Annotated in this window: 114 protein-coding genes and 2 riboswitches (2 of these 116 running past the window's edge); of the genes, 58 read left to right on the plus strand and 56 right to left on the minus strand. The window is 68.8% G+C overall.

The genetic code is table 11. The annotated features are described in order from the left end of the window. Nucleotides 1–688: the 3' portion of an SMP-30/gluconolactonase/LRE family protein gene (locus K8O92_06455; GenBank protein UAK33580.1), read on the plus strand. The gene continues 311 nt to the left of window position 1, outside the view; 688 of the gene's 999 nt are visible here — the last part of the coding sequence; its start codon lies beyond the left edge, outside the window; the stop codon is at nucleotides 686–688. A gap of 75 nt (nucleotides 689–763) precedes the next feature. Here K8O92_06455 and groL read toward each other — a convergent pair whose 3' ends face one another. After that, nucleotides 764–2,389, minus strand: a complete 1,626-nt coding sequence (groL, locus tag K8O92_06460) for a chaperonin GroEL (GenBank protein UAK33581.1) — start codon at nucleotides 2,387–2,389, stop codon at nucleotides 764–766. A 224-nt stretch (nucleotides 2,390–2,613) separates the two neighbouring features. Beyond that, nucleotides 2,614–2,907 carry a hypothetical protein gene (locus tag K8O92_06465; protein ID UAK33582.1) on the minus strand — a complete coding sequence of 98 codons (294 nt, stop codon included), beginning with the start codon at nucleotides 2,905–2,907 and terminating at the stop codon, nucleotides 2,614–2,616. 160 nt (nucleotides 2,908–3,067) lie between these two features. Between K8O92_06465 and K8O92_06470 the strand changes: the two genes are divergently transcribed. Continuing rightward, nucleotides 3,068–5,155, plus strand: coding sequence for an NAD(+) synthase (locus K8O92_06470; GenBank protein ID UAK33583.1), 2,088 nt, complete (start codon nucleotides 3,068–3,070; stop codon nucleotides 5,153–5,155). Between the two features lie 59 nt (nucleotides 5,156–5,214). Then, a complete protein-coding gene (locus K8O92_06475) occupies nucleotides 5,215–5,889 on the plus strand; it encodes a suppressor of fused domain protein (GenBank protein UAK33584.1) in 675 nt (224 codons plus the stop codon). Here the strand turns inward: K8O92_06475 and K8O92_06480 are convergent, their stop codons facing one another. From K8O92_06480 to K8O92_06510, 7 genes are all read right to left on the minus strand, one after another. Then, nucleotides 5,890–6,126 (minus strand): hypothetical protein, encoded by a 237-nt coding sequence (locus K8O92_06480; protein ID UAK33585.1) that lies wholly within the window; start codon nucleotides 6,124–6,126, stop codon nucleotides 5,890–5,892. A 6-nt stretch (nucleotides 6,127–6,132) separates the two neighbouring features. Beyond that, on the minus strand, nucleotides 6,133–6,858 hold the full coding sequence (locus tag K8O92_06485) for an ATP-dependent Clp protease ATP-binding subunit (GenBank protein UAK33586.1): 726 nt from the start codon (nucleotides 6,856–6,858) through the stop codon (nucleotides 6,133–6,135). Nucleotides 6,859–6,915: 57 nt separating this feature from the next. Next, nucleotides 6,916–8,004 carry an FAD-dependent oxidoreductase gene (locus K8O92_06490; GenBank protein ID UAK33587.1) on the minus strand — a complete coding sequence of 363 codons (1,089 nt, stop codon included), beginning with the start codon at nucleotides 8,002–8,004 and terminating at the stop codon, nucleotides 6,916–6,918. An 80-nt stretch (nucleotides 8,005–8,084) separates the two neighbouring features. After that, a complete protein-coding gene (locus K8O92_06495; GenBank protein ID UAK33588.1) occupies nucleotides 8,085–9,014 on the minus strand; it encodes an RNA polymerase sigma-70 factor in 930 nt (309 codons plus the stop codon). Nucleotides 9,015–9,186: 172 nt separating this feature from the next. Then, on the minus strand, nucleotides 9,187–10,071 hold the full coding sequence (locus tag K8O92_06500) for a phosphatidylcholine/phosphatidylserine synthase (protein UAK35487.1): 885 nt from the start codon (nucleotides 10,069–10,071) through the stop codon (nucleotides 9,187–9,189). Beyond that, the gene (locus K8O92_06505; GenBank protein UAK33589.1) at nucleotides 10,071–10,799 is read right to left on the minus strand and encodes a phosphatidylserine decarboxylase; all 729 of its coding nucleotides are present in this window, start codon (nucleotides 10,797–10,799) and stop codon (nucleotides 10,071–10,073) included. The genes K8O92_06500 and K8O92_06505 overlap by 1 nt, the downstream gene beginning before the upstream one ends. 102 nt (nucleotides 10,800–10,901) lie before the next feature. Beyond that, a complete protein-coding gene (locus tag K8O92_06510; GenBank protein ID UAK33590.1) occupies nucleotides 10,902–11,174 on the minus strand; it encodes a GlsB/YeaQ/YmgE family stress response membrane protein in 273 nt (90 codons plus the stop codon). Between the two features lie 221 nt (nucleotides 11,175–11,395). Between K8O92_06510 and K8O92_06515 the strand changes: the two genes are divergently transcribed. After that, nucleotides 11,396–12,424, plus strand: a complete 1,029-nt coding sequence (locus K8O92_06515) for a ketoacyl-ACP synthase III (protein UAK33591.1) — start codon at nucleotides 11,396–11,398, stop codon at nucleotides 12,422–12,424. A 92-nt stretch (nucleotides 12,425–12,516) separates the two neighbouring features. Here the strand turns inward: K8O92_06515 and K8O92_06520 are convergent, their stop codons facing one another. Next, entirely contained in the window at nucleotides 12,517–12,972 is a 456-nt protein-coding gene (locus K8O92_06520) for an SRPBCC family protein (protein UAK33592.1), read from the minus strand. Between the two features lie 216 nt (nucleotides 12,973–13,188). Between K8O92_06520 and K8O92_06525 the strand changes: the two genes are divergently transcribed. From K8O92_06525 to mnhG, 13 genes are all read left to right on the plus strand, one after another. Next, entirely contained in the window at nucleotides 13,189–13,386 is a 198-nt protein-coding gene (locus tag K8O92_06525) for a hypothetical protein (GenBank protein UAK33593.1), read from the plus strand. A gap of 53 nt (nucleotides 13,387–13,439) precedes the next feature. Next, a complete protein-coding gene (locus K8O92_06530) occupies nucleotides 13,440–15,107 on the plus strand; it encodes an FAD-dependent oxidoreductase (GenBank protein ID UAK33594.1) in 1,668 nt (555 codons plus the stop codon). A gap of 15 nt (nucleotides 15,108–15,122) precedes the next feature. After that, nucleotides 15,123–16,625: a cyclic nucleotide-binding domain-containing protein gene (locus K8O92_06535; protein UAK33595.1), complete on the plus strand. Its 1,503-nt coding sequence runs from the start codon at nucleotides 15,123–15,125 to the stop codon at nucleotides 16,623–16,625. Then, on the plus strand, nucleotides 16,622–16,975 hold the full coding sequence (locus K8O92_06540; GenBank protein ID UAK33596.1) for a UBP-type zinc finger domain-containing protein: 354 nt from the start codon (nucleotides 16,622–16,624) through the stop codon (nucleotides 16,973–16,975). The genes K8O92_06535 and K8O92_06540 overlap by 4 nt, the downstream gene beginning before the upstream one ends. Before the next feature lie 72 nt (nucleotides 16,976–17,047). Then, complete coding sequence (locus K8O92_06545; GenBank protein ID UAK33597.1) at nucleotides 17,048–17,488, plus strand: hypothetical protein; 441 nt, start codon at nucleotides 17,048–17,050, stop codon at nucleotides 17,486–17,488. A gap of 77 nt (nucleotides 17,489–17,565) precedes the next feature. Beyond that, nucleotides 17,566–19,833 (plus strand): AAA family ATPase, encoded by a 2,268-nt coding sequence (locus K8O92_06550; protein UAK33598.1) that lies wholly within the window; start codon nucleotides 17,566–17,568, stop codon nucleotides 19,831–19,833. A gap of 79 nt (nucleotides 19,834–19,912) precedes the next feature. Beyond that, on the plus strand, nucleotides 19,913–21,214 hold the full coding sequence (locus K8O92_06555) for a hypothetical protein (GenBank protein ID UAK33599.1): 1,302 nt from the start codon (nucleotides 19,913–19,915) through the stop codon (nucleotides 21,212–21,214). A 109-nt stretch (nucleotides 21,215–21,323) separates the two neighbouring features. Next, entirely contained in the window at nucleotides 21,324–24,236 is a 2,913-nt protein-coding gene (locus K8O92_06560; protein ID UAK35488.1) for a Na+/H+ antiporter subunit A, read from the plus strand. Next, nucleotides 24,233–24,610 (plus strand): Na(+)/H(+) antiporter subunit C, encoded by a 378-nt coding sequence (locus K8O92_06565; protein ID UAK33600.1) that lies wholly within the window; start codon nucleotides 24,233–24,235, stop codon nucleotides 24,608–24,610. The genes K8O92_06560 and K8O92_06565 overlap by 4 nt, the downstream gene beginning before the upstream one ends. Then, nucleotides 24,607–26,220: a Na+/H+ antiporter subunit D gene (locus tag K8O92_06570; protein UAK33601.1), complete on the plus strand. Its 1,614-nt coding sequence runs from the start codon at nucleotides 24,607–24,609 to the stop codon at nucleotides 26,218–26,220. Before K8O92_06565 ends, K8O92_06570 begins: the two co-directional genes overlap by 4 nt. Continuing rightward, nucleotides 26,217–26,789: a Na+/H+ antiporter subunit E gene (locus K8O92_06575; protein UAK33602.1), complete on the plus strand. Its 573-nt coding sequence runs from the start codon at nucleotides 26,217–26,219 to the stop codon at nucleotides 26,787–26,789. The genes K8O92_06570 and K8O92_06575 overlap by 4 nt, the downstream gene beginning before the upstream one ends. Beyond that, complete coding sequence (locus tag K8O92_06580) at nucleotides 26,789–27,049, plus strand: cation:proton antiporter (GenBank protein ID UAK33603.1); 261 nt, start codon at nucleotides 26,789–26,791, stop codon at nucleotides 27,047–27,049. The genes K8O92_06575 and K8O92_06580 overlap by 1 nt, the downstream gene beginning before the upstream one ends. Beyond that, the gene (mnhG, locus tag K8O92_06585) at nucleotides 27,046–27,381 is read left to right on the plus strand and encodes a monovalent cation/H(+) antiporter subunit G (protein ID UAK33604.1); all 336 of its coding nucleotides are present in this window, start codon (nucleotides 27,046–27,048) and stop codon (nucleotides 27,379–27,381) included. Before K8O92_06580 ends, mnhG begins: the two co-directional genes overlap by 4 nt. Nucleotides 27,382–27,492: 111 nt before the next feature. On the opposite strand, the gene K8O92_06590 is transcribed toward mnhG, so the two are convergent. Beyond that, a complete protein-coding gene (locus K8O92_06590; GenBank protein ID UAK33605.1) occupies nucleotides 27,493–28,245 on the minus strand; it encodes an NAD(P)H oxidoreductase in 753 nt (250 codons plus the stop codon). 73 nt (nucleotides 28,246–28,318) lie between these two features. Between K8O92_06590 and K8O92_06595 the strand changes: the two genes are divergently transcribed. Beyond that, entirely contained in the window at nucleotides 28,319–29,254 is a 936-nt protein-coding gene (locus K8O92_06595; protein ID UAK33606.1) for an AraC family transcriptional regulator, read from the plus strand. Nucleotides 29,255–29,267: 13 nt separating this feature from the next. On the opposite strand, the gene K8O92_06600 is transcribed toward K8O92_06595, so the two are convergent. The 5 genes from K8O92_06600 to K8O92_06620 form a co-directional block, all read right to left on the minus strand. Then, the gene (locus K8O92_06600; protein UAK33607.1) at nucleotides 29,268–30,626 is read right to left on the minus strand and encodes a phosphatase PAP2 family protein; all 1,359 of its coding nucleotides are present in this window, start codon (nucleotides 30,624–30,626) and stop codon (nucleotides 29,268–29,270) included. Between the two features lie 76 nt (nucleotides 30,627–30,702). Beyond that, nucleotides 30,703–31,848, minus strand: a complete 1,146-nt coding sequence (locus K8O92_06605) for a glutamate--cysteine ligase (GenBank protein ID UAK33608.1) — start codon at nucleotides 31,846–31,848, stop codon at nucleotides 30,703–30,705. A gap of 12 nt (nucleotides 31,849–31,860) precedes the next feature. Continuing rightward, a complete protein-coding gene (locus K8O92_06610) occupies nucleotides 31,861–32,544 on the minus strand; it encodes a superoxide dismutase family protein (protein UAK33609.1) in 684 nt (227 codons plus the stop codon). A 162-nt stretch (nucleotides 32,545–32,706) separates the two neighbouring features. Further along, nucleotides 32,707–33,270 (minus strand): LytR C-terminal domain-containing protein, encoded by a 564-nt coding sequence (locus tag K8O92_06615; GenBank protein UAK33610.1) that lies wholly within the window; start codon nucleotides 33,268–33,270, stop codon nucleotides 32,707–32,709. Nucleotides 33,271–33,318: 48 nt separating this feature from the next. Continuing rightward, on the minus strand, nucleotides 33,319–33,672 hold the full coding sequence (locus K8O92_06620; protein UAK33611.1) for a DUF3263 domain-containing protein: 354 nt from the start codon (nucleotides 33,670–33,672) through the stop codon (nucleotides 33,319–33,321). 170 nt (nucleotides 33,673–33,842) lie between these two features. Between K8O92_06620 and K8O92_06625 the strand changes: the two genes are divergently transcribed. From K8O92_06625 to thiC, 9 genes are all read left to right on the plus strand, one after another. Then, entirely contained in the window at nucleotides 33,843–34,433 is a 591-nt protein-coding gene (locus K8O92_06625) for a peptide deformylase (GenBank protein UAK33612.1), read from the plus strand. Next, nucleotides 34,423–35,430 carry a GNAT family N-acetyltransferase gene (locus tag K8O92_06630; protein UAK33613.1) on the plus strand — a complete coding sequence of 336 codons (1,008 nt, stop codon included), beginning with the start codon at nucleotides 34,423–34,425 and terminating at the stop codon, nucleotides 35,428–35,430. The genes K8O92_06625 and K8O92_06630 overlap by 11 nt, the downstream gene beginning before the upstream one ends. 35 nt (nucleotides 35,431–35,465) lie before the next feature. Beyond that, the gene (gene xth / locus K8O92_06635) at nucleotides 35,466–36,296 is read left to right on the plus strand and encodes an exodeoxyribonuclease III (protein ID UAK33614.1); all 831 of its coding nucleotides are present in this window, start codon (nucleotides 35,466–35,468) and stop codon (nucleotides 36,294–36,296) included. Between the two features lie 68 nt (nucleotides 36,297–36,364). After that, complete coding sequence (locus K8O92_06640) at nucleotides 36,365–36,991, plus strand: TetR/AcrR family transcriptional regulator (protein ID UAK33615.1); 627 nt, start codon at nucleotides 36,365–36,367, stop codon at nucleotides 36,989–36,991. 89 nt (nucleotides 36,992–37,080) lie between these two features. Then, complete coding sequence (locus tag K8O92_06645; GenBank protein ID UAK33616.1) at nucleotides 37,081–38,277, plus strand: homogentisate 1,2-dioxygenase; 1,197 nt, start codon at nucleotides 37,081–37,083, stop codon at nucleotides 38,275–38,277. After that, on the plus strand, nucleotides 38,274–39,452 hold the full coding sequence (gene fahA / locus K8O92_06650) for a fumarylacetoacetase (protein ID UAK33617.1): 1,179 nt from the start codon (nucleotides 38,274–38,276) through the stop codon (nucleotides 39,450–39,452). Before K8O92_06645 ends, fahA begins: the two co-directional genes overlap by 4 nt. 92 nt (nucleotides 39,453–39,544) lie before the next feature. Next, nucleotides 39,545–39,766 (plus strand): hypothetical protein, encoded by a 222-nt coding sequence (locus tag K8O92_06655; protein ID UAK33618.1) that lies wholly within the window; start codon nucleotides 39,545–39,547, stop codon nucleotides 39,764–39,766. A gap of 162 nt (nucleotides 39,767–39,928) precedes the next feature. Then, nucleotides 39,929–40,375, plus strand: coding sequence for a hypothetical protein (locus K8O92_06660; GenBank protein ID UAK33619.1), 447 nt, complete (start codon nucleotides 39,929–39,931; stop codon nucleotides 40,373–40,375). Between the two features lie 142 nt (nucleotides 40,376–40,517). Then, nucleotides 40,518–40,640, plus strand: a riboswitch (TPP riboswitch). A gap of 54 nt (nucleotides 40,641–40,694) precedes the next feature. Continuing rightward, nucleotides 40,695–42,284: a phosphomethylpyrimidine synthase ThiC gene (thiC, locus tag K8O92_06665; GenBank protein UAK35489.1), complete on the plus strand. Its 1,590-nt coding sequence runs from the start codon at nucleotides 40,695–40,697 to the stop codon at nucleotides 42,282–42,284. Nucleotides 42,285–42,326: 42 nt separating this feature from the next. Here the strand turns inward: thiC and K8O92_06670 are convergent, their stop codons facing one another. Further along, nucleotides 42,327–42,752, minus strand: a complete 426-nt coding sequence (locus tag K8O92_06670) for a MarR family transcriptional regulator (GenBank protein UAK35490.1) — start codon at nucleotides 42,750–42,752, stop codon at nucleotides 42,327–42,329. 124 nt (nucleotides 42,753–42,876) lie between these two features. Between K8O92_06670 and K8O92_06675 the strand changes: the two genes are divergently transcribed. After that, complete coding sequence (locus K8O92_06675; protein UAK33620.1) at nucleotides 42,877–43,332, plus strand: SgcJ/EcaC family oxidoreductase; 456 nt, start codon at nucleotides 42,877–42,879, stop codon at nucleotides 43,330–43,332. 50 nt (nucleotides 43,333–43,382) lie between these two features. Here the strand turns inward: K8O92_06675 and K8O92_06680 are convergent, their stop codons facing one another. Continuing rightward, nucleotides 43,383–43,937 carry a TetR/AcrR family transcriptional regulator gene (locus K8O92_06680; GenBank protein ID UAK33621.1) on the minus strand — a complete coding sequence of 185 codons (555 nt, stop codon included), beginning with the start codon at nucleotides 43,935–43,937 and terminating at the stop codon, nucleotides 43,383–43,385. A 39-nt stretch (nucleotides 43,938–43,976) separates the two neighbouring features. Here K8O92_06680 and K8O92_06685 point away from each other — a divergent pair, with 39 nt between their 5' ends. Both K8O92_06685 and K8O92_06690 read left to right on the plus strand, forming a co-directional pair. Further along, a complete protein-coding gene (locus K8O92_06685) occupies nucleotides 43,977–45,221 on the plus strand; it encodes a beta-ketoacyl-ACP synthase (GenBank protein ID UAK33622.1) in 1,245 nt (414 codons plus the stop codon). Nucleotides 45,222–45,344: 123 nt separating this feature from the next. Next, complete coding sequence (locus K8O92_06690; GenBank protein UAK33623.1) at nucleotides 45,345–46,139, plus strand: thioesterase family protein; 795 nt, start codon at nucleotides 45,345–45,347, stop codon at nucleotides 46,137–46,139. Nucleotides 46,140–46,325: 186 nt separating this feature from the next. Here K8O92_06690 and K8O92_06695 read toward each other — a convergent pair whose 3' ends face one another. After that, on the minus strand, nucleotides 46,326–46,502 hold the full coding sequence (locus tag K8O92_06695; GenBank protein ID UAK33624.1) for a hypothetical protein: 177 nt from the start codon (nucleotides 46,500–46,502) through the stop codon (nucleotides 46,326–46,328). Continuing rightward, complete coding sequence (locus K8O92_06700) at nucleotides 46,499–46,789, minus strand: hypothetical protein (GenBank protein UAK33625.1); 291 nt, start codon at nucleotides 46,787–46,789, stop codon at nucleotides 46,499–46,501. Before K8O92_06700 ends, K8O92_06695 begins: the two co-directional genes overlap by 4 nt. A 140-nt stretch (nucleotides 46,790–46,929) precedes the next feature. Here K8O92_06700 and K8O92_06705 point away from each other — a divergent pair, with 140 nt between their 5' ends. Both K8O92_06705 and K8O92_06710 read left to right on the plus strand, forming a co-directional pair. Beyond that, nucleotides 46,930–47,781, plus strand: coding sequence for a DUF5919 domain-containing protein (locus K8O92_06705; protein ID UAK33626.1), 852 nt, complete (start codon nucleotides 46,930–46,932; stop codon nucleotides 47,779–47,781). Further along, on the plus strand, nucleotides 47,778–48,578 hold the full coding sequence (locus K8O92_06710) for an inositol monophosphatase (protein ID UAK33627.1): 801 nt from the start codon (nucleotides 47,778–47,780) through the stop codon (nucleotides 48,576–48,578). The genes K8O92_06705 and K8O92_06710 overlap by 4 nt, the downstream gene beginning before the upstream one ends. A 100-nt stretch (nucleotides 48,579–48,678) precedes the next feature. Here the strand turns inward: K8O92_06710 and K8O92_06715 are convergent, their stop codons facing one another. Next, a complete protein-coding gene (locus K8O92_06715; protein ID UAK33628.1) occupies nucleotides 48,679–49,086 on the minus strand; it encodes a VOC family protein in 408 nt (135 codons plus the stop codon). Between the two features lie 73 nt (nucleotides 49,087–49,159). Beyond that, a complete protein-coding gene (locus K8O92_06720) occupies nucleotides 49,160–49,804 on the minus strand; it encodes a TetR/AcrR family transcriptional regulator; helix-turn-helix transcriptional regulator (protein UAK33629.1) in 645 nt (214 codons plus the stop codon). Nucleotides 49,805–49,891: 87 nt separating this feature from the next. Here K8O92_06720 and K8O92_06725 point away from each other — a divergent pair, with 87 nt between their 5' ends. After that, nucleotides 49,892–50,974 carry an epoxide hydrolase 1 gene (locus tag K8O92_06725; protein ID UAK33630.1) on the plus strand — a complete coding sequence of 361 codons (1,083 nt, stop codon included), beginning with the start codon at nucleotides 49,892–49,894 and terminating at the stop codon, nucleotides 50,972–50,974. A gap of 163 nt (nucleotides 50,975–51,137) precedes the next feature. After that, nucleotides 51,138–51,761 carry an SDR family oxidoreductase gene (locus K8O92_06730; protein ID UAK33631.1) on the plus strand — a complete coding sequence of 208 codons (624 nt, stop codon included), beginning with the start codon at nucleotides 51,138–51,140 and terminating at the stop codon, nucleotides 51,759–51,761. A 72-nt stretch (nucleotides 51,762–51,833) separates the two neighbouring features. Here K8O92_06730 and K8O92_06735 read toward each other — a convergent pair whose 3' ends face one another. After that, the gene (locus tag K8O92_06735; protein ID UAK33632.1) at nucleotides 51,834–52,970 is read right to left on the minus strand and encodes a GTP-binding protein; all 1,137 of its coding nucleotides are present in this window, start codon (nucleotides 52,968–52,970) and stop codon (nucleotides 51,834–51,836) included. Between the two features lie 90 nt (nucleotides 52,971–53,060). Between K8O92_06735 and thiD the strand changes: the two genes are divergently transcribed. Beyond that, entirely contained in the window at nucleotides 53,061–53,903 is an 843-nt protein-coding gene (gene thiD, locus K8O92_06740) for a bifunctional hydroxymethylpyrimidine kinase/phosphomethylpyrimidine kinase (GenBank protein ID UAK33633.1), read from the plus strand. A gap of 149 nt (nucleotides 53,904–54,052) precedes the next feature. Here thiD and K8O92_06745 read toward each other — a convergent pair whose 3' ends face one another. Beyond that, nucleotides 54,053–54,775 (minus strand): TetR/AcrR family transcriptional regulator, encoded by a 723-nt coding sequence (locus K8O92_06745; protein UAK35491.1) that lies wholly within the window; start codon nucleotides 54,773–54,775, stop codon nucleotides 54,053–54,055. A gap of 618 nt (nucleotides 54,776–55,393) precedes the next feature. Here K8O92_06745 and K8O92_06750 point away from each other — a divergent pair. Beyond that, nucleotides 55,394–55,759, plus strand: a complete 366-nt coding sequence (locus K8O92_06750) for a hypothetical protein (GenBank protein ID UAK33634.1) — start codon at nucleotides 55,394–55,396, stop codon at nucleotides 55,757–55,759. A gap of 143 nt (nucleotides 55,760–55,902) precedes the next feature. On the opposite strand, the gene K8O92_06755 is transcribed toward K8O92_06750, so the two are convergent. The 7 genes from K8O92_06755 to K8O92_06785 form a co-directional block, all read right to left on the minus strand. Next, a complete protein-coding gene (locus K8O92_06755; GenBank protein ID UAK33635.1) occupies nucleotides 55,903–56,517 on the minus strand; it encodes a TetR/AcrR family transcriptional regulator in 615 nt (204 codons plus the stop codon). Nucleotides 56,518–56,522: 5 nt separating this feature from the next. Beyond that, a complete protein-coding gene (locus K8O92_06760) occupies nucleotides 56,523–57,299 on the minus strand; it encodes an enoyl-CoA hydratase family protein (GenBank protein ID UAK33636.1) in 777 nt (258 codons plus the stop codon). 10 nt (nucleotides 57,300–57,309) lie between these two features. Next, on the minus strand, nucleotides 57,310–58,470 hold the full coding sequence (locus K8O92_06765; GenBank protein UAK33637.1) for an acyl-CoA/acyl-ACP dehydrogenase: 1,161 nt from the start codon (nucleotides 58,468–58,470) through the stop codon (nucleotides 57,310–57,312). Nucleotides 58,471–58,608: 138 nt separating this feature from the next. Then, nucleotides 58,609–60,660, minus strand: coding sequence for a biotin/lipoyl-binding protein (locus K8O92_06770; protein ID UAK33638.1), 2,052 nt, complete (start codon nucleotides 60,658–60,660; stop codon nucleotides 58,609–58,611). An 8-nt stretch (nucleotides 60,661–60,668) separates the two neighbouring features. Next, nucleotides 60,669–62,267, minus strand: a complete 1,599-nt coding sequence (locus K8O92_06775; GenBank protein UAK33639.1) for an acyl-CoA carboxylase subunit beta — start codon at nucleotides 62,265–62,267, stop codon at nucleotides 60,669–60,671. Next, the gene (locus K8O92_06780) at nucleotides 62,264–63,415 is read right to left on the minus strand and encodes an acyl-CoA dehydrogenase family protein (GenBank protein UAK33640.1); all 1,152 of its coding nucleotides are present in this window, start codon (nucleotides 63,413–63,415) and stop codon (nucleotides 62,264–62,266) included. The genes K8O92_06775 and K8O92_06780 overlap by 4 nt, the downstream gene beginning before the upstream one ends. Further along, nucleotides 63,412–65,127, minus strand: coding sequence for a DUF1446 domain-containing protein (locus K8O92_06785; GenBank protein UAK33641.1), 1,716 nt, complete (start codon nucleotides 65,125–65,127; stop codon nucleotides 63,412–63,414). Before K8O92_06785 ends, K8O92_06780 begins: the two co-directional genes overlap by 4 nt. Nucleotides 65,128–65,326: 199 nt before the next feature. On the opposite strand from K8O92_06785, the gene K8O92_06790 reads away from it, so the two are divergent. Then, nucleotides 65,327–65,485 carry a hypothetical protein gene (locus tag K8O92_06790; GenBank protein ID UAK36115.1) on the plus strand — a complete coding sequence of 53 codons (159 nt, stop codon included), beginning with the start codon at nucleotides 65,327–65,329 and terminating at the stop codon, nucleotides 65,483–65,485. 21 nt (nucleotides 65,486–65,506) lie between these two features. On the opposite strand, the gene K8O92_06795 is transcribed toward K8O92_06790, so the two are convergent. The 3 genes from K8O92_06795 to K8O92_06805 form a co-directional block, all read right to left on the minus strand. Next, nucleotides 65,507–66,427: an adenylate/guanylate cyclase domain-containing protein gene (locus K8O92_06795; protein ID UAK33642.1), complete on the minus strand. Its 921-nt coding sequence runs from the start codon at nucleotides 66,425–66,427 to the stop codon at nucleotides 65,507–65,509. Nucleotides 66,428–66,792: 365 nt separating this feature from the next. Continuing rightward, entirely contained in the window at nucleotides 66,793–67,554 is a 762-nt protein-coding gene (locus K8O92_06800) for an ABC transporter permease (protein ID UAK33643.1), read from the minus strand. Then, the gene (locus tag K8O92_06805) at nucleotides 67,554–68,498 is read right to left on the minus strand and encodes an ATP-binding cassette domain-containing protein (GenBank protein UAK33644.1); all 945 of its coding nucleotides are present in this window, start codon (nucleotides 68,496–68,498) and stop codon (nucleotides 67,554–67,556) included. Before K8O92_06805 ends, K8O92_06800 begins: the two co-directional genes overlap by 1 nt. 745 nt (nucleotides 68,499–69,243) lie before the next feature. Between K8O92_06805 and K8O92_06810 the strand changes: the two genes are divergently transcribed. Further along, nucleotides 69,244–69,774: a transposase gene (locus K8O92_06810; GenBank protein ID UAK33645.1), complete on the plus strand. Its 531-nt coding sequence runs from the start codon at nucleotides 69,244–69,246 to the stop codon at nucleotides 69,772–69,774. Further along, nucleotides 69,771–70,694, plus strand: coding sequence for a hypothetical protein (locus K8O92_06815; GenBank protein ID UAK33646.1), 924 nt, complete (start codon nucleotides 69,771–69,773; stop codon nucleotides 70,692–70,694). The genes K8O92_06810 and K8O92_06815 overlap by 4 nt, the downstream gene beginning before the upstream one ends. Nucleotides 70,695–70,815: 121 nt before the next feature. On the opposite strand, the gene K8O92_06820 is transcribed toward K8O92_06815, so the two are convergent. After that, on the minus strand, nucleotides 70,816–71,589 hold the full coding sequence (locus tag K8O92_06820) for a MerR family transcriptional regulator (GenBank protein ID UAK33647.1): 774 nt from the start codon (nucleotides 71,587–71,589) through the stop codon (nucleotides 70,816–70,818). A gap of 62 nt (nucleotides 71,590–71,651) precedes the next feature. On the opposite strand from K8O92_06820, the gene K8O92_06825 reads away from it, so the two are divergent. Then, nucleotides 71,652–72,125, plus strand: coding sequence for a DUF6194 family protein (locus K8O92_06825; GenBank protein UAK33648.1), 474 nt, complete (start codon nucleotides 71,652–71,654; stop codon nucleotides 72,123–72,125). A gap of 13 nt (nucleotides 72,126–72,138) precedes the next feature. Here K8O92_06825 and K8O92_06830 read toward each other — a convergent pair whose 3' ends face one another. Beyond that, on the minus strand, nucleotides 72,139–72,330 hold the full coding sequence (locus K8O92_06830; protein ID UAK33649.1) for a hypothetical protein: 192 nt from the start codon (nucleotides 72,328–72,330) through the stop codon (nucleotides 72,139–72,141). Between the two features lie 573 nt (nucleotides 72,331–72,903). Between K8O92_06830 and K8O92_06835 the strand changes: the two genes are divergently transcribed. After that, nucleotides 72,904–73,890, plus strand: a complete 987-nt coding sequence (locus K8O92_06835; protein ID UAK33650.1) for an aldo/keto reductase — start codon at nucleotides 72,904–72,906, stop codon at nucleotides 73,888–73,890. Between the two features lie 237 nt (nucleotides 73,891–74,127). Here K8O92_06835 and K8O92_06840 read toward each other — a convergent pair whose 3' ends face one another. Genes K8O92_06840 through thiO form a run of 3 tightly spaced genes read right to left on the minus strand, consistent with a single transcriptional unit; the run spans nucleotide 74,128 to nucleotide 76,194 of the window. Beyond that, entirely contained in the window at nucleotides 74,128–74,913 is a 786-nt protein-coding gene (locus K8O92_06840; GenBank protein UAK33651.1) for a thiazole synthase, read from the minus strand. Then, the gene (gene thiS, locus K8O92_06845; GenBank protein ID UAK33652.1) at nucleotides 74,906–75,124 is read right to left on the minus strand and encodes a sulfur carrier protein ThiS; all 219 of its coding nucleotides are present in this window, start codon (nucleotides 75,122–75,124) and stop codon (nucleotides 74,906–74,908) included. Before thiS ends, K8O92_06840 begins: the two co-directional genes overlap by 8 nt. After that, the gene (gene thiO / locus K8O92_06850; GenBank protein ID UAK33653.1) at nucleotides 75,121–76,194 is read right to left on the minus strand and encodes a glycine oxidase ThiO; all 1,074 of its coding nucleotides are present in this window, start codon (nucleotides 76,192–76,194) and stop codon (nucleotides 75,121–75,123) included. Before thiO ends, thiS begins: the two co-directional genes overlap by 4 nt. Nucleotides 76,195–76,251: 57 nt before the next feature. Between thiO and thiE the strand changes: the two genes are divergently transcribed. Beyond that, entirely contained in the window at nucleotides 76,252–76,950 is a 699-nt protein-coding gene (gene thiE, locus K8O92_06855) for a thiamine phosphate synthase (GenBank protein UAK33654.1), read from the plus strand. Between the two features lie 9 nt (nucleotides 76,951–76,959). Here the strand turns inward: thiE and K8O92_06860 are convergent, their stop codons facing one another. Continuing rightward, entirely contained in the window at nucleotides 76,960–77,652 is a 693-nt protein-coding gene (locus K8O92_06860) for an NUDIX hydrolase (GenBank protein UAK33655.1), read from the minus strand. A gap of 184 nt (nucleotides 77,653–77,836) precedes the next feature. Here K8O92_06860 and K8O92_06865 point away from each other — a divergent pair, with 184 nt between their 5' ends. The 3 genes from K8O92_06865 (at nucleotide 77,837) to K8O92_06875 (ending at nucleotide 82,828) form a co-directional block, all read left to right on the plus strand. Next, nucleotides 77,837–79,219, plus strand: coding sequence for a hypothetical protein (locus tag K8O92_06865; GenBank protein UAK33656.1), 1,383 nt, complete (start codon nucleotides 77,837–77,839; stop codon nucleotides 79,217–79,219). Further along, nucleotides 79,216–80,199, plus strand: a complete 984-nt coding sequence (locus tag K8O92_06870) for a glutamate ABC transporter substrate-binding protein (protein ID UAK33657.1) — start codon at nucleotides 79,216–79,218, stop codon at nucleotides 80,197–80,199. The genes K8O92_06865 and K8O92_06870 overlap by 4 nt, the downstream gene beginning before the upstream one ends. A gap of 232 nt (nucleotides 80,200–80,431) precedes the next feature. Then, entirely contained in the window at nucleotides 80,432–82,828 is a 2,397-nt protein-coding gene (locus K8O92_06875; protein UAK35492.1) for a protein kinase, read from the plus strand. Here the strand turns inward: K8O92_06875 and K8O92_06880 are convergent. Beyond that, complete coding sequence (locus tag K8O92_06880; GenBank protein UAK33658.1) at nucleotides 82,825–84,036, minus strand: acetate kinase; 1,212 nt, start codon at nucleotides 84,034–84,036, stop codon at nucleotides 82,825–82,827. The genes K8O92_06875 and K8O92_06880 overlap by 4 nt on opposite strands. Before the next feature lie 107 nt (nucleotides 84,037–84,143). Then, nucleotides 84,144–86,216 carry a phosphate acetyltransferase gene (pta, locus tag K8O92_06885; protein UAK33659.1) on the minus strand — a complete coding sequence of 691 codons (2,073 nt, stop codon included), beginning with the start codon at nucleotides 86,214–86,216 and terminating at the stop codon, nucleotides 84,144–84,146. 221 nt (nucleotides 86,217–86,437) lie between these two features. On the opposite strand from pta, the gene K8O92_06890 reads away from it, so the two are divergent. Continuing rightward, nucleotides 86,438–86,944, plus strand: coding sequence for a nitroreductase family deazaflavin-dependent oxidoreductase (locus K8O92_06890; GenBank protein ID UAK33660.1), 507 nt, complete (start codon nucleotides 86,438–86,440; stop codon nucleotides 86,942–86,944). A 63-nt stretch (nucleotides 86,945–87,007) separates the two neighbouring features. Here the strand turns inward: K8O92_06890 and fgd are convergent, their stop codons facing one another. After that, nucleotides 87,008–88,018 (minus strand): glucose-6-phosphate dehydrogenase (coenzyme-F420), encoded by a 1,011-nt coding sequence (gene fgd / locus K8O92_06895; GenBank protein ID UAK33661.1) that lies wholly within the window; start codon nucleotides 88,016–88,018, stop codon nucleotides 87,008–87,010. 246 nt (nucleotides 88,019–88,264) lie between these two features. Here fgd and K8O92_06900 point away from each other — a divergent pair, with 246 nt between their 5' ends. Then, on the plus strand, nucleotides 88,265–89,074 hold the full coding sequence (locus K8O92_06900) for an HAD-IIA family hydrolase (protein UAK33662.1): 810 nt from the start codon (nucleotides 88,265–88,267) through the stop codon (nucleotides 89,072–89,074). Nucleotides 89,075–89,200: 126 nt separating this feature from the next. On the opposite strand, the gene K8O92_06905 is transcribed toward K8O92_06900, so the two are convergent. Next, complete coding sequence (locus K8O92_06905; protein ID UAK33663.1) at nucleotides 89,201–89,650, minus strand: MarR family transcriptional regulator; 450 nt, start codon at nucleotides 89,648–89,650, stop codon at nucleotides 89,201–89,203. A gap of 23 nt (nucleotides 89,651–89,673) precedes the next feature. Further along, entirely contained in the window at nucleotides 89,674–90,303 is a 630-nt protein-coding gene (locus K8O92_06910; protein ID UAK33664.1) for a glutamine amidotransferase, read from the minus strand. Nucleotides 90,304–90,409: 106 nt separating this feature from the next. On the opposite strand from K8O92_06910, the gene K8O92_06915 reads away from it, so the two are divergent. Continuing rightward, entirely contained in the window at nucleotides 90,410–90,856 is a 447-nt protein-coding gene (locus tag K8O92_06915) for an RpiB/LacA/LacB family sugar-phosphate isomerase (protein UAK33665.1), read from the plus strand. A gap of 54 nt (nucleotides 90,857–90,910) precedes the next feature. Here the strand turns inward: K8O92_06915 and K8O92_06920 are convergent, their stop codons facing one another. The 3 genes from K8O92_06920 to K8O92_06930 all read right to left on the minus strand — a co-directional run bounded on the left by K8O92_06920 (nucleotide 90,911) and on the right by K8O92_06930 (nucleotide 93,182). After that, a complete protein-coding gene (locus tag K8O92_06920; GenBank protein UAK33666.1) occupies nucleotides 90,911–92,125 on the minus strand; it encodes an O-succinylhomoserine sulfhydrylase in 1,215 nt (404 codons plus the stop codon). Beyond that, nucleotides 92,122–92,538, minus strand: coding sequence for a rhodanese-like domain-containing protein (locus tag K8O92_06925; protein UAK33667.1), 417 nt, complete (start codon nucleotides 92,536–92,538; stop codon nucleotides 92,122–92,124). The genes K8O92_06920 and K8O92_06925 overlap by 4 nt, the downstream gene beginning before the upstream one ends. 14 nt (nucleotides 92,539–92,552) lie before the next feature. Further along, nucleotides 92,553–92,669: riboswitch (SAM riboswitch) on the minus strand. Nucleotides 92,670–92,732: 63 nt separating this feature from the next. Further along, on the minus strand, nucleotides 92,733–93,182 hold the full coding sequence (locus tag K8O92_06930) for a hypothetical protein (protein ID UAK33668.1): 450 nt from the start codon (nucleotides 93,180–93,182) through the stop codon (nucleotides 92,733–92,735). A 431-nt stretch (nucleotides 93,183–93,613) separates the two neighbouring features. Here K8O92_06930 and K8O92_06935 point away from each other — a divergent pair, with 431 nt between their 5' ends. Both K8O92_06935 and K8O92_06940 read left to right on the plus strand, forming a co-directional pair. Further along, on the plus strand, nucleotides 93,614–95,026 hold the full coding sequence (locus K8O92_06935; protein ID UAK35493.1) for an FAD-dependent oxidoreductase: 1,413 nt from the start codon (nucleotides 93,614–93,616) through the stop codon (nucleotides 95,024–95,026). Between the two features lie 84 nt (nucleotides 95,027–95,110). After that, nucleotides 95,111–95,986: an amidohydrolase family protein gene (locus K8O92_06940; GenBank protein UAK33669.1), complete on the plus strand. Its 876-nt coding sequence runs from the start codon at nucleotides 95,111–95,113 to the stop codon at nucleotides 95,984–95,986. Between the two features lie 3 nt (nucleotides 95,987–95,989). On the opposite strand, the gene K8O92_06945 is transcribed toward K8O92_06940, so the two are convergent. Together K8O92_06945 and K8O92_06950 are read right to left on the minus strand one after the other, a co-directional pair. Continuing rightward, nucleotides 95,990–96,487 carry a DUF456 domain-containing protein gene (locus K8O92_06945; GenBank protein ID UAK33670.1) on the minus strand — a complete coding sequence of 166 codons (498 nt, stop codon included), beginning with the start codon at nucleotides 96,485–96,487 and terminating at the stop codon, nucleotides 95,990–95,992. Between the two features lie 53 nt (nucleotides 96,488–96,540). Continuing rightward, nucleotides 96,541–97,344, minus strand: coding sequence for an alpha/beta hydrolase (locus K8O92_06950; GenBank protein UAK33671.1), 804 nt, complete (start codon nucleotides 97,342–97,344; stop codon nucleotides 96,541–96,543). 214 nt (nucleotides 97,345–97,558) lie between these two features. On the opposite strand from K8O92_06950, the gene K8O92_06955 reads away from it, so the two are divergent. The 3 genes from K8O92_06955 to K8O92_06965 all read left to right on the plus strand — a co-directional run bounded on the left by K8O92_06955 (nucleotide 97,559) and on the right by K8O92_06965 (nucleotide 101,647). Next, the gene (locus tag K8O92_06955; protein UAK33672.1) at nucleotides 97,559–98,809 is read left to right on the plus strand and encodes a GAF domain-containing protein; all 1,251 of its coding nucleotides are present in this window, start codon (nucleotides 97,559–97,561) and stop codon (nucleotides 98,807–98,809) included. 138 nt (nucleotides 98,810–98,947) lie between these two features. Further along, on the plus strand, nucleotides 98,948–100,435 hold the full coding sequence (locus K8O92_06960) for a peptidoglycan DD-metalloendopeptidase family protein (protein ID UAK33673.1): 1,488 nt from the start codon (nucleotides 98,948–98,950) through the stop codon (nucleotides 100,433–100,435). 114 nt (nucleotides 100,436–100,549) lie between these two features. Then, nucleotides 100,550–101,647: a CoA transferase gene (locus K8O92_06965; GenBank protein UAK33674.1), complete on the plus strand. Its 1,098-nt coding sequence runs from the start codon at nucleotides 100,550–100,552 to the stop codon at nucleotides 101,645–101,647. Nucleotides 101,648–101,993: 346 nt separating this feature from the next. Here K8O92_06965 and K8O92_06970 read toward each other — a convergent pair whose 3' ends face one another. Then, on the minus strand, nucleotides 101,994–103,499 hold the full coding sequence (locus tag K8O92_06970; protein UAK33675.1) for a PLP-dependent aminotransferase family protein: 1,506 nt from the start codon (nucleotides 103,497–103,499) through the stop codon (nucleotides 101,994–101,996). A gap of 63 nt (nucleotides 103,500–103,562) precedes the next feature. On the opposite strand from K8O92_06970, the gene K8O92_06975 reads away from it, so the two are divergent. The 3 genes from K8O92_06975 (at nucleotide 103,563) to K8O92_06985 (ending at nucleotide 105,646) form a co-directional block, all read left to right on the plus strand. Next, complete coding sequence (locus tag K8O92_06975; GenBank protein UAK33676.1) at nucleotides 103,563–103,784, plus strand: hypothetical protein; 222 nt, start codon at nucleotides 103,563–103,565, stop codon at nucleotides 103,782–103,784. A gap of 231 nt (nucleotides 103,785–104,015) precedes the next feature. Beyond that, complete coding sequence (locus K8O92_06980) at nucleotides 104,016–104,654, plus strand: methylated-DNA--[protein]-cysteine S-methyltransferase (GenBank protein ID UAK33677.1); 639 nt, start codon at nucleotides 104,016–104,018, stop codon at nucleotides 104,652–104,654. 155 nt (nucleotides 104,655–104,809) lie between these two features. Next, nucleotides 104,810–105,646 (plus strand): alpha/beta hydrolase, encoded by an 837-nt coding sequence (locus K8O92_06985; protein UAK33678.1) that lies wholly within the window; start codon nucleotides 104,810–104,812, stop codon nucleotides 105,644–105,646. A gap of 6 nt (nucleotides 105,647–105,652) precedes the next feature. Here K8O92_06985 and K8O92_06990 read toward each other — a convergent pair whose 3' ends face one another. The 3 genes from K8O92_06990 to K8O92_07000 all read right to left on the minus strand — a co-directional run bounded on the left by K8O92_06990 (nucleotide 105,653) and on the right by K8O92_07000 (nucleotide 109,947). Further along, a complete protein-coding gene (locus K8O92_06990; GenBank protein ID UAK33679.1) occupies nucleotides 105,653–105,931 on the minus strand; it encodes a hypothetical protein in 279 nt (92 codons plus the stop codon). Nucleotides 105,932–105,937: 6 nt separating this feature from the next. Continuing rightward, nucleotides 105,938–108,541, minus strand: coding sequence for a LuxR C-terminal-related transcriptional regulator (locus tag K8O92_06995; protein UAK33680.1), 2,604 nt, complete (start codon nucleotides 108,539–108,541; stop codon nucleotides 105,938–105,940). Nucleotides 108,542–108,657: 116 nt separating this feature from the next. Beyond that, nucleotides 108,658–109,947, minus strand: a complete 1,290-nt coding sequence (locus K8O92_07000) for an adenylosuccinate synthase (GenBank protein UAK33681.1) — start codon at nucleotides 109,945–109,947, stop codon at nucleotides 108,658–108,660. Nucleotides 109,948–110,215: 268 nt separating this feature from the next. Here K8O92_07000 and K8O92_07005 point away from each other — a divergent pair, with 268 nt between their 5' ends. Both K8O92_07005 and K8O92_07010 read left to right on the plus strand, forming a co-directional pair. Continuing rightward, entirely contained in the window at nucleotides 110,216–110,887 is a 672-nt protein-coding gene (locus tag K8O92_07005) for a hypothetical protein (GenBank protein UAK33682.1), read from the plus strand. Continuing rightward, nucleotides 110,884–111,660 carry a site-2 protease family protein gene (locus K8O92_07010; protein UAK33683.1) on the plus strand — a complete coding sequence of 259 codons (777 nt, stop codon included), beginning with the start codon at nucleotides 110,884–110,886 and terminating at the stop codon, nucleotides 111,658–111,660. The genes K8O92_07005 and K8O92_07010 overlap by 4 nt, the downstream gene beginning before the upstream one ends. A gap of 333 nt (nucleotides 111,661–111,993) precedes the next feature. Here the strand turns inward: K8O92_07010 and K8O92_07015 are convergent, their stop codons facing one another. Beyond that, complete coding sequence (locus tag K8O92_07015) at nucleotides 111,994–113,097, minus strand: FUSC family protein (GenBank protein ID UAK35494.1); 1,104 nt, start codon at nucleotides 113,095–113,097, stop codon at nucleotides 111,994–111,996. 105 nt (nucleotides 113,098–113,202) lie between these two features. After that, nucleotides 113,203–113,290: the final stretch of a DUF3151 domain-containing protein gene (locus K8O92_07020; protein UAK33684.1), read on the minus strand. The gene runs 365 nt beyond the window's last position; 88 of the gene's 453 nt are visible here — the last part of the coding sequence; its start codon lies off the right edge, out of view; the stop codon is at nucleotides 113,203–113,205.

Consider the following 113,290-nt stretch of genomic DNA (forward strand, 5'->3'; position numbering starts at 1 on the left):
GCTCTGGGTCACCGACTCGACCACGGGAGTCGCGGTCTACGACCTCGCGACTCGCGCGCTGCTGGCCGACTTCACCGTGCCCGGCCCCGACCCGCGCTTCGTGAACGATCTCGCCATCGCCCCGGACGGCACCGCGTATCTGACCGACAGCATCCGAGCGGTCGTCTACAGCGTCAGCCCCGACCAACTCGCCGCTGCCAGAGCACAGGGCGGGCGCGGCGAACTGACCCCGCGGTTCGACCTGCGCTCCGCTCTGCCGCCGATCGAACCGGGCGCCTTCAGCCTGAACGGCATCGTCGTCGATCCGGCGGGCCGCTATCTGCTCACGGTCGACATGCCGCGCGGCGACCTCTACCGCGTCGCGTTGACTCCGCAAGCGAGCGCGATCAGCGAAGTCACCCTTCGGGGCGGTGATCTCCGGCAGGGCGACGGCCTCGAACTGCGCGACGGCACGCTGTGGGCAGCGCACAATACGACCAACACCATCAGCCGCTGGACCGTCTCCGACGACGGCGCCACCGCGGCGCTGGCGCAGCAGCGCACCGACGAAGCGCTTTCCATCCCTACGACTCTGGCCCGCGCCGGTGACCGCACCCTGATCGTCTCCTCCCAATTCGACAAGGGCGGTCCGATGGGGCCAGGCAGCCCGCAGACGCCGTTCGCCGTCGTCACCCTCGACGGGATCTGAGCGGAAACGCCGGAAGCCGGCCCACCTCACGGTGGGCCGGCTTCCGGTTCGAAATGTGCTGCCGGGTGGCCGGACTCAGAAGTCCATGCCGCCCATGCCACCGGTCGGGTCGCCGGCGGGAGCGGCGGCCTTCTCCGGCTTGTCGGCGACAACGGCCTCCGTGGTCAGGAACAGGGCCGCGATCGAGGCCGCGTTCTGCAGCGCCGAGCGGGTGACCTTGACCGGGTCGGCGACGCCGGCGGCCAGCAGGTCCTCGTACTCGCCCGAGTCGGCGTTCAGGCCGTGACCCGCGGGCAGGTTGGAGACCTTCTCGGCGACGACGCCGGGCTCGAGGCCCGCGTTGAACGCGATCTGCTTCAGCGGAGCCGACAGCGCGACCCGGACGATGTTCGCGCCGGTGGCCTCGTCACCGGTGAGCTTCAGCTCGTCCAGCGCCGGAGCCGACTGCAGCAGGGCGACGCCACCACCGGCGACGATGCCCTCCTCGACGGCGGCCTTCGCGTTGCGGACGGCGTCCTCGATGCGGTGCTTGCGCTCCTTGAGCTCCACCTCGGTGGCCGCGCCCGCCTTGATCACCGCGACACCGCCGGCCAGCTTGGCCAAGCGCTCCTGCAGCTTCTCGCGGTCGTAGTCCGAGTCGGAGTTCTCGATCTCGGTGCGGATCTGCGCGACCCGGCCCTTGATGGCCTCCGGGTCACCCGCGCCCTCGACGATGGTGGTCTCGTCCTTGGTGACGACGACCTTGCGCGCCTGACCGAGCAGCTCGAGACCGGCGTTCTCCAGCGAGAGACCGACCTCTTCGGTGATGACCTCGCCACCGGTCAGGATGCCGATGTCGGCCAGCTGCGCCTTACGGCGGTCGCCGAAGCCGGGCGCCTTGACGGCGACGGACTTGAAGGTGCCGCGGATCTTGTTCACGACCAGGGTCGACAGGGCCTCGCCCTCGACGTCCTCGGCGATGATCAGCAGCGGCTTGCCCGCCTGGATGACCTTCTCCAGCAGCGGCAGCAGGTCCTTGACGGTGGAGACCTTGGAGCCGACCAGCAGGATGTACGGGTCCTCGAGGACCGCTTCCTGACGCTCCGGGTCGGTGACGAAGTAACCGGAGATGTAGCCCTTGTCGAAGCGCATACCCTCGGTCAGCTCCAGCTGGAGGCCGAAGGTGTTGCTCTCCTCGACGGTGATGACGCCTTCCTTGCCGACCTTGTCCATGGCCTCGGCGATCAGCTCACCGATGGACGAGTCGCCCGCCGAGATGCCCGCGGTAGCAGCGATCTGCTCCTTGGTGTCGATCTCCTTGGCGGTGTCGAGCAGCTTGGCGGTGACGGCCTCGACGGCCTTCTCGATGCCCCGCTTCAGGCCCAGCGGGTTCGCGCCGGCCGCGACGTTGCGCAGACCCTCGCGCACCAGCGCCTGGGCGAGCACGGTGGCGGTGGTGGTGCCGTCGCCCGCGACGTCGTCGGTCTTCTTGGCGACTTCCTTGACCAGCTCGGCGCCGATCTTCTCGTACGGGTCCTCCAGCTCGATCTCCTTGGCGATGGACACACCATCGTTGGTGATCGTGGGAGCGCCCCACTTCTTCTCCAGGACAACGTTGCGACCCTTGGGGCCCAGCGTCACCTTGACCGCGTCGGCGAGGCTGTTGAGACCCCGCTCGAGGCCGCGGCGGGCCTCTTCGTCATACGCAATTGTCTTGGCCATGGCGTTGTTGAGATCCTCCATGTGTATGGCTGACACACAGGACGACCGCTGGTTGGGTCGCCCCAGTTACGCTGGCCAGGTTCGGTGCCCGCGACGGACGACCGAGGGTGTCGATGGAACCCGGTCTCACCGTCCCGACCTGGCACTCACAGGTCGAGAGTGCCAAAAGCATTTTTAGCACTCGATGGTGGCGAGTGCAAGGTCCCCCGGCGCCGCCGCGCCGGTCAATACCGGTCGTCGACGCGCAGGACCAGCGCGACGAAGGCGTCGGTGCGGCGTTCCTCGGGCGTGCGGGGCTCCCCGCCCTCGACGGTGACGAGCTCGGCGTCGTGCAGCAGCAACTCCGCCTCCACGCGCATGATGGCGCGGATGAAGGGCGGCGCGACGTCGGGCGGCAGGTCGCCGTTCACCACGTAGCTGCCGTCCGGTTGGGACTCGGTGGACACATACGAAAGCGCGCGCAGCAGATCTGCGCGCCGTTCCCCCGCTATTAGGTCGGAATCCGTTTCATCCGCCATTGCTATAGCTTAGCCGCCAGCGGTTCGCCTCTGCCCGACCTACGATTCGCCCGCTCCGGCGCCGACGGCGAAAGCGCAGTTCAGAACGCCGCCTCGGGGACCTTCGGCATTCCGACGCCGCGCCCGCACGGCCGTGGCGGCGTAGATTCCGGGTGCGACCATGATCAACCCGATCCCGAGAGGGGAGCCGGTGACCGCCCTGCCGTTCGATTCGCTGTACCGCCACGGATTCGCGCGGGTGGCGGTCGCGGTACCCCGGGTACGGGTGGCCGACCCCGCCTACAACGTGGAGCAGACCGTGGAACTGGCCGCCCAGGCCGCGTCCGCGGGCGCCGTGCTGACGGTGTTCCCCGAGCTGGGCTTGTCCTCCTACACCGCCGACGACCTGTTCCACCAGGACGCGCTGGACGCGGCGGTCGAAGCGGCGCTCGCCAGGCTCGTCGCGGCCAGCACGGACCTCGACACGGTTCTCGTGGTGGGCGCCCCGGTACGGGCCCAAGGCAGGTTGTTCAACTGCGCGATCGCGATCTGCCGGGGCCTCGTGCTCGGCGTCGCGCCGAAGAGCTACCTGCCGAACTATCGCGAGTTCTACGAGAAGCGCCAGTTCGCTGCGGCGCGGGAAGCGCTGGAGGATCACATCACCGTCGCCGGGCATCGAGCGCCGTTCGGCTCCGATCTGCTGTTCCGCGCGACCAACCTGGAGGACTTCGTCTTCCATCTGGAGATCTGCGAGGACGGGTGGGTTCCGTTGCCGCCGAGCGGCTTCGCCGCGCTGGCCGGTGCGACCGTGCTGGTCAACCTGTCCGCGAGCAATATCGTGATCGGGAAGGCGGACTACCGCCGGTCGCTGTGCACCTCCCATTCGGCGCGCTACCTCGCCGCGTATCTGTATTCCGCCGCCGGGACCGGCGAGTCCACCACCGACCTCGCCTGGGACGGGCAGGCGGTGATCTGCGAGAACGGTGATCTGCTCGCGGAGGGCGAGCGGTTCGCCGATCATCCCCAGCTGGTCACCGCCGACCTGGACTTGCGCCGCCTCGCCGCGGATCGCCTGCGCACCACAGCCTTCGCCGACAACGTGCACGACCACCGCGACCGGCTGGTCACGATGCGACGCATCGACGTGCGGCTGCCGGTCCCCGAGGAGCCGGTCACACTGCGCCGCGAGATCGAGCGCTTCCCCTACGTCCCCGCCGACCCGGCCGTACGCAACGAGCGCTGCGCCGAGGTGCACCACATTCAGGTCGAGGGCCTGAGCACGCGGTTGCGCTCCACCGGCCTCGAGCGCGTGGTGATCGGAGTATCCGGCGGATTGGACTCCACCCAGGCGCTGATCGTGGCGGCCAAGACCATGGACCGGCTCGGCCTGCCGCGGGCGAACGTCTTGGCCTACACCATGCCCGGATTCGCGACCAGCACCAGGACCAGGACCGACGCGCACCGCCTGATGGCCGCCCTCGGCGTCACGGCACGCGAGATCGACATCCGGCCCTCGGCCACGCAGATGCTGCGCGACCTCGGCCACCCCGCGGCCGACGGGACGCCGCAGTACGACATCACCTACGAGAACGTGCAGGCGGGCGAGCGGACCTCGCATCTGTTCCGGCTGGCCAACATGCACGGCGCGCTCGTCGTCGGCACCGGGGACCTGAGCGAACTCGCGCTCGGCTGGTGCACCTTCGGCGTCGGGGACCACATGGCGCACTACAGCGTGAACGCCTCGGTACCCAAGACCCTGATCAAGTACCTGATCGCCTGGGCGGTGGACACCGATCAGCTCGGGCCCGAAGCGGGTGCGGTGCTGTCGTCGATTCTGCGCACCGAGATCTCCCCCGAGCTGATCCCGCATGCCGACTCCTCCGCGCCGGCCCAGAGTTCCGAGGCTACGGTCGGCCCGTACGAGTTGCAGGACTTCCACCTCTACTACGTGCTGCGCTTCGGCTACCGGCCCAGTCGCGTCGCCTACCTGGCCAGGCACGCCTGGTCCGATCCCGCGACCGGCCGCTGGCCCGATCTCGTCCCCGCCGACCAGCGCAACGCCTACGACCTCGCCACAATCAAGCACTGGCTGGGCGAGTTCTTGCTGCGCTTCGTGCAGACCAGCCAGTTCAAGCGCTCGACGCTGCCGAACGCGCCCAAGGTCGGCTCCGGCGGTTCGCTCTCGCCGCGCGGCGATTGGCGAGCGCCGAGCGACGCCTCGGCGGCGGCCTGGCTGGAGGAGCTCGCCCGCAACGTGCCGGACGCCTGACCCGGCGAAGGGTTCGACGCCCCGGCGTCGGCCGGATGCGCCCTGCCTATGGTGGCTGGGTGAGTGAAAAACCCGGCTGGGATGCCATCGATGAGGCGTTGCGGCCGCTGTACGGCGATATCGAGCCCTTCCACTGGGCGTCCGACCAACCGTGGTCTCTCGGCGGGTCCGACCCGCTCGACGGGATCAGCGCCTACGCCCGCACCGAACCGGTGCCGCACTGGCACTACATCAGCTACGGCATGACCGAGCTGTACGAGAAGGAATGGGACAACCCGGCGGAGTCGGGGTGGGGCTTCGAGTTCACCTTCCGCTTGGCACGCAGGCCCGACGAGACCGAACCGCCGGTGTGGCCGACGAACTTCGTGCAGAACCTCGCCCGCTACGTCTTCCAGTCGGGCAAGTGGTTCGAGCCCGGACACACCATCAAAGCGAACGGGCCGATCGCGGCGGGACGTGCCGACTGCACCAATCACGCCGTCTGCTTCGCGGTCGACCCGGAACTGGGCAGCATCCACACCCCGCACGGCCGCGTCCTGTTCTTGCAGATCGTCGGGCTGACCATGCGGGAATACCGAGCCGCGCAAGGTGGGCGCGCCCTTTCTCTGCTCGCCGAACTCCAACCGCGGCTTCCCCTGTACGTCACCGATATCCACCGCGAGCCTTTGATCACCGAGCCGAAGCCGCAAGCTCGATGGCCGCGCTGGGGAGGCGGCCTGGCGGGGCGAGGGTGATCAAGCCGCGTGCATCATCCGTCGTTCGACCGGAGCGCGCCGGGGCGGCCCGGCGCTCCACGCTCCTCGGGTGCGCAGCGCCCGGCGACGGCGCACCCGTGCGCTGTGCGCGCCACGCATCCCGTTGACGGCGTTGCGTATTCGGTGACCGGAATCCGCTCGCAAAGACTCGGTGATCACCAGTAGGGCCACCGTGACAGCGAGTACGATCCCCGCGCGGAGCTTCCCGCCGCTCATCGGGGATCAGGATTGCCCGGAGGTGAACGTCGCGAGCAGCTCGCCCAAATGCAACTCGGCCCTGGCCTTGTCGACGCCGAGATCGCTGAGCAGACCGGCGCCGTTCTCCTGTTCCAGCAGCGCGAGCAGGACGTGCTCGGTGCCGATGTAGTTGTGCCCGAGGCGAAGCGCCTCGCGGAAGGTGAGCTCGAGTACTTTCTTGGCGTCCGTGCCGAACGGGATGAGCGTGGGGACCTCCCCCTCGCTCGGCGGCAGGGACGCCGACGCCGCGGCGGATAGCACATCGAGGGAGACGCCCTGGTGGACGAGCTCGTGCACCGCGAGTCCCTCCGGTTCCGTGAGCAGTCCCAGCACCACGTGCCCGAGCGCGATCTCCTGGTTGCCCGCGGTGCGCGCGGCCTCCTGCGCCGCCATCACGACCGCGCGCGCCCGCGGGGTGAACCGCGCGAAGCCCGCGTTCGGGTCCATGGCCGAGGCGGCGGCCGGATCGGGCGCTTTGGGCACGAACCGCTTCTGCGCGGCCTGTTTGCTGACGCCCATGCTCGCGCCGATGTCGGTCCACGAGGCGCCGGAGCGACGGGCTTGGTCCACGAAGTGGCCGATCAAGTGGTCGGCCACCTCGTCGAGGTGATTGGCCACGACGACGGCGTCGGACAGCTGCTCGAGCACGTTGTCGGGGCGGGCTTTCTTGATGCCTTCGATCAAATCGTCGAGGCGGAATTGTGAGGTCATGCGTCAACCATAGGTTGACGACAGCGCGTCGTCAACCAGTAGTTGACGATTGCCGCCTCAGGGTCGGGCAGCCCAGACCGCGCTGCGCACAATCCGCTCCTTCACCCATGCGCCCGTCCGTCCGGTCAGCACGATCCGGGCAGGAGTGTCGTCGGCGTGCACGGCCTGGACTACCGCGTCGCGCCGCCCGAGGCTGATGCACTGCAGCACATAGCGGAACCGCAGCGGCGCGGGCTCGCGGCCGCGTATCCGGGCGACGGCGGCGTCGGCCGCGTGCTTGCCGGTGGGCAGGGCCGTAGCACAAGCCATGCGCAGGTCACGCCCGCCCGGTCCCGCGATGACGGCCGCGTCCCCCGCCGCGTAGATGTCCGGGTGCGACACCGAACGCAGGGTGACGTCGGTCAGCACCCGGCCGTCGGAATCCACCGCCAAGCCGGCGCGCGCGGCGAGGGCGGGCACGCGAAAACCGGTGGTCCACACAGTGGTAGCGGCCTCGACCAGCGAACCGTCCGCCAAGCGCGGCCCCTCGGGCGAAACCTCGATCACCTTGGCGCCGGACCGGATCTCGACCCCCAGACGTTCCAAGGTCCGCCTGATGTGCGCCTGCGCCCGCGCCGAGAGCCAGGCGCCCGGTTCCTCCGAGCCGAGCAACAGCACCTTGGTCCCCGGGTGCGACTCGGCCAGTTCCGCCGCCAGTTCGATCCCCGTCGCCCCGGCCCCGACGATCGCCACGGGTCCGCGGACAGCCGACAGCGCGTGCACGTCTTCTTGCGTCGCGACCGAATACGCGTGCTCCGCCACGCCGGGGACGCTCTCGGCATCGGCGACGCTGCCGAGAGCGTAGATCAGGATGTCGTAGTCGAGGGCGGGTGCCACGTCGAGCACCACGCGCTTCGCAGCCGTGTCGACGTCCGTCGCCATGGCGCGCACGAAACCGATCTTCTTGCTTTCCAGCGCTTCCCGCAGATCCCACGAGGAAATCCGTTGCCCTGCCGCCTGCTGGTGCAGTCGTACTCGCTCGACGAACGACTCGTGAGCGTCCACCACGGTGATCCGCGCGCCCCGCGCCGTGCGAGCGAGCCTGCGTGCCGCCGCCAACCCCGCGTACCCCGCGCCGAGAACAACGATCCGATGCTGTCCGGTCATGATGTGGCTCCTTTCGATCGGCCATCACCCTTCAGACCGGACAGGCCCCCCGATCCTGACAACCCCGGCGGTGAAGCGCGTCACAGCCGGTGGTGGCGCCGGTCGGGCAGCGCGCCGACGCCGCCATCCGGCCCGCTCGACTCGGCGAAGTAGGACAATTTGTCCGGATTGACGATCAACCGCAGCGCGGTGACCACGCCGTCGGCCACATCGATGCCCATCACGAGCAGTGGCGCGCCGTCCACGCGCGCGACCACGGCGGGCGCGCCGTTGACCTCTTCCACCAGCAGCCGCATTCCCGGCACCTCCCAGCGCAACAGGCCCGCCAGGTAGCGCGCCACATTGTTCGCGCCGTGCACCGGGCGCCGTGCCGCGTTGATCTTGCCGCCGCCGTCGGCCGTCGCGCTCACGTCGGCGGCGAGCAACCGCTCCAGCGACTCGACATCACCTTCGCGTGCCGCCTTCGTGAACCGTTCGACCAGTTCGCGGGCATGCTCGGCCGAAATATCGAAGCGCGCCTTGCCTTCTCGCACGCGCAGGCCCGCCCGGCGGAAGATCTGCTGGGAGTTGGTCTCGGTCACGTCGAGCATGTCGGCGATCTCGCGGTGCGCGTACCCGAATGCCTCGCGCAGCACGAAGACGGCGCGCTCGATCGGGGTCAGCCGCTCCAGCGCGGTCAGCAGCGCGAGGGAGACCAGTTCGCGCTCTTCGACGGTCTCCAGCGGACCGAGTTCACCGCGCGCGGTCGGCACCGGCTCCGGCAGCCATGGGCCGACGTAGCTCTCCCGCCTGGCCCGCGCCGAAACCAGCCAGGTACGACAGATATTCACCAGCACGGTGGTCAACCACGCCTCGGCGGAGCGGATATTGCCGCGGTCGGCGCCGTCCCAGCGCAGATAGGTCTCCTGCACCGCGTCCTCGGCCTCACCCGCCGCGCCGAGCATTCGATAGGCGAGCGCGAACAGCCGCGGCCGATGCTCTTCGAATTCCCGCAGCCCGTCCGGCTCCATCGCTGTCCCGCCTCCCCGAGTATTCAGGCCGTGCCGGTCACTGCCGCGAGATTCGCGTGCAGCTCCCGCGTTCGGTGCCGCTCAGCTCTGGGCGTACCCGATGAGTCACCCATGTGCTCACGAATGCAATTGTTACCCGCTAGATGCCGGTTCCCGGCGGTGGGTGGCCGTTCTAGCGTTGCTTCGCACCAGGTCGGCGCAGGCGCAGACGAGCCGAGGAGCCACGAATGGCCGGACGCCGGATCGCGGGCAGCCGCCGGTTCGCCCGTCGTTGCGCACGCCGCTCGGCGGGCTTGTGGGTCCAGGTCTCCGGGCGCGCGGCCACCCAGCGCTGGGAATGCCAGGCGAAGGGGATGTGCCCCAGATACAGCGCGACCAGCACCAGCAGCAGCACGATCGGATAGGTGACCAGCGCCGCCGCGGCGAGCGCGACCAGCACCAGCAGCCCGGCCGCGGCCTGCGGGGCCACCGAGACCGACTTCATGGCCAGCGTCGGGATGGTGCTGACGCACAGCGCGGCCGCGAACACCGTCCACGCCGCGACCTCGTAGAAGCCGACCCACCAGCCGTCACCGAACTGCACGAGCAGCGCGACCGGCACCATCGCGATGAGCGCGCCCGCCGGAGCGGGCACGCCGACGAAGTACTCCCGCGCCCAGTCCGGCCGGGTGTCGTCGTCCATCAAAGTGTTGAACCGGGCCAGGCGCAGCACGATGCTGACCGCGAACAGCAGTGCGACGATCCATCCCACGCTGTTGCTGCTGAGCAGGGTCACATACAGCACAAGCGCGGGCGCGACGCCGAAGGAGATGGCGTCCGACAGCGAATCCAGCTCGGCGCCCATCTTCGTGGTGGCGTCGAGCATCCTGGCCAGTCTGCCGTCGAGGGTGTCCAGCACCGCTGCCGCGCCGATCATGGCCAGCGCGATACCGAGCTTGCCGTCGAGGCCGAACTTCACCGCCGACAGCCCGGAGCACAGCGCCAGGATGGTGACGATGCTGGGCAGCAGCCGGATGCTTCGCCGCCTGCGCCGCTGGGTGGGTACCGCCGCCTCCATCACGCGTCAGCGGGTGAGCCGAGCACGGCGAGCACGGTCTCGCCGCCGATGGTGCGCTGGCCGGGCTGTACGAGCAGTTCGGTGCCGGGCGGGAAGTACGTATCGACCCGCGAGCCGAAGCGGATCAGTCCATAGGTGTCGGCGATGGTCAGCACGTCACCGACCTGGGCGTCGCAGACGATGCGGCGCGCGAGGAGCCCGGCGATCTGCACCACGACGATCCGTTCGCCCTCCGGGGTCTCCAGGACCATGCTGTTGCGCTCGTTCACCGAGCTCGCCTCGGGCAGGTCCGCGGAACGGAACTGACCGGGCTGGTGCAGCACGGTTCGCACTGTGCCGGAAACCGGCGTCCGCTGCACGTGGACGTCGAGCACGGACAAGAAGATGCTGACCCGGGGCAGCGGTTGATCGCCGAGACCCAGCTCGGCGGGGGGAGCGGCGGTGTCGACCAAGGCGATCTCGCCGTCGGCGGGGGCCACCACGACGCCAGGCCGGTTCGGCGGCACGCGATGCGGGTGGCGGAAGAACGTCGCGCAGGCAGCCGCGGCGAACAAGCCCGTACGCCGCACCCACTTGCGCTTGCCGCCGACCACGGCGACCGCGATGGGTGCGGCGACGAACGGAAGCCCGGCGGGATGCAACGGAGGGATCGCATTGCGGACCAGATCGACGACGTGGCCGACTCCGGTTCGTTCAGGCGTGCCGGGCGGGGTGGGACGGCGGGCCACAGGCTCCTCTTTCGTGCTCGATGCAGACGGATTGCGCCCCTCAACGATAGGACCGGCGCAAGCGTTCACACCTTACGGGAAGGGAGCCTGTGGCACGCGAGGTCAGGACCTGACGCGGGAGCCCATGACCAGCCGAACCAGGAACAGCAAGATGATCGCGCCACCCAGGCAGGTGAAGAAGCTGAACCAGAGTCCGGCGCCCTCGACATCGACTCCGAACAGCCTCAGCAGGAACCCACCGAGCAGGCCACCGATCACCCCGACGACGATATTCAGCAGAATGCCCTGCTGCGCGTCCGTCTTCATGATCTTGCTGGCGATCCATCCGGCGAGACCGCCGATGATGATCCATCCGATAATCCCGAGACCGAGCATGGTGTCCTCGCATCCTAGTTGGGCCACGCCTCGTGCAGCGGTGGCGTGCGTCGGGGGAGATACCCACCGATTGTCGAAATACGCGCGGCAAATGAGCGACTTTCGGGCTAATATGAGGAGGCCTCATGTCTATCCACCGATGGACAGTGGCTGATGAGGGACCGATTTCGATGCTTCGGGGAACACCCGGCGGCGCCGCCGCAGGTACATAGGAGACGCAGATGGCTGCTCGAATCGCCCAGACCACCGGGGCAGAGCACACGGCGATCCTCGGGCTCGGCGTTTACCGCCCTGCTCGAGTGGTCACCAACGACGAGGTGGCGGGTCCGATCAACTCGAGCGACGAGTGGATCAGGACCAGATCGGGCATCAAGACCCGGCGGTTCGCCGACGAATCGGAGACGATTCAGAGTATGAGCGTCGCGGCTTCGCGCGGCGCGCTGGAATCTTCGGGCATCGCGGTCGACCAAGTCGATTGCGTGATCGTTGCTACCTCCACCCATCTGTTGCTGACCCCGGCCGCTGCCCCGCGCATCGCCACCGAGCTCGGCATGAACGGCGCCGCCGCCTTCGACGTCTCGGCCGGTTGCGCGGGTTTCTGTCACTCGATCGCGCTGGCGTCGGATCTGGTCCGGGCCGGTACCGCCGCGCACGTGCTCGTGATCGGTGTGGAGAAACTGACGAACACGGTCAACCCCACCGACCGCTCCACCGCCTTCCTCTTCGCCGACGGCGCGGGCGCGGTGATCGTCGGCCCCTCCGACGAGCCGGGCATCGGCCCCACCGTATGGGGCTCGGACGGCACCCAGCATCACGCCATCCGGCAGGACAAGGACTGGATGGAGTACTTCCACGAGATCGACGAGAAGGGCTTGGACGCAGTGCGGCCCTATCTGGCCATGGAGGGCACCGCGGTGTTCCGGTGGGCCGCGCACTCGTTGGAGAAGGTGTGCCGCGACGCCATCGACCGCGCCGGTCTGTCCCCAGAGGACCTGGACGCGATGATCCCGCACCAGGCCAACGGCCGGATCATCGAGATCATGGCCCGGGTGCTGAAGCTGCCGGAGCACTGCGCGCTCGCCAACGACATCGAGGAGGCGGGCAACACCTCCGCCGCCTCGATCCCGCTGGCCATGGAAGGGCTCCTGCGCAAGGGCGAGTCGAAGCCGGGTGACACGGCGCTGCTCATCGCGTTCGGTGCGGGTCTGTCCTACGCGGCCCAGGTCGTCAACCTGCCCAACTGGAAGTAGCTCACGCGAACAGCTCCGCCCTCCCGGTCGCTCGCCGCGGTGCCGGTCACGGCTTCGGCGTGACCGGCACCGCGGCGAGCGACCGCGTGCGCTCAGGCGCCGGTCTCGACCGCCTTCTTGATCTTGCCCAGCGTCTCGTTCATGCCGCGCACCAGATCTTCCTCGAACGAGGCCTCGCCACCGAGCGCTACATCGATCCCTTTGCGGGAAAACCAGGTGGTGCCGTTGGGCACATCCCGCCGCTCGATCAGCCGCGTGCCGGATTCGGTCGGCTCCAGGGTGTAGCTCCACACCGTCCGGTTCTCGTTGACCTTGAAGGCCCAGGCCTGGTTCGGCTCGAACCGCACGATACGGGCGGTGGTCGGCCAGAATTTCTTGCCGTCCCGGTTGAGGTTGATCGTCCAGGTGCCCGCCGCGGGCCTGCCCAGCGCCACCATGCGGACGCACTGTGGGCTGAACTCCGGCATCCGCTTCAGATCGGCGACCACCGCCCACACCCGCTCCGGGGGCGCGGCGATGTCGATGCTGGCTTCGAGATTTTTCGGCAACGCTGCCTCCGGGTGACGAGCGACGGACCGACGACCATCCGTCCGAGCGCTTACGGTCGATTCGCGCACATTTTAGACGGGAGGACAGTTGCGTCACATTTCCGCTATACGCGCACCGGCCGCTGTAATGAACGGCGCACAATAACGGATAGATGAAGCAACAGACCAACAGACACTGCCTCCGACTTTCGACGTCCCCACGTGAGGTGATCGGCCGTGAAACTGCGCTCCCTGCTGCATCGTCGACCAGCGGACCAGGTTCCGCTACTGCCGGCTATCGAGCCCGAGAACGGGCGAAGAGCCTCCGGCGCCTCGGCGTCCCTGCGCAGCGTCCGCGCGGCCGCGCAGGAAGAACGCCTGGAGCGCCTGCTCACTCCGAGTGAGCTCGATCTCGTCCTGCGTCGTCGGCTCTGAGCTCTGCGCGAACGCCCACGACAGAGCCCGTCCAGAGGCTCCATACTCGTCAGGTGACTTCACCCGCTGCTACGAAACCGGCCATCCTGAGCGTCGATGACGATCCGGGTGTTTCCCGGGCGGTCGTGCGCGACCTGCGCCGCCGTTATGGCGCCGATTACCGGATTCTGCGCGCGGAATCGGGTGCGCAAGCGCTCGACGCGCTTCGCGAGATGAAGCTGCGCGGCCAGCCGGTCGCGGTATTGATCGCCGACTATCGGATGCCGGGCATGGATGGCATCGAGTTCTTGGAGCAGGCCATGGACCTGCACCCCTACGCGCGTCGCGTGCTGCTGACCGCCTATGCCGACACCAATGCCGCGATCGACGCGATCAACGTCGTGGACTTGGACCACTACCTGCTCAAGCCGTGGGATCCGCCGGAGGAGAAGCTCTACCCGGTGCTGGACGGCCTGCTGGAGGCCTGGCGCAGCAGTGAGCATCGTCCGGTCACCGAGACGAAGGTGGTCGGCAATCGCTGGTCGCCGCGCTCGTCGCAGGTGCGGGAGTTCCTCGCCCGCAACCAGCTGCCCTACCGGTGGTACCTGGCCGACGAGCCCGAGGGCGCGCGGCTGCTGGAGGCGGCGGGAGCCGACCCGGAGCGCTGTCCGGTGGTGATCACCTCGGCGGGCGAGGCGCTCGTGCAGCCCACCGACAGCGAACTGGCGCAGAACGTCGGCCTGACCGTCGACCCGGCGGGCGAGTTCTACGACCTGATCGTGGTCGGCGGCGGTCCCGCCGGTCTCGGCGCGGCGGTCTACGGCGCGTCCGAGGGTTTGCGCACGGTGCTCGTGGAGCGGACCGCCACCGGCGGACAGGCCGGGCAGAGTTCGCGCATCGAGAACTATCTCGGCTTCCCCGACGGCCTGTCCGGCGCGCAGCTGGCCGACCGGGCGCGGCGGCAGGCCGCGAAATTCGGCGCGGAGGTGATCACCACCCGCGAGGTGGTCGGGCTGGAGGTCAACGGGTCCGCGCGCACCGTGCGGTTCGCCGACGGCGGCAGCCTGTGCGCGCACACCGTGATCATCGCGACCGGCGTCGACTACCGCCGCCACCCGGCGCCCGGCGTCGACGACTTCACCGGGCGCGGCGTCTACTACGGCTCGGCCATGACCGAGGCCTCCGAGTGCGCCGATCACGAGGTCTACATCGTGGGCGGCGCGAACTCCGCGGGGCAGGCCGCAGTGTTCCTGTCCCGCAACGCGCGCACCGTGCACCTGGTGGTCCGGGCGGATTCGCTGGAACAGTCGATGTCGCACTACCTGATCCAGCAGATCGCGCAGATCGCGAACATCGAGGTGCACACGAACACCGAGGTGATCGCCGCCGACGGTGGCGATCACCTGCAGCAGATCGTGCTGCGCGACAACCGGACCGGAGCCGAGGAGAAGGCCGACGCGGAGCGGCTGTTCCTGTTCATCGGCGCCGCGCCGCAAACCGATTGGCTCGACGGCGTGGTCACGCGCGACAGCGCCGGTTACGTGCTCGCCGGGCCGGACCTCATGGTCGACGGCGCGCGCCCCGCCGGCTGGGAACTACCCCGGCCCCCGCATCATCTCGAGACGAGCGTGCCCGGTGTGTTCGTGGCAGGCGACGTGCACGCCGAATCGGCCAAGCGCGTCGCCTCCGCCGTCGGCGAGGGTGCGATGGCCGTCATGCTCGTGCACCGCTATCTCGCCTGATCAGGAGGCTGCCAGATGACTTCGAACCCGACCGCGGACCGCCGTAGCCGGCTGGTCTGCGACCCCGCCGAGCTGCGCACCTTGTTCCTGTTCGAGAAGCTGAGCGACGAGCAGCTGGCCTGGCTGTGCGCCGACGGCCGGATCGAGACCATCGAGCCGGGGGTCGTCTACCACGAAGGCGAACCGGCCACCTGCCTCTACGTGCTGATGGACGGCGAGGTGGTGCTCACCAAGCAGTCCAGCGGCGCGGAGATCGAGCTGGTCCGCACCGACCACCGCGGCTCATACGCGGGGGCGTGGATGTCCTACATCGGCGACAAGGTCGAGCAGACCTACAACAGCTCGCTGCACGTGACGCGGCCGTCGCGGTTCTACGTGCTCGACGCCGAAGTCTTCGCCCGGATGATGCGCGAGTGGTTCCCGATGGCCGTCCACCTGCTCGAGGGCGCGTTCTTCGGCAGCCGCAACACCAATGCGCGCATCGGTGAGCGCGAACGGCTGCTCGCGCTCGGTTCGCTGTCGGCGGGTCTCACCCACGAGCTGAACAATCCGGCCGCCGCCGCGGTGCGCGCCACCTCGGGTCTGCGCGAGCGGGTCGCGGGCATGCGGCACAAGCTGGCGATGATGGCGGAAGGCAAGTTCGACGCGGCGTCCTTGGGCGCCTTGGTGCGCCTGCAGGAGGAAGCCGCCGCCCAGGTCGCGAAGGCGCCGGAACTCACGCCGATGGAGGCCGCCGACCGGGAGGACCTGCTCGGTGAATGGCTCGAGGAGCACGGGATCGCCGACGGCTGGAACCTCGCGCCGAACTTCGTGCAGGCCGGTTTCGACACCGACTGGCTGGAGCGGGTGGCCGCCACCCTGGAGGGTTCTCCGGAGCAGGTGTTCCAAGGCGCGATCCGCTGGTTGAACTACACCATCGAGACCGAGCTGCTGATGAACGAGATCGCCGACTCGACGACGCGCATCTCCTCGCTGGTCGACGCCGCGAAGCAGTATTCGCAGATGGACCGGGCGCCCTTCCAAGTGGTCGATGTGCACGAACTGCTGGACAGCACGCTGGTGATGCTCAGCCGCAAGATCGGCGACGGGGTGCGCGTGGTCAAGGAGTACGACCGGAGCTTGCCGCAGGTGCCCTGCTACGCGGCCGAACTGAACCAGGTGTGGACCAACCTGATCGACAACGCCGTATACGCGATGAACGGCAGCGGCACGCTGACCATCCGCACCAGGCACGAGAACGACTGCGCGGTCGTGGAGATCGGCGACACCGGGCCGGGTATCCCGCCGGAGGCCCGCAACCGGATCTTCGAACCGTTCTTCACCACCAAGCCGATGGGCGAGGGCACCGGGCTCGGGTTGGACATCTCGTTCCGCATCGTGGTCAACAAGCACAACGGCGACATCCGGGTGGACTCCGAGCCGGGCGACACCAGGTTCACCGTCTGGTTGCCGCTTCGCCGCCCCGAACAAGAGCAGATCGATGCCGTCGCCGCGACGATCACGGAAGGACAGTCATGACCGAGCAAGTCGCGGGCATCGATCCCGCGGTCCCACCCAGCGGCCCCGGTTGCCTGGAGTGCGAGCAGAACAGCGGCTGGTGGGTGCATCTGCGCCGCTGCGCCCAGTGCGGGCATGTCGGCTGCTGCGACACCTCGCCCGCGCAGCACGCGACCCAGCACGCGAAGAGCACCGGACACCCGTTCATCCAGAGTTTCGAGCCGGGCGAGGACTGGTACTACAACTTCGAAACCGAGCAGATGTACACGGACGGACCGGAATTGGCTCCACCGCGCAGTCATCCAGCCGATCAGGGCGCGCCGGGCCCGCGTGGGCGGGTTCCGTCGGATTGGCAGGCACACATCCACTGACCCCGGGAAAACCGGTACGCTGCTGCGAACGCCGGGCCTTCCGGCGCCACGATCCACCCGGGAAAGCACGGTATGAAACGAATTTCCACCATCGTCCTGGCTGTCGGGACGGTGGGTTTCCTGCTGGCAGGCTGCGGCGGAGCGGACGAGTCCAGCGACGCGAACGCATCGCGCCAGAGTTCCCTGAGCGCGACGATCTCCGCCCCGGCCACGCGCACCACGACCGCTCCCGACGCCGCGACGACGAGCGATTCGGCGCCGACCGACACCCCGGCCACGACGAAGGACAGCGACTCCTCCCTCGGTCCCGCCTCCAGCACCACCTGCGGTGAGTTCCGGAAGCTGGACACCGACGCGGAGAAGGCGCTGATCGAGCAGATCCTGGCGGAAAACCCGGGTGGCCCGTTCGACGGCAGTCCGAACGTCGCGCTGGGCACGGCCAAGCTGGTGTGCCTGTCGCCGAGCGTCGCCGACACCTCGGTCGCGGTGGCCGCCGGAATCGTGCGGAAGTAGCCGGTAGATCGCGGTCCGCGGCCATACCGAGACGACGGACCGTGACCGAGGGCGGGGGCGCGCGGCAGAATGGCACAGTGGCAGAACTGGCACTCACCGCCCGCCTGAATCCCTCGGCCGCCGACGCCCGGCGGGGGGTGGTCCGACTGCATCCGGAAGCGCTGACCGCGCTGGGGTTGCGGGAGTGGGACGGAATCATGCTGGTCGGCTCACGACGCACGGCCGCTGTGGTCGGCGTCGCTCGCCAGGGAACGCCCGCCGGGGTCGCCCTGCTCGATGACGTCACGCTGTCCAACGCCGGACTGCGCGAGGATTCGACGGTGGTGGTCTCCCCCGCGACCGTCTACGGCGCGAAACAGATCGCGGTGAGCGGCTCGGTGCACGCCACCCGCACGATCCCGGCCGCGACACTGCGGCAGGCGCTGCTCGGGAAGGTCGTCACGGTCGGCGACGCGGTCTCCTTGCTGCCGCGCGACCTCGGACCCGACATCAGCTCCACGGCCGCCACCTTGGCGCTGTCGCGCACCTTCGGGATCGCGTGGACCACGGAGTTGCTCACCGTCACCGCCACCGATCCACGCGGGCCGGTGAGCGTGCAGCCGAATACCGCGGTGGTCTGGGGCGCGGGAGCGGTCGCCGCGCGGTACGCCGCCGATCTGGCCTCGGCCGGGACCCCGATCCCGGTTGGCGAGGCCTCGCGCGGCGCCACCGAAGCCGCCGTCTTCGGCACGGCGGCGGGCAACAACGGCGTCGCGACCGGGCGGACCGCGGCGGCCAGGGACACCACGCCGAGCATCTCGGTCGATGACCTGCCGGGAGTGCGCGGCCAAGCCGCGAAGCTCGACGAATGGCTCAGTCTCGCCTTGGACGAGCCCGAACTGCTGCGCACGCTCGGCGCACGACCTCATCTCGGCGTGCTGATCACCGGCCCGGCCGGCGTCGGCAAAGCCACTCTGGCCAGGGCGGTCGCGTCGCCGCGGCGCGTCGTGGAACTCGACGGTCCCACCATCGGTGCGGCCGAGAGCGGCGCACGGCTGCGCGAAGTCGCCGAGGCGGTGGCCGACATCGGCTGCGGCCAGGGCGGCGTCCTGCTGATCACCGACATCGACGCGCTGCTGCCCGCGGATGCCGAGCCGGTCGCCACGCTCATCCTCGACCAATTGCGCGCCGCGATCGCCGAACCCTGCGTCGCGTTCCTCGCGACCACGGCGCACCCCACCGGAATCGACCAGCGACTGCGGGCGCCCGACCTGTGCGACCGCGAACTCGCGCTGCCGCTGCCCACCGCCGCCGTGCGCAAGCAGCTGCTGGAACAGCTGCTGCGCAAGGTGCCGACCGCGGAGCTGAAACTCGACGAGGTCGCCGCGCGCACGCCGGGCTTCGTGGCCTCCGATCTCGCGGCGCTGTGCCGGGAGGCGGCGCTGCGCGCGGCGTCGCGGGCCAGGGAGCACGGCGAACCGCAGCTCACCCAGCCGGACCTGCTCGGCGCGCTGGAGGTCATCCGGCCGCTGTCGCGCTCGGGCATGGAGGAACTCGCCATCGGCAGCCTGGGTCTGCACGACGTCGGCGACATGGTGGAGACCAAGCAGGCGTTGACCGAGGCGGTGCTGTGGCCGCTGCGGCACCCGGACTCCTTCGCCCGCCTCGGCATCGAACCGCCGCGCGGGGTGCTGCTCTACGGCCCGCCCGGCTGCGGCAAGACTTTCCTGGTGCGCGCGCTGGCGGGGACCGGTCAGCTCAGCGTGCACGCGGTCAAGGGCGCCGAGCTGTTGGACCGGTGGGTCGGTTCGTCGGAGCGGGCGGTGCGCGAACTGTTCCAGCGAGCGCGCGATTCGGCGCCCTCGCTGATCTTCCTGGACGAGGTGGACGCGCTGGCCCCCCGCCGCGGCCAGAGCGCCGACGCCGGCGTCGGCGACCGAGTGGTCGCGGCTCTGCTCACCGAGCTCGACGGCGTGGAACCGCTGCGCGACGTAGTGGTTCTCGGCGCGACCAACCGCCCCGATCTGATCGACCCGGCGTTGCTGCGGCCGGGCAGGTTGGAACGGCTGGTCTTCGTGCCGCCCCCGGATGCCGCCGCCCGCAGGGAGATCCTGCGCACGGCGGGCCGCGCGGTGCCGCTGGCCGACGACGTCGACCTCGAAGCCCTCGCACAGCAATTGGACGGCTACTCAGCGGCCGACTGCGCCGCGCTGCTGCGCGAGGCCGCGCTCACGGCGATGCGCCGGGACCTGCAAGCGGCCGACGTCACCGCGGATGACGTGCAGGCCGCCCAAACGGTGGTGCGGCCATCGCTCGACCCGTCGCAAGTCGACGCGCTGCGCCGCTACGCCCTGGATCGAGGATAGGCCGCGCAAATCGCCCCGTTAAGGGCAATTTGTCGGCAATCACAAGATCGCGCGCGAACCACGGGTATGTTCGACAACCGTGCGCAGGGTCGGCGACATTCTCGACGCGACCACGGCCTTCACGGGAGCCGCGGTCGCGGGCGTCACGCTGTTCCTGCCCGTCAGCGTCGGCACGCAAGGTCAGGCCTCGTCGTACCGGATCGCGGGCCTGCTCAACAGCGTGCCCCGCGGCGCCGCGCTGGGGATGATCGTCGCCGTGACGGTGGCCGTGCTGGTCACCACCACCAAGCGGCCGCTGACCGGGTGGGCGACGGCGACGGCCGCCGCGCTGGCGCAGCTGATCAACCACTTCGCCGGACGGCGGGGGTCCACGGCCGAGATGCTGACCACGCAGAACTACATCGACGCGGTGTGCGCCGCGGTGCTGCTCGGCGGGCTGGGCGCGGTGGTGCTGCGCCGACCCCTGCCCGGCGCGGCGTTCGCGGTCGGCGGGGTCGGAATCTTCGGCTTCGGCGATCTCGCGGCCCTGCTGAACATCACCGCGGATCCGTACGCGGTGCTGGAGACCCCGACGCACTGGATGATCGCCGCGGCGCTGGCCATGCTGATGATCAGCACCATGCACAACTGGCGGCGCACCGAGGAGCCGAAGACATCGCGGATGGCGATCGCGCTGCCGGTGGCGCCGATCCTCGCCGCCATGGTGCTCGCGCTGGTGGTGCTGGCCGGCACCGAATGGCTGGGCCGGCAATACAGCAAACTTCCCGCGGAGGGTCACGCGGTCGAGATCGGGATCGTCGTCGCCGCGACGATCGTCAGCGCGACCGCCGCGGCGATGCTGCTGCCCGGACGCGACGGCACCGGCGTGTACCTGGCCGTCAGCCTCACCGCGGCGGTCGACGCCGTGGGTTACGCGGTCCGTCCCGGGTGGACCTCCGCGGTGCTGATCGCGCTGACCGCGGCTGGCGTGGCCATCGGCGCCCGTGTGCCCTCGACGGCAATCGCCATCCTGCTGCTGGCGGGCATCGCGGTATTCGCCATCGTCACCTCCACGTCCGCGGGCACCGTCGCCTTCGCCGTCATCAGCGGCGTCATCGCGTTGACCGCTGGTTACTGCTGCGGTACGACACGACCGCAGTACGCGCCCAGCGGTGTCCTGGCGATCACCGCTCTCTACCTTCCCTCGGCGGTGTCGGTGATGCCGGACAAGTTCAAAGACTGGCGCGAGGACGTGGCGATCCACGACGCGACGCCCGGCCGCACCGCGCTGGCCATTGTCGTCGGCAGCGCGATCGGCCTCGTCATGCTGCGCAAACTCCGGCCGCGCAGCAAGTCGCAGGCGAAAGGGCAACTCGAGAGCGAATCATTAGCGGACATATAGCCCCGCTTCGAACCGATGGCGGACGCCATACTTGCCCCGTCCGCGAAAAATGCAGGGTTTACGTAGGATTGTCCCGAACACCCCGCCGCCCCTACTCGACGGAGTGAGTTTGCTCGCAATCCTGCTCGTCCATGCCGCAGCCGCCTTGTCGGCTCCGCTGTGGGTGCGGGCACTGGGGCGCAACGCTTTCTACCTGCTGGCTTTGGTCCCGCTCGGCTGTCTCGGCTGGGTGATCGCGAATTGGTCCGTTCCGCAGCGCGTTCGGCTGACCTGGGCGCCGAGCATCGCGCTGAACGTCGACCTGCGCTTCGACACCCTCGCGGCCGTCCTGTGCGCGCTCGTGCTGGGCATCGGGGCGCTGGTGCTGGTCTACTGCGCCAGGTACTTCCAGGACGACGAGCCGCGGCTGGAAGTGTTCGCCGCCCAGCTGGTGGCGTTCGCCGGGGCGATGTTCGGCCTGGTCACCAGCGACAACATGCTCTTGCTCTACGTGTTCTGGGAAGCGACGACAGTGCTGTCGTTCCTGCTGATCGGTCACAACGCCGAACAGGCGGCCGGCCGCAGAGCCGCGATCCAGGCGCTGCTGGTGACCGGCGCGGGCGGATTGGCGATGCTGGCCGGCATCGTCGTGCTCGGCACGGTGACCGGCAGCTATCTGCTCTCGGACCTGCTGTCGGGAGCACATTCCCCGAGCGGGGTGGCGGTCGAGATCGCGGTGGCGTTGGTGCTGGTGGGCGCGCTCACCAAATCCGCTGTGGTACCGCTGCATTTCTGGCTGCCCGGCGCGATGGCCGCGCCGACACCGGTGAGCGCGTACCTGCACGCCGCGGCGATGGTGAAGGCCGGTGTGTACCTGGTCGCCCGGCTCGCACCGGTGTTCGCGCAGCACCCGGTGTGGCATCCGCTGGTGCTCACCCTCGGCTTGGCGTCGATGCTGCTGGCCGGGCTGCGAGCACTGCAAGTGGTGGACCTGAAACTGGTGCTGGCCTTCGGCACGGTCAGCCAGCTGGGCTTCCTGATCGTGCTGGTCGGCATCGGCACGCCCGGCGCCGCACTGGCCGGAGTCACCCTGCTCGTCGCGCACGCGCTGTTCAAGGCGTGCCTGTTCCTGGTGGTCGGGATCATCGATCACGGTGCGGGGACCCGCGATCTGCGGCGGCTGTCGGGTCTCGGCCGCCGTGCTCCGGTGCTGTGCGGCACCGCGATCCTCGCCGTGCTCAGTATGGCGGGCATCCCACCGCTGCTCGGGTTCGTGGGGAAAGAGAGCGCCCTGAGCGCCGTACTGGACGCCGGCGTGCTCCCCGCCTGGGCTCGCGGCACGGTGCTCGCCGGAATCGTGCTCGGCTCGATGCTGACAGTCGGCTACAGCATCCGGTTCATCTGGGGAGCTTTCGCGGACAAAGGCAACGAGCCGCGGGCCGCTCCTCGCGCCGCATCCATGGCCCACCAGCCCAGCGACGTACCCGTCATCGGGGGCCGGCCGGAGGCGGTAAGCAGTTTTCGCTGGCACGCGCCGGGCGCTGTCTTCGTGGCGGCACCGGTGATCCTCGCCATCGCGAGCCTGGTGGCAGGTCTCGCACCGTCCTGGCTGGACGCACGGCTGCGCCCCTACGCCGAAACGCTGACCGGCCCCGCGTTCCCCCCTCTGGCGCTGTGGCACGGATTCACCCCGCCGCTGGCGTTGACGGTGCTGATCGTCACCGTGGGCGTCCTGCTGTTCCGGCTGCGCGACCGCTTCCCCGAATCCGCGGCCGCGCAGCCCCGCCTGGGCAACGCCGACCGCGCCTACGACGCCACGCTGCGCGCGATGGACACCCTCTCGCTGCGGATGACCGGCGCCGTGCAGCGCGGGTCGTTGCCGCTGACCCAGGCGACGATCCTGGTCACGCTGATCATCCTGCCGACCGTCCTGCTCGCCCTCGGCGCCCGCACCGGCGTGACGCCGCGCCTGTGGGATTCGCCGCTGCAAGCGGCCATCGGCGCGATCATGGCGGTGACCGCGATCGCCGCGACGGTGCTGCGCAACCGCTTGGCCAGCGTGCTGGTCGTGGGGGTGACCGGGTACGGCTGCGGGGTGATCTTCGCGCTGCACGGGGCGCCCGACCTCGCGCTGACCCAATTCCTGGTGGAGACGCTGACCCTGGTGATCTTCGTCCTCGTCCTGCGCGCTTTCCCCGCGCGGATCGAGGCCCGCCGCAGGGCCGCGTTCAAGGTGCGCAGGGCGATCCTGGCGGTGGGGACGGGAACGGCGGTCGCGGTGCTGGCCGGTTTCGCCGTCGCGGCCCGCACCGCCGAACCCGTCTGGCCCCGGATTCCCGATGCCGCCTACGAGTTCGGCGGCGGCAAGAACGCCGTCAACGTCCTGCTCGTCGACCTGCGGGCGTGGGACACCCTCGGCGAGATCTCGGTGCTCGTCGTCGCCGCTACCGGCGTCGCCTCACTGGTGTTCCGCAGCAGGCGTTTCGGCAGCGCGCCGCGCGCGACGGACTCCCCCGACTACGACCCGGAACTGGTGAGCTGGCTGCCCGCGGGCCGTCTGGTCGACCGGGCCGAACGGTCGATGGTCCTGCAGATCACCACGCGGCTGGTGTTCCCGACCATCATGGTGCTGTCGGTCTACTTCTTCTTCTCCGGCCACAACGCACCCGGCGGTGGATTCGCCGGTGGGCTCACCGCTGGACTCGCGCTGACCCTGCGGTATCTCGCGGGTGGCCGCTACGAATTGGGCGAGGCGCTGCCCGTCGACGCGGGTCACGTCCTGGGCGCGGGTCTCACCTTGGCCGCGGGCACGGCCGTTTCGTCGCTGCTGCTCGGCGCGCCCCCGCTGTCCTCGGCGATCTTCGAGGTGTCGCTACCGGTTGTCGGCCACGTCAAGGTGGTCACCGCTCTGTTGTTCGATCTCGGGGTCTATCTCATCGTGGTCGGCCTGGTGCTGGATGTGCTGCGCAGCCTGGGCGCGCGGCTCGACAGCGAACTGGCCGACGCCGAGAACCCCTCGGCGAAAGGCGACCCCGGCACATGACCGTCAATCTGACACTGCTGGTGGTAATCGGCATCCTGGTCGCGTGCGGGGTGTATCTGATCCTGGAACGCGCCGTGTCGAAGATGCTGCTCGGGCTGATCCTGTTCGGCAACGCGGTGAACCTGCTGATCCTCACCGCGGGCGGCGGCGACGGCAAACCGCCCATCCGCGGCGAGGCGGACGTCGACGAGATGGCCGACCCGCTCGCCCAGGCGATGGTGCTCACCGCGATCGTGATCACCATGGGCATCGCGGCATTCGTTCTCGCCCTGGCCTACCGCGCCTACACGCTCACCACCAGCGACGACGTCGCCGACGACCAGGAAGACGCGGATGTCGCACGGCGGCGCGCCGGAGAGGACCCGGAGACGTGAACCTGTCCCCCGGCCTGCTGCCGATTCTCGCGCCGCTGCCGGTGCTCGTTCCGCTGCTCGGCGCCGCGGCCACGCTCGTGTTCGGCCGCAGGCCCCGCGTCCAGAGCGTGGTCATCGTCGCCGCGCTCGCCGGTGTCGTGGTGATCTGTGGTCTGCTGCTGTACCTGGCCGATCGGGACGGCACCACCGCGTTGCAGGTCGGCGGCTGGGCGGCCCCGATCGGCATCACGCTGGTGGTCGACCGGCTCTCGGCGGCGATGCTGCTGGTCTCGTCGGTGGTGCTGCTGTCGGTCGCGCTGTACGGCGCGGGCCAGAACATCCGCGACGGCGACGAGCGACAGCCCACCTCGATCTACCGCCCCACGTATCTGGTGCTGACCGCCGGTGTCTGCGCCGCCTTCCTGGCCGGTGACCTGTTCAACCTCTTCGTGGGCTTCGAAATCCTGCTCGCGGCGTCGTTCGTCCTGCTCACCGTAGGCGCGACCACCGAACGCATCCGGGCGGGCGTGGCCTACGTGATGGTTTCGATGGTGTCGTCGCTGATCTTCCTCACCGGCATCGGCCTGGCCTACGCGGCCACCGGAACGCTGAACCTGGCCCAGCTCGCCGTCCGGTTCGGCGACGTGCCGGAGGGCACACGCACGGCGATCTTCGCGGTGCTGCTGGTGGCGTTCGGCATCAAGGCGGCCGTGTTCCCGCTGTCGAACTGGCTGCCCGACTCCTATCCGTCCGCCCCGGCCCCCGTCACCGCAGTTTTCGCCGGCCTGCTCACCAAAGTCGGTGTGTACGCCATCATCCGGACGCACTCGCTGTTGTTCCCCGACGGCGGCTTCGACTCGGTGCTGCTGGTGTGCGGCCTGCTCACCATGCTCGTAGGCATCCTCGGCGCCATCGCGCAGAGCGACATCCGCCGTCTGCTGTCGTTCACGCTGGTCAGCCACATCGGCTACATGGTGTTCGGGGTCGGACTGGCCAATGCGGCCGGACTGTCGGGCGCGGTGTTCTATGTGGCGCACCACATTCTGGTGCAGACCGCGCTGTTTCTGGTGGCGGGCCTGATCGAACGGCAAGCAGGATCCACTTCGCTGCGCAGATTGGGCGGGCTGGCCGCGGCCAGCCCGCTGCTGGCCGTGTTGTTCCTGATCCCCGCCTTGAATCTCGGTGGCATTCCGCCGTTCTCCGGGTTCGTCGGCAAGGTCGCGCTGTTGCAGGCGGGCGCCGAGCGGGGCAGCGTGCTGGCCTGGATGCTGGTCGGCGGCGCCGTGCTCACCAGCCTGCTCACCCTCTATACCGTCGCACGGGTATGGAGCAAAGCGTTCTGGCGACCGCGCGAGGACGCGCCCGAGGGCCATCTCACCGCGGCGAGGCCGCCGACGCTGATCGAGGAAACGACCGACGTGCACTACGACGAGCGCACCGATCCAGGCCGGATGCCGCCGCTGATGGTGTTGTCCACCGCGGCGCTCGTGCTGGCCGGTCTGTGCCTGACGGTGCTGGCCGGTCCGATCCTCGCGATCGCCGACCGGGCCGCGCTCGACCTGCGCGACCCCGGCGTGTACATCGTTGCGGTGCTGGGTGATACGCCCGGCGATCGAGGAGGTCCGCGATGAGCGTCGAGCAGACCGGCCGCGGCAGGGCGCGCGACACTGTCGTCCGGGTCGGCATCCTGGTCTGGCTCACCCTGGTGTGGCTCGCCCTGTGGGGTGATCTCAGCACCGCGAACCTGTTGGGCGGACTGGTGATCGCCGCACTGATCATGGTGGCGCTGCCGCTGCCGCGAGTGCCGGTGTCCGGCCGGCTGAATCCGTTTCCGCTCCTCGAATTGGTCGTGGTGAGCGCTTATTACGCGGTGGAATCGAGTCTCCAGGTCGCCTGGCTCGCGATCCGGCCCGCCCCGATGCCGGTGTCCGGGGTGCTGCGCGTGTACGCCCGCACGCGATCGGACTTGGTGCTGGTGTTGTGGAGCGATCTGCTGAACCTGATTCCCGGCACCATGGTGCTGGAGATCGACCGCGGGCGCTGTGTGGTCTACGTCCACGTCCTCGACGTCGGCAGCGACGCGGCCGTCGACAAGTTCTACCGGACCACCCGGCGGCTGGAACGACTGCTGATCGAAGCGTTCGAGCGCTCGACGGGATGGCCGTACTCCCGACCGGTCGAGCCTCCGGAGGTGACATAGTGACCGTGGTCGCCGTGGTCGCCGCCGTCATCCTGACCGCGGCCGCGCTGCTCACCACTTACCGCGTCGTCATGGGGCCGAGCACTTTGGACCGGGTGGTCGGTGTCGACTCGCTGATGGCCATCGCGGCCTCCGGACTGGCCGTGTGGGCGGCTTACAGCGCCGACACCACCGTGGTGCCCGCGATCGTCGCGCTGGCGCTGGTCGGGTTCCTGGGCTCGGCCGCGGTGTCCCGATTCCGGGTGCGGGACGACAAATGAATCTGTGGCATGTGCTCGCGGGCACCTTGATCCTGTTCGGCTCGACGCTCGCGCTGACCGCCGCGGTCGGCATCGTGCGCTTCCCCGACACGCTGACCCGGATGCACGCCGCCACCAAGCCGCAGGTCATCGGGCTGATCCTGGTGCTCGCGGGCGCCGCGATCCAGCTACGCGGGCACGGCAACGTCTGGGCGCTGGCGCTGGTCGGCCTGTTCACCCTGCTCACCGCACCGGTGATCGCCCATCTCATCGGCCGCACCGCCTATCGCGAGCAGCGCCACCGCGACGGGCTGTTGCGCATCAACGAGATGCGCGACGACGACATCGACTAGCTCGGGTCTCGAAGTCGGTGAGGGCGGGCCTTGCCCACCCTCACCGGTGTCGGATCCATTGGTTGGTGGCGGCGATGTGGAGTGCGGCAGGTAGAGGTAACCCGTCAGTGGTCAGGCCGGAACCCGGTCGGCGGCGAGGAAATCGTCGACGAAGCCCAGCGCCCGGTTCTCGAAGCCCACATAGTGGGCTTCACGGACCGCGCCGGTGAGGGCTTCATCGAACAGCAGATTGCCCGCGGCGTCCAGACGCTGCCGCTTTTCCTCCGCGCCGGCCAACAGCCCCACCGACGACTGTGCGAGGCCGCAGTAGTAGGCGACACCGTCGTTGAGTTGCGCGCTCAGGGCATCCTGCATGAGTTCGACGACCGCGTCGTCGTCTGCCGCGCCCGCCAGGCCCAGCCACAGCATCCGCTTGCCCGCGAGCCGGGGCTTGCTGCGGCCGTAGGCGAATCCGTAGTTCCACACCCGATCGATCCAGCCCTTCAGGATCGCCGGGACCTGCATCCAGTACACCGGGAACACGGCGACGATCACGTCGGCGGCGCGGATGCGCCGCATATGGCTCTCGACTTCCGGAGAGTAGGTCTTCTCCCGATTGCCCCAGTCCGGGAGGTCGGCGGCGGTCATCCGGGGATCGAAGTTCTCGGCGTGCAGGTCCAGCAGGTCGATCCGGTAGCCGGCCGCGGTGAGCCGCCGGGTGGTCAGTTCAGCGATATGGGCGGTCAGCGAATCGGGCCGGGGGTGAGCGACGACAACCAGCGCGGTGCGGGTGGTCGTGGTGTCCACGGTCGGGTTGTGCTGCACGGGGGCCTCCCATGTGAGTCCGGAGTTCCGGACGAGTCGGTTTGTGCGGTCTGGTCCCATTCCACACTCCCGACAATGGACGATCTATGGGTAAAGATCTACATTCGATAGGAGTTCGTCTACCATCGACGGTGTGGACCCATTGAGCAAACTGCTGGGCGGTATCCGTGCCGAGGGAGCCGTGCTCACCACCGCGGTTTTGGAAGCACCGTGGAGCATCCGGTTCGCCGACGAAGCGCCGCTGACCATGGTCACCGTGCTGCGCGGTGGGGGAACACTGCTGCTGCCGGGCGGTCTCGAGCGTCGGATCACGGTAGGGGACACCGCGATCGTGCGCGGCCCGGAACCCTTCGTCCTCGTCGACAGCGCGGATACTGTCCGCCTACCGCACGAGGAATACGAGGTCGCCTGTTTCGCGCCGGACGCGAAATGCGATCCCGTGCTGGACGGCGGTCGCTGGGGAAACGGCCCCGCCGGTGAGACCGCTCTGATCGTCGGCGCCTACCGCGCGTCCGGCCGGCGCCACGAACGGCTGCTGAGTGCTATACCACCCGTCCTGGTCGTGACCGACGATGTCGAGGTGTGCGCGTGGATGGAGTCGATCGCCGTGGATGCGGCCCGGCGTCCGGCCGGAGCGCAGGCGATGATGGACCGGCTGCTCGACTGGGCGCTGGTGTGCACGCTGCGCGACTGGTTCGAGGGGCTGGACGCTGCCGCGCCGGGTTGGTACCGCGGGTCGGCCGATCCGGTGGTCGGGCCGGCGTTGGAGGCCATGCACGGAAAGCCGGCCGCCGGTTGGACGGTCGCGTCACTGGCCGCCGAGGCGGGGGTATCGCGGGCGCTGTTCGCACGGCGGTTCTCCGAGGTCATGGGACAGTCGCCGCTGGCGTATCTCACCGAATGCCGGATGGATGAGGCGGAGGAACTACTGGTCGACCGGAGTCTCACCGTGGCGCAGGTGGCGAAGGCCGTCGGTTATGCGGACGCTTTCGGTTTCAGTGCGGCGTTCAAGCGCCATCGGGGTATCCGGCCCAGCGATTTCCGCGCCACCGCCGATCTCGGAGCGTGAACCGGTACCGGTCTCAGCTCGCGACGGGCTCGACTTCCCGCTCGGCCTGCCGCGGCTGCCGCACGGTCGCGAACCACGTCGCGTGGAATGCCGCGGCGAGTCCGGCCAGCAGCCCGAGCACGACCGTGCCCGCGAACACCGGGTACTCGGCCATGGGCACGGCGAGGTACCGGTAGGACAGCAACAGCACGGCCAGCACGACCGCACCGGAGGCGACCAGCCGGACCCGGAACCATCCCCAGCCGCGCTCCGGCTCGCGCAGCGCCGACTCGACGGTCAGGCACAGCACCGCGCCCGCGACCAGGTCGACGCCGTAGTGGTATCCGAAACCCAGGGTGGCGGCCAGAGTGGCCAGCAGCCAGAACGCACCACCCCAGCGCAGCCAGGCCGGTGCGGGCTCGCCGTCGCTGTCGCGACGGGTGTGCAGGAACACCGACAGCGCCCAGGCCGTGTGCATGGAGGGCATGCAATTGCGTGGAATCGCGGCGTCGAACGGCAGCGGCATCGGAGTCCGGTCGATCGGCGGCACCACGCCCGGCCAGTAGTTGCCCAGTTGCAGCCCGTCGCCGTCCGGTCCGTACGCGAACATCGGCCCGACGACCGGGAACAGGACATACACCAAAGGGCCGATCAACCCCAGCACCAGAAAGGTCCGCACCAGGTAGTGCGACGGCCAGCGGCCCGACGACATCACGCGGCGCAGCTGCCACACCGCCACGACGATCGCCGCCACCGGCAACTCGATATAGACCCAGTGCAACACCGCGTAGACCACTGGGCCGAGCGCGTCGACCGCACGGCCGAGCACCCACGACGGATCGCCCAGCGCGTGGTCGGCCAGCATCACGTACTCGTCGAGCACCGTCGGCCTGCCGATGACGGTGACGTGCAGCCACACGTCGCCGACCTTGGTGGCCAGGATGAGCAGCGCGCCCAGCGCGGCCGCGTGCAGCGCGGCGCGTCGTTCGGCGCCCGGCCAGCGCAGCCAGGCCACCAGCGCCAAGCCGGTCAGCACGATCACCGGGCCGTTGCCTATCGCGAACGGCTCGCCCGCCAGCAAGCGGGCCCCCGCCCACACCACGTCGACGGACACCGCGATGCCGACCGCGACCAGCCGCCTGCGGGCCGAGATGCCCACCAGCGCAAGGACCAATCCGGCCCAGGGCACCGACATGGATTTGGGTGTACCGACGTAGTCCCGCGCCAAACTCTCCAGCGGGCCTTCGAACCTCTGCCAGGTCGCGACGACCTGCAACACGATCAGCAGCACCGGCACCGCGGCCACCGCCGCGGTGACCCGAACCCGGGTCTGTGGCACGCGGCGGCTCGATACCGCTCTTCCTGCTTTGGAACCCGGGTCTTCGACTAGCATCCGACCATAGTAAACGGGGGGTGAACTGCGTCCCCCTGGCCAGCTGAACAGCAACCGACCTGTCCGCGGCCGGACGCTACTGTTTCAGCTCCTCGACCAGCGCGTCCACCACCGCGACCAAATCGCCCTGCGACGCCGCGGCAACTCGGCGTTGACGCTGATAAGAGGCCCCGCGCTTGGGGATCTCGGCGACCAGCGCGAGCTCGTCCGCGCAGTTCAGCCGTGCCGCCGTCGGTTCCAGCCGGTTCAGCAGATCGTTCAGGTCGTCGGTGACCAACCGCTCATTGCTGTCGGAGTCGGTGATGATGATCGCGTCCAGCCCGTAACGGGCTGCCCGCCACTTGTTCTCCTGCACATGCCACGGAGGCAGGGTGGGCAGGTCCTCGCCGTTCTCGACGCGGCGATCCAGGTCGACGATCAGGCAGTGGATGAGCGCGGCCATCGCGGCGAGCTCGGCGCGCGTGGAGATCCCGTCGCACACCCGCACCTCGATGGTGCCCCACTTCGGCGCCGGACGGATGTCCCAGTGCATGCCGCCGAGCTGTGTGAAGACGCCGGTCTTGATCTGATCGTGCACGAAATGCTCGAACTGGGTCCAGTTCTCGAACTGGAACGGCAGGCCCGCGGTCGGCAGCTGCTGGAACATCAGCGTTCGGTTGCTGGCGTAGCCGGTGTCCGATCCGGACCACATCGGCGAGGACGCCGACAACGCGAGCAGATGCGGATACGACAGCAGCAACGAGTTGAGGATCGGGAACACCTTGTCGCGGTGGGAGACTCCGACGTGCACGTGCACGCCCCAGATCATCATCTGCCTGCCCCACCACTGCGTGCGGTCGATCAGCTCGTCGTAGTGCTCCGACCGGGTCAGCTGCTGAGCCGACCACTGCGCGAACGGATGGGTTCCCGCGCAGAACACGTCGACGCCGAGCGGGTCGCCCGCGCGCCGCACCGTGTTCATGGTGCCGGTCAGATCCTCCACCGCCGCGCCGACGGTCTCGTGCACGCCGGTGACGAGTTCCACGGTATTGCGCAACAGCTCCTTGGTCACCTGCTGCGTGCCGTCGTGGGCGCGCAGGTCACCGAGCGAATCGAAGACCGCCGCAGCGGTATTCGACAGATCGCGGGTCACCTTGTCCACCAAGGCGATCTCCCATTCGACCCCGATGGTGGGCCGGGGCGAACCTTCGAAGGGAACGTGCTCGATTCCTGCCCCGGCCATATGCCACCCGCGCTACTGGATCACGCCACAGGCGACACGGCCACCCGCGTCGCCCGTCGCTAGGGTCGTGTCGTCGGGGCCCGCGACGCCATCGGCACGGACGTAACGGTTGGGAATGTTGCCGAAGTTGTCGGCGTCGGCGTGGATGATCAGGGCCTTGCCCTTCACCTCGTCCAGGGTCACCGAATCGGTGGTGGTGACCAGCTTGGCGGCGCCGTCGGAGCGCACCTCCAACGATGTCAGGTCACCGCTGGCCGGGTGGGTGTTGGCGCTGCCGACCTGGAGGTGACCACCGGCGGACAGGAAGTCGCCCGCCGGGCCTCCGGTCGGCGCGACCGAGTTGGGCTCGCACTTGCCGACCTGGTGCACATGCATGCCGTGGAAGCCGGGACGCAGTCCGCGGACCTCGACCGTGACCTGCAGGTGCTCGCCCTCCTCGGCGAAGTTCGCGGTGCCGATCGAGGCGCCCGAGGGGTCCTTCAGCTGCACGGTCACCCCCGGAGCGGTGTGCGGCGTGCCGTGCTCGGTGCTCGACTGTCCGGCCGGAGCGGGGGACCCGGTCCACACCGGCGGGGGCGTTCCCTGGACGTCACTCGACTCCTGGCTGTTCGAGCAGGCGGCGAGGCCGAAGACCGCGACCGCGAGCACCGGGGTCACAGTCCGCCAGGACGGGCGTCGAGTTGGGGACGGGGCCATCGGGGAACTCCTTTACGAGTACCGAGTTTACGAGTAAAGCTGGGTGGACACGTTCGTTACCGGACAAGATGATGCCACGGCCGCCGTGTCGCGCCCCCGACAGGGCGGCACGCCCTCACCTGACCTTCACCGCTGCGTGCGCGCGAACGGCGACCACACGGGTCAGTTACCCGTGACGATCACCGTTACACCCGGCCCGGTGTCCCCGATCCCGGCCGACTTCGGCTCCACGGATGCGTCGAGTTCGTCCGCGACGGCCTGCGCCGCCTCCTTGTCGCCGGGCGAATTGCCGTAGTACACCGTGGTTTTCGCGATATTGGCGCCGGGATAGTTGCCGGTTCCCGCGATCGTCCACCCACTTGCCGAGAGCTGATCGGCCGTCTTGGCGGCGAGCCCGGCCACCATGCTGTTGTTGAGCACGCGCACCGGCACCGAACGGGCTGCCGTGGAAGTGGACGCCGCGGGAGTCGACGTCACGGTCGCCCGCGCGGTGGACGAGGACGCGGCCGAGGTGGGCGCCTTGGGCGCGGTGGTGCTCGCCGGTACCTGGGGCGCGGCGGTCGCGCTGGTGGTCGGCGATTCGCTGGTTCCCGAGGCGTCGGTGTCGGCATCGGAATTCGACAGCGACATCGCCCCGAGACCGGCGAAAACGATGGCCAACGCGATCAGCACCATCGCCAGGGCGCGCAACGGTGGCCCACCGGAGGTGGGATTCGGGTAGCTCACCCTCGCGAGCCTAGTCGCACCGGGCGGGTCCGGGTCCGCATCGCCGGGTCAGACCTGGAATCCCAGCCGCCGCGCCGCGCGCGCCTTCTGCCTGCTCGCGCGCAGCCTGCGCAGCCGCTTGACCAGCATCGGATCGGCGGCCAGCGCTTCCGGCCGGTCGACCACCGCGTTCAGCACCTGGTAGTACCGGGTCGGCGACATGGCGAACAGCTCGCGGATGGCCTCTTCCTTCGCCCCGGCGTACTTCCACCACTGGCGCTCGAAGGCCAGGATGTCGAGGTCGCGACGGCTCAGCCCGTCGCCGTCGGCCTGCTCGGCCGCAGTGTGCCCCGCCGTGGCATCCGCGCTTGCGGAAGGGTCGTCCTGGATCGCGGAAAGATCCCGTGCCGCTGCGCCGTCCATCTCGCTCCCTCGCCGAGTGACCACCAGACGAAAATGGTGCTTGTACGTCGCGGAACATTCAACCACGCGCACCGGGAATCGCCCGGTCCGCGGCGCGGCGTGTTCCCTACCGGCCGGTAGCGGCGGTACCCGAGGCGCTGTGACGTGGCACCCACGGCAATAATCGGCATATGGCAATCCTCCCGATCGTGATCGTCGGCGACCCGGTTCTGCACAACCCGACCGCGCGGGTCACCCAATCGCCGGAGGAATTGGCCCCGCTCATCGCGGACATGTACGACACGCTCGACGCGGCACACGGCGTCGGGCTCGCGGCCAACCAGGTCGGCGTCGGGCTGCGCCTGTTCGTCTACGACTGCCCCGACCTCGGCCCGGACGGCACCGCGACCCGGCGTCGCGGGGCGGTGATCAACCCGGTGCTGGAGACCTCGCAGATCCCGGAGACCATGCCGGACCCGGACGACGACGAGGAGGGCTGCCTGTCGGTGCCCGGCGAGCAGTTCCCCACCGGCCGCGCCGAATGGGCCAAGGTGACCGGCACCGATGAGCACGGGCAGCCGGTCGAGGTGGAGGGCAAGGGCTTCTTCGCTCGGATGCTCCAGCACGAGGTCGGGCATTTGGACGGGTTCCTGTACGTGGACGTGCTGCTCGGCCGCAACGCGCGGGCCGCCAAGAAGGCGATCAAGCGAAACGGCTGGGGCACACCGGGTTTGAGCTGGCTGCCCGGCACCGATCCCGACCCGTTCGGGCATGACGACTGACCCCGCCGCCGGCCTGCCCGATATTCCGCTCGGCCGCCGCGTGGTGCTGCGCTATCAACTGCCCGCGGGTTATCCCCAACCGCTGACCGACGTGATCGGCGAGCTTCTCTCGCTGGATCCGCCCACCGTGCGCGGCGCCGACGGCCAGGTCGTCTCGGTGGCGCCGGACCGGGTGGTCGCGTTGAAAGCCATCGGCCCCAGACCGATTCGCACGAAGGAGATCCGCGCGCTCGAGGCCGCGGCCGCCTACGCCTGGCCCGGTGTCGAGCACAGCTGGATCGACGGGTGGTTGGTGCGCGCGGGCCACGGCTACACCGGCCGAGCGAACTCCGCTGTGCCGCTGGGCAACTCCGGCAGCCCCGCCGTCGTGTCCGCGGAGACGCTGCACCGGATCGGCGAGTGGTACACCGCGCACGGCCTGCCCTTGCAGCTCGCGCTGCCCGACCGGCTGGCACCGACGCCGCCCGGCTGGCACAGCTGGCGGGAGACGCTCATGCTGGCACTCGACATCGACAATTTCGTCCTGCCGCGGGGTCCGTCGATGGTGCGGATCGCGCCCGCCCCCGACGCCGACTGGCTGGAGATGCACCGCTATGGCGGCGAGGCCCCGGCCGCGCAGGCGGTGCCCGCCCCCGCGCCGGTTCCCGAGGTGCTGACCGCGGTCCTGGACGGCGAACTCGGCTTCGCCTCGCTGGGCCTGCCGCGTCCCATCGCGATCGGCCGCGGCGCGCTCACCACCGCCCCGGACGGACGCCGGTGGGTCGGGCTCACCTGCGTGGCCGTCGCGGCCGCGCACCGCAGGCACGGGCTCGGCTCGCTGGTCTGCGCCGAACTGGTGCGCTGGGGCCGCGAACGCGGCGCGAGGCACGCCTATCTCCAGGTGGAAGCCACCAACGAGCCGGCCCGCGCGATGTACCGCGAACTGGGATTCGTCGAACACCACGCCTACCGCTACGCCGCGCCCGAACCCCTCGCCGGGCCCGGCGGCCTGCGGTAGAACAGACCTGTCACCCCGTGCGAAGGAAGTCCGCAGTGCGTCTCGCCACCTGGAATGTCAACTCGATCCGCTCCCGGCTCGACCGCGTCGCGGACTGGCTGGACCGCCAGGACATCGACGTGCTGGCCCTCCAAGAGACCAAGTGCCGCGACGACCAGTTCCCGTTCGAGCGCTTCGACGAGCTCGGCTACGAAGTGGCCCACCTCGGGATCAATCAGTGGAACGGGGTGGCGATCGTCTCCCGGGTCGGTCTGACCGACGTCGAGTTCGCCTTCCCGGACCAGCCGGGCTTCGACAAGGACGCGGAAGAGTCCCTGATCAGCACGCCGGTGGTCGAGTCGCGCGCGATCGGGGCCACCTGCGGTGGCGTGCGGGTATGGAGCCTGTACGTGCCCAACGGCCGCACGCTGGGCGATCCGCACTACACCTACAAGCTGGAATGGCTTGCCGCGCTGCGCGACAACGGCGCGCGCTGGTTGGCCGAGGACCCGCAGGCCAAGATCGCGCTGGTGGGCGACTGGAACATCGCGCCGACCGACGACGATGTGTGGTCTGTGGAGTACTTCGCCGACAAGACGCACACTTCGCAGCCCGAACGCGACGCTTTCCAGGCCGTCGTGGACGCCGGCTACGCGGACGTCATGCGTCCGTTCGCGCCCGGGCCGGGCGTCTACACCTACTGGGACTACACCCAGTTGCGCTTTCCGAGGAAAGAAGGGATGCGCATCGATTTCATCCTCGCCTCCCCCGCGCTGGCCGCCACCGCGACGGACGCGATGGTCGATCGCGAGGCGCGAAAAGGCAAGGGCGCCAGCGATCACGCTCCGGTGATCGCCGAGTTCGCCGACGGCCCCGGGCACTCGTGACCCGCCCGGCGCAGCCGCCCTTCCCCCGCCGCAGCGGGAGCCGGACGACCGGCGCCAGGTTGGGCGGAATGAACAACGACGCGGCCGTGGGGCCACGGCAACGTGCGCAACACCTCGGCCCGGAGCGCCGCCGCCCGCAGGTGCTCGACACCGCGCTCGCCATCGCCGTGGAGGACGGCATCGCCGCGGTCACCATGGCCGCGATCGCGGAGCGCATGAACGTGACCAGGCCGGTGGTCTACGCCTGCTTCGCCGATCGCGTGGAGCTGATCGAGGCACTGATCCAGCGCGAGGAGGGCTACCTGGTCAGCGGCGTGCTCGAGGTGGTCACGCCGCGCCCCGTGAACGCGGACGAGACCGTGTTCGTCGAGGGGTTCCGCGCCCTGCTGACGAAAGCCGCGATCCGGCCCGAAGCCTGGCGGCTGGTCTACGGCAATCCCGATCCCGCGGTGGCGAATTCGTTCGGTCGCGGCCGCGCGCTCGTCATCGAGCGCTGTACGAAACTGTTGCGGCCGACGCTGCGCGCCTGGGGCACCGCGGACGCCGAGCGCAAGCTGCCCGTGCTGGTGGAGCAGTGGGTGTCCGCGGGCGAAGGGGCGGTGCGCGCGCTGCTCGCGGACCAGCAGGGCTGGACACCGGCGGATCTCGGCGCGTTCGTCGGCGCGGCGGTCTACCGCGCCCTGCGCAACGCCTGATTGTCAGGCTGCGTTTCCACTGCCCTCGCCCGGCCCGGTCACTACGATGGTGATCAACTATCCGACCACCGGCTGGCGGAGGAACGGTCATGGCGTTCTATCGGCAAGTGGGTGCGGTGCCGCCGAAGCGGCACACCCAGCATCGTGACGAGCGGGGCCGGCTCTACTACGAGGAGCTGATGGGCGAGGAGGGCTTCTCCGGCGACTCCTCGCTGCTCTATCACCGCGGCCTGCCACCGGCACTGGTCGACTCGACAGTGTGGGAACTGCCCGATCAGCGGACGACGCCGAATCATCCGCTACGCCATCGGCATCTGCGCCTGCACGCCCTGTTTCCCGGCGACGTTGCGGCGGAGACCGATCCGGTCACCGGGCGGCGCCTGCTGCTCGGCAACGCGGACGTGCGCATCTCCTACGTCGTCGCCGAGAACGAATCGCCGCTGTACCGCAACGCGATCGGCGACGAGCTGGTGTACGTGGAATCCGGCACCGCGATGGTCGACACCGTATTCGGCGCGCTGCCCGCGCGGCAAGGCGATCAGGTGCTCATCCCGCGTGCCACGACCCACCGCTGGCGGCCTACCGGCCCGGACCCGTTACGGGCATATGTGATCGAGGCGACCGGGCACATCACGCCGCCGAAACGCTACCTGTCGAAGTTCGGCCAGTTGCTCGAGCATGCCCCGTATTGCGAGCGCGACCTGCACGGACCGACCGAGACGATCACCGAATCCGGCGCGGAGGTGGAGGTGCTCGTCAAGCACCGCCCCGGTGGAAAGATCGTCGGCACCCGGATGGTCTACGCCACCCATCCGTTCGACGTGGTCGGCTGGGACGGCTGCCTGTATCCGTGGACGTTCAATATCGCCGATTTCGAACCCATCACCGGCCGCATCCATCAACCGCCCCCCGTGCACCAGGCATTCGAGGGCGGCAACTTCGTCGTCTGCAACTTCGTTCCGCGCAAGGTGGACTACCACCCGCGATCGATCCCGGTGCCGTACTACCACTCCAACGTCGATTCCGACGAAGTCATGTTCTACTGCGGCGGGGACTACGCGGCGCGGAAAGGATCGGGTATCAGCCAGGGCTCGGTGTCGGTGCACCCCGGCGGCTACGCCCACGGGCCACAGCCCGGCGCCTACGAGAACAGCATCGGCGTGGAGTACTTCGACGAGCTGGCCGTCATGGTCGACACCTTCCGCCCGCTGGAACTCGGTGAAGGCGCCTTGGCCTGCGAGGACCCGGCCTATGCGTGGACCTGGTCCGGGCGGAGCCCCGAGTGAGGACCGAGCTCGAGGTACCCCCGGAGTCCTTGTTCGGTCCGGACAACCTGCCTTATGGAGTGTTCGCACCGGCCGGCAGCGCCCCTCGGGTGGGCGTCCGGCTCGGCGAATACGTCATCGATCTGGCTGTGCTCCTCGATGATCCGGTGTTCGCCGCGCCGAATCTGAATGCTTTCCTGGCGCAGGGCCCCGCACGCTGGCGCGAGGTACGCGATCGGATTCGTGAATCCGTGGGCGGTGAGATCGACAGCGCCGCGGTACACCACCTGGACCGAGTGGAACTGCGGCTGCCCGTGCGAATCGGCGATTACGTGGACTTCTACGCGAGCATCGATCACGCGACGAACCTCGGCCGCCTCTTCCGGCCGGACGGTGACCCGCTGCTGCCGAATTGGCGCCACCTGCCGGTCGGCTACCACGGGCGTGCGGGCACCGTCGTGGTCTCGGGCACCGAGGTGACGCGGCCCTGCGGCCAGCGCAGGAGCGATTCGGGCGCACCGGATTTCGGCCCGTCGCGGCGGCTGGACATCGAGGCGGAACTCGGCTTCGTAATCGGCGTCGGGTCCCGGCTCGGCGTGCCGATCGGCATCGATGAGTTCGCCGACCGGGTCTTCGGCGTCGCGCTGGTCAACGACTGGTCCGCGCGCGACATCCAGGCCTGGGAATACCAGCCACTCGGGCCGTTTCTCGGCAAATCGTTCGCGACATCGATCTCGCCATGGATCACTCCGCTGGCAGCCCTGGAGTCCGCGCGGATACCGCTGCCTGAGCAGTCCCCCGCGCCTCTGCCCTACCTGCGGGGAACCGAGCCCTGGGGCTTGGACATCGATCTCACCGTGACATGGAACGGGCAACCGGTCGCCCACCCGCCCTATGCCCGGATGTACTGGTCACCGGCGCAGATGCTGGCCCACCTCACCGCGAACGGCGCGTCCACCCGTACCGGCGACCTGTATGCCTCCGGCACGATCTCCGGGCCGGCGCCGGACCAGCGCGGATCGTTCATCGAGTTGTCCTGGGGCGGAGACCGGCCGGTGGTGGTGAACCACCAGCGGCGCACCTTCCTGGAGGACGACGACGAAGTGACGATCTCCGCATCGGCTCCCGGTCCGGGTACGGCGCGCGTCGGATTGGGCGATGTCACCGGCCGCATCCGCCCCGCACACACGCGCTGATACCCAGGAATCGAGGGCTACGCAGAAATTCCTACTGTCCGTAGCGTCTCTCATCGGAGGAGGAACCATCGGGGACGGATAGAGAGAAGGATATGAAGCGCTCGTTTGCCGGATTCGTCGTCGCCGGTGCACTGTTGATTGCCGGGCAGTTCGCCCCCGCGGTCGCCACGGCCGCCCCGGTCGCCGACTCCGGCTCGGCCAACACCGGCTCCGGCTGCACCTCCAGCCAGCCGCCGACCTGCAGCTCTCCCCTGGCCTCCCTGCTGGTCCAGATCATCCAGGCCGTCAACACGGGCTCGGCCAACGCCAGCTGACGCGATCACGGTGCTCCGCGCACTCCTCGCCTACGCCATGTCGTAGGCGTGGAGTGGGAGAGTTCCGGGCTGTGGGGCAGCCACGGCAACCTCCCAGTGCTTGAGCGCGACGCTCTCCGGGTACGCCGCTAGCGCCCCATACGCCGGACAAGGAGCCAGGTCATGAGCGATCGCCCGGACATCGCGCACCGCCGCCCGGACGGCGTCGACGACGCCACCGTCGCCGCGACCGGCAAACTCTCCGAAGCGCTGGAGACCGTCGAACGCGCCCGCGGCCACCTGTACGCCTTCCATCAGCTGACCGGCGGCGCCGACCTGGCACTGGACGAGGCGGTGGAGATGTTCCGCGCGGCGGGCCACGCCCACATCGCCGACCGCATATCGACCGAGCTGATCGGGCGCAACGTCCTGGCCGGGCGCTGGACGTTCCAGATCGTCGAGGATTACGACGACAATTACTACGACGTGTTCCGCGGCATCGAACGGGCCACCCGGGAGGAACTGCTCGGCGGCCGCCGCCATCTCTACGAAGCCGAGATGAAGGAATCGCGGCGCACCCACGGTTTGCCCGGCCATTCGGCCACCCCCGAAACGGCGGAAGGCTCGTAACCCGGGCGTCGACACGACATTCGGCGCCTCGGATCACCCATGACCCGCACGAGCGCTGCCCCGGCTGCCTGGCATTTCAGTCGATCCTGCCGAATCGCCGGGCGCTCGTCGAACCGGTCCGGGTATGGTCAGGCGGGACAATTTCACACCCAACGGGGGCTCGCACCAGCGGGCTGAGAGGACGGCTAGCCGAGAGGCGTCAGGGCCGTCGACCGTATGAACCTGACCGGGTAATGCCGGCGTAGGGAGGAACAATATGGCACCCGCCGCTGCGTCCGACGGCGCATCCGCACCTGTCGACAGCGTCACCACCGGCCCCATCGAGGGCAGCGTCAAGCACTATCTCGAAGTCGACGACCTGCGCATTCCGGTGCGCCGGGTCAACCTGACCAACGGAGAGCACTTCGACGTCTACGACACCTGCGGCCCGTATACCGACGAGACGGCGACGATCGATCTGGAGAACGGTCTACCGAAGCTGCGCGATACCTGGACCAAGCCCGAGGGGGCGGGGCCGCGCACCCAGCTCGCCTGGGCCCGGGAAGGCATCATCACGCCGGAGATGCGCTTCATCGCCGCGCGCGAGGGCGTCTCACAGGAGCTGGTGCGCGAGGAAGTGGCCGCGGGCCGCGCGGTGATCCCGGCCAACCACCGGCACCCGGAACTCGAGCCCACCATCATCGGCAAAAAATTCCTGGTCAAGATCAACGCCAACATCGGCAACTCGGCGGTCTCGTCCTCGATCGCCGAGGAAGTGGAGAAGATGGTGTGGGCGACCCGCTGGGGCGCGGACACCATCATGGACCTGTCCACCGGCAAGAACATCCACGAGACGCGCGAGTGGATCCTGCGCAACTCCCCCGTCCCGGTCGGCACCGTGCCGATCTACCAGGCGCTGGAGAAGGTGAACGGCGATCCGACCGCGCTCACCTGGGAGATCTACCGCGACACCGTGATCGAGCAGTGTGAGCAGGGCGTGGACTACATGACCGTGCACGCCGGCGTGCTGCTGCGCTACGTCCCGCTGACCGCCAAACGGGTGACCGGCATCGTCTCGCGCGGCGGGTCGATCATGGCGGCGTGGTGCCTGGCGCATCACCAGGAATCGTTCCTGTACACGCACTTCGAGGAACTCTGCGAGATCCTGGCGCGCTACGACGTCACCTTCTCCCTCGGCGACGGCCTGCGGCCCGGCTCCATCGCCGATGCCAACGACGAGGCGCAGTTCGCCGAGCTGCGCACCCTGGGCGAGCTGACCAAGATCGCGAAATCGCATGGCGTACAGGTGATGATCGAGGGCCCCGGCCATGTGCCGATGCACAAGATCGTGGAGAACGTCCGGCTCGAGGAAGAGTTGTGCGAGGAGGCGCCGTTCTACACCCTCGGCCCGCTCGCCACCGACATCGCGCCCGCCTACGACCACATCACCTCGGCCATCGGGGCCGCCATCATCGCCCAGGCGGGCACCGCCATGCTCTGCTATGTCACGCCGAAAGAGCATCTCGGCCTGCCCAACCGCGACGACGTGAAAGTGGGCGTGATCACCTACAAGATCGCCGCGCACGCCGCCGACCTCGCCAAGGGACATCCGCACGCGCAGGAGCGCGACGACGCGCTGTCCAAGGCGCGTTTCGAGTTCCGCTGGCGTGATCAGTTCGCGCTGTCGCTGGACCCGGACACCGCCCGCGAGTACCACGACGAGACGCTGCCCGCGGAACCCGCCAAGACCGCGCACTTCTGCTCCATGTGCGGCCCGAAGTTCTGCTCGATGCGGATCTCGGCGGACGTGCGCGAGTACGCCGCGCGTCAGGGACTGACCGAGACCGAGGCGCTGGAGGCCGGTATGGCGGCGAAGTCCGCCGAGTTCGCCGACAAAGGCAACGCGGTCTATCTGCCGGTCGTCTCCTAACGATTCGCTGCCGCCCGCCGCGCTCCGGCGGGCGGTAGCGCTCTACTGGTCCCCGCGCAGCAACGCGGTCACGCGCAACGACGTCTCGTGCAGACGGTCGAACACGTCGAGCACGAGTCGCAACTGTTCGGCGGTGTAACCCGCCATGGCCGCGCCGAATTCGTTCGCCAGAATTTCGTAGTGCGGCGCGATCTCATCGATCTTCTCTTCGATCACGCTCACGATGACCCTCCGCCGGTCCTGCTCGTCGTGTTCCCGGCGGACGTAACCGGCTTTCAGCAGTCGATCGATCATCCGGGTGACGGCGCCGGTGGTCAGGCCCGTCTGCGTGGCCAGCTCGCCCGCCGTGGCCGGGCCGCCGAGGCGCAACAGGTTCAGGCAGCGCAGGTCGGTCACGTGCAAGCCGAGTCGATCGGCCACTGCCTGGTGCAACATCACGGCGTCGGTGGCGCTGCGCTGGGCGGCCATGGTCAGCGCCAGGTCCAACTCCGCACGGTTCGACATTGACATCCTCGTCTTACTCGGTAATTATCTTATCGAGTCAACTATTTACTCGATCAGTTATTGATCCAGTCATCTTACGGGAGATGCCATGTCCGTAGACCAGCGCACCGACGAATCGGCTATCCGCGACCTGCTCGACCGGCAGGCCGAGGCGTGGACCAACGGCGACGCCGAAGCCTTCGCCGCCGTATTCACACCCGACGCGGACTACGTCACATGGCTCGGCAGCCACTTCAAAGGCCGCGCGGCCATCGCCGCCAGCCACGTACCGCTGTTCGAGAAGTATCTGAAGGGCACCCGCCTGGACGGTGAGATCACCCAGTTCCGTTTTCTGACACCCGATGTCGCCGTCGTCCACGGCAAAGGCGCGGTACTCAAAGGCAAGCAGCGGCGCACTCGGCGCAACACCAAGGTGCAGACCACCGTCGCCGTGCGGCAGGACGGACAATGGTTGCTCGCCGCGTTCCAGAACACCAAATATCACTGGTTGCTGGAAACACTCGCTTCGAAGTTCGATTCCCGCCAGGCTCCGTCGCAGCTCTGACAGGCACAACCAGGGCGTGGATCTGCTGCGAGGACATACCGGACCGCGACTCAGCGCACCGTCTGCTCGATGAGGCGGCGGGCCGCCCGATCGGTGCGCTCGACTTCGCCGGTGATCAGTTGATCTTGGAGTATGCCCCGCAATCCCGAAACAAGCAGCGTGGCAACCACTTCCGGGTCATCGAGCCCCAGGCTGCGCAGCCCGTCGGTCAGCGCCGCCACGAAGGCGGCGATGGCCGCGGTGGCGTAGTCGATATAGGGACTACGTGGAGCGCAAGCCGCACCGAGAACTTGGAGCATCACTCGGACGCTCACCCGGCCGTGGCCGGAGGTGTTGGCGGTCCAGAAGTCCCATAGCCGGTCCCGGAGTTCGGATGCGTCGGCGATGTCGGCGAAGAGGGCCGCGATGTCCGGACGCTGTGTCGCCAGCGCCTGGACCAGCAACTCCTCCTTGGTCGTGAAGTAGTAGATCAGCATGCGCGAGCTGGTGCCGAGTTCGGCGGCCAGCGGGCGCAGCGACAGGTCCGCGAGTCCGTGATCGGCGATGTAGCGCACGACGGCGGCGAGCAATTCGGCACGTTTGGCGTGATCGAGGGGGCGGGCCATGAGTTGACTGTAGCGATCGGTACAGGTATTCATGACATCGTGACTGTAACAATCGCTTCAGAAACTACGGATTCGGTCGTGGTCACCGGATACGCGGCGACCACGTCGCTGGCCGACGACATGGACTCGACCTGGTCGGGGTTGCTGGCCGGACACAGCGGGATATCCCTGCTCGACGACGATTTCGTGGCCGAGTACGACCTCCCGGTCCGCATGGGCGGCAAGCTGAAGTCACAGCCCGGGGCCGAACTGACCCGCGTCGAACAGCGCCGGCATTCCTACGTCGAGCAAATGGCACTGGTGCTCGGCCGCCGAGTCTGGCGCTCGGCGGGCGCGCCCGAGGTGGACGGTGACCGATTGGCGGTGGCTATCGGCACCGGGCTCGGCGGCGGCGACGCGTTGATCGGCGCGGTCGACGCGCTACGCGCGGGCGGGTACCGCAGGGTGTCGCCGATGTCGGTGCCGATGGTGATGCCCAACGGGCCCGCCGCCACTGTGGGGCTCGAGATCGGCGCCAGAGCTGGGGTTTTCGCGCCGGTCTCGGCCTGCTCGTCGGGTTCGGAGGCGATCGCGCACGCCTGGCGGCTGATCACCACCGGCGAGGCGGACATGGTGGTGACCGGCGGCGTCGAAGGACACATCGACGCCGTGCCCATCGCGAGCTTCGCGATGATGCGCGCCATGAGCACCCGCAACGACGAGCCGCAACGCGCGTCCCGCCCGTTCGACCGGGACCGCGACGGGTTCGTCTTCGGCGAGGCCGGCGCGCTACTGGTGCTCGAGTCCGAGCGGCACGCACGCGCACGCGGCGCCACCGTGCACGGGCGGGTGCTCGGCGCGGGCATCACCTCCGACGCCTACCACATCGTCGCCTCCGAACCGGAGGGGATCGGCGCGGCCCGCGCGATGCGCAAGGCCATCGAGACCGCGGGGCTGCGCGCTTCGGATATCCAGCATGTGAACGCGCACGCCACGTCGACGTCCATCGGCGACGCCTCGGAGGCCAGCGCGATCGCCGCCGTCGTGCCCGATGCCTCGGTCTACGCGCCGAAATCCGCACTGGGCCACTCCATCGGGGCGGTCGGCGCGCTGGAATCGCTGGTCACCATGCTCACCCTGCGGGACCAGGTCATCCCGCCCACCCTGAATCTCGACCATCCCGACCCGGCGATCGATCTGGACATCGTCGCGGGCGGCCCGCGTGCCCAGCGCGTGAACTTCGCGTTGAACAACTCGTTCGGTTTCGGCGGGCACAACGTGGCGCTCGTGTTCGGCCGGGTCTGATCTCGAGTCCGGTCAGGGTGCGGGCTACCGTCGTCGTAGAACGGATCGATCGGCCCGGAGGATGGACGAGGACGTGAGCGAGCGCCAGCGAGGGAACACAACGGAGCCGGGCGAGGCGCGGCCATGAGCGACGCCTTCTACCTCCCCGACCCGCAGCGTCCGGATCGCTTCGTCTCCACCGAACTCACCCGCGGCCCCTGGTCGCCGGACGCCCAGCACGCAGGTCCGCCCTCTGCCCTGCTCGGTCACGTGATCGAGCGGTGCGAGCCGCGCCCGGGATTCCAGGTCGGCCGAGTCGCGGTCGAGATCCTCGGCCCGGTGCCGATGGAACCGCTGACCGCGGCCGCGCGTGTCGCCCGTCCCGGCCGCAGCGTCGAGCTCATCGAGGCGACGTTGTCCACCGATCGCGGCCCGGTGATGCGGGCCAATGCCTGGCGGTTCAAGCTCGCGGAACCGGAATTGCCGCTGCCGGAACGTTTCCTACCGACCGGCACGCGGCCCGGCCCCGAGCAGGCGGACCTGCCCGCGCCGTTCCCGTCCACCCAGCCGGTGGGCTTTCATACTGCCATCGAATACCGCTTCATCAGCGGGTCCTTCACCGAGCCCGGCCCCGCGACCTGCTGGATCCGGATCAAACACCCGATTGTCGCCGGCACCGAGCCGAGCCCGCTGGAGCGTACCCTCGCGGCCGCCGATTCCGGCAACGGCGTCAGTGCCATCCTCGACTGGTCGAAGTACTTGTTCATCAACACCGATCTGACGGTCACCCTGCACCGCCAACCGGCGGGTGAATGGGTCTGCCTCGACGCCGTCACCTACCCCCAACCCCATGGCATAGGTATGGCCGAATCGGCGCTCTACGACGAAAAGGGCCCCTTGGGCCGCAGCACGCAAACCCTCTTCCTCGGCACCCGGTAGCCGAGACAGACCCACCCGAGGTTCGTCACGGATCCGCTCACGGACGGGTCGAGATCTGTTGTGTTGTATGACCGTTGCGATCGAAGTCCCGATAACGGAGCCACAATAGTCTCCGCTGTCCAACCAGCAGAGGGACGACCGCGGCCACGGCGCAGGCTGAGGAGATGCGCGCAAACAGCTCCAGCCTCACCCGCACACCGCCGAGGCTCGCTTCAGCGCGCCCAGGAACTGCATGCAGCACTCGCCGTGCCCAGCGTGCTGGGTCAGAATTATCTTCGCGACGGCGAGTGAGATTTCGCCGGGTTGTTCGCCGCAGACGCGATGGCGGATTCGAACGATATCCGCGCTGACGGGTAGGGTCATGGCGCCCTCCGCTGCACGCGTTCGTCCGGGACGATCTGCCCGGCACCGACCAGCGTCCAGTACGCGAAAGCCTTGTCCTGGCAGGAATCAATGCTGCATTCGACGTGGTCTTGCATCGTCGCATGTGCGTCCTCGATGTCGAGGCGGTCGATGATGTCGCCGAGGGGTACTGCTGATTTCAGTAGGGCGTCGTCTCTGTCGAGCAGGTAGGGCAGAACGTAGAAGGTACCGACGGCCAACAACCCCAAGCCGACGGCAACGATTCCTGCGGTGACGATCTGAACCATGCGAAGAGTTTCGGCAGCGCACCAGTCTGTCCGCGTCGCCACCAATGCATCACCTTGATCAGCGAAACCGACGGAGGTATCTTCTATGTCTCATCTTCGCTGCGTGGCTGGAGTCAGAAAACCCGAGAGCCGGTGCACCTATGCCAACCGTACTGAAAGCACTACTGCAACAGCGCCACCTCCAAACCGTGTCCGCGTTCAACCGCGAATACGACAGGGTCGCGAGCGAATCCGAACCCGAACTCGTCGGCGCAGGACCGAAGAAGGCGCAGTTCTATCGTTGGCTCTCCGGAAATCTCACCAGCCTCCCCTACCCCCATCACCGCCGGATCTTGGAGGCCATGTTCCCCGGCTGGTCGGCCGACGAGTTGTTCGAAGACTGTGCGAGTTCCAGCGATGTTCGATCAGGCCGCAAAATACGCAATATCGCAGACTTTTCCGTTCGGGACATGGCCGACGTCGAGGCGATCTTCGCAAACCGAACCGACTTCCTGCACGCCATGCCGCCACGAAAGCTGTTCGAGAGTACCCGGCGGATCGATATGGCGGGCCTGTCGCTGAATCTGCTCTGCCAGCAGTATTCGGATACCGACCTCATGAAGTTGCTCGAGTCCGGTGTCACCCTCCGCTGCCTATTCCTCGACCCGAGCGGAACCCATATCCGCCTTCGAGAGACCGAGGAGGGTCATGCACCTGGTGTGCTGTCAAGCCTGACGGAACTGAACATGAAGTGCTTGATACGAGTGCAGAAAAAATTCGCCCCATCACAGGCGAAGCCCATTCGAATCCGCACCTACGATGAAACCGTCCGCTTCAATATCACCATTGTCGACTCGGCAGTCTGCATCATCCAGCCCTACCTACCCAGAGCCCGAGGAGTCGAATCACCGACACTGGTCGCTCGAAAATCAGAGTCAACAGGGCTTTTTGACACGTTCTCCGAAGTTTTCGAAACGATGTGGTCCAGTGGCCGGGAGGTACCGTCGATATGACAGTGAGTCGCGACGAACTGCTCGCGGTCGCCCGTTCGGCTGTCGAGCGGGGAGCGGCACTGCTCCGCACGGCTGACCGAGGAAGCGTCCGCGCAAAGAGCGACCGAGATTACGTGACCGACCTCGATCATCTGATTCAAGACCAGATCAGGAGATATCTGGCCGATACGACGCCCACGTTCGGTTTTCTGGGGGAGGAAATCGATGACATGTCGATCCCCAGCTCTGGAGAATCCCTGTGGGTGCTCGACCCGATCGACGGTACATCCAACTTCATCCATGGACTCCCGCTCTGCGCGGTGTCGCTGGCTCTGGTTCGCGACAGGAAACCAGTGATCGGAGTCGTCGGCGCACCTTTTCTCGGCCTGGAGTACCACGCTGCCGCCGGGCAGGGTGCGTTCTGCAATGACAAGCCGATCTACGCGAGCAAAACCGAAACACTCGGTGGGGCGATCGTCTCGATTGGTGATTACGCGGTCGGACCGGAGGCGGAGCTGAAGAATAAGCGGCGGATCGCTCTCACCGCCGCACTGGCGGCAACCATGGAGCGAGTACGCATGTTCGGATCTGCTGCTCTCGATCTCGTGTGGGTTGCCGAGGGACGAACCGACGCCTGCGTTATGCTGTCCAATAAGCCCTGGGATACAGCCGCTGGTGTGCTCATCGCACGAGAGGCGGGCGCAATCGTCCTCGACTCCGCCTCCCGCCGGCACAGCCTCGACTCCGCTGACACGATCGCTGCCGCACCCGCCATCGCCGATCAACTCATGAGCCTGATCGATGAAACGATCCGCTGACTACCGACGACCTGACCCGACGGGGTCGGCCAGGCTCTCCATCGGTAGCTGATCATCCTCTGGCGCTCCAAACGGATGCGCCCGTAATCCGCAGCAAAGCTCAGGGGCGAGTCGAGATCTGCTGAACGGCCCAGCCGTTTCCGTCCGGGTCGTTGAAGAAGAAGAATCCGACGTTGTCCAGTGGGTCGGGCATGGGTGTCGGGTTTTCGCCGACGGCTTGGATTTCAGTTACCTCGACGCCCCGGGAGGTCAGTTCCTCATGGGCCTTGCGCAGATCGTTGACCACCAGTTGCAGGCCCTGCTGGGAGCCGGGCGGCAGGTCCGGCACCGCGCCCTCACCGATCACGATCGAGCATCCCGAGCCGGGCGGGGTGAGCTGCACGATGCGTACGCCGTCGGCGACCTTGGTGTCGTGGTCGACGGTGAAGCCTAGTTGCTCGGCGTAGAACTGCTTGGCCCGGTCGATATCCGACACGGGGACGATCACGACCTCGAGTGTCCAGTTCACGGCACATCCTTTCCGGCGACTGCGGTATTCCTACCAGTGCAGACCAGTGCGCACGGCGAAATTCATCGGCGCGCTATCGCCGTGCCCACCGCCAGGCGAACTCGCCCGGCCCCGGTGGGGGGCCGGGCAGGTCACCGTCCGCGCTCAGCCCGGCCACGAGCATCGCGAGGACGCGCCTGCGCAGCTGGACGGTGCGCTCCGGGGCGGGTACCGCGACCGCCGCGCAGGACTCCAGGATCAACCCGAGATCCTGCGGCGTCACGTCGGGACGCAGCTTGCCGGTGGCGTGGGCGCGGCTCACTATCTCTTCGGTCGCCGCACCGGAGCGCCGGATGTCCGGCAGCATCGACTCGTCGGGGGTGAAGGTGCCCGCGAGATGCACGGTGAGCGAGTGCACGTCGGCGTCCACCACCCGCTCCAGAAAGCCGACGAGGCCACGCCAGCCGTCCGCCTCCCCGAGCGCCGCTTCGGCTTCCACGTTGTACCGGCGCAGGCCGTCGTGGCAGAGCTTGCGCAGCAGCGCTTCTTTGCTCGGGTAGCGGCGATACAGGGCGCTGATCCCGACGCCCGCGCGTTCCGCGACGGCGGAGATCGGGGCGGTGGCGTCGGCGAGGAACACCGCGCGGGCAGCCTCCAAGATCAGACCGTCGTTGCGGGCCGCCTGCGCCTTGCGGCCAGGTAGACCCTTCTGAGCTGGGATATCAGTTGTCTTCGGCATGAATTCAGGATAGCAGTTGAAACGGAATGCTCCGTTCTGATACAGTTGAAACAGAACCGAGCATTCCGTTTCGATCAGGAGCAGCAGATGACCGCGATCACCCCCTTCCGCATCGACGTCGACCAGGCCGACCTGGACGACCTGCGCGACCGGCTGGCCCGCACCCGCTGGGCCGAGCAGATCCCGGGCTCGGGCGACACCTACGGGGTGAGCGTCGAGCGGGTGCGCCACCTGGTCGGCTACTGGCGTGACGGGTTCGATTGGCGGGCGGTCGAGCAGTCGCTGAACGCGTATCCGCAGTTCACCACCGAGATCGACGGCCAGAACATCCACTTCCTGCACGTGAAGTCCGCGCAGGACAACGCGTTTCCGCTGATTCTCACGCACGGCTGGCCCGGCACCTTCGTCGAGTTCGTCGGCGTCATCGAGCCGCTCACCGCGGCCGGGTTCGATCTGGTGATCCCCTCCGTGCCGGGATACGGATTCTCCGGTCCCACCACCGAGACGGGCTGGAACGACACCCGGATCGCCCGCGCCTGGGCCGAGCTGATGCGACGGCTCGGATACACCCGCTACGGCGCGGTGGGCAACGACGGCGGCTCGCAGATCTCGCCGGAACTCGGGCGGGTGGCGCCGGACAACGTGGTCGGCGTGCACGTCACGCAGGTGTACTCGTTCCCCTCCGGCGATCCGGCGGAGCTGGCCGATCTCGACGAAGGCGAGCAGCAGTCGCTGGCCACCCTGGACTGGTTCGTCAAGAACAAGATGGGCTTCAACGTGCTGCAATCGCAGCAGCCGCAGACGCTGGCGCACGCGATCACGGATTCGCCCGCCGGGTTGGTCGGCTGGAACGGCCAGCTGCTCGGTCCGGATCTCGACGACGACTTCGTGCTGACCAACATCGCGATCCACTGGCTGACGGGCACCGCCGGTTCGGCGATCCGGCACTACTTCGAGAAGGACAAGGCCGAGCACCCCACCGCCCCGACCACGGTTCCGCTCGCGCTGTGCGGCTCCGCGGGCGATTTCCACGGCATCCGGCGCTTCGCCGAGCGCGACCACAACATCGTGTCGTGGCGCACGCACGACGTGTACACCCACTACCTGCACCATGTGGCGCCCGCGTTGATGGCGGAGGAGATCACGAAGTTCTTCACCGAGCTGCGCTGATCGGTGACGTGGCCGCCACGCCGGTCGCAGTGGCGGCCACTTCGCACGCTGGTTCGAGACAGTCTCTTATGTCATCGAGACTCACGGCCATGGTTCGTCTCGCTACGCGCTGATGTACTGGATTGACCAACAGCACAGAAGCTTTCGAACCAGGAGAGAAACCATGAGAATCGCAGTCTTCGGCGCCACCGGTACCGTCGGTCGTCTCGTCGTCGAGCGGGCCCTGCAGGAGGGGCATGAGGTCACGGCGTTCACCCGCAGCGCGGCGGGCGTAACGCAGCGCCACGAGCGGCTGCGCGTAGTGGAAGGCGACGTGCTGGACACGCATTCGGTGCAGCGCGCGGTGGAGGGACAGGACGCGGTGCTGATCTCGCTCGGCAACGGCCGCAAGGGCGTGGTCCGGGCGGGCGGCACCAAAGCGGTCATCGACGCGATGAATCGCACCGGTGTCAAGCGACTGATCTGCCAGACGACCCTCGGCGTCGGCGACAGCCGGGGCAACCTGAACTTCCTGTGGAAGTACGTGATGTTCGGGCTGCTGCTGCGTCCCGCCTACGCCGATCACGTCCGGCAGGAGCAGTACGTCCAGGCCAGCGATCTGGACTGGACGATCGTGCGGCCGAGCGCGTTCACCGACGGACCGCGCACCGGCAGCTACCGGCGCGGATTCCCGGCGGACGAGCGTGGTCTCGCCTTGAAGATCACCCGCGCCGACATCGCCGACTTCATGATCGAGCAACTGACCGACACCACCTACCTCCGCCAGGCGCCCGGCATCTCGAGCTGAGAACGGCCCGCCATGCGGTGGCGCAGCGACGGCCCACGTCCCGGCATCGGCGAGCGTGGGCCGCCGCCGTTGTCAGGCGTGTTCGTGCAGGTCCTCCCAGACCGGGAAGGGGTCGGGGTAGTCGGCCCACGCGCTCGGCCCCTCGGTGAACTCCTCGTCGGTGAGCAGGGCGGCATCCAGCAACGCGCGCACCTCCTCGGAATCCAGCTTTATCCCGATGAAGACGATCTCCTGTCCCGGCGGCACCTCCAGCGACGACCACCAGGCGGCGGGTTCGAAAACCAGGTTCGGCCCCGCCTGCGACCACACCGCGGCCAGCGTCGAACGGCTCGCGATCCAACAGAACCCCTTGCTGCGCAGCAGGCCGCGCAGCTGCTCCAGCGCTTCGGACAGGCGCAGTGGATGGAACGGGCGGTCGGCGGTGTAGGTGAGACTGCGAATGCCGTACTCCTCGGTCTCGGGCGTGTGCCCGCCGGCGAGTTCCTCTGCCCAACCCTCGGCCTCCGCGGCGACCAGCGGGTTGTAGCGGCCGGTGTCCAGCACCTCGGCCAGGTCGACCACGCCGTTGCTGGTGCGCAGCACGTGGGCGTGCGGATTCAGGCGGCGCACCGCGGCCTCCACCGCGCCCGCGGCGGCGGCGCCGACCAAGTCGGTCTTGTTGACCAGCAGCACGTCGGCGAACTCGACCTGATCCACCAGCAGATCGGCGATGGTGCGCGCGTCGCCCTCGCCCGCTTGCAGGTTCCGCTCGGCTAGCGCCTGCCCGCGCGCCACCTCCGCGAGGAAGGTCGAGGCGTCCACCACGGTCACCATGGTGTCCAGCCGGGCGATGTCTCCCAGCCGGAACCCGTCCTCGAATTCCCAGTCGAACGTGGCGGCCACCGGCATCGGCTCGGAGATGCCGGTGGACTCGATCACCAGCTGATCGAACCGCCCCTCGCGAGCGAGCCGGGCGACGGCCTCGATCAGGTCCTCGCGCAGGGTGCAGCAGATGCAGCCGTTGGTCAGCTCGACCAGTTTCTCCTCCGTGCGGTCGAGGTGACCCTGGCCCGCGACCAGCGCGGCGTCGATGTTGACCTCACTCATGTCGTTGACGATGACCGCCACCCGGCGGCCCTCTCGGTTGGCGAGGATGTGGTTGAGCAGCGTCGTCTTGCCCGCACCGAGAAAGCCGGACAGCACGGTGACGGGAAGCAGATCGGAGTCCATGGGGTTAATGATAACGATTTTCATTTGCTGTCGGCGAACCGGTCCCGGGCGCCGGTGTCGACGCGGCCGCACCGCCGTAGGGTTTGTGTCGTGAAATTGCTGCCATTGCCCGCCGAGGGGCAGACCCCCGTCCGGGCGCTCACCATCGCCGGTACCGATTCCGGCGGAGGCGCCGGAATCCAAGCCGATACCCGCACGATGGCGTTGTGCGGCGTGCACGCCTTGGTGGCGGTGGCGGCGGTGACCGTGCAGAACTCGGTGGGTGTCAGCGGCTTTCACGAGATTCCGCCGCAGGTCGTGGCCGATCAGGTGCGCTCGGTCGCCGGGGACATCGGCGTCGGTGCCGCGAAGACCGGCATGCTGGCCTCCACCGCGATCATCGAGGCGGTCGCCGCGGTGTGCCGGGAGGTCGGCATCGGTCGCGAGGGCGACATTCCGCTGGTCGTCGATCCGGTCGCGGCCTCGATGCACGGCGACCCCCTGTTGCACGCCGAGGCGCTGGACGCGGTGCGAAACACGCTGATTCCGCTCGCGACCGTGGTGACGCCGAACCTGGACGAAGTCCGCCTGCTCACGGGCATCGACGTCGACGACGACGATTCGGCGCGACGCGCGGCCGAGGCGCTGCACAAGCTGGGGCCGCGGTGGGCGATCGTCAAGGGCGGGCATCTGCGCTCGTCGGAGTACAGCACCGATCTGCTGTTCGACGGAGAGCAGTTCCTCGAGTTCACCGCGCCGCGCATCGCGACCGGCAACGACCACGGCGGCGGCGACACGCTGGCCGCCGCGATCGCCTGCGCGCTGGCACACGGCTATCCGGTGCCCGAAGCGGTGGAATTCGCCAAGGAGTGGACCTATCGCTGCCTTGCCGCGTCCTACGACCTGGGGGCGGGCCACGGTCCGGTCTCCCCGCTGTGGCGGTTGCAGAGCTGACCGCTCGGCGCGCGTCGTTTCTTGTCGGTGGCTGCTGCGATACTGAGGAGGTCGCGGACACAGGTGGCCTCAACGGCGAGGCGATCAGAACAACGTTGTTCGGCGTGGATGCGGCACCCGACCTCGGCGCCGTCCCGGGGGCGCTCCGGTCACATAGATGAAAAAGCCGAATGCAGCGGAAGTTCGGCCGCGATCACGATGCCGTGTAGCCGAGCGCTCGCCGTTACCAGCGCGAATATGATCTCGCTCAGATAGTCGGCGAACTCTTCGACCGACATGGCGGGCGGCTGCGAACGGTTCACCCCCAGCCACCAATCGGTGGCCGATGCCACCGCGCCGAAGATCGAATAGATCACCAGCTCCACGCTCACGATTCGCACCGACTCGTCGTCCACGGCGTCGGCGAACAGCTCGGCGGCGCGTGCGGCGGACTGCCTGGCCGATTGCAGGGCGCGGTCGCCATCATCGGACCGCTGCGTGAAATGACTGTGCAGCATGAACCGGAAGACGTTCGGCTGCCGCGACACCACCAGCGCGTATTCGGTCGCCGCGCGGCGCACGAGGTCACCGGCCGAGTCGCCGGTCAGGTCGAAGCTGGTCATGATCTGTTCCCAGAGCATGTCGCGCACCCGGTCGGCGATCGCGTTGTAGAGGTCGGTCTTGTCCTCGAAATGCCGATACAGCTTCGGCTTGGCCGCGCCCGCCTCCTTGGCGATGTCGCCCATGCTGACGGCGGGACCGAACTTGTCCAGCGCGCGGAACGCCGCGTCGACGAATTCCTCGCGCACCTTCTTGCGATGCTCGCGCCAGCGCTCGGTGCGCGCGTCCACGCGTCTGCTCGGCTGGTCCCCTACCGTCCGGCCGCTGAGCATCACGAATTCGGATGCTACCTGCAACCACCGGTACCAAGCCCGCACCCGCCGACTCGACCGAGCTGTGCGGGCACTACGGGAGGTTCGCGATGCTCGAGCAGGACGCGCCGCCCCCGGCGGGAAACCCGCTGAGCGAGGGATTCTCGCTCAGCGGCGAGATCAGCGCTTCTTGGAATCGATGGTGGGCTCGCCGGCGGCCTTGGCCTTCTTGTCCGCTCGCTTTTCCTTGAGGGTTTTCTCGGACTTCTTGGACATCGAGCTGCGCGGAGATTTGTCGGACAATCGTGGTCCTTTGTTCGGAGACCTGAATGGTCCCGCTGCTACCGACCGTACGCTACGTGGGCCACTTTTCCGGTGCGACCGACGAGTTCGGCTTGCAGGAACCTCACAGCTGAGACCCAGCTCCGTGGCAGCGTGGCCGCCGAATGTGGTCCGCATGACCGAGACTCTGACCGTCACGGCGGCGGAGCGAACCGTTCCACAACGGATTCGGGCGCCACTCTTGGCATCCCGCAAAACGCCAGCGATGATGGTCGGGATGTGTGACGGCTCCTGGTCGGAGCCGGGGCCACCGCCACCATCAGGTCACGCGTCCACCGCGAACATCCAGGGAAACAATTGAACGCTTTCGTGAAGCTGGCCGTGACGGTGGTCAGCGCATTGGTCGCAACCGCGCTCACCGTCGGATTCGCCGCCACCGCGTCGGCCGCCCCCGCCGACCGGGCCGAGCCGATCGCCGCCGCGACCGGTGAACCCCCGCAGGTCACTTACATCAAGGCGTGCCTGCCGCCCGGCGACACGATCGAACTGCGCACGGGCATCGGCGCGGCGATCGGGGCCGCGATCGGGGCGCTCGTCGGCCTGCCCGTCTTCTTCGTCGGCGCGATCCCCGGCGCTATCATCGTCGGCCTGATCGGCGCCGCCATCGGAGCGTCTTCCTACGCCATCGACTCCGGGCGGCTCGAGCAACAAGGACTGTGCTGATTGCCTGATTCGGCCGAACAGGCTCGCCACGGCGTCGCACCCTGCTGAAACGGGTGATGGCACTTGTGCCGTGTCCGTGGCAGGCCCGGCCTCTCGGGCACCGAAGGTCGGGCCGCACGTCTTTCGGCCCACGGGCAGCGGTTTCAGCGCGATGCGTGCAAGGCGTCGTGCAGGGTGGCCGACCACTGCTGGACGATCTGCTTGCGGCGAGCCGAGTCGTCGGTGAGGACGTCGGCCAGGCCGAGGCCGCGCGCCATGTCGAGGGTCGCTTGGACCAGGTGGTGGGTGACGGGGTCGGAGTCGTCCACGCCGAGCGCTTCGACCGCGCGGCGGTGGGACGCGCGGCCGAAGCGGGCCTCCAGCGGGACGATGCGTTCGCGCAACGCCGGGTCGGCTGCCGCGTGCGTCCACACCTGGAGCGCGGCTTTGAACAGCGGACTGGTGTAGGACTCGACGAGACCGGCCACCACGGCTTCCGTGCGGGCCAGGCCGTCGCCCAGCTCCACCAGCGTCGCGGCCTCCTGTACGGCCTGCCCGCTGCGCGTGTCGAACATGTACTCCAGCGCGGCGGTGATCAGATCCTCCCTGGTGGGGAAGTGATGCTGCGCCGCGCCACGCGACACCCCCGCCCGTTCGGCGACGACGGCGACCGTCGCGGCCGCCCAGCCCATCTCGGCCAGGCAGTCGATGGTCGCCTCGAGCAGGCGCTGCCGGGTGGCTCGGCTGCGGTCCTGCTTGGGTTCGTGCGGTGTCGCCATGGTCGCTATTCTGCCCAGCTGGGCGGGCGCCGCTGCAAAAAGGCCAGCATCCCCTCGCGAACTTCCGGGGTGCCGAAGAAGCTCGCCGAACGACGCGCCAGTTCCTCGGCGGAGGCGTCGAACTCGGCGAGGATGCCGGCGTTGACCAACCGCTTGGCCTCGGCCAGTCCCTGCGGCGAGCCCTTGCGCACCTGCGTGCACAACCGCGCCACCTCGGCCGCCGGATCGTCGGCGGTGACGGTGACCAAGCCGATCTCCCGCGCCACGGCGGCGTCGAACTTCTCGCCGGTCAGGTAGTACCGGCTGGCCGCGCGCGGGCTGAGGCGAGGCAACAGGGTCAGCGAGATCATGAACGGCGCCAACCCGATGCGGACCTCGGTGAGCGCGAAACTGCTGGCCGGCCCGGCCACGACGACGTCACAGCCCGCCACGATGCCCATGCCGCCCGCCCGCACGTTTCCGTCGATCCGCGCGATCACGGGCTTCGGTATCTCCACCAGCCTGCGCAGCACGCCGATCATGACGCGGGTGCGCTCGTCGGCGGCCACGGCGGGATCGGCGGAGCCCGCTTCGCTGAGATCCGCGCCCGCGCAGAAGGTGTTGCCGGTGTGCGTGAGCACGATGACCCGAACCTTCTCGTCGGCGGCCGCGTCGTCGAGCCCGCGCAGCAGCTCGGCGACCAGCTTGGACGACAGCGCGTTGCGGTTGTGCGGCGAGTCGAAGGTGAGGGTCGCGACACCGTCGCCCACCTCGTAGCGGACGAACGGACCCGTCTCGGTCATGCGGTTCCTCTCAGTACGACTTCGGCAGACCCAGCGAGTACTGGGCGACGAAGTTGAGGATCATTTCGCGGCTCACCGGCGCGATGCGTCCGATGCGCGCGGCGGCGAGCATCGCGGCCAGGCCGACGTCCCTGGTCAGGCCCGAGCCGCCGTGCGTCTGGATGGCCTGGTCGAGTGCTTTGATACTGGCTTCCGCCGCCGCGTATTTCGCCATGTTGGCCGCTTCGGCGGCGCCCATCTCGTCGCCGGTGTCGTAGAGGGCGGCGGCCTTCTGCATCATCAGCTTCGCCAGTTCGAGTTCGATCTTCACCTGCGCCAGCGGATGCGAGATGCCCTGGTGGGCACCGATCGGCGTCTTCCACACCGTGCGCTCCTTGGCGTATTCCACGGCGCGATCGATGGCGTAGCGGGCCAGACCGATCGCCATCGCCGCGCCCATGATGCGCTCGGGGTTCAACCCCGCGAACAGCTGCATCAGCGCCGCGTCCTCCTTGCCGACCAGTGCGGTGGAGGGCAGGCGGACGTCATCGAGGAACAGGGTGTACTGGTGATCGGGCTCGATGATGTCCATCTCCTGCGCCGTCTTGGTGAAGCCTTCGGCGTCGGTCGGCACGATGAACAGGGCGGGCTTCAGTTTGCCGGTCTTGTGGTCGGAAGTACGGGAGACGATCAGCACGGCCTCGGCCTGGTCCACGCCGGAGATGAAGATCTTGCGGCCGTTGAGGATCCAGTCGTCGCCGTCGCGGCGCGCGGTGGTGGTGATCTGGTGGGAGTTGGAGCCCGCGTCCGGCTCGGTGATACCGAAGACCATCTTGCCGGAGCCGTCGGCGAGCTTGGGCAGCCATTCCCGCTTCTGCTCGTCGGTGCCGTATTTGGTGATGATGGTGCCACAGATGGCCGGGGAGACCACCATGAGCAGCAGGCCCGCACCCTGAGCGGACAGCTCCTCCATCACCAGCGACAGTTCGTACATGCCCGCGCCGCCGCCACCGTACTCCTCGGGCAGGTTCACCCCGAGGAAGCCGAGTTTGCCCGCCTCCTGCCACAGTTCGTCCAGCGGCTCGTTCTTGCGCGCCTTCGGCAGCACGTAGTCGCGGTAGTTGTATTTGGCGGCCAGCGCGGCGACGGCGGCCCGCAGCGCCTTCTGCTCGTCGGTTTCGATGAAGCCCATCAGTTCTCCTGTGTCTTGCGGGGGCTCACGCACCCCGTCGGATCGATGAGCGCTGCGCGATTGTGGCTCATCGCTCCTCCTGTATCTTGCGGGGGCTCACGCACCCCGTCGGATCGATGAGCGCTGCGCGATTGTGGCTCATCGCTCCTCCTGTGTTTCCTCGTTGTCGGCGGGTTCGACGACCGCGAGCACGGCGCCGACCTCGACCTGCTGGCCGACGGTGACGTTGACGGCGCTGAGCACGCCCGCGGCGGGCGCGGCGATGGTGTGCTCCATCTTCATCGCCTCCAGCCACAGGATCGGCTGGCCCTGTTCGACGTGGCTGCCCACCTCGGCGCCGAGCCGGATCACGCTGCCCGGCATGGGCGCCAGCAGCGAGCCGGTGGCCACCTGGTCGGCCGGGTCGCTGAAGCGCGGCAACCTGCGCACGGCGACCGGGCCGAGCGGTGAATCGACGTACACCTGGTCGCCGTAGCGGGCGACCTCGAAATGCCTGCGCACCGGGCCGCGTTCGCCCCGGACCGACAGCACGACGCGATCGGGAGCCGACTCGACCAGCTCGAGACCGTCGTGACCGTCCACGGTGACGCCGGTCCGTCCGAACCGGTATCCCACCTCGTGCGTCCCGGAGACGCGGCTTCCGTACGACTTGCGCTGCGACTGCGCCGGCAGGTTCCGCCACCCACTGGGCAGACCGCCGCCCACCCGCGCGCTGCCGCGATTGGCGGCGGCGTCGGCCAGCGCGGCGGCCACGATGGACAGGGCCTCGTCGGACTCCGACACCAGCGGGGCGGCGAGAGTCTCCAGCCCGTGCGTGGCGAAGAACGCGGTGTCGGTGTCACCGGCCAGGAACGCCGGATGACGCAGCACGCGCACCAGCAGGTCCCGATTGGTGACCAAGCCGTGGATCTTCGCCCGGTGCAGCGCCGCGGCCAGCAGGCGCGCCGCCTCGCCGCGCGTTTCGGCGTAGGAGATGACCTTGGCCAGCATCGGGTCGTAGTGCACGCCGACCACCGAGCCGTCCACCACACCCGTGTCCAGGCGCACGCCCGGCCGGTCGAGCAGGTCGAATTCGGTGCGCACCGAGGGGATGTCGAGCCGGTGCACGGTTCCGCTCTGCGGCTGCCAGTCGTGTGCCGGGTCCTCGGCGTAGAGCCGGACCTCGATCGAATGTCCGCGCATCGCGGGCGGTTCGGCGGGCAGCGCGCCGCCCGCGGCGACGTCCAGTTGCAGCCGGACCAGATCCAGCCCCGTGGTGCACTCGGTGACCGGATGCTCCACTTGCAGGCGGGTGTTCATCTCCAGGAAGAAGAACTCGCCCTGTTCGTCGGCGAGGAACTCCACGGTGCCCGCGCCGGTGTAGCCGATCGCGCCCGCCGCCAGGCGCGCCGCCTCGAACAGCCGCGCCCGCATGCCATGGGTGCGTTCCACCAGCGGCGAAGGCGCCTCCTCGATCACCTTCTGGTGGCGGCGCTGGATAGAGCATTCGCGCTCGCCCACCGCCCAGATGACGCCGTGCGTATCGGCCATCACCTGGACCTCGATGTGCCTACCGGTCTCGAGGTAGCGCTCGCAGAAGACCGTCGGGTCGCCGAACGCGGATTCCGCCTCGCGCCGGGCCGCCTCGATCTGCGGAGCCAGGTCGGCCAGCTCGCGGACCACGCGCATGCCGCGACCGCCGCCGCCCGCCGACGCCTTGATCAGCACCGGCAGGTGCGCCTCGGTGACCTGCGCCGGATCCAGTTCGGCGAGCACCGGCACTCCGGCGGCGTCCATCATCTTCTTCGACGCGACCTTCGAGCCCATCTGCTCGATCGCCTCGACGGGCGGTCCGATCCAGACCAGCCCGGCGGCGAGCACGGCCTCGGCGAATTCGGCGTTCTCGGAGAGGAATCCGTAACCGGGATGGATGGCGTCGGCGCCCGCGGCCAGCGCCGCCTCGATGATCAGCTCACCGCGCAGATACGTTTCCGCGGGCGTGCTGCCGGGCAGCCGCACGGCGGCGTCCGCGTCGCTGACGTGCGGCGCGGCGGCATCCGCGTCGGAGTACACCGCGACGGTGCCCAGGCCCATCCGGCGGCAGGTGGCGAAGACCCGCCGGGCGATTTCGCCGCGATTCGCGACGAGTACGTTCGTGAGCCCGCCCGTCACCCGGTCGCCGCTGATCGAATCGCTCTGTGATGCGGTCATATTCGGCCTCACATTCGGAAGACGCCGAAGCCGTCGGCGCCTTTGATCGGGGCGTTGTGAATGGCCGACAAGGACATTCCCAACACGGTGCGGGTATCGCGCGGATCGATGACGCCGTCGTCGTAGAGCCGCCCGGACATGAACATCGCCAGCGACTCCGCCTCGATCTGCGCCTCCACCATGGCGCGCATCCCCGCGTCGGCCTCCTCGTCGAACGGCAGGCCCTTGGCCTCAGCGGCGGCCCGGCCGACGATCGAGATGACGCCCGCCAGCTGCGCGCCGCCCATGACGGCGGATTTCGCGCTGGGCCAAGCGAAGACGAACCGCGGATCGTAGGCCCGGCCGCACATGCCGTAGTGGCCCGCCCCGTAGGACGCGCCCATCAGCACCGAGATGTGCGGCACCTTCGAGTTGGAGACGGCGTTGATCATCATCGCGCCGTGCTTGATGATGCCCTTCTGCTCGTACTCCTTGCCCACCATGTAGCCGGTGGTGTTGTGCAGGAACAGCAGTGGCGTGTTCGTCTTGTTGGCCAGCTGGATGAACTGGGTGGCCTTCTGCGACTCCTCGGAGAACAGCACACCGCGCGCGTTGGCCAGGATGCCGACGGGATATCCGTGCAGTTCGGCCCATCCGGTGACCAGGCTGCTGCCGTAGAGCGGCTTGAACTCGTCGAAGTCCGAGCCGTCGACGATGCGGGCGATCACCTCGCGCGGGTCGAACGGGATCCGCAGATCCGACGGCACGATGCCGAGCAGATCCTCCGGGTCGTAGAGCGGCTCGATCACCTCGGCGCGCGGGGCCGGGCCCTGCTTGCGCCAGTTCAGCCGTTTGACGATAGAACGGCCGATGCGGATCGCGTCCTGCTCGTCCAACGCGTAGTAGTCCGCGAGGCCGGAGACCCGCGCGTGCATGTCCGCGCCGCCGAGGGATTCGTCGTCGGACTCCTCGCCGGTGGCCATCTTGACCAGCGGCGGACCGCCGAGGAATACCTTCGAGCGCTCCTTGATCATCACCACGTGATCGGACATGCCGGGGATGTAGGCGCCGCCCGCGGTGGAGTTGCCGAACACCAGCGCGATGGTCGGGATGCCCGCCGCCGACGCCTGGGTGAGATCGCGGAACATCCGGCCGCCGGGGACGAAGACCTCCTTCTGCGTGGGCAGGTCCGCGCCGCCGGATTCCACCAGCGAGATCACCGGCAACCGGTTCTCCCGCACGATGTCGTTGATGCGCAACGTCTTGCGCAACGTCCACGGGTTCGAGGTGCCGCCGCGCACGGTCGGGTCGGGCGCGACGATCATGCACTCGACGCCCTCCACGATGCCGATACCGGCGACGGTGCTGCCGCCGACGTGGAACTCGCTGCCCCAGCCCGCCAGCGGGCACAGCTCCAGGAACGGCGAGTCCTCGTCGACGAGCAATTCGATGCGCTCGCGCGCGGTCAGCTTGCCGCGCTTGCGGTGCCGGGCCAGCTTGTCCGGACCGCCGCCCGCGATGGCCTTGGCGAACTCGGCCTCGACCTCGGCGAGCTTGGCCGTCATGGCGTCGGCCGCGGCTTCGTACTCCGGCGCGGTGGTGTCGAGGGCGCTGCGCAGGATGGTCATGACTGGTACCCCATTCGCTTCGCCGCCAGGCCGGTGAGGATTTCGGTCGTGCCGCCGCCGATGCCGAGGATGCGCATATCCCGGTACTGGCGCTCGATCTCGGATTCGCGCATGTAACCGAGACCGCCGAACAGCTGGACGGCCTGGTTGGCCACCCACTCGCCCGCTTCCACCGCGGTGTTCTTGGCGAAGCACACTTCGGCGATGAGGTCGGTCTCGCCTTCGGCGCTGCGCCGCACCACCTCGCGGGTGTAGACGCGGGCGACATCGATGCGCCGCGCCATCTCGGTGACCGTGTTCTGCACCGCCTGCCTGCTGATCAGCGGACGGCCGAAGGTCTCCCGGTTGCGCACCCACTCCAAGGTCAGGTCCAGGCAGCGCTGGGCGCTGGAATACGCCTGCACCGCGAGGCCGACGCGCTCGCTGACGAACGCGCCCGCGATCTGGAAGAACCCGGAGTTCTCCGGCCCGACCAGGTTTTCCACCGGCACCCGGACGTCGACGTAGGACAGCTCGGCGGTGTCGGAGGCCAGCCAGCCCATCTTGTCCAGCTTGCGGCTGACCGTGAAGCCCGGCGTGTCCTTGTCGATGATGAGCAACGAGATGCCGCCGGAACCCGAGCCGCCCGTGCGCACCGCGGTGACGACGAAATCGGCGCGGACGCCGGAGGTGATGTAGGTCTTGGCGCCGTTGACGACGTAGTGGTCGCCGTCGCGGCGCGCGGTGGTGGTGAGGTGCCCGACATCGGAGCCGCCGCCGGGTTCGGTGATCGCCAGCGAGCCGATCTTCTCGCCCGCCAGCGTCGGCTTCACCCAGCGCTCGATCTGCCCGGCGTCGCCCGAGGCGATGATGTGCGGCACGGAGATGCCGCAGGTGAACAGCGAGGCGAACACTCCGCCGGACGCACCGGCCTGGTGCATCTCCTCGCAGACGATCATCGCGTCCACGCCGTCGCCACCGGACCCGCCGACGGATTCCGGGAACTGCACGCCGAGCAGGCCCAGCGCGCCTGCCCTCTTGTGCAGCTCGCGCGGGATCTCCCCGGCGCGTTCCCAGCCGTCCAGGTACGGCAGGATCTCGCGTTCTACGAATCCGCGCACCGTGGAACGCAATTCGCGCCGTTCCGGCGTCTCCCAGAGTTTCGTCATGACAGCAGCTCCACTGGAATGTCGAGGTGACGAGACCGCAGCCATTCGCCGAGTCCCTTGGCCTGCGGATCGAAGCGGGCCTGATAGGCCACACCCTGACCGAGTAGGCCTTCGATGATGAAGTTCAGCGCCCGCAGGTTGGGCAGGACGTGCCGCGTGACCGTCAGCGCGGCCGCTTCCGGAAGCAATTCCTTGACGCGCTCCACGGTGAGCGTATGCACCAGCCAGCGCCATTGCTCGTCGGTGCGCACCCACACGCCGACGTTCGCGTCGCCGCCTTTGTCACCACTACGGGCCAAGGCGATCGTCCCCAGCGGCACGCGGCGGGTTTCCCCGGGGGGCAGTGGCTCCGGAGCGGGCGGCTCGGCGACTTCGGTGAGTTCGGCTGTCTCCGTGGAGGGCGCGACCTCGACGCGGGCGCCATCGGGCAGCACCGCCGTGTGCGGCACCTCGGCGGCGTCGACGAACCCGGGCGTGAACACGCCGTAGGGAGATCCGTGGCCAGGCAGCGTCGTGAAACTGCATCCCGGGTAGCTGGCCAACGCCAGCTCCACCGCGACGTTGGAGAACGCGCGCCCCACCTTGTTCGGGTCCGGGTCGCGCACCACGCAGCGCAGCAGCGCGCTGGCCTGCTCCTCGGTCTGCGCGTCCGGCCGGTCCAGGCGGGCCAGGGTCCAGGTCAGCTCGGCGGGCCGGACCGGCAGCCAGGACTCCAGCTGCCGCCGCGCCAGCTCCGCTTTCGCCTCGATGTCCAGACCGGTGAGGACGAACTCCATCTCGTTGCGGAAACCGCCGAGGGTGTTCAGCGACACCTTGAGCCGGGGCGGCGGGGCCTCACCGGTGACGCCGCTGATCCGCACCCGGTCCGGCCCGTCCTGCTCGAGCCGGATGGTGTCCAGGCGGGAGGTCACGTCGGGTCCGGCGTAGCGAGGTCCCTGGATCTCGTACATCAGCTGGGCCTCGACAGTGTCGACGGTGACCGCGCCGCCCGTACCCGCGTGCTTGGTGATGACGCTGCTGCCGTCGGCGCGGATCTCCGCGATCGGGAAGCCGGGCCTGCCCAGGTCGGCGAGTTCGGTGAAGAAGGCGTAGTTGCCGCCGGTGGCCTGGGTGCCGCACTCGATGACGTGCCCGGCCACCACCGCGCCCGACAGCCGGTCGTAATCCGTTCGGCCCCAGCCGAAGTGCGCGGCGGCCGGGCCGACGATCACCGACGCGTCGGTGACCCGGCCGGTGACCACGATGTCCGCGCCCGCGTTCAGGCATTCGACGATGCCCCACGCACCGAGATAGGCGTTGGCGGTCAGCGGCGCGCCGAAACCGAGTTCGGCGGCGCGCGCGACCAGATCGTCGCCCTCGACGTGCGCGATCTTCGCGTCCAGTCCGAGGTCGGCGGCGACCTTGCGGAGCTTCTCCGCCAGACCGGCCGGGTTGAGACCGCCCGCGTTCGCCACGATGCGCACGCCGCGCTCCAGCGCCAGGCCCAGGCAGTCTTCGATCTGCTTGACGAAGGTCTTGGCGTAGCCCAGGTCCGGGTCCTTCATCCGGTCCCTGCCGAGGATCAGCATGGTGAGTTCGGCGAGATAGTCGCCGGTGAGCACGTCGAGCTGTCCCCCGTCCAGCATCTCGCGCATGGCACCGAACCGATCACCGTAGAAGCCGGAACAGTTGCCGATCCGGAGCACGTCCGGGTCGGCGGCGAGCATACTCATCAGCGGGAATGCCTCCTGTACGGCGAACCGTCAGGATGAGCCGCATGCCGCATCCGTGAAGTCCGCGTTCCGCGACCAGCATCACATCCGGGTAAGAAAAAAGCAAGCATGCGTGCTTGTTAATTGCCCTGTGACACCCGGGCACCGGATACGCCACCCGCACCGAGGTGGCCGACCGGGCTGGAGCAAGATGGGCACGGTGTCCAGCGACGTCACCGTGATCGTTCTGTTCGCCCTGTCCGGCTTCCTGCTCGGCGGCGCCTACACCACCTGGAAGACGGCCCGGCCGCTGTCGATCGCGCTCGCCGTCTGCGCCGTCCTCGCGGCGGGCGGCGCGCTGGTCTGGTGGCTCGGGTAGGGACGAAGGCTCGGCAGACGCCTAGCTCTTCGACAGCCGGAAGATCCGTAGGCCGTCGGGGACGCCGTTCAACGGCGCGGCGAAGAGACTGCGGCGGTAGGGCTTGACCGTCAGACCCAACTCCGTCAGCGTCTCCGGCCGCAATTCCCGCAGCGTGACCTCCGACAGCATGGTGTGCCCGTTGCCGCCCGCCTCCATGACCCTGGCGGCGATCGTGACGTCCACGCCCAGCCAGTCGCCGCCGATCTCGCGCGGCGAACCGGTGTGCAAACCGATCCGCATCTGCGGGGTGTAGCCGCGCACCTGCACATCGGCGAGGTTGCGCTTGGCGGTCACGGCGGCGCGCACCGCCCGGTCCGCCGAGGGGAACACGGCCATCACCCCATCGCCCATTCGCTTGACCACGTGTCCGCCGCGCTCGGCGATCGGGGGCTCGATGGCCTTGGCCACCTTGCGCAGCAGTTCCAGGGTGGCCTCGTCACCCGCCGACAGCGACCATCGCGAGAAGGCCACCAGGTCGGTGAACATGACAGTTACCTCTTGGTTACCTCTGCCGCGTCCAACTCGCTCCAAGGCGGCCTGCCAGACCTGCAAGGCCCCGAAACCGATCTCGCGCGCCGCGCTGGGAGTGTCGCCGACCAGTTTGTCCGCCGCGCGCGCGACCGCTCGCGCGCCACCGGGCCCGGAAACCGAGAGCGGATCACCGAAAGCGGGGTCCCCCGGCAACTGCCTGCGCGCCCTACGCAGCACGCCGATCAGGTCGGCCCGCTGATTCGCCGCGCTCACCAGCGCGGACAGCTGGCCGCGGCGCAATCCGCCGGTACGGCGGGGAGGATCGACCGCCTCGGACGGCTCCAACGGAATGACCACCTCGGGCGGTACGCCTCCATCGGCCTCCGGCCTCGGCCTCGACTCGGCGCCGCCGGAAGGTGTTTCACTCACGCCCCGAGGGTATCTCAGCCCGCCAGGCGTGGACGGGTTACCGATCATCGCCATCTGCCACCTCCGCTACGAACCTCGGCGAGCACACCGTCGGGCTCGGCGATGGATAACGAGCTGGTTGCCGAATCGAGGCTACTCGGGCGAGAACGGGTCTCGGAAGCGGCGCGCGGCATAGTTTCCTCGATGTTCACACGCACGATCGGCCCGGCGCGAAGGCATATTCGCACCGGGCCGATCGCCGCACCGTCCGCCGGGCAGTGACGGGCGGTGGGCGAAGCGCCGGACCTCCCGACAAGGTCGGCGCTCCTACCACCCGAGTGGCGAGGGAGGGCGACTCGGGTAGCTGGGCGGCTCCCCGGCGCTGGTCACGCGTCGCGCTGGTTCACCACGACCAGGGCCGCGCCGAAGACGATCGCGACGAAAGCGGTGAAGTACAGCAGGCTGCCCCACGGTCCCCAATGCCAGTTGGCCGTGGACGGGGCCGCGCTGAAGAAGTGGTTGGCGTTCGCGAACGGCAGGAACGGGGTGACGTTGCGGCCGAAGCTGCCGAACGCCCCGAGCAGTCCCTCGATGAGCAGCGGCCACAGCACGATCAGCGAGATCGCGGCGGCGGACTGCCGCACCAGCACGCCGACGCCGACCGCGAGCAGGACGCACAGGAACGCGTAGATCGGGATGCCGTAGACCTCCCGCCAATCGTCCGGGCTGGACAGGGTCAGGGTCGCCCCCGCGTCCGGACCGCCGAGGGCCTTGGCCACCAGGTAGGCGAGGAATACCAGCACGAGGGTGAGCACCGCGCCGTACACGCCCACCAGCCCGGCCTTGGTCAGGATGACCTTGGCCCGGTGCGGGGTGGCCTGGAACGTCGTCCGGATGATTCCGAAGCGATATTCGCTGGTCACGGTGAGAGTCGCCATGATCATCAGGACCATCACGCCGAAGCCGCTGATCCCGGCCACCGCCGTGGAGACGGTCAGGTCGATCGCGCCTTCCTTGCCGTAGGACGCGCGCGCCACCGAGGCGAGCAACGCGGCCATGCCGAGCGCGAGGGCGACGACGATCGCCGAGCACCACCAGGGCGACCTGGTGGAGGTGAGCTTGATTCGTTCCGCTGCCAGCACACCCATCAGAGCGCACCTCCCATAACTTGATCGAAGCCTTCGCCGTGGTACTCCACGGCGCCGCCGGTCATCCGCATGAACGCCTCCTCCAGCGAAGCGCGCTGCGGAGCCAGCTCGAACAGCGTGATCTCGTTCGCACCGGCCAGCTTGCCGACCGCGTCACTGGTCACGTTCGCCACCACGAGCGCCGGCCCGTCGGGGCCCGCCCCGTCCTCGCGGACGGTCATGCCGTTGGAAGTGAGCACACTGCGCAGCTGGTCGAGCTGCGGGCTGCGCACCCGGACCGACTGCTCGGAGGCGCGCTCGATGAACTCCTGGGTGGTCGAGTCGGAGATGAGCTTGCCGCGACCGATCACCACCAGGTGCTCGGCGGTCTGCGCCATCTCCGACAGCAGGTGGCTGGAGACCAGCACCGTGCGGCCCTCGGCGGCCAGCCGCTGCATGAACCGGCGGATCCACAGGATGCCCTCCGGGTCCAGGCCGTTGACCGGCTCGTCGAACAGCAGCACCTGCGGGTCGCCGAGCAGCGCGCCGGCCAGGCCGAGCCGCTGCGACATGCCCAGCGAGAATCCGCCCGCGGACTTGCCCGCCACCTCCGAAAGGCCGACCAGCCGCAGCACTTCCTCCACACGGGACTTGGCGATGCCGTTGGACGCGGCCATCCATTCCAGATGGGCGCGCGCCGACCGGTTCGGATGCACCCACTTGGCGTCGAGCAGCGCGCCGACGGTGCGCAGAGGATGGTCCAGTTGGTGGTACGGCTTGCCCTGGATCAGGGCAGTGCCCGCGGTGGGCTTGTCCAATCCGAGAATCATCCGCATGGTGGTCGACTTGCCCGCGCCGTTCGGTCCCAGGAACCCCGTCACTTGTCCCGGTCGAACGGTGAAGGACAGATCCTGCACCGCCACGGTCTGCCCGTAGTGCTTGGTCAGGCCCCTCAGCTCGATCATGCCGCCCAGCATTCCGCAGATCGCGGCCGCGCGCGTCGATAAATGGTGTCGAGTTGCCTCATCCTCGAGGATGAGGACGCGGGCTTACCCCTAGGGGCTCGACCCGCACCGACCCAGCAATTCGGCGACATGGAGCGGCGGCGCGACGTCACCGGGGATCATGCGCCGTTCACGCAGCGCACCTTGGCCGGAACGCAGGTGAGCAGTTCGACTGGCTGCGATCACACAAAGCGCTGTTGCCGGGCCGGGCATCACCACGTGGGGGCGTTGGTCGCCGAAGGCCGCACCACGGCCGGCGATGTTGGAGCCGGATCAGCGACCAGAGCAGGCCGGGAACGGGGCGGCGCTGATGCGGCTGTGGACGTCCCGGAAGACGCCGAGCCACGGGTCAGCGAGCTGGAGCCGCTGCGAGGGCACAATACGCACCTCATCGAAGGGAATGGTCAAGGCTTTGCGCCAGCTGGGCGACCTCCAGGCGATCGGGACGGGTGAGGTGGATCTGAGCTTGATCCGGCCGCGCCGGCTCATGAGGTAGGCGATGAATTCAACCTCTACATCGGTGTCGATGTGGTGTGAGACATGATCGAGAAGAATGTCACTCGCTTGGAGCTGTCACGCGGTCGAGGCAATCGACGAGCTGTGCCCGCCGGGTTCGCCGAGTTGGACGGGCAACGCCTGGCCGAGTTGGCTGGGAAGTTGTGCACGGCCAGGCCGTTCCTGCCGCGGCTGATGGAAAGGTGGCCTTGTGATCATCACCGACACCGGTTCCTACAGCGACATCGTCTTCGGCTGCTGCATCTATTGGGTTTCCAGTACAGGCCGAAGCTGGCGAACCTGCCCGATCAGCGGCTGCCGCGCATCGCCCACTATGGGCGGATCTTCAAAACCTGCATATCCGACGGCTGGCCGACGAGAAATCTATCGCCGCGAAGGCAAGCGCCAGTCGAACCTCATTGCGGACATCGCGATTTGGCACGCTCCGTCTCCCACGGAAGAAGCGCGAGATGTACCGGGCCTACTACAAAGGGATGCAGGACTGTCGGCCCTCGGGCTCGTCCTGAACTGCGTCGTGTTGTGGAACACCGTCTACCTCGACCAAGGCCTGAGCAGCCTGTTGCGTGGACGAGGCTATCCAATGCTGGATACCGACGTGACGCGGCTGGTCGGCGTTCATCCGCGCCCAACTGGAGTTGAACGGGCAGTACAGCTTCGCGCTGCCCGACCTGGAGGGGCGGCCCCGGCCACTATGCGATCCGGACTCCCCGACGACCGATGAATGAGTTCGGCCGTGTCATGGGTGAGGCTGTCCATCGCCTCCTCGGGGCCACCAGCAAGGCGGTCAAATGGCGTAAAGGTCATAGCGATGCCGTTACCGGGGAGCTTCGGCATGGAGTCGCCGAACACAGCCTCGACACCGACGAGCACTGTGGATATCGGGTCGCACGAAGCGAATTCGCGTCGTCGGATACAGCAGTGTCCGCCCCCGGTGAGATCGCTGGTGGGCGCAGGCCGGATGCGCCGCTGTTGGTCGCGGACGAACTGGACACGATGCTGGGCATCGAGGCGACATGGGGAAATATGGTTGAACCGAATCGGACGTTCGAGATGTGGGCACGCTCACCCGACGGAACGCCTCGACCGCCGGTGAACCGGGACGCGGTGCTGTCCTGCTGGGACTTGATCCTGGAGGCCGGAGTCCGTTCCGGCGTGCTGGAACACGCCGACATCCGTCGAATGTACGAGTGGTTCCCACTGAATGAGCCCTCGAATTGGTACCGACAGCACGGGGGGAAGGTCTCGGAATCGATCCAGGACGATTCCGATGCATGGGGAGAACGCTTCAAGCGAATGCTCGCACCCCATGGATTGCAACTCTTCACACCGGGTGATCACCTGTGCCCTCAGCCGCGGCGCGGTGATTTGATCGTGTGGGCTACCGACGAGTATCCCTTAACCCATGTTGGAGTTTTCACCGGGCGCTTTGTTGGCGAGGGCAGTAGCAGATCACCCGAGGTGTACACCTTTTGGCCGCCACCGGGAAATTTCGACATGCACGAGGGCAGCTGGGCCACGGTGACCGCCCTGAAAACAGCATCGGCCAAAGAACTGACCGACTACATGGTCGATCCACCACCAGGATCCAACGCAGACCGGTTTACATCTCCGGTACTCTATTTCGCGCGAGGCCCCTGGTAGACAGCGCCCCCGATCTCCGTACATCCGGCCAGCGTCTTGGCGAACGCCGGATCCACTGTGGCGATCTCGTACCGCGAGCCGGCCAGCGCGAAGTTCGTGTAGCAGCGGAATGGGCAGCTCGTCACTCCAGCGAGCGAGAGCCGGGCGGTCCGTTCTCGCCTGCGCCGGTTTCCGACTGGGAGCTTCCCGCGAGCGCGATCACGGCGGTGAGCGCGGCGGCCGCGTCGAGAAGCGCACGAGAGCGGGCCGTGATGCTCGCGTCCCGAGCCGCCAGCGCGGCTTCGACGTCTTCGGAACGGTCGCCGCGCGGCAGGTCCGGCATCAGAATCCGGAGGCTGTCGACGCGGTATCCGGCGCTGCGGAGCTGGTGGACGATCCGGGCATCTCGCACTTGCGCGGGCGAGTACCGTCGCACTCCCTGTGCGGTGGGGCGGTCCGGAACCACCAATCCCTCGGCGTCCCAATGCCGCAACGTCGACGGGCGCACGCCGAGCGCCGCGGCGAGCTCGGACACGCTCATCGAATCCGATGGACGCACGTCATCGATCGGTTCGGCGGAGATCGCTGCGGCCGCCCGCTTGGCGAGCCCGAGATCCCGGCGCTCCCGGTCGAGCCGGGCATGCGCCGCGTCGAGCAGCGCGAGCACCTCGGCGATAGGCCTCTCGTGAACCGCGCGAACGATTCGTTTGGCCTCGACCGGGCCGACACCGGCAGCCAGCGCCCGATAGGCCAGCGCGCAACGCAGGTGGATCTCCCCGTACCTGCGATAGCCCGATGCCGTGCGCAGCGCGGACGGCAGTACGCCGTCCCGCTCCAGGTTGCGAATCTGCTGCACGGAGTACCCGGCGCGGCGCGCGACATCGACCGTGCGCATGGACGAGTTGAGAGTTGGCACCCTACCTATCCTCGATATCCGTCCCAAAGTCTCCACAAGCACCTCAATGAAACGCTGGAACCATGACCATCGACGAGATCATCGACTTCGTATCGGCTCTCGAGGGCGTGTTGACCCTCCGCCCCGGACCCGGCGACGGCTCCCCGCAGATCAGCTGGGGCGACACGTTCTTCTACTACTCACCAGACGGCGGCGTGCCGAAGGCGACCCAACCCTTCGCGACAATCGTCACCAAGAACTATCCGGACGACGAGCGGTCCCGCCTGGACCGCCCCGACACCTTCCGCGTCAACATCGCCGCCGGAAAAGAAGCCTTCACCCACTGGACCGGCCATGCTCCGCGTGAGCTACCCCCGAATCTCGACCACAGCGTCACCGACACCGTGTTCCCGCATCCCGTCTACGGCTCCGCCGGTTGGCTCGCGATAGTGAACCCAGACAGCCGGACCGATGAGACGACCCGCGACCTGCTCCGCACCGCGTACGACCGAGCCCGTGCACGCTACGAACGGCGAGCCGCATCCACCGAGAGCTGACGCAACTTTACAGTCATCTCACGGACCGCTCCTCGGCGAGCTGACACGCCACGGCCGCCGACGACAAGCCGACATGGGGCTTCGGCGAGCTGAGAATTCCGGCCGCCCTGCCCATGCTGTAGGCGCGAGAGTCCTCGTCATCGAGCCGGTCCGCTGCACTGGAGGCGTCGGTGGGGTCGGTGTGCTGCACAACACCTCTGGTCACGACGCCGACGGGCCCCGGCGCACTGTTCACCGGGGCCCGGGATCGAGGGGGTTTGATAGCAATTCCAATCGCCGACCCGCAGAGCCGACGTCGAACACCGCGCCCGGCACTTCTTCCCGGGCGCGCAAGGTGTAGGTACCTGTCTCAGCGACCACCTCCCGGATCGACGAACTAGACCTGCGGTATGTCATCCCCTCCGGCGGTCCGGTCGACTGCACCGGATTCTCTTCTCCGCCGGAGGGGATGGTGATTCTTGCTCTCCGGGCAGTTCACCTGCCCGGCCAACCAGACTCTTCATCTCCAACGACAGCGACTGTATATCAGCCTTCGGAGAATGTCTCCATTCTGGAGTACAGCTTTTCTGCGCAAGGTGAGGTGTCCTGCACGACGGAACTTCGGGCCCGGCTGCGCGAGTTCCGCAGCAGTCTTCCGGTTCGGAGAGGATGTAACCGCCGCCGAGGGTATCCACGCCTCCCGCCGCGCACACCTGATCGCGTCCGCGCGCGGTTGACATGGAGTGCGCTCCAGCTCTTAGCGTCGGAACCGATGGTTTCGAGTTCAGGAGGTAGCAACATGATCGACGTCCCCACCCGGCAGCTCGGTGAACTGGCGGTCTCCGCGCAGGGCCTGGGATGCATGGGTATGAGTCACGCCTACGGCGCGGCGGACGACGCGCAGTCGATCGCCACTCTGCACCACGCCCTCGACCTGGGGGTGACCTTGCTGGACACCGCCGACTTCTACGGCGCCGGGCACAACGAGGAATTGATCGGACGGGCCATCGCGGGGCGCCGCGACGAGGTGGTGCTGGCGACGAAGTTCGGCTTCGCCAACCGGTTGGGGGAGCCCACCCGGATCCGTGGCGACGCCGCCTACGTGCGGCAGGCGTGCGACGCGTCGCTGCGCCGGCTCGGGGTCGATCACATCGACCTCTACTACCTGCACCGAGTCGATCCGCAGGTGCCGATCGAGGAGACCGTCGGAGCCATGGCGGAGCTGGTGCGGGCGGGGAAGGTCCGCCACCTCGGGCTGTCGGAGGCGGGCGGGCAGACCATCCGGCGGGCGCACGCGGTGCATCCGATCGCCGCGTTGCAGAGCGAGTGGTCGTTGTGGACCCGCGATCTGGAGGCGGAGATCCTGCCGGTATGCCGTGAACTCGGCATCGGCGTGGTTCCGTTCTCCCCGCTCGGGCGCGGATTCCTCACCGGCCGCTACAACTCGGTCGAAGGCTTGGCCGAGACCGACGTGCGGCGCAGCCAGCCCCGTTTCGCCGAGGGCAACCTCGAACGGAACCTGGCCATCGTCGCGAAGCTGAACGAATTGGCGGTGGCGAAGGGAGTCACTGCGGGCCAGCTCGCTCTGGCTTGGGTGCAGTATCGGGGCGAAGACGTAGTGCCGATTCCCGGCACCCGGCGGCAACGGAATCTAGAGGAGAACCTCGCGGCACTGACCGTCGAGCTGTCCCCCGAGGACCTCGCCGCCATCGAGGCCGCCGCCCCGCCCGAGCAGGTCGCGGGCACCCGCTACGACGCGACGAACCTCACCTTCGTCAACGGCTGAGCCCGCCGCGTCCCGGCCCGCTCTCGTCGCGGGCGTGAGCGACGCCGCCGCCCGCCGAGCGGCGCCGCTCACGCCCAACCGACGACAGCTGCTCCATCGGAACGGGCTGCGCTGCACACCGAGATCCGCTCGGACGAGCCGTTCCGGGACCACCCTGCTCGGGGGTTCGAAGCCGAGACAGCCCTGCCGACGCGGGGGCGATCGTCAACATTCCTGCCCTGGACTCGAGCGAATCCGTCACAGCGCCGGAGACGACGCCTGCGCCCAGAACCGCTTCGGGATGCGCCCGGCCAGCCGGGCCGCGTATCCGGCGCGGACCGCATCCGCCATCGCGGCGGCCATCAGTTCGGGGCGGCGGGCCCTGGTCACGGCCGTGGCGAGCAACACCGCCGAGCAGCCGAGTTCCATGGCGAGGGCGGCGTCGCTCGCGGTGCCGATGCCCGCGTCCAGGATGACGGGGACCTTCGCGTCGGCGACGATCATCTCGATGTTGTGCGGGTTGCCGATGCCCAGGCCGGTGCCGATGGGCGCGCCCAGCGGCATCACCGCCACGCAGCCGGTGTCCTCCAGACGGCGCGCCAGAACCGGGTCGTCGTTGGTGTAGGGCAGCACGACGAACCCGTCGTCGACGAGTTCTTCGGCGGCGGTGAGCAATTCGATCGGGTCGGGCAGCAGGGTGCGCTCGTCGGCGACCACCTCGAGTTTCACCCAGTTGGTGCCCAGCGCCTCGCGCGCCAGCTGCGCGGTGAGCACCGCTTCGGCCGCGGTACGGCAGCCCGCGGTGTTCGGCAGCGGCGCGATGTCCAGCCGCTTCAGCAGATCGAGTACGCCGGTGCCGCCCGCGGCATCGACCCGCCGCATGGCCACGGTGGTCAGCTCGGTGCCGGAGGCGATCAGCGCCTCCTCCAAGACGGCGAGGTTCTCCGCGCCTCCGGTGCCCATGATCAGGCGGGAGCCGAATTCCCGGTCGGCGATCCGCAGCGGGGCGTCGGCCCGCTCGGATGCCGTCGCGACCTCAGCCACCTTGAACCGCCGTCAGCACCTCGATCTGCCAGCCGCGCCCGACCGGTTCGTCCCAGCGCGACTTGGGAAAGACCGCGCCGTCCACCGCCAGCGCGACGCCCCGGCACGGCAACCCGAGTCGTTCGAGCAGCTCGCGCACGGTGAGCGGCTCGGCGAACTCGTGCTCGTCGCCGTTCACGGTGACACCGATGGGGATGGATGACAGCGTCATCGGCTTCCTCCTACAGTCGTCGAAAAGCGTTGCGGGTCGGCGGCTTCCGCCTCGGGCAAGGCTGCCCCGCCGAGCAGGCCGGTCACCGCTTCCGCGGTGAGCGGCACGGTCAGCATGCCGTTGCGGCCGTGCCCGGTGGCCGCGATGATCCGGTCGGTGAGCCGGCCGATCAACGGCAGGTTGTCCGGGCTGCCCGGCCGCGAACCGGCGCTCGCCTCGGCGAGCTCGTATTCGCCGATGCCGGGGAACACCGCCTCGGCGTCGGCGATCAGGTCGCGAACGCCCGCGACGGTGACCGCGGTGTCGAAACCCGCCTCGTACTGGGTGGCGCCGACGACGATGCCGTCGGCGCGCGGCACCAGGTAGACCGGCCGCCCGTGCACCCGCGCCCGAATCACCCGGCGTGGCGCGGGAGCGACGCCCGGCCGTTGCCGCAGGCGCAGGATCTCGCCCTTGACCGGGCGGACCGGCAGTCCGGGCCACAGCTGCGCCGACGCGGCTCCGGCGGCGAGCACGACTTGGTCGTGCGGAAGTTCCGTCAGCGAGTCTACGGACTCGGCGCGCACACCGACGCCCGCCGCCTCGGCCGCCCGCCGCAGCGCGGCGACCAGCTTGCGATTGTCGATCGCGGGTTCGGCGGGCGCGAGCAGCGCGGCGCGCACCGTTCGGGCCAGGTTCGGTTCCCGCTCGCGGACCCCGGCGCGATCCAGGATGGACAGCTCGTGCCCGCGCCCGCCGACCCAATCGGCCACGGTGCGCAGGTCGGCCGCGTCGGCCGCGTCCAGCGCGACGGTCATGGTCTCGTCTGCCACGAAGACCGAAACTCCGGTCGCGGCCTCGAGCCGGGCGGCGAATCCGGGCCAGCGGGCCAGCGACGCCGCGCCGAACTCGAGCACCCGATCCTCGCCGGGCCAACCCTCCGACAGCGGTGCGAGCATGCCCCCGGCCACCCAGGAGGCGCCGGTCGCGACCGCCGGATCGAGCAGGGTGACCGACCAACCGGCTTCGGCGGCCCGCCAGGCCACGGCGAGCCCGATGGCGCCGCCACCGACGACGGCCAGAGTCCGCATCCGATCCACCTGCCTCCTGTTTCGCATCCCCACGGTAGCGCGGCTACCGTCGAAGGCGTGCAACCCTCCCACCCGAATCGACCCGCCTCGCCGCGGGAACGTCTGGCGAACGCGCTCCTGTATCTCTGCACCGACGCACGCCGGGAGAAGGGCGATCTGGCCAAGTTCGCCGAGGCGGCGTTCGCGGGCGGAGTCGACATCATCCAGCTCAGAGACAAGGGATCGGCGGGCGAGGCCCAGTTCGGCCCGCTGGAGGCCAAGGCCGAGCTCGGCGCGCTCGCCGAGTTGAAGGCCGCCGCGCGCAGGCACGGCGGCCTGGTCGCGGCGAACGATCGCGCCGACATCGCCCTCGCCTCGGGCGCCGACGTGCTGCATCTCGGCCAGGCCGACCTCCCGCCCTGGTACGCGCGCCGGATACTCGGACCGGACGTGGTGATCGGACGATCCACGCACAATCGCGCGCAGGCCGGACTCGCCGCGATCGATGAGCACATCGATTACTTCTGCACCGGCCCCATCTGGGCGACCCCGACCAAACCCGGCAGGCAGGCGGCCGGTCCCGAACTGGTCCGATCGACGGCGGATGCCCATCCCACCCGGCCTTGGTTCGCGATCGGCGGGATCAACGCCGACAACCTCGCGCAAGTGCTGGAGGCCGGGGCGAAGCGGGTCGTCGTGGTGCGCGCGATCACCGAGGCCCGCGATCCGGAAGCCGCGGCGCGCGAACTCAAAACGGCCCTGCTCGCGAACGCGTGAGCGCAGCGGTCAGGACAGCACCTGCCCGCGGGTGAACGAAAGCGCGGTCTCCACCGCGGTGTTTCCGCTCTGCGCGGGCTCGACGACCTGCGCGTCCGGCTCGTCGATGATCCTGGCGTAGTCGCCAGGACCGGCCGGATCCGAGTGCAGCCAGACGAACCCGAGACCGGCGAGGTCCAGCGTGCGCGGCAGCGCGGCGGCCACGGCGCGGTCCTCGCCGATCTCGGCGAGCAGCACCCGTGCGGGTGCGGCGCGCAGGGTGGGCCAGGATGCGGCGAAGCCCGGATGCAGGGGACGGGCCTCCACCTCGTCCTCCGGGACCCACGCCAGCTCGGTGCTCTCGCGATTCCCCGTGGTCGGCAGGGTCATGACCGCGTCGGCGACGACCGTCGTATAGGTCCAGCCGCTCAGGGCCGACGCCGTCACCCGCTCGGCGCGCACCCGGATGTCGTCGGCATCGATCCCCGCCTCCTCCCATGCCTCGCGCACCGCCGCGTGCACGGGCGTCTCATGGCTGTCGCGTGCCCCGCCGGGCAAGGCCCATGTTCCGCCCTGATGACTCCAGAGGGCGCGGTGTTGCAGCAGTACCGCCGAACCGCCGTCGGCGAGCGGAGCGCGCAGGAGAAGTCCGGCGGCGCCGAAGCGACCCCAGTGCCGCAATCCGTCGGGGCCACGCGACCAACCGTCACCGTCACCACGCATCTCGTACCCATCCTCGTCCAGCTACGACACTGTCCCGCCCCGCTTCCTCCCAACCGGGGGTGTTTCACACGCCGCGGCGCCCGTACGACCACAATAAACTCCGCACCAATACGCACGGGTGGACCGGATATACGGTCGAGCCGTCGAAAAAACCGCGTTTGCGGCCCAAACTGGGGAGGTGGACATGGCTAGCTCCGAGCCGACGACGGCCGAACTCCGGCCGTCGTCCGCGCCCGAGCCCGCCGGTCGGGACGATCCGGGCGGGCTGAGCGTCGCGGTGGTTCGCGAACGTATCGACCTGGCCAACTTGCTCTCGTTCGCCAATTCCTCACCGGGACGGCTGATCGCGCTCGGACTGCTGCTCATCGGCCTGTGCCTGGCCGCGGGTTCGGTGACCGCCGCGACGGTCGGCGACCGCCAGCAGAGCCTGGACGTCTTGCTCTACAACACCGAACCGGACGCCCACTCCGCACATCGGCTCTACACCTCGCTGTCGATCGCCGACGCCGCCGCCAGCACCGCCTTCATCGCGGGCGGGCTGGAACCGCAGGCGGTACGGGATCGCTACACGCAGGCGATGGGCGAGGCGGCCGCGGAATTGGTGACCCAGTCCGACCGCGCCGTCGGGCCGAACGCGGCGAGCGATCCGGATTCCCGGCTGCGCACCGGCATAGTTACCGGGCTGCCGGTGTACTCGGGTCTGGTGGAGACCGCACGGACGAACAATCGCAGCGGATATCCGGTCGGGGCCGCGTATTTGAGCGAGGCGTCCAACCAGATGCAGACGACGCTGCTCCCGATGGCCGAGGAATTGCACAATCATCGCTCGGCGGCGGTGACGGCCGCGCAGCGCAACCACGTGCGGCCACCGTGGCCCGCGATCGGCCTGCTGATCCTCACCCTCGGCGTGCTGGTCTGGGTCCAGCGGGATCTGGCGCGTCGCTGGCGGCGGGTGCTCAATCCGGGCCTGCTGCTCGCCTCGGCCGCCATGCTGATCCTGCTGGCCTGGACGGTGATCGCGGGCTCGGTGTCGGCGACGTCGATGATCAGCGCACGCGACGACGGCGCGGTGCCCTCCTCGCGGCTGACCGAGAGCCGGATCCTGGCCCAGCAGGCGCGGGCGGCGGAGACGTTGAAGCTGGTGCGCCGGGACGCGACCGGCGACTACGACCGCACCTACGACGCGGACATCGAGCGGCTGGCCGATCTGATCGGCAACTACCCGGATTCCGCGCCCGCGGCGGGCGAGGTGCGCAACGCCGTTCCGGCGCTGGCTCGCTGGCGGGTGGCGCATCAGCGCATGAACGACGCGCTGGCGAAGGGCGATTTCAACAGCGCGGCCGCGGTGACGACCGGCCCCGGCTCCGCGGACGCCACCGCGCAGGTGGAGGCGCTGGACCGTTCACTCGAGCAAGGCATCGCGCAGACCCGGGACACGCTGCGCGACGAGATCTCCCAGGCGGCACGGGTCCTGGACTTCTTGGGAGCGGGAGCGATGGTGCTCGGCATTCTGGCGGCGGTCTATGTGGGACTAGGCATGTGGCCCCGGCTCCGGGAGTACCGATGAGATCCGCGCGCGGCATTCTGGTAGCCGTCGTCCTGGTGGTGGCACTGGCGAGCGGCTGCGCGAGCGATTCCAGCGCGCCGCTGCCGACCAAGACGCCGAAGTACACCGATCCTCCGCTGCCCGCGAAAGCCGTACCGGTGCTCACCGATTCGCCGGTCCCGCCGCCGCCGGGCACACCGCGGTGCGGGGACCCGACCGCCAGCCTGCGCCCGACCGGAGCGGGCGCCGCCGCGCGCGGCCCGGCGATCGACGCGATCCGGGCGCGGGGCAGGCTGCTCGTCGGGCTGGACACGGGCAGCAATCTGTTCAGCTATCGCGACCCGGTCTCGGGCGCCATCGTCGGCTTCGACGCCGACATCGCCCGGGAGGTGGCCCGCGACCTGCTCGGCAGTCCGGATCTGATCGAGTTCCGCAGCCTCGGCTCCGCCGAGCGTGAGACGGCGTTGCAGAACCGCACCGTCGACCTGGTCGCCAAGACCATGACGATCAACTGCGAGCGGCGCGAGAGGGTCGCGTTCTCCACCGTCTACCTGCACGCGAATCAGCGGGTGCTCGCGGTGAAGAACTCCGGGATCCGAAGCCTGGCCGACTTGGCCGGCCGTCGGGTATGCATCGTTTCCGGCACCACGTCGCTGGAGCACATGCGCCGCGAGCAACCTGCCGCGACCATCCTCACCGTGCCGAGCTGGGCCGACTGCCTGGTCGTCCTGCAACAGCGCCAGGTCGACGCGGTCAGCACCGACGACGCCGTCCTCGCGGGTCTGGCGGCGCAGGACCCGTACACGGAGTTGGTCGGCGGCAGTATCAGCGAGGAGCCGTACGGCATCGGCATCCCCAAGGGCAACGACGATCTCGTCCGCTTCGTCAACGGCACGCTGGAACGGATCCGTAACGACGGCACGTGGGTCGGGCTGTACCAGAAATATCTCACCGTCCTCGGCCCCGTTCCCGCCCCACCCGCTCCTACCTATCAGGATTGACAGGCCAATGAGCACACGGCCGGCTCCCGAGCCCGACCCGGGCGAATCCGCCCCGGGACGGCCCGGTTCGGCCGATGTGTTCGAGGACGGGGTCACCGGGTCGCATGAGCATCGTCCAGGGGCCGCACCGGAGCCGCTGCGCACAGACCACGAGCCGCCCTCGAATCAGGACGCAACCGGTGTGGCCGGTCGGTCGAAACCGCAGGCCGAGAACGACCCGGACGCGACCCGCATGCAGGTGCATCGCCTGGACACGACCGCGGGCACGGTCGCCTGGAACCGCGAGCCGGACGACGAACGGTCCGGAAGGCCGCAGCCACCGGCCCCCGACCTGGACGTCGCGGAACCAACGCTCGCTGCCGGGGCCGACGACGGCCCGGGCACGGAGGTGGCACGCGACGAGCGGGGTACGGCAGCGCGGACCGAGGCAGCGGGGCAGGAAGGCACTCGCCGAACGGACTCCGACCCCACATCGGCGCCGCTGCGCACCTCCGGACGCAGCGTGCGCACCGCGCGAACCCGTCCGGTGGTGCGGCGGCTCGGCGCGGGACTGGTGCCGATCCCGACGGTGACGCCCGCCGACCCGCGCGACGCGGTGCTCACCGACGCGGTGGTCTCCGAGGGCAGGCGATTCTGCTGGCGCTGCGGCAAACCCGTCGGCCGGGCGACCGCGACCAGGCCCGCGACCACGGCGGGTACCTGCGCGACCTGCGACGTGCCCTTCGACTTTCGCCCCACCCTGCACGCGGGCGACATGGTGGCGGGGCAGTACGAGATCCAGGGTTGCATCGCCCACGGCGGACTGGGCTGGATCTACCTGGCCATCGACCGCAATGTCAGCGACCGCTGGGTCGTGCTGAAGGGCCTGCTGCACACCGGCGACGCCGAAGCGCAGGCGGTGGCCATGTCCGAACGTCAATTCCTCGCCGAGATGGCGCATCCCAGCATCGTCAAGATCTACAACTTCGTCGAGCACACCGGCGACGACGGCACACCGGTCGGCTACATCGTCATGGAGTACGTGGGCGGCCGGTCGCTGCGCGACATCCTCGACGCCTACGAACGCCCGCGGCGCATGCCGGTCACCGAGGCCATCGCCTACCTGCTGGAGATCCTGCCCGCGCTGGACTACCTGCACTCGACCGGATTGACCTACAACGACCTCAAACCCGACAACATCATGGTCACCGAGGACCAGGTCAAGCTGATCGATCTCGGCGCCGTCACCACCATCGAGGCCTACGGAAACCTCTACGGCACCAGAGGATTCCAGGCGCCGGAGCTCGCGCGCACCGGCCCGACCATCGCCTCGGACATCTACACGGTGGGGCGCACGCTGGCCGTGCTCACCTTGCACATGCCCTCCGAGCACGGGCGTTACCTCGACGGACTTCCCGAGCCCGCCGACGAGCCGGTGCTGGCACGCTACGAGTCCTTCCACCGTCTGCTGCTGTGCGCCACCGACCCGGACCCGCAGCGCCGATTCCCCTCCGCCCGGGCGATGTCGGCCCAGTTGTCGGGCGTGCTGCGCAAGATCCTCGCGCTGGAGACCGACACCGAGCACCCGCAGCTGTCGGTGGTCTTCACGCCGCCACGGGCCAGTTTCGGTACCGAGGAGCTGATCAGCCAGACCGACGCCTACACCGACGGCCGACCCCGCAGCAGCGGATTGGACGCCCTCGACGTGGTGGCAGGGCTGCCGATCCCGCTGCTCGACCCGGCCGAACCGTCGGCGCCCCTGCTCGCGGCCGCGGTGCATCCGGAACCAGCCCACGCGTTGGAGGCGCTGCGGCACGCCCGAGACCGAGCCGAGTCCGACCCCGGCAACGCTCCGGAGACGCTCGACCTGGAACTCACCCTCGCCGAGGCGCGCGTGCGGCTCGATCTGCGCGAGTCCGCCACGGTCTTGGACCTGCTCGCGCGGCTGCCCGAACGGGAATGGCGGGTGAGCTGGTATCGCGGTATGGCCGAATTGCTCGACCGGGAGTACGAGCGCGCTTTCACGAATTTCGACGAGGTCTTCCGGGTGCTCCCCGGTGAGATCGCACCCCAGCTCGCCATCGCCGCCACGGCCGAACTCGTGCTCCAGCACTGGGATTCACCCGACCCCGAACAGTGGCGCGCCTACGCCGAGAAGGCATACGAGACCGTCTGGCGCACCGACCGCACCGTGGTCAGCGCTGCCTTCGGGCTGGCCAGGCAACTGGCCGCGGACGACCGGGTGGACGAGGCGGTGCAGGCGCTGGACGCCGTGCCCGCCGCGTCGCGGCATTTCACCACCGCGCGGATGACCGCCGTATTGCTGATGCTCACGGCCGCGCCGGTGGCCGACCTCGACGAGGCCACCCTGCACATCTCGGCGTCGCGGGTGCTGAGCCTGCCCGCGGGCGAGAGTCGCGCGGTGCAGATGCGGGTGCTGGTACTCGGCGCCGCCCTGGCGTGGCTCCAGGCGGGCAACACGCCGAAGCGCCCCGATGCCACGCTGTTCGGCGCGCCGTTCACCGAACGCGAGCTCAGGGCGGGCACCGAGGCGGGCCTGCGCTCGCTGGCTCGGGGAGCGCCCAATCGCAAGCATCGCTACGCGCTGGTCGACCTGGCCAACGTGATCCGCGCGAAGACCTGGATCTAATCGAGCCGGTCGACCACCTGCCGTGCGGCGCGGGCGATCGCCAGTTCCTCATTGGTCGGCACCACGAGGACCGCGACCGGCGCGTCGGGCGGGGAGATACGCCGCGCGCCACGGTTTTCGGCGGTGTTGGCCGCCGGGTCGACCTCGATGCCGAACCGGGTGAGGCCCGCGAGGGCATCGGCGCGCACCTGCGGGCTGTTCTCCCCCACTCCGGCGGTGAAGGTGATCGCGTCGACGCCGCCGAGTTCGATCAGGTACGCCCCGAGGTAGCGGCGCAACCGATGGATGTACACGTCGTAGGCGAGCCGGGCGGCCTCGTCACCGTCGGCGATGAGGCGGCGTAGTTCGCGGAAATCGTTCACGCCGGACAGCCCCTTGATGCCGGAGTCCCGGTTGAGCAAGGTGTCGATCTCATCGATGTCCATGTGCGCGGATCGGGCCAGATGCGCCACGATGCCGGGGTCGAGATCGCCGGACCTGGTGCCCATCACCAGACCTTCCAGCGGGGTGAGTCCCATGCTGGTGTCGACCGGACGCCCGCCGCGGATGGCGGAGGCCGACGCGCCGTTGCCCAGGTGGAAGACGATCTGGTTCAGCTCGGCAGGGTCGCGCCCGAGCAGTTGCGCCACGCAGCCGGACACGTACTCGTGCGATGTGCCGTGAAAACCGTACTTCCGGATGCCGTGCGCGGCGGCCACTTCGGCGTCGATGGCGTAGGTCTTCGCGGCGGCGGGCAGGCCGTGGAAGAACGCCGTGTCGAAGACGGCGACCTCCGGCACTCCCGGCAGCAGCGCACGCGCGCTCTCGATCCCGGCGACGTTGGCCGGATTGTGCAGCGGCGCCAGCGAAGCGAGTTCGGTGATCGCGGCGACCACGTCGTCATCGATCAGCGTGGGCCGGTAGAACACCTCGCCGCCGTGCACCACCCGGTGCCCGACGGCCCGCACACCCTCTCGGACCAGATCGTGGCCCGTCGCGGCGAAGGTGTCGAAGACCAGCCGCAGCCCGGCGGCGTGGTCGGCGATCGGCTCACGACGCTCGGTGGTCGAGCCGTCGGCGCGATGCACGATCCCGCCCTCGTCCTCGCCGATGCGCTCGACCATCCCGGACGCCGCGACCACGCTCGAATCCGGATCCACGAGCTGGTATTTGATGGACGAGGAGCCGGAGTTGATCACCAGCACCATGCCCTCGGCCGTCTTGCTCATCCCGCCTCCTGTGTCCCGCGCGGCGCCCGCACCCGGCGGGCTCGCCGCACTCGCACGGCAACCACGATCACGACGCGATCATTCCGCGTCGCCCGCTCGCGGCGGCATCAGCTGTCCTGCGCCTGGATGGCGGTGATCGCCACGGTGTTGACGATGTCGGCCACCAGCGCGCCGCGGGACAGATCGTTGACCGGCTTGCGCAGCCCTTGCAGCACCGGGCCGATCGCGATCGCGCCCGCGCTGCGCTGCACCGCCTTGTAGGTGTTGTTGCCGGTATTGAGGTCGGGAAACACGAACACCGTCGCGCGCCCGGCGACTTCGGAATCGGGCAGCTTGGTATCGGCGACAGTCGGTTCGATCGCGGCGTCGTATTGGATCGGCCCTTCCACCGGCAGCTCCGCCGCGCGCTCACGCACCAGCTTGGTCGCCACGCGCACCTTGTCCACATCCGCCCCGCTGCCCGATTCGCCGGTCGAGTACGACAGCATCGCGACCCTGGGTTCGATGCCGAAGCGGCCGGCGGTCGCCGCGGAGGAGATCGCGATGTCGGCCAGTTGCTGAGCGCTGGGGTCCGGCACGACCGCGCAGTCGCCGTACGCGAGGACCCGGTCGGCCAGGCACATGAGGAACACGCTGGAGACGGTGGAGACCCCCGGCACCGTTTTGATGATCTCGAGCGACGGCCGGATGGTGTGCGCCGTGGTGTGCGCCGCACCCGAGACCATGCCGTCGGCGATCCCCTTGTACACCATCATGGTGCCGAAATACGAGATGTCGGCGACGGTTTCGCGCGCCCGCTCCAGCGTCATGCCCTTGTGTTTGCGCAGTTCGGCGTACTCGGCGGCGAACTCGTCCAGGTAGCCGGAGCTGCGCGGGTCGAGCACCTCCGCGGCGGAGATGTCCACCCCCAGTTCGGCGGCGCGGGCGCGCACGGCGGTCTCGTCGCCGAGGATGACCAGGTCGGCGATCTTGCGCTGGAGCACCCGGCCCGCCGCACGCAGGATGCGGTCGTCGTCGCCCTCCGGCAGCACGATGCGCTTGCGATCGGCCCGCGCGCGCTCGATGAGCTGGTACTCGAACATCTGCGGCGTCACCACCGAGCTGGGCGGAACGTCGATGCGCCGCAACAGCTCCGCGGCGTCCACGCGCTGTTCCATCAGCGCGAGGGCCGTGTCGACCTTGCGCGGGTTGCCCGCGGACATGCGACCACGGGTGCGGTACGCCGCGCCCGCCGTGTCGTAGGTGCCGAGATCGGTGGTGAGGATCGGCAGCTTGGGCTTGAGGCCGGTCATCAGTCGCGCCACCGCGGGATGCGGCAGCAGGCCGCCGTTCATGATGATGCCCGACAATGACGGAAAGCCCTCGGCCTCATGCGCGTTGACGACGCTGAGCAGCACATCCGAGCGGTCGCCAGGGGCGATCACGACGACGCCCTCGACCAGCCGCTCCAGGATGTGCTCGGCCGTCATGCCGCCGACCATGACTTTCAGCGCCTCGCGGTGCAGCAACTCCGGATCGCCGCTGTACATCTCGCCGCCGACGGCCGTGCACAGCTCGGCCATGGTGGGCGCGATCAGCAGCGGGACCTCGGGCAGCGTCCACGACGGGACGCCGAAATCGCGCAGCGCCGCGCACACCTCCTCCAGTCGCTCCGGGTCGCAGCGATTGGCGATGATGGCGACCAGCTGCGCGTGCTCGTGCGACAGCTCGGCCGCGCACAGCTCGGCCAGCTGCTTCACCTCGGCCGGGGTGCGGTCCGCGCCGCGCACCACCAGCAGCACCGGTGCACCCAGATTGACCGCGATCCTGGCGTTGAAGCGCAGTTCGCTGGGGCTGGCCACGTCGGTGTAGTCGCTGCCGACCACGACCACCGCGTCGCACATCTTCGCGACCTCGTGGAAGCGCATGACGATCTCGCTGATCGCGGCGTCCGGGTCGGCGTGCACCTGCTCGTAGGTGGTGCCGATCGCCTGCGCGTAGTCGATGTCGGCCGTACTGTGCTCGAGCAGCAGCTCGAGAATGTAGTCGGGCTCGGTGGTCGAGCGCGTGATCGGACGGAACACCCCGACCCGCGCGGTCGTCGCGCACAGCATCTGCAGTACCCCGAGCGCCACCGTCGATTTACCGGTGTCGCCTTCGGGAGAGGCGATGTACACGGCGGATGGAGCGTTGTCGGCCATGACCGAGAGCTTAGTGAACCGGCGGCTACCGGGCCGTGCCACGCGACGGTCGGCACCGGCCGCGTGACCCGGGCCTCTCCCGCTCGAGAGCGGGTCCAGCGCGACGCGGACCTGCTCGGGGCGAGTCCCGACGCGACGGGTTCGCCGCGACAACGAGAGCGCGAGCAGCGCCGCCTCCCGAAGCCGCCGTGGCCGTTGCCGCTCGCCGCTATAGTCCGGGCATGGCTGAGCAATTTCCGGATCGGCAGTGGGGTTCGCGCACCAACCTATACGCCCGCGCGGCAAGTAGATTCGCGGCTACGAAGCTCGGTTCCCGGCTCGTCCGCGCCCTCACCCCGCTGGACCGGGCGGTCCTGGAACGCACCCACGCCAAATACACCGTGCTCGGACCGATCGGCGCGCCGGTCATCCTGCTCACCACCATCGGTCGCAAATCCGGCCGACCGCGCACGCAGCCGCTGCTGTACGTGCACGACGGCGACACGCTCTACGTGATCGGCAGCAATTTCGGCCAGGCCCATCACCCCGCCTGGACCGCCAATCTGCTGGCGAACCCCAAGGCGACAGTCGCCATTGCGGGCCGGCGCTTCGAGGTAACCGCCACCCCCGTCGAGGACCCGGATAAAACCGCCATCTTCCAGCGCTTCGTCGACATCACCGGCGCCTACGCCGCCTACCGCTCCCGCACCACCCGCGACCTGCGCATCTTCGCCCTCCGCCGGGCGTGATCGCGCGAGTGGCACACCGTCGCGGCCGAGAAGGCCACCGCGTGGTGTGCCGGTCGGGAAACGTCAGGCCAGCGCGCGCAGGCGGGGGGCCAGGTCGCGTTGGAAGAGGTCGAGGAAGCGCCGCTGGTCGTGGCCGGGGGCGTGGAAGACCAGGTGGTTGAGGCCGGCGTCGAGGTAGGGCTTGATCTGTTCGACCGCTTGGTCGGGGTCGCTCGCGACGATCCAGCGCTTGGCGATCTGTTCGATCGGCAGCGCGTCGGCGGCGGCCTCCATCTCGATCGGGTCGGTGATGCTGTGCTTCTGTTCCGCGGTGAGCGAGAGCGGTGCCCAGAAGCGGGTGTTCTCCCGGGCCAGTTCCGGGTCGGTGTCGTAGGAGAGCTTGATCTCGATCATCCGATCGATGTCCTCCACGCCGCGTCCGGCCTTCGCCGCGCCCTCGGCGACCGCGGGCATCAGCTTCTCGGTGTAAAGATCCATGCCCTTGCCCGAGGTGCAGATGAACCCGTCACCCGCGCGCCCGGCGTATCGCGCGACCAGCGGGCCGCCCGCCGCGACGTAGATCGGGATGCCACCCTTGGGCACGTCGTAGATGGAGGCGCCGACGGTCTTGTAGTACTGCCCGTCGAAGTCGACGCGGTCGCCGGTCCACAGGGCGCGCATCAGGTCGACCGCCTCGCGCAGACGCGCGAAACGCTCCTTGAACTCCGGCCATTCGCCGGTGTACCCGGTGGCGATCTCGTTGAGCGCCTCGCCGGTGCCGACGCCGAGCATGACCCGCTCCGGATACAGGCAGCCCATGGTGGCGAACGCCTGGGCGATCACCGCGGGGTTGTAGCGGAAGGTGGGGGTGAGCACCGAGGTGCCGAGTTGGATGCGCTTGGTGCGCTCGCCGACCGCGGCCAACCAGGCCAGCGAGAACGGCGCGTGCCCGCCCTTGTGCCGCCACGGCTGGAAGTGGTCGCTCACGGTGGCGCTGTCCAGGCCGTGTTCCTCGGCCAGCACCGCGATCTCCACGAGTTCACGCGGACCGAACTGCTCCGCCGATGCCTTGTATCCGAGCTTGAGTCCGCTCATCTGCCACGCTCCTCGCGTTTCGTTTCGCTGCCATCGCGATCCGTCATCGACAGTAGCCAACGCTGCCGCCGCCCCTGCCGATGGCCCGGCGCGGATGATCTTCGCAGTGGGGCGATCGCAGGCCCACCTCGACCGGCCGTAACAGGAGAACGCCGTGCCGGGGGTGGAATGTTTCTGCGGCCGAAGATGCCGACGGCACCGGCCCGGCCGGTCGTGCCGGTTTCGGTCGCGGGGCGATAGCGGATAATGGCCCGCGTGACCGCAGACGACGAGCCGATCCTGTCCTACTTGACCGATATGGACGGCGTGCTGGTGCACGAGGACCACCTCATCCCGGGCGCCGACAAGTTCCTCGCCGAACTGCGCGCCAACGAGACGCCGTTCCTGGTGCTGACGAACAATTCGATCCGCACCCCGCGCGATCTCCAGGCGCGGCTGCGCCACACCGGCCTGGACATCCCGGAAGAAGCGATCTGGACCTCCGCGCTGGCCACCGCTACCTTTCTGAGCGAACAGCGGCCGAACGGAACCGCCTACGTGGTGGGCGAATCCGGGCTCACCACCGCCTTGCACGAGATCGGCTATGTGCTGACCGACAGCGATCCGGACTACGTCGTGCTCGGCGAGACCCGCACGTACTCCTTCGAGGCGATCACCACCGCGATCCGGTTGGTCGAGCGAGGGGCCCGTTTCATCGCGACGAACCCGGACCCGACCGGGCCGTCCCGCGAAGGTTCGCTGCCCGCGACCGGCTCGGTGGCCGCGCTGATCACCCGCGCGACCGGCCGCGAACCGTACTACGTCGGCAAGCCGAACCCGCTGATGATGCGCTCCGCATTGCGTCGCATCGGCGCGCACTCCCAGTCCTCGGTGATGATCGGCGACCGGATGGACACCGATGTCATCTCGGGGCTGGAAGCGGGCATGCGCACCATCCTGGTCACCTCCGGCATCTCCACCCGCGCGTCCTTCGAGGCCTACCCCTACCGGCCCACGATGGTGGTGGACTCCGTCGCCGACCTGATCGGCAAGACCAAGTCCCCGTTCACGGCCTGATCTGGTGCGCGACAGCCGCCCACCAGATCAGGGCTGGACGCTTCCGGTCCGAACACCGTCACGCGCACCGAGCGGCCGTGATGCGTGATTCCTTCTGCGCTCGAGCCATTCGAGGAAATCCCGCCCTCAGTCGGCGTCGGTGGTGATCGCGTTCATCGCGGCGGACAGCTTCGTGAGCATCTCGACGGTGCGCGCGAGCTGCTCGGGGCCGAGTTCGTCCGCGAGCCGTTCGGACATCACTTTGTGCTGCGGGTCGATGCGGCGGACCGCGGCCAGCCCCGCGTCGGTGACTGCGACGAGTTTCGCGCGGCGGTGCGCGGGGTTGGGACGGTATTCGGCCAGTCCCTTGTCCACCAGCAGATCCGCGATGCGCTGCACGCTCTGGCGGGTGATGCCCATTTCGCGGGCGATCCCGGCGACGGGCAGCGGCGTCCGCAACACCGCGCCCAGCACCTGCCACCAAGCGGCGGTGAGACCCGCCGGTCGCGCCAGTTCCTCGGCCACCGCGAGGAACTGACCGTTCAAACGGAACGACGTGATCGCCGCCGTGGCGAACAGCTCCTGTTCACCGGTCATGCCGAGCCTCCGATATCCCTCGCTCACGCATGCTGCGCGTCGTACTCCGCGAGCACCGCCCACCCGGCCGGATCGGCGTGGGCGAACAATCGGTACCAGCCGTCGAGCACACGCGGCTCGTACACCCCGAGCCTGCCGAGCACCTCGCGCGCGAATTCGAACGGCGCGCTCGCACTGGCGGTGATCACGTCACCGTCGGTGACGGCAGGCTCGTCGACATAGTGCTCGGCGCCCGAATACCCGCTGTAGAGCAGGAATTCCGCGACATTGCTGGTGTGCCTGCGCGTATCGAGCAGGCCCGCCTTGGCCAAGCCGAACGTCGCCCCGCAGATCGCGGCGACCGGAACACCCGCGTCCACGAACTCGCGCGCCTTGTGGGCGAACGGCTCCAGCTCCGGCCCCTCCCAGGTCTCGGCGCCCGGCAGGACCAGCATCGCGCTGTCGGCGGGCGTGAGATCGGCGAGCACGAGGTCCGGCACGATGCGCATCCCGCCCATCGTTGTGATCGGTTCCGCCGTCGGGCCGACGGTCCGCACCTGCCAGGTTCCCGGCTCCCGATGCCAGCTCGACTTGTTGATGTGCGCGGTGGCCGCGCCGACCTCCCAGTCGGCGAGCGTGTCGTAAACGGCCATGTGCACTGTCTTCGTGGTCATGACAGTATCCTGTCATAATTGACAACATACTGTCAATCCTCGCAGCGCCGTCGAACGCCGGGTAGGAAGCACGACGCCTGGGCGAACCGGGAACTACGCTGAGTGCATGCGGATCTCGGTGGCGGCGGACGAGTGGGTCGGGGTGGCTCGGGAGCTGGTCGAGGAGCTGGGCAAGCGCGGCCACGAGATCGTGCCGCACGGCGCGCTATCGGACGAGGAACGCGACGACTGGGCGTGGGCCAGCGAAGCGGCGGCCCGCGACGTCGCCTCCGGCCGGGCCGATCAGGCCGTCGTTTGCTGCTGGACCGGTACCGGCGCCTCGATCGCGGCCAACAAGGTCGCCGGCGTCCGCGCCGCCCTCTGCGCGGACGCCTCGACCGCGGCAGGCGCCCGCACCTGGAACGACGCCAACGTCCTGGCCCTGAGTCTGCGTTCGACCTCCAGCGCCGAACTCCGCGAAATACTGGACGCGTGGTTCACGACCGAACCCAGCTCCGCCCCCGACGACCAGGCCAACATCGCCCATCTCGCCGAGATGGAACAGCGCTCCTGACACGCCGCACAGCTGCCCGAGATTCCCCTGACCCCTTGCCCGCGCGCGGCGGGATCAGGAGAGGGCGTGCTCGAGATCGGCGAGGAGGTCTTCGACGTCTTCCAAGCCCACCGAGATACGGACGACGCCGTCGGTCAGGCCGATGGTGGCCCTGCCTTCGGGGCCCATGGCGCGGTGCGTGGTGGTCGCCGGGTGCGTGATCAGGGTCTTGGCGTCACCGAGGTTGTTGGAGATATCGACCACGCGCAACCGGTTGAGAACTTCGAAAGCGCGCTTCTTCGCCTCGTGCTCGGGGGCGTTGAGCTCGAAGGTAACCACGGTGCCGCCCGCGCTCATCTGGCTGGTGGCCAGGGCATACTGCGGATGCGACGCCAAGAACGGGTAGCGCACCCAGCTGACCGCCTGATGATCTTCCAGGAAGCGGGCGATACGCAGGGCGGCCTCCGCCGAATGGCCTACCCGCAGCGGCATCGTCTCGAGGCCCTTGAGCAGCGTCCACGCGTTGAAGGGGCTCAGCGCGGGGCCGGTATGACGCATCAGCGTTTTCACCGGACCGTCGATGTAGTCCTTCGCGCCCAGGATCGCCCCGCCGAGCACCCGGCCCTGCCCATCGATGTGCTTGGTGCCCGAGTAGACCACCACGTCGGCGCCGAGCTCGAAGCCGCGTTGCAGCAGCGGAGTGGCGAACACGTTGTCGAGCACGACTTTCGCGCCCGCCGCGTGCGCCAGCTCGGTCACCCGGCGCACATCGACCAAGGTCTGCATCGGATTGGCCGGCGTCTCGAAGAACACCGCCTGGGTGGGCACCGACAGCGCCTGCTCCCACTGGTCGAGGTCCTCGCCGTCGACGAAGACGGTCTCCACGCCCCAGCGCGGCAGGATCTCGTTGCACACCACGAAGCACGAGCCGAACAGGCTGCGCGCGGCGACGAGCCGGTCACCCGCCTTCAGCAGCGCGCCCAGCGCGGTGAACACCGCGGACATGCCACTCGCGGTCGCGAAGCACGCTTCGGCGCCGTCGATCAGGCGCATCCGCTCCTCGAACATGGCCACCGTCGGGTTGCCGTAGCGGGAGTAGACGAAGTGCTCGACCTCGCCGGTGAACGCGGCCTCGGCGGCCTCGGCGCTCTCGTAGACGAAGCCGGAGGTCAGATAGAGCGCCTCGGCGGTCTCCTCGAAACCGGAGCGCCGCAGCCCGCCGCGCACGCCCAGCGTCGCGGGGCCGACGCCGTCGGGCAGCGGCTTGTCGAACGCGCCGCCGGTGATCACGACTGCCGCCAGGGCAGTCCGAGGGCGCGCCAGCCGGCGCCGCCGCGATGCCCGAATTCGTCGAGAGGGCCTTCGAAGCCCTCGAGCACGTTGTAAGAGGTGCGGTAGCCCGCCGACGTGGCGGCGATCGCCGCGCCCACCGAACGCTGACCGGAGCGACAGAGGAAGACGACGGGGGCCTCGGGGTCGTGGCCGTCGAGCGCCTGCTTCAAATGCTCGACGAAGGCCTCGTTGCGGGCGCCCGTGGAATCGACCCACTCGATCAGCACGGTCGGCCGTTCGATCGAACTCGTGTCGGGGACGCCGACGAACTTCCATTCCGCTTCTGTCCGCACGTCCACGAGGACGGCGCCGGGATTGTCCCGCAACAGTTCCCATGCCTGCTGCGGAGTGATGTCACCGGCATAACTCATGTGCACCTCCTGCGAATCCGCACTTGCCGCGCCCGGGACCGAGGCGCCGCCAGGTCGTCACCCGGAGCACCCCACCGCGGAGGAGGGTTGCCGACCAGTAATGCCGGGGCTTGACACTGGTTCTCATGACCTTCGACTGAGATTGCACCGACCCGGGTCATCGTGTCAAACGATGGCTCACACTGCGGGAACGCTCAGGTGCAGACCAGCCACTTGTCGCCGGATCTGGTGAGAATCCAGGTGGAGGTGGCCGCCCTGCCGTCCACCGTCGTGGTGACGGTCGCCTTGCCCCGGTCGCCGTCCACCATCGGCGGGTCGATTTTCGCGATCTCGACGGGCTTTCCGGCGCCGTCCTGTCCCGCCAGGGGCGAGCGGTCGGCGTCGAATCCTTGGCACGCGGTGCCGGGCGGCGGCACGATGTCGCTCCGGTTGGAGCCGTCGACGAAGTTGCGCACGGCCGCCACGATGCGGTCGGCTTCTGTGACATTTTTCTCAGCGGGCGACAGCACGCCACCGAGCACGATCGCGATCAGCACGATCACCGCGACCACCGCTGCCGCGACGAACGGGGCCGCGGAGCGCTTGTCGGTCTGATCGACCCGGATGATCTCGTCCTCGCCCGCGGTCGGCTGCTGTTCGGTCATGGCTCGATGATCCCTGGTCGGCGCCGGTATCGAGCGCTCGGCCCCCGGCTCGAGACAGTGGCGGCGCGGACCAGCTGCGGGCGGGGCGCGATAGGCGGCGCGGGAGCGGGTAAGCGAGGAATGTGACATGCGATGGCATCCGCCGAGTTCACGCACCGACGCGGGGCGGTATGGACCATCCCGATAGAATCGCGGGACGGCGGCCTGCTGTCATAGCGAATCGGCAGCTCATCGCCGCGGCGAACGGAGCACCGTGCAGCCACGAGCCGGCAACGCCGGCGTCCGCACCGGACGGGTGCGACCGAGCCGGTGCGTCAACTTAGCCTAAGCTAAGCCCAGACGTCATTTATTGTTTCGACCATAAAGGTGCGCGTAAAGAGATGACCGAACAGAGTGAAGTATCGGATGGCGGTGTGCGCGAGCCCTCCGTGGTGACGCAGGCTTCCTCCTCCGGGCCTGACGCGCACACCGCGAGGACCCGCCCGCTGCGCATCGCGATCGTGGGCGCCGGGCCGGCTGGGATCTACGCCGCCGACGCGTTGATGAAGTCCGATGCGGAGGTGAGCATCGACCTGTTCGAGCGCATGCCCGCGCCGTTCGGGTTGATCCGCTACGGCGTCGCGCCCGACCACCCGCGGATCAAGGGCATCATCACCGCCCTGCACAAGGTGCTGGACAAGCCGCAGGTCCGCCTGCTCGGCAACATCGACTACGGCACCGACATCACTCTCGACGACCTGCGGGCCTTCTACGACGCGGTGATCTTCTCCACCGGCGCCAACGCCGACCGGGCGCTGCCCATCCCCGGCATCGATCTCGACGGCTCCTTCGGCGCCGCCGACTTCGTCTCCTGGTACGACGGCCACCCCGACGTCCCCCGCACCTGGCCCCTGGACGCGGAGAAGGTCGCGGTCCTCGGCGTCGGCAACGTCGCGCTCGACGTCGCCCGCGTGCTGGCCAAGACCGGCGACGAGCTGCTGCCCACCGAGATCCCGCCGAACGTCTACAAGGGCCTGAAGGAGAACAAGGCCGTCGAGGTCCACGTCTTCGGCCGCCGCGGACCCGCCCAGGCCAAGTTCACCCCGCTGGAACTGCGCGAGCTCGACCACTCCCCCACCATCGAAGTCATCGTCGACCCCGAGGACATCGACTACGACGAGGGCTCCGAAGCCGCGCGCCGTCATTCCAAGCAGGTCGACATGGTCGCCAACACCCTCGAGCAGTGGGCCATCCGCGACGTCGGCAACCGGCCGCACAAACTGTTCCTGCACTTCTTCGAATCCCCCGCCGAAGTGCTCGGCGAGAACGGCAAGGTCGTCGGCCTGCGCACCGAGCGCACCCAGCTCGACGGCACCGGCAACGTCAAGGGCACCGGCGTGTTCAAGGACTGGGACGTGCAGGCGGTGTACCGCGCCGTCGGCTACCTGTCGCAGAACCTGACCCAGCTGCCGTTCGACGACCAGGCGGGCACCGTGCCGAACGAGGCGGGTCGCGTGATCGCCGACGAGAACGCCGACGGCGCCGAGCGCTACCTGCCCGCCACCTACGTCACCGGCTGGATCAAGCGCGGCCCGGTCGGCCTGATCGGCCACACCAAGGGCGACGCCAACGAGACCATCGCCTGCCTGCTGGACGACGCTCCCGGCTTCGCCCCGGCCGAGCGACCCGAGCCCGAGGCCGTCACCGAGTTCCTGGAGAGCAAGGGCATTCCGTTCACCACCTGGGCAGGCTGGTACCGCCTCGACGCGCACGAACGCTCGCTCGGCGAGCCGGAGGGCCGCGAGCGGGTCAAGGTCGTCGAGCGCGAGGACATGCTGCGCGCCAGCGAGCCGCACAAGGTCTGATCACACCGCGGTGACCGACGCCGCTGCCACCGCCGCACCCCCGCTGTGGCAGCGGAAATTCCGACACTGAGGCATTCTGTACAAGTGTTCGATGCCCACCTGCACATCTTCGACCCGCGGTTTCCGCTGGCCGAGAACGAGGGCTACCTGCCCGATCCGTTCACCATCGCCGATTACCGCAAGCGCATGTCGCGATACGACATCGGAGGCGGCGCGGTGGTCAGCGGGTCGTTCCAGGGCACGGACCAGAGTTATTTGAAGGCCGCCCTCGCCGAACTCGGCGAGGGCTGGGTCGGCGTCACCCGGCTCGATCTGGACGCCACCGACGAGGAGATCCTCGAACTGGACCGGGTAGGTGTGCGCGCGCTGCGGTTCAACCTCAAGCGCGCGGCCACCGACATCACCGGGATGACGTTGCAGGCGCTGCGCGCCTACGAGCTGGCAGGCTGGCACGTCGAGGTCTACATCGACGGCACCATGCTGGCTTCGCTGCAACCGGTCATCTCCAAGCTGCCCGCGCTGTCGGTCGACCACCTGGGCATGTCCGCGGAAGGCGTGCCCTTCCTGCTCGATCTCGTCGACCGCGGAGCCAAGGTCAAAGCGACGGGTTTCGGCCGGGTCGCGATGAACGTCGCCGACACGCTGCGCCGTATCCACGCGGTGAATCCCGAAGCGTTGATGTTCGGCACCGATCTGCCCGGCACCCGAGCCGGACGCCCGTTCCGGGACTCGGACGTCGATCTGCTCTGTGATGTGGTGGGCACCGACATGCACGCGGTGCTGGAGGACAACGCCCGCGCGTTCTACCGGCTTCCGGCCCGGGAGCGCACCGTCAGCGACGATCCCGCCCCCACGCTGCCGCTGTACCGCCCGGAACCGCCGACTCTCCGGCTGCACCGCGACGAACTCCCGGGAAGCCGTGCGGGAGACACCATTCCGTTCCCCGCCATCGATCGGTAGCGCTCAGACGGCGAAGACGCCGACGATCCAGACACCGATGGCCAGCAGCGCGCCGAAGAGCTCGATCAGGATGGACAGGCCGACGCCCTTCAGCGCGTGTACCGTCGCTTGCCAGGCCTGCTGGTTGACGCGCAGCCGCTGGAGTTCCGAAAGGTACACGCCCAGCACGAAACCGATGAACAGGCCGACCACCGGAATGACGAAGAAGCCGACGACGCCGAGGATCGCGCCGAGCAGGACCGCTCGGTTGGACACTCCCGCGTCCTTCATCTTGCGCCCCGGCCAGGTGTATTTGACGACCCCGGAGAGCACCAGCAGCAGCGTGCTGATCGCGAAAACCGTCCAGGCCGTGGCCCCTCCGGTCAGAAAGGCCCAGACGGCGATCGCGGCGAAGATCAGGATGACGCCCGGCAGGATCGGGACGACGATCCCGACGAGGCCGACCAGAATCGCGAGGGCGGCGAGAAGGGTGTACCACCCCTGATCAGAGAGCGCTTCCACACGTGCAGCCTATAGTGGCCTGCCCCGCCGAGCCGTCATGAGATTCCGCCCGCTCAGAGGAACTCGGCGAGTGCTTCGTTGAAGCGCTCCGGTTCCTCCGAGAACGGCGCATGACCGCTGTGCTCGAAGCGCACCGCCTTCGCGTTCGGCAATCGCGCCGCGAGCCATTCGTCGAGCGGACCGGGGAAGATCTTGCTCTGCGCGCCGTAGATCAGCAGTGCGGGCACGGTGACCTGGGGCAGGACCTGCCGGAAGTCCGCGAAGGCCATGTCGTACCAGATGGCGCAGGCCGCCGCGGTCGGCGTTTTCGCCGTCTCCGCGTACACCGCGTCGATCACCTCCGGTGGCGGGGTGTCGGCGAAGCATGCCGCGATGAACGGCTTGATCACCGACGGCCGCGCATGCTTCACCGCTTGCACGAAAACCGCGAGATCGCTCTGGGAGTAGCCGCCCTGGAGCGGAAAGTCCCAGCCCGGCGCGTCGAGAAACCGCGGCGACTGGTCCACGAAAACCACCGAATCCAGCAGCTCGCAATCGAACTGCTGGATGTAGGCGAGGATCACCGCGGTGCCCATCGACCAGCCGACCAAGCACACGTCCTCGAGCGAGAGGTGTTCGAGCAGACTGCGGATGTCCCGTGCGTACTGCGCGAGGGTGTGCCCGTCGTCGGTCTTCCCGGAGGCGCCGTGCCCGCGAAGGTCGAGATTGATCACCCGATTTCGCTCTGCCAGGGCGGGCACGTTCTGCGCCCAGAAGGTGGTGTTCATGGTCCATCCGTGGATGAGCACGACCGGCCGCCCGGCCCCGTGATCCTCGTAGTACATCGGCACACCATCGGGCAGTTCGAAGTACGGCATCGACAACCTCCAGTCCACGAGCAACGGTTTCGCACACGATGGCGCGCATTCGTCGCCGTGGAAAGGCGCCGGTCGGGGGTTGCATCAACGTTGCAGCGCAGCGCGACTCGTTGTCAGGGCGACGGCGCGGTCCTTAGTCTGGTCCCGACGCCGGGACGTCTCCGGGCGGTAGGACACCGCGGCCGATCCGAATACCACGAGGCACACGCTTTTGGTGACAAGGCAGACACACTCGACGCGTGCGGACGTGCGCGCCTCATGGGATCGCGCCCGAGGTCGCGGCCTGCATCCGGACCGGCATCTCCCCGAGGTCGGCCTGACCGACGACGAGGTGCGCACCTGGCGCAGGAATCATCGGATGGCCTCCGTTTGGCCGGTCCTGTTCGCGAGCCTCGAGGGCGCCGCGTTCGAACCGGGCCACGTGCTGTTCGGCGCCGACGCGGACGGGCATCTGCTGTGGGTGCAGGGCGATCCCGCGACCAGACGAGCGGCGGGACGAGCCAATCTCGTCCCCGGAGCGCGCTGGCACGAGACCGAAGCGGGGACCAACGGCGTTGGCACCGCTCTGGCGCTGGGGCGCGCGTTCCAAGTCCGCGGCACCGAGCACTACCTGTCGGTCGCCGCGGACTTCACCTGCTCGGCAGCCCCCATCAGGGATCCCGTGGGCGGCGCGGTGATCGGCGTCGTCGACGTCACCTGCCGACTGCGCGACACGAATGCCCTGGCGTTGCCTCTGGTCACGGCGGCGGCGCGGCTGGCCGAGGCGCATCTTCGTTCGCTCACCTGGCGGCATGACGCTGAGATACGGACCCGCTACCTCGATCGTGTCCTCAGCCGGCTCGGCGACCGTGGCGCCCTGCTGTCACACGACGGCCGGCTGTTGCACGCGTCGCCTCGCGGCTGGCTGCCCGACGTCTGGCCCGCACCACTGGTCGAGGGCGAAACCGAACTGCCCGACGGTCGTCGCGTGGTGCTCGAAAGGCTCGCGCCGGGCGGACCGTTCTCGGTCTGCGCTCTGGCGGGCAGCGTTTCGGGCGAACGGGCGCCGCGCGTGAGCACACTGGGCCGCGCCCGCGCCCTGTTGTGGATGGACGGCGTCGTCCATGAACTCAGTCCTCGGCACAGCGAGCTGGTGGTTCTGCTGCTCGACAATCCCGATGGACTGACCGCGGCGCTGTTGGCCGAAGAGCTGTACGGGACCGGCGGAAAGGCGGTGACGGTACGCGCGGAACTGGCCCGGCTCCGGCGAATCGTCGGATATCGCCTGGTATCGGACCCGTATCGTCTCGACCCGCGAATCCGCGCCGACTTCCGTCAGGTGGAGGACGGTCTCGGGCAGGAATCGGTCAGCGAACTCCGCAGCCGATATCCGGGTCCCTTGCTGCCCGGCTCCCAGGCACCCGGCATCCGGAGAATTCGACATCGGTTGGACAACCGGCTGGCATCCTTCGGTCCTGCTCGGTAGTGCCGGCTTCCGGCGGATGGCGTCTCGCGATTCCCAGTGGTGAGGACCGCGCGGTGAAATCGAGCGGCACAATCGATCTCGGCAACAGCGCTGGTTGAGGGGCGTGCCGGATGGGCGTGTGGGCATGCGGAGGTGGTCGTGACTAGCGGGGAAGCGACTCACCTCGTGGATGGCGAGGCAGCTCCCGAGGGCGGCGCTGTCGAAGACTCGACCAGCGCCCCGGGGCCCGCGACCTCCGCGTCTGAGCGAAAAGACTCCGACATCGCCGCCCAGGCAGCCCGTGTCCTCGCCGATCTGGCACGACACGCGCCCGGTGGAGCCCCCGCAGCCCCCACGTCGAACTCACGCGCGCAGCCCGTTTCCGCCCCCACCCCCGCCGCTCCGGCACCCAATGGCGCGCAACCGCCACCGGCTACCGGCACCGCGGTCCACGGCGGAACGGTGGCGCCGCAGCCCGGTGGCGTAGTGGCGCCGCCCGGGGGCGCTGCACCGCCGCCGAACGGCGCCCCGCCACCACCGGACGGGGAGCCCGCCCCACCACCCCCCGGGATCGATCCGGAGACGATCGCGGCCATCGCCCCGACCGCCTTGATGGCCGGATCGATGGCCATGATGGCACTGCCGATGCTGGCGCAGGCGCTCGCCGGCCTCGCGGGCGGCGGATCCGGCGCGGGTGCGGGCGGGACGAATGCCACCCCCACCGCCGCCAATGCGGCCGCGCTGACTCCGGAGGCGCAACAAGCCCTGGACGCGTTGAAGAAGCTGGAGGCGCTGTACGGCACCGACGGCGACGCGGCGGGCACCGCGGGTCTGGGCGCACGACCCGGTGGGTCGGTCGGTTCGGGCGCGGGAGCTACAGCGATCAAGGCGCGAGCGTTGTACCAGAAGAACGCGGCGAAGGCGTTCAACAATCTGGACAACGACCTCGCGCGCTACATTGCCGGCCTGGCCGGGGACAACCGAGCCGACCGGAAAGCGGTGGTCCGGCTGATCCGGGAGGTCAACGTACAACTGGCCGAACTCGGGCCCAGCGCCTACACCAAGGAAGGTCAGCGGAAGGTACACCAGATACTCTCCGAAGCTTTGCGCAAGGCTCAGACCATAGTGCGGGGCGGGCAGGCCAAGGCGACCGAAACCGCCGCCATGGTCGACCGCCTCACAGCGCAATACCTCAACGGCATAGCCGGAAAACACACCAGACTCGCAAGCGCCTTGCCGGGCGACGGCCGCCCCCGCTCGCCCATCGAACCCGGGAAATACCGAATCAGCTCGCACTACGGTCCCCGGGGCGGCAAGCACCACGGTGGGCTCGACCTCGCCGCCCCCGCAGGCACGCCCATCTACGCCGCCACCGGCGGCACCGTGGTGAAGGCGGGCAACTTCGGCGACGGTTACGGCTATCAGGTTCGGATCCGGTCCGCCGACGGCACCGAGACCATCTACGCCCACCAGACCCCGGGCAGCATCCGGGTCCAGACCGGCCAGCGAGTCGCCGCGGGCGCCGTGATCGGCGCGGTCGGATCCACCGGCAACTCCACCGGCCCGCACCTGCACTACGAGGTGCGGCGCAACGGCCGCGCCGTCGAGCCCGTCGCCTATCTGGCGTCGCAGGGTGTTCGTGTATGACCCGGCTCCGGCCGCAGCGTTATTGTCATACTGTCAATACACCCCTCCCGGTCGCGTCCGGGAGGACGCACCGGCCATTCGGTGCGCTGGATCAACGACGAACCGAGGTAGGGCGTGAGCATTCCATCCACCGCCGAGAAGGGCCCGCTCGCGGGCATCAAGGTCATCGAGTTGGCCGGTATCGGCCCTGGCCCGCACGCCGCGCTGCTGCTCGCCGATCTCGGCGCCGACGTGGTGCGGGTGCAGCGTGCGGGTCAACTGCCCGGCGGGTTCGACCGCCCTCAGCTGCGCGGCCGGACCATCGTCGAGGCCGACCTCAAGGACCCCGCCGACATCGAGAAGGTACTCGGCCTCATCGAGAAGGCGGACGTGCTCATAGAGGGCTTCCGCCCCGGCGTCACCGAGCGGATGGGCCTCGGCCCGGACGACGCGCTCGCCCGTAATCCCCGCCTGGTCTACGGACGGATGACCGGTTGGGGCCAAGAGGGCCCGCTGGCCGACCGCGCCGGACACGACATCAACTACATCTCCATCACCGGCGTGCTGCACGCCATCGGCCGCAAGGGCGAGCGCCCGGTCCCGCCGTTGAACATGGTGGGCGATTTCGGCGGCGGTTCGATGTTCCTGGTGTTCGGCATCCTCGCCGCGCTGGTCGAACGGCAGCAGTCCGGCAAGGGCCAAGTGATCGACGCGGCCATGGTCGATGGAGCCCTTGCCCTTTCGCACATGATCTGGGGCATGCGCGGCGCCGGCGTCTGGTCCGATGAGCGGGGCGTGAACCTGCTCGACACCGGAATGTCGTTCTACGACACCTACGAGACCTCCGACGGCAAGTACATGGCGGTCGGCGCGATCGAACCGCAGTTCTACGCCCAGCTGCTGACCGGGCTGGAGATCGACGCGGAGGGCCTGCCCTTCCAGCTCGACCCCGCCGGGCAGGACACGCTGAAAAAGCTGTTCGCCGAACGCTTCCGGACCAAGACGCGCGACGAGTGGACCGAGATCTTCGTCGGCACCGACGCGTGCGTCTCGCCGGTGCTCACCTTCGAGGAGGCCACGCGCAACGAGCACATCGCGGCCCGCGGTTCGTTGCTGGAGTTGGATGACATCACCCAGCACGCCCCGGCCCCGCGATTCTCGCGCACTCCGAACGGGATTCCGACCCCGCCGCCCACCACCGCGACCCCGATCGAGTCGGTTTGGGTCGACTGAGCACGCGGCGGGGTGTCGCGGCGCGGCATCCCGCCCGAGCGCGGCTGATTGAAAGTTGTAACAAACCAACCGGTTCGACAGTTCGACGCTGCGCCTGCCATACTGTCCGCGAGCAGGTGGCTTCCGAGAACAGCGGATGCCCCGGACATCCTTCCGGTCCGCTTATTGACCGCCGCTCGAGCTGGAGGCCTCGGCGCCGTGCGAGCTTTCTGCACGCTGCCCGAGCACGAGGAGGGCCAGCCCCGAGGGGTGGCCGGCCGATCGTGCCCGGCGGCGCTCGGAGGGGAAGTGCCGCCGGCGGAGGCTCTCCCCGCTCCAATTCGGCAGAAACGAACGCGAAATCCTCTCAGTAGCAGGTCAACGGCGTCAGCGGATCTACCGCGCGCGGCGTCAGCGCTGCGTAGGCGGACGCGATGGCCTTGACCGCCAATCGCAATTCGGGCTCCTGATGGGTGAAGGGCAGCCGCAGGAACCGTTCGAACGCGCCTTGCACGCCGAATCGGGGCCCGGCCGCGAGCAATACGCCGTGGTTGGGAGCCGTGGCTGCCAGCGCCGTGGAGACCGAGGTCGGCAGCTGCGCCCACACCGACATGCCGCCGGCGCCGACAGTGACGCGCCAGTCCGGCAGTTCCTCGGCGAGCGTGTCGAGCAGGGCCGCACGCTGGGAACGCAGCTGGTCCCGCCGGCGGTCGAGGATGAGGTCCGCGTGCTCGAGCAGGTGCACGGTGGCCAGCTGATCCATGACGGGGGTGCCGAGGTCGACCGTGGAGCGGATGCCGAGCAGCTTGGTGATCAGCGCCTGGTTGGTCCGGATCCAGCCGACGCGCAGACCGCCCCAGAACGATTTCGAGGCCGAGCCGATGGTGACGATCTCGGAGCCCTTGGCGAAGGACGCGACCGGCGGCGGCGGAAGGCCGCCATCGAGGCCGAGATCCGCCATGGACTCATCGATCACGACGGTCATCCTGGTATCCCTGGCGATGGCGGCCAGTTCGGCGCGGCCCTCGGCGTCGAGCAGCAGGCCGGTGGGGTTGTTGTAGTCCGGCACCAGATAGGCCAAGCCGGCGGCGGTCTGCCGGGCGGCACTGCGGATTCCGTCGAGATCCCAGCCGCCCGCCGGGTCCTCCGGCCGCAAGGGCACCGGCACCGGCCGAGCGCCGACGTCGCGGATCGCCTCGATGGCGTTCGGATAGGTCGGATGGTCGATGAGCACACGGGCCGCGGGCGCCGTGAGCACGTTCAGCAGGAGACGCAGACCGTGCTGGGCGCCGAGGGTGACCAGGATCTGGTCGGGTTCGGTCGGCAACCCGCGCTCGGTGTAGCGGCGGGCGATCGCCTCGCGTAGCGCGAGCACACCGACCGGGTCCATGCCGTGGGTGCCCAAGTAGGCCGGAATCCCCTCCAGGGCAGCGGAATACGCCTCCTGCATCTCCAGCGGGGCGGCCATCGCGGCGTAGGTCATGTCGATGGTGGGCAGCTCGGGCGCGGCCATCATCGCCAGGATGCTCCTGGCCGGTTTGACGCCGTCGTGTTGCACGTCCCGGGGCAGTGCCACCGTACTGCGCGATCCCTGGCGGCTGATCAGGTAGCCGTGCTCGCGCAGCAACGCGTAAGTGGAGGTGATGGTCGTGCGGCTGACCCCGAGGGTGGCGGCGAGATCGCGTTCGCTGGGCAACGCGACACCAAGTGGTGCGCGACCGTCGTGGATCAGCAGCCGGATGCCTTCGGCGAGCGCGAGATACGCCGGGCGGGTGGACCGCCGCCCGGCCGCATCCGGACCACCGTCGTGCGCCTGCCGCCAGCGGCCCAGATCGCGGGCCAGACTGCCCGCGCCGATCACTCTCGTCGCCATGCGGTCCAGTATCGGCCGATTGGATATTTCTTGGCAAGGCCAGTGGCGCGCACGCTGACGGACATGACCGCCCTCGCCACCCTGCTCATTGTCGCCCTCTTCGGCTACCTGATCCACCGATTCGCGCCGAGGAACGACGAGCCCGCCTTCCGGCTCGAACGCTTCCACCCGGGCATGCCGGTGTCCCACCAGAGCCTGTCGTACTACGACCACCAGCGGCGATACTCCGATCTCACCGCCGTCTACGGCCGTGGCGACGTGCCGGACCAAGGCTTGCCCGGCTGAAAGGAGCCGCGCGAAACGCGCGGAATCGACTTCGTGCCGCGTACGGACCAGCGCCCCGCTAAGCCACACTGCGCCCATACCAGGCCAGTGGGGGCGGCACTCCGTGTACCGCCACGTGACCCAGCACGTCGACGCCGCACGCGATCGTCGCGACACATACTGATACAAGGCCACTTGTGAAACTGGCCTGCTCATTGCGTACTTGTCGGTCCCGCGGTGCAAACTTGGCTCATGAGTGACGCCACTCGGCTCGCCGCCGCGACCGAGCCACCGGCGACGGAGACCACCGGTTCCGCTACCGAGCCTGGAGCCTCCGGCCGCCACGCCGCCGCGACGCTGTTCGACACGACGATCGGCTGCTGCGCGATCGCATGGAGTTCGGAAGGGGTGATCCGATTCCAACTCCCCGAGGCGAGCCCGGCGGCCACTCGCGCGCGCATCACGCGCCGTCGCGCCGGACACCCGGACGCGGAGATCCTCGAGGAACCACCCACCGACGCCATCGCAGAGACGATCGCAGGCATTCGCGCCCACCTGGCGGGCGAACTCGACGACCTGCGCTGGATCGCCCTGGACACCAGCGGCATTCCGCAGTTCCACCGTGCCGTCTACGCTGTCGCCCGCGCCATCGACCCCGGCCACACGCTCAGCTACGGTCAGGTCGCCGACCGCGTCGGCGCACCCGGTGCTGCCCAAGCGGTCGGGCAGGCTCTGGGCCGAAACCCGATTCCGCTGATCATCCCGTGCCACCGCGTACTCGCCGCCGATCACGCACTACACGGCTTCTCCGCACCAGGCGGCATCGACACCAAGCAGCGTTTGCTGACCATCGAGCGCACATCGGGATTCGGCGAGCCCACTTTGTTCTGAGCAACCCAGGCGCCGGTACCGGCCCCGTACAGCGCCGGATCCGGCCGCTCGCAGTCCCGCGGATCCCACGCTCCGATGAATTCGTGGAGTTCGCTTCGTCCCTATGAGCGAAGCATCGGCGGAACCCGCCCGATAGGAAAGAAAGTGAGCAAACGATGGAGACTGTGACCTCGGCCGACGGTACAGCGATCGCGTTCGACCGGTACGTCGGCGGCGACAACGGAGTCGTGATACTGATCGGCGGCGCCTTCGGTTTCCGCCGATTCCCCAAGATGGTCGAGTTGGCCTCGGCACTGGCCGAGCAGCACCACCTGACCGTGATCAACTACGACCGGCGTGGCCGCGGCGACAGCGCGGATTCGCCTGGCGTCTACGAAGTCGACCGGGAGATCGATGACATCGCCGCGCTGGTCGAGGCCGCGGGTGGCACGGCGGCGTTGTTCGGCTGGTCCTCGGGCGCCGCGCTCGCGCTCCGCGCCGCCGAGTCCGGCCGGGTGCGGGGCATTACGAAGGTCGTCGCATTCGAGCCGCCTTTCGTGGTCGACCGCGAAGGATTCGTGCCCCAGGCCGACCTGGAGATACGGCTGCACGAACTGATCGCCGCCGACCGCCGCGGGGACACCGTGCGGTTGTACATGACCAAGGCTATGGGGATGCCGCGTGTCATGGTCGCGGCCATGCGTCTGACCCCCTTCTGGAAGGATCTGCGCGCCACCGCACCGTCCACCGCGCACGACTGGGCGGTGATGCGTGACTTCATGCGCGGAGAGCCGTTGCGCGCCGAGGATTGGTCCGGGGTCGATGTTCCCACGCTGGTCATCGCGGGCGGCAAGAGTGACGCGCTACTCCGCAAGGGAGCCCGCGCCATCGCCGCGGTTCTTCCCGACGCCGTATTCCAGGAGATCCCCCGACTCAGCCACAACCCGGATATCAAACTCCTGGCCCCAGTCGCCGGTTCGTTCCTCACCGGTGTCGAGCAGCATGCCGAGTAGGGCGGCTCACTCTATGGGGTGCGCGCGGAAGAATTCGCAAGCTTCTCCGGTGATGTAGCCGTCCGCGCAGCCGAAGTAGGTCTGGATGCAGGCGTTCGACGAGCAGCCGAGTTCGATCAGTTTCTGCCTGATCCGCGCGTTGCGCTCCTGAGGCGTCTCGGTCTTCGACGCCACCGTCGCCGAGGGAGGCGCCGAACTGGTGGCCGGTCCGGGCCGGCCGTCCGAGCATCCGGCGCCCAGGACCGCCGCGGCCGCCAGCACGCACATCACGAGGGTGGATCGCACGACCACTCACCCGCTCCCGGACTCGCCGCGCATCAGTGCTCCGAGGGACTCGCGATCGGTGACGTCCATCTTGATGCAGGCGCGGTACAGATGGCCTTCCACCGTGCGCACCGAGACCGTGAGCCGGTCGGCGATCTGCCGGTTGGACAAGCCCGCCGCCACCAAGTTCGCGATCTCGCGTTCCCGGGCGGTCAACGGCAGCGGCTGCGCGGCCTGTCGCAACGCCGGGGTACTCGCTCCACCGCAGGCGGCGGCGAGCCGGTTGGCCGTGGCGGCGGACTCCAGCAATCTGCGCCGGTCCCCGGCTCGCTCGTGTGCCGACGCGGCCTGCGCCGAGGCGTCGGCAGCCGACAGCATCACGCCGATGCGCTCGAAATCCGCTGCTACCGCGTCGAGTCCGGGGCCGTCGTGGTCGGCGAGCGCCACCGCGTGCCGGGCCTGCACCTGCACCAGCCGCCCGTCCAGGCGTGCGGCCAGGTCCGCCAGTCGTCCGGCCACGGAATGATCGCCGAACCGGGCCGCCGTGTGCAGTGCCATGGCTTCGATCGCGTGCTGATGTGAGCGGGCGGCCGAGTCGGCGGCGCTCACCGCGATCCGGATGGCCGGGGTCACGGTGCCTTCGGCGGCCGACAGCCAGGCCCGCGCGATTTCCAGCTGCGGTTCGTACACCGCGCTGTGCCTGCCGCCTCGCGCGGTGGCGTGCATGATCGACTCGGCGGCTTCGGCGGCGCGCCCGAGCGCCGAATACGCTTCGGCCAAACGGATCCGCGCGGGGAACATCCAGGCGGCCGCGCCCTCGGCGGCCAGTGCGGCCAGCGCCTGTTCCAAATTCTCGATGCCGTCTTGGAACCGGCCCTGCGCCACGTCGACGGTGCCCTGCAGGATCTTCGACATGCCCCAGGCCAGGTACTGGCCGGGTGAGGAGTAGCCGACGAACGCCCCGGCGCAGCGTCGCGCCTCCTCCAGGTCGCCGGTGAAGGTCAGGGCGAGCACCTCGGCGTGCGTGGACATGAAACGGTTGAGCCCGTCGATGTGGCCTTCCACCTCGTGCCCACGGGCCGCGTACTGCCTGGCCGCTGCGCCCTTGCCCATCAACGCCAACGCCAAGCCGCCGCCGAAGGAAGCCCACCACACCGCCCACGGCGGCGCGCCATCGGCGGACATGACCGTTTCCGCCTCGGCGATCGCGTTCTCGACCAGGTTCTCGTTGACCGCGCTCGCGGACGCCAGACCGGTGAAGATGGCCGCGATCTTGGGATGACGCACCTTGCTCCGCACCAGTTTCAGCACCTCGTCGGCGCGGTCGGCGTCACCCATGGCCCACAACAGGTTCGCCACCCGGGTGCTGCCCCAGCGCGCCAGCTGCACCTCGTCGAGCTGGTCCGGGTCGAAGCTGGCCAGGGTGCGCTCGGCCTCGATCCGGTGCCCCTGCCACAGCAGGGCGCGGGCCAGCAGGTCGGCGGACTCCACACCGCCGCGCCGCTCCACCGCCGCCCGCGCGAAACGTTCCCCCAACGGCAGATTCGCCAATCCGATCGCGTCGGCGGCGGCGGCCTCGAACAACTCCAGATCGGCGGATTTGTCGCTGTCCAGGGCCAATTCGGCCAGCCGGATGCGGTCGGCGGCGGAATTGATCGGGCGTTCCTTCAGCGACGAGTACAGCCTGCCGCGCAGACGCCGCGCCGAGGCGATGCCCAGCCTGCGCCGGATCACCTCACCGAACAGCGGGTGGTTGTAGCGCACCATGAGATCCCGGGAATTCTCCACGACCCGGATGACGCCGCGGGTTTCGGCGGCTTCCACCGCGTCCTCGCCCGCCAGCTCGGCGAGGACGTCGAGATCGATCGGCTCACAGAAGGTCAGCAGTTCCAGCACCCGCAGCACCGGCTCGGGCAACTGCTCGACCCGGTCCTCCAGCAGCGCGGCCAGCTCGGAGGTCACCGCCGCGCGGCCGCGCAGCTGCCACACGCCGTTGACTTGGCGCAGCGTGCCCGCCTCCAGCGCTCCCTCGACCAAATGCCGGAGGAACAACGGGTTTCCGGCGGAGGACTCCCACATCAGATTGGCGGTGAATCCCTCGAGCTGCCCGCCGAGCATCGACTCCACCAGCTCCACGCTCTGGCGCTGGGTGAACGGGCGCAGATCGATGCGCGTCAGGTGGCCGTCTTTCCACAGCGAGGTGACCGCGTCCGGCACCGGGACTCCGCTGCGAACGGTCACCACGATGTGGGCTGCCTTGTCGATGGCCAGCTGCAGCAGCAATGTGGCGGAGAGCTGATCGAGCAGATGCGCGTCGTCCACGCCGATCACCGTGTCCCCGTCGGCGAGCAACGCCTCGCGCGCCGCCGACATGAACGTGACCGGGTCGTGCGCCGTATAGACGCCCACCATGTGCGCGAACACGCCAAGGGGGATGCTGCGCGCCGACTCGGTGCCCGCGACCCAGCGCACGTTGCCGCCGATCGCGGAGGTGGCATGCCGGGCCAGGGTGGTCTTACCCACGCCCGCATCGCCGGTCAGTACCACCCCGACGTGCTCCGGACCGGTCAGTGCCGCGCGGATTGCCTCGAATTCGCTTTCGCGCTCGATCATCGGCCAGTTCCGAGCCATGCTCTAACTGTAGTTCTTCATCGATCATGATCGAAGCCGAGCGAGCACGATAGATGGGGCCAATGTGTGGTGATGTCCACGAATCTCCGCTGGACCGCGCGAAATTCGAACAGGTTCTAGCCGAGCACGTCGTGGCGGACGATGGTCTGATCCCGGCCCGGACCCACGCCGATGCAGGAGATGCGGGCCCCGGAGAGCTCCTCCAAACGCAACACGTACGCCTGGGCGTTCGCGGGCAATTCCTCGAAGGTGCGCGCGCCGGAAATGTCCTCCCACCAGCCGGGCATTTGCTCGAAAATAGGCTTCGCGTGATGGAATTCGGTCTGGGTGGTCGGCATCTGCTCGACTCGCTCACCATCGACCTCGTAGGCGACACAGATCGGCACCGTCTCCAGACTGGATAGAACGTCCAGTTTGGTGAGGAAGTAATCGGTGATGCCGTTGACCCGCGTGGCGTAGCGCGCGATCACCGCGTCGAACCAGCCGCAACGGCGGGCGCGGCCGGTGGTGACGCCGACCTCGCCGCCGGTCTTGGCCAGGTAGGCGCCGAACTCGTCGAACAGCTCGGTCGGGAAGGGGCCGGAACCGACCCGGGTCGTGTAGCACTTCAAGATGCCGAGCACGGTGTTGATCTTGTTGGGTCCGATGCCCGCCCCGACCGCCGCGCCGCCGGAGGTCGGATTCGACGAGGTGACGTAGGGGTAGGTGCCGTGGTCGACGTCCAGCAGGGTGCCCTGCGAGCCCTCCAGCAGCACGGTCTCGCCGCGCTCGAGCGCCAGATTCAGCTTCAGCCTGGTGTCGGCGATCCGATGGGAGAACCGGTCGGCCTGCGTGAGCACCTCGTCGACCACCTGCTGGGGATCCAGCGCCCGGCGGTTGTAGATCTTGACCAGCACCTGGTTCTTGAACTCCAGCGCCGCCTCGACCTTCTGGGTGAGGATCTTCTCGTCCAGCACGTCCGCGACGCGCACGCCGACGCGCGCGACCTTGTCCTGGTAGCACGGCCCGATGCCGCGCCCGGTGGTGCCGATCTTCTTGTTGCCGAGGAAGCGTTCGGTGACCTTATCGATGGCCACGTGGTAGGGCATGATCAGGTGCGCGTCGGCCGAGAGCAGCAGGCCGGAGGTGTCCACGCCGCGCTCTTCCAGCCCCGCCAGTTCGTCCAGCAGCACGCCGGGATCCACGACGACGCCGTTGCCGATGACATTCGTCACGCCAGGGGTCAGGATGCCGGAGGGGATCAGGTGCAACGCGAAGTTGTCACCGTTCGGCAACACCACGGTGTGGCCGGCGTTGTTGCCACCTTGGTAACGGACCACCCAGTTCACCCGACCGCCCAACAGGTCGGTTGCTTTGCCCTTTCCCTCGTCACCCCACTGGGCGCCGATGAGGACGATTGCCGGCATGGTCGTGTCTCCTACGGTTCGACAGGCAACACTGATGTGTTGCAGCTACCTGCCGTACTGAGGCGGTGGCCGGAAGGACAGTCTAGCCGACCCGTCCGCGGCGGCATCGCGGCGGATCTCGTCGTAGGCTCGACAACCGTGTGGTCGCGGCCGGGCAGGGCTATGGTTGCACGGCACGCCGAGCGGCAGCGCGGCGTGGACGGACGAGCCGCAGCCGGTTCGGCCGCAATGGCGAGGGGCCCGACGGTGTCGGCTCGAACCGAGGAGGGTGTACGGCAGCTTGAGTACCCATGTTCTCCGCTGCGACGGCGCCCCCGTACCCATCGCGCTCGCGGCGCTGCCGACCACCCAGACGGCCGCCATCCCCGAGTCGTCCGTGATCGATGAGCTGCTTCCCGTGCTGGCCGCCGACAGCCTGCCGCGGCTGATCGTGCTCGGCGAGGACGCCGCGCTGGCCGCGGTGCTCACCCACCTGATGCGCACCGAGCGCCTGCACGTCGAGATCGGCTACGTACCGATCGAGAAGTCCTACGCTTCGCGCGCCTACCAGACCGGCACCGGCAACGCCGCCGCCAAGCGCGCCATCGAGGGCCGCGCTGTCCAGACGCCGCTGATCCGCGACGACACCGGCAAGGTGCTCGCGGGCCGAGCCGTGATCACCGGCGTCGGCGGGGAGAAGCTGGAGGGCGAGGCGTACGTCGACGACACGCAACTGTTCTCCGGCAAGGTGGCGGCCATGCTCGTCTCGCCGTGCCTGGAACCGCCCGGCGTCCGGGCGACCGTGCGCAAAGGCTTCCGCAAGCGGCGCTGGCTGGAGGGGCGAGCGGCGCAGCTCGGCACGCCCGGCGCCATCGTGACCAGGGACGGCATCCGCGCCGACCGCCCGGTGCCGCGCTCGACTTTCTACCGCCACCACGAACCCTGGCTGCTTGTGCGATGACCATTCCGATCGACCGCAGGTCGCGCGCGGTGCGGCCGAGCCCGGTGTTCCTGCTCGTGATCGCCCTCACCGCCCTCGGCGGTGCGCTGGCCTGGGATGCCCCGCTGGACTCGACAAGAGCCAAGGCCGGGGTCTTCGTCTTCGTGGTGTTCGGCTGGGTGGTCTCGCTGTGCCTGCACGAGTTCGCGCACGCGTACACGGCGTGGCGGGCGGGTGATCGTGAGGTCGAGTTGCGCGGCTATCTGACGCTGAACCCGTTGAAGTACAGCCATCCCCTGCTGTCGATCGTGCTGCCGATGGTGTTCATCGCGCTGGGCGGCATCGGCCTGCCGGGCGGCGCGGTCTACGTGCACACGCACAATGTCGCGCCACGTACGCAGCGGATCATCAGCGGTGCGGGGCCCGCCGTGAACGCACTGTGCGCGGTGCTCCTCTTGGTGGTGGTTCAGCTCTGGGGCAGCACCGATTCCCATCCGGCTTTCTGGTTCGGTGTGAGTTTCCTTGCGTTCCTGCAGATCACCGCGACGCTGCTGAACCTGATCCCACTGCCGGGACTGGACGGTTACGGCATAGTCGAGCCGTCGCTGAGCTACCAGACCAGACGCTCGCTCGACCAGTTCAAGCCGTTCGGCATGCTGATCCTGTTCGCGCTGCTGTTCACCCCCGCCATCAACGAAGTGTTCTTCGACGCGGTGTACGCCCTGTTCGAGCTGTCCGGCGTTCCGTCGGACTGGTCGCGCTACGGCAGCTACCTGACTCGATTCTGGACCTGATCCGCGGCTCGAACCGGCCGACCTGCGACGCTCCGGATATACGCGGGCGCAGGGCCGCCCGGTCGAATCGGCCAGGCGGCCCTGCTTCTTCGCTCGCGTCCGATCCGCCCCTTCCCTGGCCACCACACCCCTTGGCCAAGGAACCATTTCGTCCGCGTGCGAAGCGGTCGACCGCGATTCCCCTCGACTCGCGGTCACATCGCAAAACTACGGCGGGAAGACGCGCGGAACACGAGTAGCGGACTACCCGAAGATCAATTTTTCGGCGCGCCGCGCCGGACGCGGACCACGGTGCCGGGCGCGAATGTCCGATTACCGCTGAGTAGTCCGGGTTCAGACCTCGGGCCGCACGTAGGGGTTCTTGACCGTCGGCGGCAGCAGGGCAATCGCCGAGACACGCTGGACGCCGCAGACTTGCATCAGGTCTACCAGCGTCGAACGCACCTGCGCGAAGACGACGTGGGCCGAAAGTCCCGCGCCCGCTACCAGTTCCGGACGCGCACCCTTCGCGACCGAGCGCAGTACGCGGGCGGCTTCGGCCCGGTCGGGCTGTTCGCCGGGGTCGGTCAGCATCATCCGGCGCACCACGTCGACGGCCTGGCCGAGGCGCTCCACCTCGTCGATCAATCCGGGGTGGAGGATTTCGTCGTCGCGCACCAGAGTCAGCGAGCGCCGCAACAGGACTCGGGTGTTGCGGATGGCATTGTCCAACGGATCGGCCGTGGCCCTGATGCGTTCGAGGCGGGAACGGGAGTTCCAGTACAGCGGCGAGATCCGGCTGATCTCGCGGCCGCCCTCCAGAGTCGCGCGCAACGAGTCGATCTGCGGCTGGGTGGCGCGCATCGCGGTGAGCGCACGGTGCAGCTTCTCCGGATCCTGCTCGAGCAGACCGTCGGCGCAATCGGTGATAGATCTGCCCATCACGCCGAGAATGTCCGCGGCGAGCGTTCGCGCCCTGCGCACGGGGTGCAGGGGAATCGCGGCGACCACCACCACGCCGACCAGACCGCCCACGAGGGCGTCGATCATGCGGGAGAAGCCGCCGCCCACCGAGGGCGGCAGCAAAGTCGCCACCAGCACGGCGGAACCCGCCGCCTGCATGGTGATGATCGAACCGCCGTCCAGGAACACCGCCGCCGCCATGGCGACCGCGACGACCAGCGCGATCTGCCAGACACCGGTACCCGCGCGGGAGATGAACAAGTCGCCGATGCCGATGCCGACCGCGACGCCGACCACCAGCTCCACCGAGCGGCGCAACCGGGCGCCGAAGGAGATGCCGATCGACACCACTGCGGCCGTCGGCGCGAAGAACGGCAACGCGTGGCCGATGACGTGGTGGGCGAGGAACCAGGCCAGCGCGGCGCCGACCGAACACTGGATGATCGGCAGCACCGACCGGCGCAGCCGCGCCCAAGAAGTGCGCAGCCTCGCCATACTGCTCGCGCGGGCGACGCCGACGCGGGAATCGGGCGCCAGCCCGCCGGTCAACCGGCCGCCGCTGCTCCTGGAATCATTACGCGATGCTGCGCTCACTACGGCTCAGTCGAGACCCAGCTCCGCGGCCGCCCGGGGGTCGCAGTCTTCCAGCAGGTCGAGGCAGCGCGCGTACTCCTCGGTCTCACCGATC

Origin of the sequence: Nocardia asteroides, assembly GCA_019930625.1 — a bacterium.
Classification (GTDB): Bacteria; Actinomycetota; Actinomycetes; order Mycobacteriales; family Mycobacteriaceae; genus Nocardia; species Nocardia sputi.

Coding starts and splice junctions, on each gene's coding strand:
- groL (UAK33581.1), bottom strand. CDS start 2,389: ATGGCCAAGACAATTGCGTATGACGAAGAGGCCCGCCGCGGCCTCGAG.
- K8O92_06465 (UAK33582.1), bottom strand. CDS start 2,907: ATGGCGGATGAAACGGATTCCGACCTAATAGCGGGGGAACGGCGCGCA.
- K8O92_06470 (UAK33583.1), top strand. CDS start 3,068: ATGATCAACCCGATCCCGAGAGGGGAGCCGGTGACCGCCCTGCCGTTC.
- K8O92_06480 (UAK33585.1), bottom strand. CDS start 6,126: ATGAGCGGCGGGAAGCTCCGCGCGGGGATCGTACTCGCTGTCACGGTG.
- K8O92_06485 (UAK33586.1), bottom strand. CDS start 6,858: ATGACCTCACAATTCCGCCTCGACGATTTGATCGAAGGCATCAAGAAA.
- K8O92_06490 (UAK33587.1), bottom strand. CDS start 8,004: ATGACCGGACAGCATCGGATCGTTGTTCTCGGCGCGGGGTACGCGGGG.
- K8O92_06495 (UAK33588.1), bottom strand. CDS start 9,014: ATGGAGCCGGACGGGCTGCGGGAATTCGAAGAGCATCGGCCGCGGCTG.
- K8O92_06500 (UAK35487.1), bottom strand. CDS start 10,071: ATGGAGGCGGCGGTACCCACCCAGCGGCGCAGGCGGCGAAGCATCCGG.
- K8O92_06510 (UAK33590.1), bottom strand. CDS start 11,174: ATGCTCGGTCTCGGGATTATCGGATGGATCATCATCGGCGGTCTCGCC.
- K8O92_06515 (UAK33591.1), top strand. CDS start 11,396: ATGGCTGCTCGAATCGCCCAGACCACCGGGGCAGAGCACACGGCGATC.
- K8O92_06535 (UAK33595.1), top strand. CDS start 15,123: ATGACTTCGAACCCGACCGCGGACCGCCGTAGCCGGCTGGTCTGCGAC.
- K8O92_06540 (UAK33596.1), top strand. CDS start 16,622: ATGACCGAGCAAGTCGCGGGCATCGATCCCGCGGTCCCACCCAGCGGC.
- K8O92_06545 (UAK33597.1), top strand. CDS start 17,048: ATGAAACGAATTTCCACCATCGTCCTGGCTGTCGGGACGGTGGGTTTC.
- K8O92_06565 (UAK33600.1), top strand. CDS start 24,233: ATGACCGTCAATCTGACACTGCTGGTGGTAATCGGCATCCTGGTCGCG.
- K8O92_06575 (UAK33602.1), top strand. CDS start 26,217: ATGAGCGTCGAGCAGACCGGCCGCGGCAGGGCGCGCGACACTGTCGTC.
- mnhG (UAK33604.1), top strand. CDS start 27,046: ATGAATCTGTGGCATGTGCTCGCGGGCACCTTGATCCTGTTCGGCTCG.
- K8O92_06590 (UAK33605.1), bottom strand. CDS start 28,245: ATGGGACCAGACCGCACAAACCGACTCGTCCGGAACTCCGGACTCACA.
- K8O92_06600 (UAK33607.1), bottom strand. CDS start 30,626: ATGCTAGTCGAAGACCCGGGTTCCAAAGCAGGAAGAGCGGTATCGAGC.
- K8O92_06605 (UAK33608.1), bottom strand. CDS start 31,848: ATGGCCGGGGCAGGAATCGAGCACGTTCCCTTCGAAGGTTCGCCCCGG.
- K8O92_06610 (UAK33609.1), bottom strand. CDS start 32,544: ATGGCCCCGTCCCCAACTCGACGCCCGTCCTGGCGGACTGTGACCCCG.
- K8O92_06620 (UAK33611.1), bottom strand. CDS start 33,672: ATGGACGGCGCAGCGGCACGGGATCTTTCCGCGATCCAGGACGACCCT.
- K8O92_06625 (UAK33612.1), top strand. CDS start 33,843: ATGGCAATCCTCCCGATCGTGATCGTCGGCGACCCGGTTCTGCACAAC.
- K8O92_06630 (UAK33613.1), top strand. CDS start 34,423: ATGACGACTGACCCCGCCGCCGGCCTGCCCGATATTCCGCTCGGCCGC.
- K8O92_06640 (UAK33615.1), top strand. CDS start 36,365: ATGAACAACGACGCGGCCGTGGGGCCACGGCAACGTGCGCAACACCTC.
- K8O92_06645 (UAK33616.1), top strand. CDS start 37,081: ATGGCGTTCTATCGGCAAGTGGGTGCGGTGCCGCCGAAGCGGCACACC.
- K8O92_06655 (UAK33618.1), top strand. CDS start 39,545: ATGAAGCGCTCGTTTGCCGGATTCGTCGTCGCCGGTGCACTGTTGATT.
- K8O92_06660 (UAK33619.1), top strand. CDS start 39,929: ATGAGCGATCGCCCGGACATCGCGCACCGCCGCCCGGACGGCGTCGAC.
- K8O92_06670 (UAK35490.1), bottom strand. CDS start 42,752: ATGGCCGCCCAGCGCAGCGCCACCGACGCCGTGATGTTGCACCAGGCA.
- K8O92_06675 (UAK33620.1), top strand. CDS start 42,877: ATGTCCGTAGACCAGCGCACCGACGAATCGGCTATCCGCGACCTGCTC.
- K8O92_06680 (UAK33621.1), bottom strand. CDS start 43,937: ATGGCCCGCCCCCTCGATCACGCCAAACGTGCCGAATTGCTCGCCGCC.
- K8O92_06690 (UAK33623.1), top strand. CDS start 45,345: ATGAGCGACGCCTTCTACCTCCCCGACCCGCAGCGTCCGGATCGCTTC.
- K8O92_06695 (UAK33624.1), bottom strand. CDS start 46,502: ATGACCCTACCCGTCAGCGCGGATATCGTTCGAATCCGCCATCGCGTC.
- K8O92_06700 (UAK33625.1), bottom strand. CDS start 46,789: ATGGTTCAGATCGTCACCGCAGGAATCGTTGCCGTCGGCTTGGGGTTG.
- K8O92_06705 (UAK33626.1), top strand. CDS start 46,930: ATGCCAACCGTACTGAAAGCACTACTGCAACAGCGCCACCTCCAAACC.
- K8O92_06710 (UAK33627.1), top strand. CDS start 47,778: ATGACAGTGAGTCGCGACGAACTGCTCGCGGTCGCCCGTTCGGCTGTC.
- K8O92_06720 (UAK33629.1), bottom strand. CDS start 49,804: ATGCCGAAGACAACTGATATCCCAGCTCAGAAGGGTCTACCTGGCCGC.
- K8O92_06725 (UAK33630.1), top strand. CDS start 49,892: ATGACCGCGATCACCCCCTTCCGCATCGACGTCGACCAGGCCGACCTG.
- K8O92_06730 (UAK33631.1), top strand. CDS start 51,138: ATGAGAATCGCAGTCTTCGGCGCCACCGGTACCGTCGGTCGTCTCGTC.
- K8O92_06735 (UAK33632.1), bottom strand. CDS start 52,970: ATGGACTCCGATCTGCTTCCCGTCACCGTGCTGTCCGGCTTTCTCGGT.
- K8O92_06745 (UAK35491.1), bottom strand. CDS start 54,775: ATGCTCAGCGGCCGGACGGTAGGGGACCAGCCGAGCAGACGCGTGGAC.
- K8O92_06755 (UAK33635.1), bottom strand. CDS start 56,517: ATGGCGACACCGCACGAACCCAAGCAGGACCGCAGCCGAGCCACCCGG.
- K8O92_06760 (UAK33636.1), bottom strand. CDS start 57,299: ATGACCGAGACGGGTCCGTTCGTCCGCTACGAGGTGGGCGACGGTGTC.
- K8O92_06765 (UAK33637.1), bottom strand. CDS start 58,470: ATGGGCTTCATCGAAACCGACGAGCAGAAGGCGCTGCGGGCCGCCGTC.
- K8O92_06770 (UAK33638.1), bottom strand. CDS start 60,660: ATGACCGCATCACAGAGCGATTCGATCAGCGGCGACCGGGTGACGGGC.
- K8O92_06775 (UAK33639.1), bottom strand. CDS start 62,267: ATGACCATCCTGCGCAGCGCCCTCGACACCACCGCGCCGGAGTACGAA.
- K8O92_06780 (UAK33640.1), bottom strand. CDS start 63,415: ATGACGAAACTCTGGGAGACGCCGGAACGGCGCGAATTGCGTTCCACG.
- K8O92_06785 (UAK33641.1), bottom strand. CDS start 65,127: ATGAGTATGCTCGCCGCCGACCCGGACGTGCTCCGGATCGGCAACTGT.
- K8O92_06800 (UAK33643.1), bottom strand. CDS start 67,554: ATGGGTGTGCTGGCAGCGGAACGAATCAAGCTCACCTCCACCAGGTCG.
- K8O92_06805 (UAK33644.1), bottom strand. CDS start 68,498: ATGATCGAGCTGAGGGGCCTGACCAAGCACTACGGGCAGACCGTGGCG.
- K8O92_06815 (UAK33646.1), top strand. CDS start 69,771: ATGAATGAGTTCGGCCGTGTCATGGGTGAGGCTGTCCATCGCCTCCTC.
- K8O92_06825 (UAK33648.1), top strand. CDS start 71,652: ATGACCATCGACGAGATCATCGACTTCGTATCGGCTCTCGAGGGCGTG.
- K8O92_06835 (UAK33650.1), top strand. CDS start 72,904: ATGATCGACGTCCCCACCCGGCAGCTCGGTGAACTGGCGGTCTCCGCG.
- thiS (UAK33652.1), bottom strand. CDS start 75,124: ATGACGCTGTCATCCATCCCCATCGGTGTCACCGTGAACGGCGACGAG.
- thiO (UAK33653.1), bottom strand. CDS start 76,194: ATGCGGACTCTGGCCGTCGTCGGTGGCGGCGCCATCGGGCTCGCCGTG.
- K8O92_06860 (UAK33655.1), bottom strand. CDS start 77,652: ATGCGTGGTGACGGTGACGGTTGGTCGCGTGGCCCCGACGGATTGCGG.
- K8O92_06865 (UAK33656.1), top strand. CDS start 77,837: ATGGCTAGCTCCGAGCCGACGACGGCCGAACTCCGGCCGTCGTCCGCG.
- K8O92_06870 (UAK33657.1), top strand. CDS start 79,216: ATGAGATCCGCGCGCGGCATTCTGGTAGCCGTCGTCCTGGTGGTGGCA.
- K8O92_06875 (UAK35492.1), top strand. CDS start 80,432: ATGCAGGTGCATCGCCTGGACACGACCGCGGGCACGGTCGCCTGGAAC.
- K8O92_06880 (UAK33658.1), bottom strand. CDS start 84,036: ATGAGCAAGACGGCCGAGGGCATGGTGCTGGTGATCAACTCCGGCTCC.
- pta (UAK33659.1), bottom strand. CDS start 86,216: ATGGCCGACAACGCTCCATCCGCCGTGTACATCGCCTCTCCCGAAGGC.
- K8O92_06890 (UAK33660.1), top strand. CDS start 86,438: ATGGCTGAGCAATTTCCGGATCGGCAGTGGGGTTCGCGCACCAACCTA.
- fgd (UAK33661.1), bottom strand. CDS start 88,018: ATGAGCGGACTCAAGCTCGGATACAAGGCATCGGCGGAGCAGTTCGGT.
- K8O92_06900 (UAK33662.1), top strand. CDS start 88,265: ATGGCCCGCGTGACCGCAGACGACGAGCCGATCCTGTCCTACTTGACC.
- K8O92_06905 (UAK33663.1), bottom strand. CDS start 89,650: ATGACCGGTGAACAGGAGCTGTTCGCCACGGCGGCGATCACGTCGTTC.
- K8O92_06910 (UAK33664.1), bottom strand. CDS start 90,303: ATGACCACGAAGACAGTGCACATGGCCGTTTACGACACGCTCGCCGAC.
- K8O92_06915 (UAK33665.1), top strand. CDS start 90,410: ATGCGGATCTCGGTGGCGGCGGACGAGTGGGTCGGGGTGGCTCGGGAG.
- K8O92_06925 (UAK33667.1), bottom strand. CDS start 92,538: ATGAGTTATGCCGGTGACATCACTCCGCAGCAGGCATGGGAACTGTTG.
- K8O92_06930 (UAK33668.1), bottom strand. CDS start 93,182: ATGACCGAACAGCAGCCGACCGCGGGCGAGGACGAGATCATCCGGGTC.
- K8O92_06950 (UAK33671.1), bottom strand. CDS start 97,344: ATGCCGTACTTCGAACTGCCCGATGGTGTGCCGATGTACTACGAGGAT.
- K8O92_06970 (UAK33675.1), bottom strand. CDS start 103,499: ATGGCGACGAGAGTGATCGGCGCGGGCAGTCTGGCCCGCGATCTGGGC.
- K8O92_06975 (UAK33676.1), top strand. CDS start 103,563: ATGACCGCCCTCGCCACCCTGCTCATTGTCGCCCTCTTCGGCTACCTG.
- K8O92_06980 (UAK33677.1), top strand. CDS start 104,016: ATGAGTGACGCCACTCGGCTCGCCGCCGCGACCGAGCCACCGGCGACG.
- K8O92_06985 (UAK33678.1), top strand. CDS start 104,810: ATGGAGACTGTGACCTCGGCCGACGGTACAGCGATCGCGTTCGACCGG.
- K8O92_06995 (UAK33680.1), bottom strand. CDS start 108,541: ATGGCTCGGAACTGGCCGATGATCGAGCGCGAAAGCGAATTCGAGGCA.
- K8O92_07000 (UAK33681.1), bottom strand. CDS start 109,947: ATGCCGGCAATCGTCCTCATCGGCGCCCAGTGGGGTGACGAGGGAAAG.
- K8O92_07010 (UAK33683.1), top strand. CDS start 110,884: ATGACCATTCCGATCGACCGCAGGTCGCGCGCGGTGCGGCCGAGCCCG.
- K8O92_07015 (UAK35494.1), bottom strand. CDS start 113,097: ATGGCGAGGCTGCGCACTTCTTGGGCGCGGCTGCGCCGGTCGGTGCTG.